Source organism: Pseudalkalibacillus sp. A8, from assembly GCF_045920555.1.
Classification (GTDB): domain Bacteria; phylum Bacillota; class Bacilli; order Bacillales; family Fictibacillaceae; genus Pseudalkalibacillus.
Genome location: NZ_CP174509.1, coordinates 2,882,557 through 2,997,899 on the forward strand (window position 1 = coordinate 2,882,557; position 115,343 = coordinate 2,997,899).

Annotated in this window: 93 protein-coding genes and 14 pseudogenes; 88 read left to right on the forward strand and 19 right to left on the reverse strand. The window is 38.9% G+C overall.

Annotated features, from left to right (window positions below; genetic code table 11):
* Positions 1 to 247: 247 nt before the first annotated feature.
* The 3 genes from ACJROX_RS14810 to ACJROX_RS14820 all read left to right on the forward strand — a co-directional run bounded on the left by ACJROX_RS14810 (position 248) and on the right by ACJROX_RS14820 (position 2,948).
* Positions 248 to 1,609: a M20/M25/M40 family metallo-hydrolase gene (locus ACJROX_RS14810; protein WP_408011446.1), complete on the forward strand. Its 1,362-nt coding sequence runs from the start codon at positions 248 to 250 to the stop codon at positions 1,607 to 1,609.
* A 326-nt stretch (positions 1,610 to 1,935) separates the two neighbouring features.
* On the forward strand, positions 1,936 to 2,040 hold the full coding sequence (locus ACJROX_RS14815; RefSeq protein ID WP_408011447.1) for a putative holin-like toxin: 105 nt from the start codon (positions 1,936 to 1,938) through the stop codon (positions 2,038 to 2,040).
* Positions 2,041 to 2,777: 737 nt separating this feature from the next.
* Complete coding sequence (locus tag ACJROX_RS14820; protein ID WP_408011448.1) at positions 2,778 to 2,948, forward strand: hypothetical protein; 171 nt, start codon at positions 2,778 to 2,780, stop codon at positions 2,946 to 2,948.
* Here the strand turns inward: ACJROX_RS14820 and ACJROX_RS14825 are convergent.
* Positions 2,930 to 3,094, reverse strand: coding sequence for an aspartyl-phosphate phosphatase Spo0E family protein (locus ACJROX_RS14825; RefSeq protein ID WP_408011449.1), 165 nt, complete (start codon positions 3,092 to 3,094; stop codon positions 2,930 to 2,932). The genes ACJROX_RS14820 and ACJROX_RS14825 overlap by 19 nt on opposite strands.
* Before the next feature lie 568 nt (positions 3,095 to 3,662).
* Between ACJROX_RS14825 and ACJROX_RS14830 the strand changes: the two genes are divergently transcribed.
* The 3 genes from ACJROX_RS14830 (at position 3,663) to ACJROX_RS14840 (ending at position 6,613) form a co-directional block, all read left to right on the forward strand.
* Positions 3,663 to 4,712, forward strand: coding sequence for a fatty acid desaturase (locus ACJROX_RS14830; RefSeq protein ID WP_408011450.1), 1,050 nt, complete (start codon positions 3,663 to 3,665; stop codon positions 4,710 to 4,712).
* A gap of 162 nt (positions 4,713 to 4,874) precedes the next feature.
* A complete protein-coding gene (locus tag ACJROX_RS14835; protein WP_408011451.1) occupies positions 4,875 to 6,011 on the forward strand; it encodes a sensor histidine kinase in 1,137 nt (378 codons plus the stop codon).
* On the forward strand, positions 6,008 to 6,613 hold the full coding sequence (locus ACJROX_RS14840; protein ID WP_408011452.1) for a response regulator: 606 nt from the start codon (positions 6,008 to 6,010) through the stop codon (positions 6,611 to 6,613). Before ACJROX_RS14835 ends, ACJROX_RS14840 begins: the two co-directional genes overlap by 4 nt.
* A gap of 72 nt (positions 6,614 to 6,685) precedes the next feature.
* On the opposite strand, the gene ACJROX_RS14845 is transcribed toward ACJROX_RS14840, so the two are convergent.
* Complete coding sequence (locus tag ACJROX_RS14845) at positions 6,686 to 6,916, reverse strand: DUF1259 domain-containing protein (RefSeq protein WP_408011453.1); 231 nt, start codon at positions 6,914 to 6,916, stop codon at positions 6,686 to 6,688.
* 313 nt (positions 6,917 to 7,229) lie between these two features.
* Between ACJROX_RS14845 and ACJROX_RS14850 the strand changes: the two genes are divergently transcribed.
* The 3 genes from ACJROX_RS14850 (at position 7,230) to ACJROX_RS14860 (ending at position 9,504) form a co-directional block, all read left to right on the forward strand.
* Positions 7,230 to 7,622: a hypothetical protein gene (locus tag ACJROX_RS14850; RefSeq protein ID WP_408011454.1), complete on the forward strand. Its 393-nt coding sequence runs from the start codon at positions 7,230 to 7,232 to the stop codon at positions 7,620 to 7,622.
* 542 nt (positions 7,623 to 8,164) lie between these two features.
* Positions 8,165 to 8,599, forward strand: a complete 435-nt coding sequence (locus ACJROX_RS14855) for a VOC family protein (RefSeq protein WP_408011455.1) — start codon at positions 8,165 to 8,167, stop codon at positions 8,597 to 8,599.
* Positions 8,600 to 9,051: 452 nt separating this feature from the next.
* A complete protein-coding gene (locus tag ACJROX_RS14860; protein ID WP_408011670.1) occupies positions 9,052 to 9,504 on the forward strand; it encodes a transposase in 453 nt (150 codons plus the stop codon).
* On the opposite strand, the gene ACJROX_RS14865 is transcribed toward ACJROX_RS14860, so the two are convergent.
* Together ACJROX_RS14865 and ACJROX_RS14870 are read right to left on the reverse strand one after the other, a co-directional pair.
* Positions 9,434 to 10,561, reverse strand: a complete 1,128-nt coding sequence (locus ACJROX_RS14865) for a M20 peptidase aminoacylase family protein (RefSeq protein ID WP_408011456.1) — start codon at positions 10,559 to 10,561, stop codon at positions 9,434 to 9,436. The genes ACJROX_RS14860 and ACJROX_RS14865 overlap by 71 nt on opposite strands.
* A 2-nt stretch (positions 10,562 to 10,563) precedes the next feature.
* A complete protein-coding gene (locus tag ACJROX_RS14870; protein ID WP_408011457.1) occupies positions 10,564 to 11,385 on the reverse strand; it encodes a MurR/RpiR family transcriptional regulator in 822 nt (273 codons plus the stop codon).
* Positions 11,386 to 11,501: 116 nt separating this feature from the next.
* Between ACJROX_RS14870 and ACJROX_RS14875 the strand changes: the two genes are divergently transcribed.
* Both ACJROX_RS14875 and menC read left to right on the forward strand, forming a co-directional pair.
* Positions 11,502 to 12,941 carry a YfcC family protein gene (locus ACJROX_RS14875; RefSeq protein ID WP_408011458.1) on the forward strand — a complete coding sequence of 480 codons (1,440 nt, stop codon included), beginning with the start codon at positions 11,502 to 11,504 and terminating at the stop codon, positions 12,939 to 12,941.
* Complete coding sequence (gene menC / locus ACJROX_RS14880; RefSeq protein WP_408011459.1) at positions 12,942 to 14,051, forward strand: o-succinylbenzoate synthase; 1,110 nt, start codon at positions 12,942 to 12,944, stop codon at positions 14,049 to 14,051.
* Positions 14,052 to 14,156: 105 nt separating this feature from the next.
* Here the strand turns inward: menC and ACJROX_RS14885 are convergent, their stop codons facing one another.
* On the reverse strand, positions 14,157 to 14,285 hold the full coding sequence (locus ACJROX_RS14885; protein WP_408011460.1) for a hypothetical protein: 129 nt from the start codon (positions 14,283 to 14,285) through the stop codon (positions 14,157 to 14,159).
* Positions 14,286 to 14,570: 285 nt separating this feature from the next.
* Here ACJROX_RS14885 and ACJROX_RS14890 point away from each other — a divergent pair, with 285 nt between their 5' ends.
* From ACJROX_RS14890 to ACJROX_RS14930, 9 genes and pseudogenes are all read left to right on the forward strand, one after another.
* A complete protein-coding gene (locus ACJROX_RS14890) occupies positions 14,571 to 15,935 on the forward strand; it encodes a sigma-54 interaction domain-containing protein (protein ID WP_408011461.1) in 1,365 nt (454 codons plus the stop codon).
* A 141-nt stretch (positions 15,936 to 16,076) separates the two neighbouring features.
* Positions 16,077 to 16,272: pseudogene (locus ACJROX_RS14895) on the forward strand (aspartate aminotransferase family protein); the annotation flags it as partial.
* 24 nt (positions 16,273 to 16,296) lie between these two features.
* On the forward strand, positions 16,297 to 17,718 hold the full coding sequence (locus ACJROX_RS14900; protein ID WP_408011462.1) for a YfcC family protein: 1,422 nt from the start codon (positions 16,297 to 16,299) through the stop codon (positions 17,716 to 17,718).
* Positions 17,719 to 17,737: 19 nt separating this feature from the next.
* Positions 17,738 to 18,892 carry a M20 family metallopeptidase gene (locus ACJROX_RS14905; RefSeq protein ID WP_408011463.1) on the forward strand — a complete coding sequence of 385 codons (1,155 nt, stop codon included), beginning with the start codon at positions 17,738 to 17,740 and terminating at the stop codon, positions 18,890 to 18,892.
* Positions 18,893 to 18,951: 59 nt separating this feature from the next.
* Complete coding sequence (locus ACJROX_RS14910; RefSeq protein WP_408011464.1) at positions 18,952 to 19,923, forward strand: threonine/serine dehydratase; 972 nt, start codon at positions 18,952 to 18,954, stop codon at positions 19,921 to 19,923.
* Between the two features lie 86 nt (positions 19,924 to 20,009).
* Positions 20,010 to 21,125 (forward strand): mandelate racemase/muconate lactonizing enzyme family protein, encoded by a 1,116-nt coding sequence (locus tag ACJROX_RS14915; RefSeq protein ID WP_408011465.1) that lies wholly within the window; start codon positions 20,010 to 20,012, stop codon positions 21,123 to 21,125.
* A gap of 116 nt (positions 21,126 to 21,241) precedes the next feature.
* A complete protein-coding gene (locus ACJROX_RS14920) occupies positions 21,242 to 22,378 on the forward strand; it encodes an aminotransferase (RefSeq protein ID WP_408011466.1) in 1,137 nt (378 codons plus the stop codon).
* A 455-nt stretch (positions 22,379 to 22,833) separates the two neighbouring features.
* Positions 22,834 to 22,980: pseudogene (locus ACJROX_RS14925) on the forward strand (DNA repair protein RadC); the annotation flags it as partial.
* Entirely contained in the window at positions 22,956 to 23,486 is a 531-nt protein-coding gene (locus tag ACJROX_RS14930; RefSeq protein WP_408011467.1) for a M20/M25/M40 family metallo-hydrolase, read from the forward strand. The pseudogene ACJROX_RS14925 and the gene ACJROX_RS14930, both read left to right, overlap by 25 nt.
* 96 nt (positions 23,487 to 23,582) lie before the next feature.
* Here ACJROX_RS14930 and ACJROX_RS14935 read toward each other — a convergent pair whose 3' ends face one another.
* On the reverse strand, positions 23,583 to 24,320 hold the full coding sequence (locus ACJROX_RS14935; RefSeq protein WP_408011468.1) for an IclR family transcriptional regulator: 738 nt from the start codon (positions 24,318 to 24,320) through the stop codon (positions 23,583 to 23,585).
* 171 nt (positions 24,321 to 24,491) lie between these two features.
* Between ACJROX_RS14935 and ACJROX_RS14940 the strand changes: the two genes are divergently transcribed.
* From ACJROX_RS14940 to ACJROX_RS15030, 19 genes and pseudogenes are all read left to right on the forward strand, one after another.
* Positions 24,492 to 25,364 (forward strand): dimethylarginine dimethylaminohydrolase family protein, encoded by an 873-nt coding sequence (locus ACJROX_RS14940; protein ID WP_408011469.1) that lies wholly within the window; start codon positions 24,492 to 24,494, stop codon positions 25,362 to 25,364.
* A gap of 20 nt (positions 25,365 to 25,384) precedes the next feature.
* Positions 25,385 to 26,146 carry a dimethylarginine dimethylaminohydrolase family protein gene (locus ACJROX_RS14945; RefSeq protein ID WP_408008472.1) on the forward strand — a complete coding sequence of 254 codons (762 nt, stop codon included), beginning with the start codon at positions 25,385 to 25,387 and terminating at the stop codon, positions 26,144 to 26,146.
* Between the two features lie 116 nt (positions 26,147 to 26,262).
* Positions 26,263 to 27,591, forward strand: coding sequence for an amino acid permease (locus ACJROX_RS14950; RefSeq protein ID WP_408011671.1), 1,329 nt, complete (start codon positions 26,263 to 26,265; stop codon positions 27,589 to 27,591).
* A gap of 99 nt (positions 27,592 to 27,690) precedes the next feature.
* Positions 27,691 to 29,337, forward strand: coding sequence for a M20/M25/M40 family metallo-hydrolase (locus tag ACJROX_RS14955; protein WP_408011470.1), 1,647 nt, complete (start codon positions 27,691 to 27,693; stop codon positions 29,335 to 29,337).
* 939 nt (positions 29,338 to 30,276) lie between these two features.
* Positions 30,277 to 32,208 carry a sigma 54-interacting transcriptional regulator gene (locus tag ACJROX_RS14960; RefSeq protein ID WP_408011471.1) on the forward strand — a complete coding sequence of 644 codons (1,932 nt, stop codon included), beginning with the start codon at positions 30,277 to 30,279 and terminating at the stop codon, positions 32,206 to 32,208.
* Between the two features lie 344 nt (positions 32,209 to 32,552).
* Positions 32,553 to 33,527, forward strand: a complete 975-nt coding sequence (locus tag ACJROX_RS14965; protein WP_408011472.1) for a hydroxyacid dehydrogenase — start codon at positions 32,553 to 32,555, stop codon at positions 33,525 to 33,527.
* 92 nt (positions 33,528 to 33,619) lie between these two features.
* The gene (locus ACJROX_RS14970; protein WP_408011473.1) at positions 33,620 to 33,814 is read left to right on the forward strand and encodes a DUF3311 domain-containing protein; all 195 of its coding nucleotides are present in this window, start codon (positions 33,620 to 33,622) and stop codon (positions 33,812 to 33,814) included.
* The gene (locus tag ACJROX_RS14975) at positions 33,811 to 35,286 is read left to right on the forward strand and encodes a sodium:solute symporter (RefSeq protein WP_408011474.1); all 1,476 of its coding nucleotides are present in this window, start codon (positions 33,811 to 33,813) and stop codon (positions 35,284 to 35,286) included. Before ACJROX_RS14970 ends, ACJROX_RS14975 begins: the two co-directional genes overlap by 4 nt.
* A gap of 74 nt (positions 35,287 to 35,360) precedes the next feature.
* Positions 35,361 to 37,025, forward strand: a complete 1,665-nt coding sequence (locus ACJROX_RS14980; protein ID WP_408011475.1) for a thiamine pyrophosphate-dependent enzyme — start codon at positions 35,361 to 35,363, stop codon at positions 37,023 to 37,025.
* Between the two features lie 211 nt (positions 37,026 to 37,236).
* Positions 37,237 to 38,679, forward strand: a complete 1,443-nt coding sequence (locus tag ACJROX_RS14985) for an aldehyde dehydrogenase family protein (protein WP_408011476.1) — start codon at positions 37,237 to 37,239, stop codon at positions 38,677 to 38,679.
* Between the two features lie 175 nt (positions 38,680 to 38,854).
* Positions 38,855 to 40,030 carry a Glu/Leu/Phe/Val family dehydrogenase gene (locus tag ACJROX_RS14990; RefSeq protein ID WP_408011477.1) on the forward strand — a complete coding sequence of 392 codons (1,176 nt, stop codon included), beginning with the start codon at positions 38,855 to 38,857 and terminating at the stop codon, positions 40,028 to 40,030.
* Positions 40,031 to 40,123: 93 nt separating this feature from the next.
* Positions 40,124 to 41,554 carry an amino acid permease gene (locus ACJROX_RS14995; protein WP_408011478.1) on the forward strand — a complete coding sequence of 477 codons (1,431 nt, stop codon included), beginning with the start codon at positions 40,124 to 40,126 and terminating at the stop codon, positions 41,552 to 41,554.
* 96 nt (positions 41,555 to 41,650) lie between these two features.
* Positions 41,651 to 42,685 (forward strand): aromatic ring-hydroxylating oxygenase subunit alpha, encoded by a 1,035-nt coding sequence (locus tag ACJROX_RS15000; protein ID WP_408011479.1) that lies wholly within the window; start codon positions 41,651 to 41,653, stop codon positions 42,683 to 42,685.
* Positions 42,686 to 42,826: 141 nt separating this feature from the next.
* Positions 42,827 to 44,014 carry a CaiB/BaiF CoA transferase family protein gene (locus ACJROX_RS15005; protein ID WP_408011672.1) on the forward strand — a complete coding sequence of 396 codons (1,188 nt, stop codon included), beginning with the start codon at positions 42,827 to 42,829 and terminating at the stop codon, positions 44,012 to 44,014.
* Between the two features lie 14 nt (positions 44,015 to 44,028).
* The gene (locus ACJROX_RS15010; protein WP_408011480.1) at positions 44,029 to 45,240 is read left to right on the forward strand and encodes an acyl-CoA dehydrogenase family protein; all 1,212 of its coding nucleotides are present in this window, start codon (positions 44,029 to 44,031) and stop codon (positions 45,238 to 45,240) included.
* A gap of 1,054 nt (positions 45,241 to 46,294) precedes the next feature.
* Positions 46,295 to 48,107 (forward strand): annotated as a pseudogene (gene ltrA / locus ACJROX_RS15015) (group II intron reverse transcriptase/maturase).
* 401 nt (positions 48,108 to 48,508) lie between these two features.
* Positions 48,509 to 49,708 (forward strand): metallophosphoesterase family protein, encoded by a 1,200-nt coding sequence (locus tag ACJROX_RS15020; protein WP_408011481.1) that lies wholly within the window; start codon positions 48,509 to 48,511, stop codon positions 49,706 to 49,708.
* 584 nt (positions 49,709 to 50,292) lie between these two features.
* Complete coding sequence (locus tag ACJROX_RS15025) at positions 50,293 to 50,889, forward strand: class I SAM-dependent methyltransferase (RefSeq protein WP_408011482.1); 597 nt, start codon at positions 50,293 to 50,295, stop codon at positions 50,887 to 50,889.
* A 375-nt stretch (positions 50,890 to 51,264) separates the two neighbouring features.
* Positions 51,265 to 52,701: pseudogene (locus ACJROX_RS15030) on the forward strand (IS4 family transposase).
* Between the two features lie 970 nt (positions 52,702 to 53,671).
* Here the strand turns inward: ACJROX_RS15030 and ACJROX_RS15035 are convergent.
* Positions 53,672 to 53,836: an aspartyl-phosphate phosphatase Spo0E family protein gene (locus ACJROX_RS15035; RefSeq protein ID WP_408011483.1), complete on the reverse strand. Its 165-nt coding sequence runs from the start codon at positions 53,834 to 53,836 to the stop codon at positions 53,672 to 53,674.
* 1,232 nt (positions 53,837 to 55,068) lie between these two features.
* Here ACJROX_RS15035 and ACJROX_RS15040 point away from each other — a divergent pair.
* From ACJROX_RS15040 to ACJROX_RS15050, 3 genes and pseudogenes are all read left to right on the forward strand, one after another.
* Positions 55,069 to 55,926: an esterase/lipase family protein gene (locus ACJROX_RS15040; protein WP_408011484.1), complete on the forward strand. Its 858-nt coding sequence runs from the start codon at positions 55,069 to 55,071 to the stop codon at positions 55,924 to 55,926.
* A gap of 46 nt (positions 55,927 to 55,972) precedes the next feature.
* Positions 55,973 to 56,113 (forward strand): annotated as a pseudogene (locus ACJROX_RS15045) (hypothetical protein); the annotation flags it as partial.
* A 314-nt stretch (positions 56,114 to 56,427) separates the two neighbouring features.
* Positions 56,428 to 56,636: pseudogene (locus ACJROX_RS15050) on the forward strand (Tn3 family transposase); the annotation flags it as partial.
* A gap of 420 nt (positions 56,637 to 57,056) precedes the next feature.
* Here the strand turns inward: ACJROX_RS15050 and ACJROX_RS15055 are convergent.
* Entirely contained in the window at positions 57,057 to 57,467 is a 411-nt protein-coding gene (locus ACJROX_RS15055) for a hypothetical protein (protein ID WP_408011485.1), read from the reverse strand.
* A 719-nt stretch (positions 57,468 to 58,186) separates the two neighbouring features.
* On the opposite strand from ACJROX_RS15055, the gene tnpA reads away from it, so the two are divergent.
* From tnpA to ACJROX_RS15090, 7 genes and pseudogenes are all read left to right on the forward strand, one after another.
* Positions 58,187 to 58,585, forward strand: a complete 399-nt coding sequence (tnpA, locus tag ACJROX_RS15060) for an IS200/IS605 family transposase (protein ID WP_408006922.1) — start codon at positions 58,187 to 58,189, stop codon at positions 58,583 to 58,585.
* A gap of 30 nt (positions 58,586 to 58,615) precedes the next feature.
* Complete coding sequence (locus tag ACJROX_RS15065; protein WP_408006921.1) at positions 58,616 to 58,795, forward strand: hypothetical protein; 180 nt, start codon at positions 58,616 to 58,618, stop codon at positions 58,793 to 58,795.
* Between the two features lie 4 nt (positions 58,796 to 58,799).
* The gene (locus tag ACJROX_RS15070) at positions 58,800 to 59,858 is read left to right on the forward strand and encodes an RNA-guided endonuclease TnpB family protein (RefSeq protein ID WP_408006920.1); all 1,059 of its coding nucleotides are present in this window, start codon (positions 58,800 to 58,802) and stop codon (positions 59,856 to 59,858) included.
* A 390-nt stretch (positions 59,859 to 60,248) separates the two neighbouring features.
* Positions 60,249 to 60,989, forward strand: a pseudogene (locus tag ACJROX_RS15075) (RNA-guided endonuclease TnpB family protein).
* Positions 60,990 to 61,083: 94 nt separating this feature from the next.
* Positions 61,084 to 62,298 (forward strand): MalY/PatB family protein, encoded by a 1,215-nt coding sequence (locus ACJROX_RS15080; RefSeq protein ID WP_408011673.1) that lies wholly within the window; start codon positions 61,084 to 61,086, stop codon positions 62,296 to 62,298.
* A gap of 747 nt (positions 62,299 to 63,045) precedes the next feature.
* Positions 63,046 to 63,228, forward strand: a complete 183-nt coding sequence (locus ACJROX_RS15085) for a YfhD family protein (RefSeq protein WP_408011486.1) — start codon at positions 63,046 to 63,048, stop codon at positions 63,226 to 63,228.
* A gap of 223 nt (positions 63,229 to 63,451) precedes the next feature.
* Positions 63,452 to 64,240, forward strand: a complete 789-nt coding sequence (locus ACJROX_RS15090; protein WP_408011487.1) for a recombinase family protein — start codon at positions 63,452 to 63,454, stop codon at positions 64,238 to 64,240.
* A gap of 604 nt (positions 64,241 to 64,844) precedes the next feature.
* Here ACJROX_RS15090 and ACJROX_RS15095 read toward each other — a convergent pair.
* The gene (locus tag ACJROX_RS15095) at positions 64,845 to 65,579 is read right to left on the reverse strand and encodes a sensor histidine kinase (RefSeq protein ID WP_408011488.1); all 735 of its coding nucleotides are present in this window, start codon (positions 65,577 to 65,579) and stop codon (positions 64,845 to 64,847) included.
* Positions 65,580 to 65,813: 234 nt separating this feature from the next.
* On the opposite strand from ACJROX_RS15095, the gene copZ reads away from it, so the two are divergent.
* The 6 genes and pseudogenes from copZ to ACJROX_RS15125 all read left to right on the forward strand — a co-directional run bounded on the left by copZ (position 65,814) and on the right by ACJROX_RS15125 (position 73,485).
* Positions 65,814 to 66,035 carry a copper chaperone CopZ gene (gene copZ / locus ACJROX_RS15100; protein ID WP_408011489.1) on the forward strand — a complete coding sequence of 74 codons (222 nt, stop codon included), beginning with the start codon at positions 65,814 to 65,816 and terminating at the stop codon, positions 66,033 to 66,035.
* Positions 66,036 to 66,129: 94 nt separating this feature from the next.
* Complete coding sequence (locus ACJROX_RS15105; RefSeq protein ID WP_408011490.1) at positions 66,130 to 68,547, forward strand: heavy metal translocating P-type ATPase; 2,418 nt, start codon at positions 66,130 to 66,132, stop codon at positions 68,545 to 68,547.
* Positions 68,548 to 68,634: 87 nt separating this feature from the next.
* The gene (locus ACJROX_RS15110; protein ID WP_408011491.1) at positions 68,635 to 68,964 is read left to right on the forward strand and encodes a (2Fe-2S) ferredoxin domain-containing protein; all 330 of its coding nucleotides are present in this window, start codon (positions 68,635 to 68,637) and stop codon (positions 68,962 to 68,964) included.
* A gap of 22 nt (positions 68,965 to 68,986) precedes the next feature.
* Positions 68,987 to 69,317 (forward strand): annotated as a pseudogene (locus tag ACJROX_RS15115) (four-helix bundle copper-binding protein).
* A 673-nt stretch (positions 69,318 to 69,990) separates the two neighbouring features.
* Positions 69,991 to 71,556 (forward strand): multicopper oxidase family protein, encoded by a 1,566-nt coding sequence (locus tag ACJROX_RS15120; RefSeq protein ID WP_408011674.1) that lies wholly within the window; start codon positions 69,991 to 69,993, stop codon positions 71,554 to 71,556.
* A 475-nt stretch (positions 71,557 to 72,031) separates the two neighbouring features.
* Positions 72,032 to 73,485, forward strand: a pseudogene (locus ACJROX_RS15125) (IS1182 family transposase).
* Positions 73,486 to 73,650: 165 nt separating this feature from the next.
* Here ACJROX_RS15125 and ACJROX_RS15130 read toward each other — a convergent pair.
* The gene (locus tag ACJROX_RS15130) at positions 73,651 to 74,454 is read right to left on the reverse strand and encodes a cupredoxin domain-containing protein (protein ID WP_408011492.1); all 804 of its coding nucleotides are present in this window, start codon (positions 74,452 to 74,454) and stop codon (positions 73,651 to 73,653) included.
* Positions 74,455 to 74,740: 286 nt separating this feature from the next.
* Here ACJROX_RS15130 and ACJROX_RS15135 point away from each other — a divergent pair, with 286 nt between their 5' ends.
* The 10 genes from ACJROX_RS15135 (at position 74,741) to ACJROX_RS15180 (ending at position 83,274) form a co-directional block, all read left to right on the forward strand.
* A complete protein-coding gene (locus tag ACJROX_RS15135; RefSeq protein ID WP_408011493.1) occupies positions 74,741 to 74,956 on the forward strand; it encodes a hypothetical protein in 216 nt (71 codons plus the stop codon).
* Between the two features lie 142 nt (positions 74,957 to 75,098).
* Complete coding sequence (locus ACJROX_RS15140; RefSeq protein WP_408011494.1) at positions 75,099 to 75,353, forward strand: hypothetical protein; 255 nt, start codon at positions 75,099 to 75,101, stop codon at positions 75,351 to 75,353.
* A gap of 47 nt (positions 75,354 to 75,400) precedes the next feature.
* Positions 75,401 to 75,841 carry a hypothetical protein gene (locus ACJROX_RS15145; RefSeq protein WP_408011495.1) on the forward strand — a complete coding sequence of 147 codons (441 nt, stop codon included), beginning with the start codon at positions 75,401 to 75,403 and terminating at the stop codon, positions 75,839 to 75,841.
* An 18-nt stretch (positions 75,842 to 75,859) separates the two neighbouring features.
* The gene (locus tag ACJROX_RS15150; protein WP_408011496.1) at positions 75,860 to 77,650 is read left to right on the forward strand and encodes an ABC transporter substrate-binding protein; all 1,791 of its coding nucleotides are present in this window, start codon (positions 75,860 to 75,862) and stop codon (positions 77,648 to 77,650) included.
* A 68-nt stretch (positions 77,651 to 77,718) separates the two neighbouring features.
* Complete coding sequence (locus ACJROX_RS15155) at positions 77,719 to 78,702, forward strand: ABC transporter permease (protein ID WP_408011497.1); 984 nt, start codon at positions 77,719 to 77,721, stop codon at positions 78,700 to 78,702.
* Positions 78,695 to 79,552, forward strand: coding sequence for an ABC transporter permease (locus ACJROX_RS15160; RefSeq protein WP_408011498.1), 858 nt, complete (start codon positions 78,695 to 78,697; stop codon positions 79,550 to 79,552). Before ACJROX_RS15155 ends, ACJROX_RS15160 begins: the two co-directional genes overlap by 8 nt.
* Position 79,553: 1 nt before the next feature.
* A complete protein-coding gene (locus ACJROX_RS15165; RefSeq protein ID WP_408011500.1) occupies positions 79,554 to 80,525 on the forward strand; it encodes an ABC transporter ATP-binding protein in 972 nt (323 codons plus the stop codon).
* A complete protein-coding gene (locus ACJROX_RS15170; RefSeq protein WP_408011501.1) occupies positions 80,518 to 81,549 on the forward strand; it encodes an ABC transporter ATP-binding protein in 1,032 nt (343 codons plus the stop codon). Before ACJROX_RS15165 ends, ACJROX_RS15170 begins: the two co-directional genes overlap by 8 nt.
* A 6-nt stretch (positions 81,550 to 81,555) precedes the next feature.
* Entirely contained in the window at positions 81,556 to 82,929 is a 1,374-nt protein-coding gene (locus ACJROX_RS15175; RefSeq protein ID WP_408011502.1) for an MATE family efflux transporter, read from the forward strand.
* A gap of 36 nt (positions 82,930 to 82,965) precedes the next feature.
* On the forward strand, positions 82,966 to 83,274 hold the full coding sequence (locus ACJROX_RS15180) for a metal-sensing transcriptional repressor (protein ID WP_408011503.1): 309 nt from the start codon (positions 82,966 to 82,968) through the stop codon (positions 83,272 to 83,274).
* A gap of 84 nt (positions 83,275 to 83,358) precedes the next feature.
* Here ACJROX_RS15180 and ACJROX_RS15185 read toward each other — a convergent pair.
* Positions 83,359 to 83,727 (reverse strand): annotated as a pseudogene (locus tag ACJROX_RS15185) (YdhK family protein); the annotation flags it as partial.
* 265 nt (positions 83,728 to 83,992) lie between these two features.
* Between ACJROX_RS15185 and ACJROX_RS15190 the strand changes: the two are divergent.
* From ACJROX_RS15190 to ACJROX_RS15220, 7 genes are all read left to right on the forward strand, one after another.
* Complete coding sequence (locus ACJROX_RS15190; RefSeq protein WP_408011504.1) at positions 83,993 to 86,074, forward strand: heavy metal translocating P-type ATPase; 2,082 nt, start codon at positions 83,993 to 83,995, stop codon at positions 86,072 to 86,074.
* Positions 86,075 to 86,508: 434 nt separating this feature from the next.
* Positions 86,509 to 87,213 carry a response regulator transcription factor gene (locus tag ACJROX_RS15195; RefSeq protein WP_408011505.1) on the forward strand — a complete coding sequence of 235 codons (705 nt, stop codon included), beginning with the start codon at positions 86,509 to 86,511 and terminating at the stop codon, positions 87,211 to 87,213.
* Complete coding sequence (locus tag ACJROX_RS15200; protein ID WP_408011506.1) at positions 87,210 to 88,607, forward strand: sensor histidine kinase; 1,398 nt, start codon at positions 87,210 to 87,212, stop codon at positions 88,605 to 88,607. Before ACJROX_RS15195 ends, ACJROX_RS15200 begins: the two co-directional genes overlap by 4 nt.
* Positions 88,604 to 88,822 carry a hypothetical protein gene (locus ACJROX_RS15205; protein ID WP_408011507.1) on the forward strand — a complete coding sequence of 73 codons (219 nt, stop codon included), beginning with the start codon at positions 88,604 to 88,606 and terminating at the stop codon, positions 88,820 to 88,822. Before ACJROX_RS15200 ends, ACJROX_RS15205 begins: the two co-directional genes overlap by 4 nt.
* Positions 88,819 to 90,012 (forward strand): F510_1955 family glycosylhydrolase, encoded by a 1,194-nt coding sequence (locus ACJROX_RS15210; RefSeq protein WP_408011508.1) that lies wholly within the window; start codon positions 88,819 to 88,821, stop codon positions 90,010 to 90,012. The genes ACJROX_RS15205 and ACJROX_RS15210 overlap by 4 nt, the downstream gene beginning before the upstream one ends.
* Before the next feature lie 77 nt (positions 90,013 to 90,089).
* Positions 90,090 to 90,296: an SHOCT domain-containing protein gene (locus tag ACJROX_RS15215; RefSeq protein WP_408011509.1), complete on the forward strand. Its 207-nt coding sequence runs from the start codon at positions 90,090 to 90,092 to the stop codon at positions 90,294 to 90,296.
* Positions 90,297 to 90,421: 125 nt separating this feature from the next.
* Positions 90,422 to 90,694 (forward strand): hypothetical protein, encoded by a 273-nt coding sequence (locus tag ACJROX_RS15220; protein ID WP_408011510.1) that lies wholly within the window; start codon positions 90,422 to 90,424, stop codon positions 90,692 to 90,694.
* A gap of 137 nt (positions 90,695 to 90,831) precedes the next feature.
* Here ACJROX_RS15220 and ACJROX_RS15225 read toward each other — a convergent pair.
* The 3 genes and pseudogenes from ACJROX_RS15225 to ACJROX_RS15235 all read right to left on the reverse strand — a co-directional run.
* Positions 90,832 to 91,075 (reverse strand): annotated as a pseudogene (locus ACJROX_RS15225) (thiamine pyrophosphate-dependent enzyme); the annotation flags it as partial.
* Positions 90,985 to 91,941, reverse strand: coding sequence for a hypothetical protein (locus tag ACJROX_RS15230; protein ID WP_408011511.1), 957 nt, complete (start codon positions 91,939 to 91,941; stop codon positions 90,985 to 90,987). The pseudogene ACJROX_RS15225 and the gene ACJROX_RS15230, both read right to left, overlap by 91 nt.
* 256 nt (positions 91,942 to 92,197) lie before the next feature.
* The gene (locus tag ACJROX_RS15235) at positions 92,198 to 92,323 is read right to left on the reverse strand and encodes a hypothetical protein (protein ID WP_408011512.1); all 126 of its coding nucleotides are present in this window, start codon (positions 92,321 to 92,323) and stop codon (positions 92,198 to 92,200) included.
* Positions 92,324 to 93,382: 1,059 nt separating this feature from the next.
* On the opposite strand from ACJROX_RS15235, the gene ACJROX_RS15240 reads away from it, so the two are divergent.
* The 4 genes and pseudogenes from ACJROX_RS15240 to ACJROX_RS15255 all read left to right on the forward strand — a co-directional run.
* On the forward strand, positions 93,383 to 93,736 hold the full coding sequence (locus ACJROX_RS15240) for a hypothetical protein (RefSeq protein ID WP_408011513.1): 354 nt from the start codon (positions 93,383 to 93,385) through the stop codon (positions 93,734 to 93,736).
* Between the two features lie 110 nt (positions 93,737 to 93,846).
* Complete coding sequence (locus tag ACJROX_RS15245; protein ID WP_408011514.1) at positions 93,847 to 95,793, forward strand: putative thiazole-containing bacteriocin maturation protein; 1,947 nt, start codon at positions 93,847 to 93,849, stop codon at positions 95,791 to 95,793.
* Entirely contained in the window at positions 95,790 to 97,730 is a 1,941-nt protein-coding gene (locus tag ACJROX_RS15250; RefSeq protein WP_408011515.1) for a TOMM precursor leader peptide-binding protein, read from the forward strand. Before ACJROX_RS15245 ends, ACJROX_RS15250 begins: the two co-directional genes overlap by 4 nt.
* A gap of 284 nt (positions 97,731 to 98,014) precedes the next feature.
* Positions 98,015 to 98,191 (forward strand): annotated as a pseudogene (locus ACJROX_RS15255) (FtsW/RodA/SpoVE family cell cycle protein); the annotation flags it as partial.
* A 721-nt stretch (positions 98,192 to 98,912) separates the two neighbouring features.
* On the opposite strand, the gene ACJROX_RS15260 reads toward ACJROX_RS15255, so the two are convergent.
* Positions 98,913 to 99,938, reverse strand: coding sequence for a spermidine synthase (locus ACJROX_RS15260; RefSeq protein WP_408011516.1), 1,026 nt, complete (start codon positions 99,936 to 99,938; stop codon positions 98,913 to 98,915).
* 541 nt (positions 99,939 to 100,479) lie between these two features.
* Here ACJROX_RS15260 and ACJROX_RS15265 point away from each other — a divergent pair.
* Together ACJROX_RS15265 and ACJROX_RS15270 are read left to right on the forward strand one after the other, a co-directional pair.
* Complete coding sequence (locus tag ACJROX_RS15265) at positions 100,480 to 101,349, forward strand: helix-turn-helix domain-containing protein (protein WP_408011517.1); 870 nt, start codon at positions 100,480 to 100,482, stop codon at positions 101,347 to 101,349.
* A gap of 73 nt (positions 101,350 to 101,422) precedes the next feature.
* A complete protein-coding gene (locus ACJROX_RS15270; RefSeq protein WP_408011518.1) occupies positions 101,423 to 102,007 on the forward strand; it encodes a dihydrofolate reductase family protein in 585 nt (194 codons plus the stop codon).
* A 442-nt stretch (positions 102,008 to 102,449) separates the two neighbouring features.
* Here ACJROX_RS15270 and purU read toward each other — a convergent pair whose 3' ends face one another.
* On the reverse strand, positions 102,450 to 103,349 hold the full coding sequence (gene purU / locus ACJROX_RS15275; RefSeq protein WP_408011519.1) for a formyltetrahydrofolate deformylase: 900 nt from the start codon (positions 103,347 to 103,349) through the stop codon (positions 102,450 to 102,452).
* A gap of 353 nt (positions 103,350 to 103,702) precedes the next feature.
* On the opposite strand from purU, the gene ACJROX_RS15280 reads away from it, so the two are divergent.
* The 9 genes and pseudogenes from ACJROX_RS15280 to ACJROX_RS15320 all read left to right on the forward strand — a co-directional run bounded on the left by ACJROX_RS15280 (position 103,703) and on the right by ACJROX_RS15320 (position 111,833).
* Positions 103,703 to 104,230, forward strand: coding sequence for a cupin domain-containing protein (locus tag ACJROX_RS15280; RefSeq protein WP_408011520.1), 528 nt, complete (start codon positions 103,703 to 103,705; stop codon positions 104,228 to 104,230).
* Positions 104,231 to 105,268: 1,038 nt separating this feature from the next.
* Positions 105,269 to 105,439, forward strand: a pseudogene (locus ACJROX_RS15285) (cupin); the annotation flags it as partial.
* Positions 105,440 to 105,555: 116 nt separating this feature from the next.
* Positions 105,556 to 106,031: pseudogene (locus tag ACJROX_RS15290) on the forward strand (DinB family protein).
* Between the two features lie 710 nt (positions 106,032 to 106,741).
* Positions 106,742 to 107,674 carry a cytochrome aa3 quinol oxidase subunit II gene (qoxA, locus tag ACJROX_RS15295; protein ID WP_408011521.1) on the forward strand — a complete coding sequence of 311 codons (933 nt, stop codon included), beginning with the start codon at positions 106,742 to 106,744 and terminating at the stop codon, positions 107,672 to 107,674.
* Positions 107,675 to 107,723: 49 nt separating this feature from the next.
* On the forward strand, positions 107,724 to 109,658 hold the full coding sequence (qoxB, locus tag ACJROX_RS15300; protein ID WP_408011522.1) for a cytochrome aa3 quinol oxidase subunit I: 1,935 nt from the start codon (positions 107,724 to 107,726) through the stop codon (positions 109,656 to 109,658).
* A 3-nt stretch (positions 109,659 to 109,661) separates the two neighbouring features.
* Entirely contained in the window at positions 109,662 to 110,258 is a 597-nt protein-coding gene (gene qoxC / locus ACJROX_RS15305; RefSeq protein WP_408011523.1) for a cytochrome aa3 quinol oxidase subunit III, read from the forward strand.
* A 1-nt stretch (position 110,259) separates the two neighbouring features.
* On the forward strand, positions 110,260 to 110,544 hold the full coding sequence (gene qoxD, locus ACJROX_RS15310) for a cytochrome aa3 quinol oxidase subunit IV (RefSeq protein ID WP_408011524.1): 285 nt from the start codon (positions 110,260 to 110,262) through the stop codon (positions 110,542 to 110,544).
* 102 nt (positions 110,545 to 110,646) lie between these two features.
* Positions 110,647 to 110,943, forward strand: coding sequence for a transposase (locus ACJROX_RS15315; RefSeq protein ID WP_408007393.1), 297 nt, complete (start codon positions 110,647 to 110,649; stop codon positions 110,941 to 110,943).
* Positions 110,944 to 110,951: 8 nt separating this feature from the next.
* Positions 110,952 to 111,833 carry an IS3 family transposase gene (locus ACJROX_RS15320; protein ID WP_408007392.1) on the forward strand — a complete coding sequence of 294 codons (882 nt, stop codon included), beginning with the start codon at positions 110,952 to 110,954 and terminating at the stop codon, positions 111,831 to 111,833.
* Between the two features lie 148 nt (positions 111,834 to 111,981).
* Here the strand turns inward: ACJROX_RS15320 and ACJROX_RS15325 are convergent, their stop codons facing one another.
* Together ACJROX_RS15325 and ACJROX_RS15330 are read right to left on the reverse strand one after the other, a co-directional pair.
* Entirely contained in the window at positions 111,982 to 112,248 is a 267-nt protein-coding gene (locus ACJROX_RS15325; RefSeq protein ID WP_408011525.1) for a hypothetical protein, read from the reverse strand.
* Positions 112,249 to 112,611: 363 nt separating this feature from the next.
* Positions 112,612 to 113,376 carry a DUF3891 family protein gene (locus tag ACJROX_RS15330; protein WP_408011526.1) on the reverse strand — a complete coding sequence of 255 codons (765 nt, stop codon included), beginning with the start codon at positions 113,374 to 113,376 and terminating at the stop codon, positions 112,612 to 112,614.
* 208 nt (positions 113,377 to 113,584) lie between these two features.
* Here ACJROX_RS15330 and ACJROX_RS15335 point away from each other — a divergent pair, with 208 nt between their 5' ends.
* On the forward strand, positions 113,585 to 113,806 hold the full coding sequence (locus ACJROX_RS15335) for a divergent PAP2 family protein (RefSeq protein ID WP_408011527.1): 222 nt from the start codon (positions 113,585 to 113,587) through the stop codon (positions 113,804 to 113,806).
* A 235-nt stretch (positions 113,807 to 114,041) separates the two neighbouring features.
* On the opposite strand, the gene ACJROX_RS15340 is transcribed toward ACJROX_RS15335, so the two are convergent.
* Positions 114,042 to 115,265, reverse strand: coding sequence for an O-antigen ligase family protein (locus ACJROX_RS15340; protein ID WP_408011528.1), 1,224 nt, complete (start codon positions 115,263 to 115,265; stop codon positions 114,042 to 114,044).
* Positions 115,266 to 115,343: the final 78 nt, after the last annotated feature.

Genomic DNA, 115,343 nt, shown 5'->3' on the forward strand with positions numbered 1-115,343 from the left:
GACCCCTTTCGATATGCATTTACAATTTCTACCGGGTAGTTCCGGTTGTATGGCCGATGCTGGATGGGACCAGCCCGATGTCACTATTTGAAGAGACTTGATGTACCGGTAATTATTATTGTCTTGGAGCACCTTTCGTATTTGCGAATACGCATGCGCCGAACGAAAATATCGGCGTTGCCGATTATCTGGACGGTATAAAATTAATGGAAACAATTTATTACAAATACGGGAAGAGGGAAATGCAGTGAACTTATCTGAAATCTCGAATGTGATTGAGCAAGGAAAGGATCAATATTTGGAACATTTATTCACATTACTGCGACAGAAAAGCATTAGCGCACAAAATATCGGAATCGGAGACTGTGCGGAATTATTAAAAAGCATGATGAAGGATATCGGTATAAACACCCGCCTGATCGAAACTGACGGACATCCGGTAGTGTACGGTGAAATAATAAAGGATCATGATGCGTTTACATTATTAATTTACGGTCATTATGACGTTCAGCCGCCGGATCCGCTTGATGAGTGGTTATCACCCCCGTTTGAGCCAACCATTCGCAACGGAAAAATTTTTTGCCGCGGCGCAGGTGATAATAAGGGACAATTGATGGCGCAAGTTTTGGCGATTAAAACTTATTTAGACACGTTCGGTGAATTGCCGATTAACATCAAAATGGTTTTTGAAGGTGAAGAAGAGAGTGCAAGCGTAAATCTCGCTTCATTCGTTGAGAAAAACAAAGATCTTTTAAAAGCCGATCTGGTATATACATCGGATGGCCCCATGCATGACAGCGGTGCACCGTACGTTTTACTCGGTGTCAGAGGGATGTTATACGTGGAATTGACGGCAAAAGGTGCTGATTGGGAAAACCATTCCGGTAATAAAGGAAATATTGTGCCGAACCCGGCATGGAAATTGATCGATTTGTTAAGAACGATGCGTGATGAAAACGGACGGGTTTTAATCGAAGGATTTTACGATGATATCCGCAAACCGACGGAGAAGGAAAAAGAGATTATTAAACAGCTTCCGTTTGACAGAGAACAAGTTGCAGAAAAAATCGGCTATAAGCAGCTAGATATGACCGGAGAAGAGTATTATCATAAATTAACGATGGAACCGACATTTAATATTGCCGGGTTTACGAGCGGATACGGTGGAGAAGGACCGAAAACGATTATTCCTTCGCAAGCAACGTTAAAAATGGATATGCGGCTAGTCGTTGATCAGGACCCAAATAATATCTATAAGAAGTTCTGCGCTCATGTCGAAAAACATGCGCCTGATATTGAAGTAAAGCATCTTGGAGACATGAAACCGTCAAGGACGCCGGCTGACCAGAAGGTTGTCGATGTTGTCACAGGGGCGGTGAGCAAATCCTTCGATCAGGAGCCGATTTTACAGCCGAGTCTTGGCGGAAGCCTTCCGGATTATATATGGACAAAAATATTAGGTTTGCCGTCTGTCGTCGTTCCTTACGCGAACTTCGACGAAGCCAACCATTCTCCAAACGAGAATATAGGGGTTGACAACTTTATCAACGGGATTAAATGTACCTGTCATGTCATTCACAAGCTTGGAGAATATTCGAAACAGCGCTAAACAACAAAGAGATTCTGTTCATAGGCTTTCTTTCAACCTATAATCGTGTCCAAAAGGAATTTTTAAAAAGGTATCAAAACAAGTATTACCAGAAATTTTAGTAGAGATTGCAAGCTCAGTATAACCCTAATCACCCAATAAAACCCCCCTTTTAAATTACTGATGATTGGACAGAAAATTAACTAGTTATTCCGTTTAGAGGAATATCCATAATGATATGCTCCTCTCATTGACGCAAACATTTAACTTAGTTCTTTTGAAAAAATGGCAACCTGAAGGGTGGTCGGCACACTCCCACGTCAGATTCAAAAGGGGGTGTTGCCTCCATGAGGGTTTTTCAGGCACTTTCAATCATGCTCACATTTGGGCTTCTGATCGTTGCTATACTGTCTTATCACAAAAATAGACCGCCCTTCAGCCTGAACAACTAGGGGCAGTCTATCCTTGATATATAAGCCGATCCCCTCTCGGGGAACCGTCTATTGCTTGGCCGTGGGTGTTACCAGCACCAACGGTCTTTTTTAATATATGTCAACTATCTTTATTATATCCGATACAACTAAAAAAGAAATCAATATTGATTAAATTAAACCTTTTTTCATTAATTTATTTACCACAAGACATGCAAATTCTTCAACGTCTTTTGATTCAACAGTATTCTTTATTTCATTAATTTCCTGAAGGAACGTATGACAGTCCGAAGTGTTTATTCACTACAAAGTATTTTTAGTTAACAACATAATACGTGAAATACCTTCATCTAATTCTCTTTTCTTTACGCTTTCATAATAGCTCATAACTCACTTCCTTATAATGTAAATATTCTCTTTTATAATCAACTTTTTAAATCAATTTAATGAAGTAAAGTAATACATTTAATTAAATTTTGTGATAAATATATATTCACATTTTGAAAATTAAGGATTATAATTAGGGCTATAGTAACCTTTAAAGAAAGGTGTCAAGACAGGTCAAAGAGAGATGAGTACTATTCTTAAAGAGTATTTTTAACAAAAGTAGGTGATAGCTAAAACGTAGGTTAAAAATGAGTAGGTCTGAAGAATTACAATCTAGTGCAATTAGGATACCATAACACTTTAATTATAGAATTGACATCATTTACATAATGGACTAATGTGTAAAAAAATCGTAGTGAGGAGGTATTCAATTGGAAACTCCTTTAAAAACGGACGACCAAATTGTGCTTATACAAGAAATCCGGGGTTTGATTCATGAGTTTCAAGATGACCCTAACCAGGCTACATTTGATAAAGTAATCGAACTGACTGACTATCTATGTAAATTAGAAAACATTAAGCATCATAACCGGGATTTATAGACATTCAGAAGATGCTCAAGCTCACGGCTGCATTGTAAGGTCTCCTTACTCCTTAAGCCCTTCAATTGAGCTACCCCGATCAACTCTTCTTTTTTCTTTGATATTTCTTCTAATGCTACTTTTTCCTCCTTTTTAACATATAACATCTTTTCCGCCCCTCCCCAAGTTACGACTTTAGTCAACTCTTTTTAATACTATTATGCAAAAACCGAAAATGAATTGAAATGGTTTCGAGTAAAGATGTCAAGATATGACAAATCCCCCCTCATAACACTAAGAGAAGAGAAAAAAGTGGATATAAAAAAGATGAACTGTTTTGATTGAGGATTCCATAAAACCTTGATATATCAAGGTTTTCACATGAGTTGCAAAGGGTTTGAAAGTGCTTTTTAATCAAATTCGAGATGGAAGGTTCAATCGGATAACACTTAATAACCGGCATAACAACAATTATGCCAAGGGTTATTATTATAAAATTTGTGTAGTTTTTTATTATGACGGTTTGTCAATCTAACTCCGACACTTCTTCCCAAAATGCTTCGGTTATGAGGCCTTCTGATAGGACTTTTCTACAAATTTTCCTGATTGTGACACTCCTCATATGACATTTGTCATACATCATAGTGACGTTTATGACTACTCCAGTACATAAGTTTTCTCTACAATAGGACTAGATGGTTTACCCACAGAAGTGATTTGCCTTAAGGAGGAAACATGAGGAAAAAACTAGCAGAACTAAAAACAAAAGTAGCGCCTTATGAAAAATCTGATACCAAATCAAGCATTTATCAGCTCATCAATACCATTCCGCCATTCTTCTTGATTTGGTTCCTTGCATATCAAAGTTTGTCTGTTTCTATTTGGATATCGTTTGCATTAGCAGTCGTAGCAGCATGTTTTGTCGTCAGAACGTTTATCATTTTTCATGACTGTACACACCAATCTTTTTTCAAAAACAAAAAAGCGAATCGAGTTCTCGGTACGATTACTGGAATCATTACCCATTTTCCGTTTGAAAAATGGAAACGTAGTCATACGATCCATCACGCTACAAGCGGCAATCTAGATAAACGTGGAACGGGAGACGTTTGGGTAATGACGGTTGATGAATATGTTGCTGCGACTGTTTGGGCCAGATTGTTGTACCGCTTATACCGGAATCCAATCGTTATGTTTGGGTTAGGGCCATTCTATCTTTACTTTATATCGAACCGTTTTAACCGAAAAGGGGCAGGACGAAAGGAACGATTGAACACATATTTGATCAATTTTGCGATAGCTGCTATCTATGGGCTATTAATATGGGCCATCGGCTGGAAGGCTTTGCTGATCATACAACTCCCTATCCTTTTCGTTTCAGGCTCGCTCGGCATTTGGTTATTTTATGTCCAGCATCAATTTGAGGATTCCTACTTTGAAACGGAAGATGAGTGGGATTATGTAAAAGCGGCTGTAGATGGGAGTTCCTATTACAAGCTTCCGAAGGTGATGCAATGGTTAACAGGAAGTATTGGATTCCATCATGTACATCACTTAAGTCCACGAGTACCTAATTATAATTTGGAAAAAGCACATGAATCGACACCGCCGTTACAAAAAGTAACAACGATTACGTTTACTTCAAGTTTGAAATCGATTCGTTTCCGTTTATATGATGAGAAAAACAAATCATTTGTTAGCTTTAAAGAGGTTAAAAAACTTCTAGATACTCCAAAATCCAGAGTACACCTGAAGAATATAAGGCCAAGCCTGCAAGAAAAATAAATACGAATGCAAAAGCCCTCCTATTTTGACTGGAGGGTTTTCTTGATAAATTAAGAAAGGTCGCCTTACTGTAAAGATGGTGTGTATGCTTTTTGTTATACTTAATGAAAGAGCTGGATGATAGACTGACGGACATAAAGTAATAAAACAAAGGAGGCCGCTATGCAGAATTGGTTTCACATCATTCCGAAAAATACGGGGCTTAGCTCCTATGTATGGATCATCTTTTGTATTTTGCCTTTCTATTTTATTTTTCGATCATCATCAACATTGGAAATTATTTTTGGTATTTTGATGTTTTTGCTGTTTTTTGTATCGTACCGGCTATCCTTCCTTTCCAAAGGTTGGCCAGTCTATGTATGGGTGAGTATAGAAATGGCTATAAGCATCGTCATGACTTTGCTTTTTGGCTATGTTTATTTTGCACTTTTTTTAGCGTTTTTTATTGGGAATATTCAAAATAAAGTTGGATTTATAACATTATATGTGGTTCATCTTGTTAGCACGATCGCAACGATCAGTATTGTCTTCTTTAAACAAAGTGAAATGATGCTATCCCAATTTCCCTTTATCATCATTAGTTTGATCGGTGTAATCCTGTTGCCGCTTACTATGTACAATCGAATCAAACATGAAAAATTAGAAGGACAATTAGAAGATGCAAATGAAAGGATTTCTCGGTTGATGATTATAGAAGAACGTCAGCGGATTGCGCGTGACTTACATGATACCTTGGGACAAAAGCTCTCACTCATCGGATTGAAAAGTGATTTGGCTGGAAAATTAATATACATTAATCGTGATGCGGCGAAAACCGAAATCAATGATATCCACCAAACGGCCAGGACTGCACTAAAAGAAGTGCGTGAAATGGTTTCAGACATGAGGGGAGTAAAAATCAAAGATGAAATCGCCCATATTAAGCAAATGTTAGAAGCTGCCAATATAGAGTTCATTATAGAGGGAGACCCAGAAAGTATCACGACTCCTTTATTCGTTGAAAATGTGTTGAGTATGTGTTTAAAAGAATCTGTAACCAATGTTGTTAAGCATAGCCAGGCATCTTCCTGCAGCGTCGCAATTGAGCAATCACTGAATGAAGTAGTTATTATGATTCACGATAATGGAATCGGTATCCCTGCTCAAGAAGATTTTTTCACAGGGCATGGCCTGCAGGGGATGAGAGAACGTCTGGAATTTGTGAATGGAAGCCTGGAGATTGAGTCATCAAACGGAACGGTACTTACTATTCGGGTTCCTAATTTTATTCAACAAACGAAACAGGAGGGGTTAGTGTGATTCGAATTATCATTGCCGAAGATCAACGAATGTTGCTTGGAGCTCTTGGGTCTCTACTTGATTTGGAAGAAGATATGGAAGTCGTCGGTAAAGCAAGGAACGGAGAGGAGGCATTGGCTCTCGTTAAGGAACACCAGCCCGATATCTGTATCATGGACATTGAAATGCCGTTGAAAAGCGGACTTGATGCGGCGGAAGAATTGAAGGATGATCCTTGTAAAGTGATTATTTTAACAACCTTCGCCAGGGCGGGTTATTTCGAACGTGCACGGAGAGCCGAGGTAAAAGGCTATTTATTAAAAGACAGTCCGAGTGAGGAATTAGCAAACTCCATCCGCGTCATTATGGACGGTCGACAAGTCTACGCTCCGGAATTAGTTGATATTGCGTATGGCGATGGTAATGAAAATCCACTGACTGAGCGTGAAAAACAAGTGATCAATCTGATTGCCGAGGGGAAAAATACCAAGGAAATCGCAAGCGAGCTCTATCTTACCAATGGGACTGTCCGTAATTATGTTTCCGTCATCCTTGATAAACTCAATGTAAGTAACCGGATTGAAGCCATTTCCCGATTTAAGGAGAAGGGTTGGTTTAAATAAGCCCAAGGAGTTCCATTTTTGATTGTAGGTTGTTAAGAATGATACAACAATAAAAGAAGGGATGCTTTTATTTTAGTACACGAAAGGCTTCCCAACTTTCCGAGCAAAAGACAATGGCGGTTCCACAGATTGAAAATGGATATATAAGATGTTCGGTTTGGCAAAAAGCAAGTGATTATAAAGCGAACTCATAATGATACCGTTCCGTAAAAGAATACTTGAAAAAGGGGGGATTTCTTCCTCAAGAATGGCCGTTTCCCCCATATTCAGGTCATTGCCGTGTTGATCCAATGACTCCAACATCAATTCAGCATGAAGTTCAGCACGACTTTACCCCCCTGGATCGTAACATTCATATCTCTCTGAATCTCAATAGAACAAAACCCGTGTTCCACTTTGGCTCTCCGTTCAGTATTTTCCCGTAGTGCTGACAAAGTGTATGGAAATCAAGTATACGACACATCTTCACCATTTTTTATTCAATTTATGTTCTGGGCAAGAGTTGATGACAACTAACAACGATATGATATTTATCACCTTTTAATGACAGTCATAACTACAATCCGAATCTCCTTTTAAGTGATGGTAGTATCATAACAAAGGGAGACATTCAAATATGAAAAAAAGTTTAAGTGTAGGATTAATGGTCGGTATTATATCAGCATTAGCCGGAATTGTCACGGCTTATGGTATCAGTGCATCGACAGGGTTATGGTTCGATCAGTTAACGTGGCTTTCAGTCGGACTCACTTCAATCGTTACGAATTTGGCAGGTGCAAACATTTTCGCAAAATGGTTCAAGAAAACGACTAGACAGAGAATCTATTATACATTACTCGTGGCTGGGGTCACTTTGTTGATGACATTTAATGATATCGCAAATACACCAGAGGGTGATTTCGGAGTCGTCGCACATCTCTATATTGTCGTTGCTTTAACGTCGATCTGGTTCATTCCGACATGGCTGAAGCAAGAAAAAGTAGCCTTCCGTCTAAACCAACATGGGTAAAAATACATCTAATGCCCACCATTAAATGTTCATTGTACGGGTTTTTGCTGTACTATTCCTTCTTATACAAACTTTTCCATGGTATCAATTAATGGGGAAGAATGAATACATTGCGTTCAATTAAATATCCGAGGGTAGCAATGCTTCGACATTTTCCAACTTTTCTCTCTCCTAATTTGGAATAGACACAGTGTTTTATTAATCAGATAAATAAATGATATATGATATGGTTTTCCATCAAAATTGCGCTCTATACGTAATGAATTCCAATTGAATTCAGAGAACTTCAATTCTATCCTCCTTAGCGGGTAGTTATTATATTCACTATTATCATGGGAACTTACGTTCTATTTTGCAAATCAAGTGTTCTTATATAATTAGACCTATTTTTAAGTGAAGAAGGGATTAAAAGGGTTTATATTGAATTCTAGGTTATTCCAGAAAAGGGCCAGATCGTATTATAAGGTCAACCAGTCATTTCTGGTTGGCATTTTTCATGGTTTAATAGGGGTAGCCGGAGTATAAGAAAAGGTGGGGTTTCTATGGCAATGACAAAAGGGGTAAACCATGTAGGGTTAAGCGTAACGAATTTGGAGGAAACAAAAGATTTCTTTGTAGAGATCCTTGAATTTCAAGTATTAAAATATGTGGAAGGTGGACATGCTTTTGTCACTGATGGGGATACGATAATTACCTTATGGCAAACAGCGGAGGAGAAAGCAGATGTAAAAACAGCAGGTTTACATCATCTTGCTTTTCAGGTAGAATCTGTGACTGTCTTGCGCAAAATCGAAGAGCGAATGAAACAAAAAAATATTCGCCTGCAATTTGACGGCATAGGCGTACGGGGGCAGGAAGATGGGTTTATTGCACTTTTCTGTTATGAACCAAGCGGAATTCGCATTGAATTAGCTACATCAGAAAAAGACCTGTTAGGGGATATTCCCATCATTGGCGGCTGCGGTGCGTTAGATTAACAGAAAGAATAATGTGGCCTTTGCTGCGAGGAATCAAATATATCTATTTCAGGTGAATAGCCAGAGGAAACATTTGCTGAAGCACTTCAAAAAGTGTGGGAAAACCCTGAGCCGAAATTGCAGCATCTTTCTTCAAGGAGTACAGGCGGTGTAATTTTGTGCTGATGGCAGCTACGTGTTCCCACCACTCTGCCGTTTGATAAAGATGTATCAAAATTATCTGGTTGGAGCTCCTTTTAGAAAGCTTTTTTACTTTACCTTCTGTAACTAACAGGTTACGTTAGTACAATAAGAAACAGTCTTAAATATATCAAACGAAAACGAATACCTCTGGCTATGAACAAAGCTACAAGATTTACGAATGTAAAGATTGAACAGGGTGCCCACTAAAGCCTCAATGTACAAAAGCCAAAGGACATCGTCAGGTACATATCAATCCTGTATATGAGTAAATAAAAGCAAAGGCAAAAGCAGCCCTTGAATGTGAAACCGGAGCTTCGATCTATGCTCGGCGTAAAGTAGAAGTAGAAAGCGTGTTCGGTCACATCAAGGACAATCGGTCGTTCTGCAGATTTTCCTTGCGGGGGATTAAGAAAGTCCATACGGAGTTTGGAATTGTGGCATTGACACACTTCTTGAAAGTAGCAGGCATCCTCCTCGCTAATTTTAGAGATAAAGCCAAAAAAGGAAAGCAGATAAAGAGAAACACTTGGTTCTGTTTATCTGCTTTATTTAAGGGACTTTTCGACAGCCCCTTTGTTTCATTCCTGGCAGACAGAGTTGGTATTCTAAGGTTTATAATAAATGTTGTTACACGTTATGGGGAGACTTATTTTATAAACCGTATGTATTTAGTACAGCTCTATACAATATATTCACTCCATGCATCAGTGCTTGATCATTAAATGTCATATGAGGGTGATGTAATCCTGGCTTCAAGTCACATCCTAGTCCTAGCATAGTAGCTTTTAAGGAAGGTCGTTTAATAGTGTAAAAATGAAAGTCATCTCCTCCAGGAGTGACTAGTGGTTGATCAATATTTTCCTCCCCAAGTATTTCGCCAATCGATTTTTTCATAATTACGATTGCTTCTTCATTTGTTTTCGCAGCTGCAATCTGGTCTGTATTAGATATACCTATTTCCACATCATACAAATTTCTAATAGCATCAAATATCCTATTTACTTTAGTTTCGAGTTCTTCCATTAGTTCGTTATTTTGTGCTCTTAAATCCAAGGAAAAGGAAGCATTTCCTGGTATGATATTGGCATTTTTCCCCCCAGCCTGAAAGTTAGTCATCTTGACAGAATGTGGTACACGGGGATCCAGGTGGATCTTGTTAATCATATTGACAATTTGTGCTCCAATTTCAATGGCGTTTTGGTTCTGATGTGGCCTTGCTCCGTGTGCATCATGGCCTTTTAACTCAACATTGTACATTTTAGCTGCCCCATGGACTATCACAGGGGTAGCTCTTCCCATTTTCGTTTCTTGTTCCGGTCTTAGATGGATACCGAATAAATAATCAACGTCATCAACAACTTCTTTTTCTACCATTTTTAACGCTCCAGCACCTTTTTCTTCAGCCGGTTGAAAGATCAATTTAATAGCGACTTTATCCTTTAACCCTTCATTTTGCTCCAATCTCCACAGCAGCCCCAGTACCATTGCCATGTGGGCATCATGGCCACATGAATGATTCGCTTGAAATTTTCCATTAACCTCCTGCCATAAGGCATCGATATCTGCGCGAACTGCCACAACAGGAAGCCCCTTATTAAAGTTTCCGTATTTCCCCATGACCCCCGTACAGTCCTTAAAGGTTGTAATGTCACATCCACTGTTTTCTAACAAGGATGAAATATAATTAGTGGTTTTTACCTCTTCCCAACTAATTTCAGCGTGATTGTGTAAATATTGAAAAGTATCTTTTACTCGTTGTGCTATCGTTTCTACTTTCATTACTATTCGCCTTCCTTTATGAAAAATTTATATGTAGATCGAATTTTTCCTCGATCCTCTACTCTTTGAATCATTTCATGCAGCAAGGAATTGACCAGTGAAAGTGTGACTGGACCCTTGCTCAATAGAGTTTTGTTATTCGAGTTAATAGGAATCACCAGATCTGCAAATTCCACAATTGGGGATACCCTGGAATCTGTGATTGCTACCACCTTGATCCCTTTGCTTTTAGCCTCCTCGGCTAATCGAATGGTATCCAGTGCATACCGATAGAAAGAAAAGATGACAATGCATGCTTTTTCAGGTAGCAAATCAAGTAATCCAGCGTCATTCTCAGGGCGGTATAAAACTGCATTTCCTAAAGTGTAATTTAAATTAAAATACATCCAGTGGGCATATGAAAACGAATGATAATAACCGGCTACCACTACTCTTTCACTATTGATAATGGTATCTACGACTTGTTCCATTTTTTCTATTTCTAGATGTTCCATATTGTTTCTTATATGGGCTATATCTGTACTCATGCTTTTGGAAAAACTGTTGGTTTCACGAATGTCTTCATCATAAATTTCATTTGTTTGTTTTAGATCTAATAGGTGCTTTCGTACTTCTTGTTGTAAATCACTGTAACCTGAATACCCGATTGTATGGCAAAATCGGATCACCATTGTTTCACTGACACCAATAATACTTCCCACTTTTTTTGCTGGATGTATAGCGAATATCATTGGTTCTGATAACAAGTGATCTGCTACTTTTTTTAACCCTTTGGTCAAGGTTGGAAAATTTTTGTTGGTCTGAATTAAGTATTTCGGCTGCATATGCTCCCTGCCTTTTTAAAGTTTTTGCAATATTTAGTATTGAATTAAAGTATAAACTTTATTATAATCTACTGCAAGTAAAGTTTTTTGAAAAATCTAACAATGGGAGGATAATTATGAATGAAGAGGAAATGAAGAACGAAAGGCATTACAATCCAATAAGCAAGCGAAAAAAACTAGTATTACCCGATGCTTACGTCATTTTATTTGGGATATTAGTATTGGCTGCACTGCTCACTTATCTCATTCCAGCAGGAAGTTTTGAAAGAGAAACGACGGAATCAGGAAAATCTCTTATTATACCTGGCAGTTATGAAAGAATCGAACAGCAGCCGACAGGCTTTATCGAACTGTTCCGAGCTATACAAGATGGAATGGTACAAGGTGCTAGTTTAATTTTTTTAGTGTTAATCATCGGTGGGGCATTTGCCGTTATTGAATCCACCGGGGCTATTGACGCCATGATCATGAAAACCATCAAAAAAACCAAAAATAAAGAGTATTTGTTAATTATTTTTGTGTCATTGGTATTTTCTATTTTTGGCGGATTAGGAATTATCGTTAATGCTGTTATTGCTTTTATTCCTATCGGGATTATTCTTGCGCGGTCTATGAAAATGGATGCAGTAGTCGGGGTGGCCATCATTTATTTAGGGGCTTATTCGGGATTTTCCATCGGTTTTCTTGATCCTTTAACCACAGGGTTTGCACAACAAATTGCAGGACTCCCCTTATTCTCTGGTATTGGTTACCGTATTCTTATATATATTACTATCTGGTCAGTTACGGTCGCTTATATATGGTGGTACGCCAATAAAGTAAAAAAAGACCCTTCGAAAAGTGTTTTAGGAATCAATAGATTTCCAAATTACAATGAAAAGAGTATGGAAGATGCTCCATCCGAATTAACTGGCATACATAAGTTAGTGGTGACCTGGTTAGTAATTGGAATTAGTACTTACGTTTTTGGAGTGTTCCAATTAGGATGGTCTTTGAATGAAATGGCTGCTATGTTTATCGTAATCGCAATAGGTACTGCCATTATAGCTAAAATCAGTGCTAACGATTTAGTGGCAGAATTTATGAACGGGGCAAAAGGAATCGTTTATGGAGCCTTGATTATTGGTATGGCAAGATCCATTGTAGTAGTACTTGAAAATGGCATGATCTTGGATACCATTGTGCAGGCTATGGCTGTAGTCATGGAACCTTTTTCGAATGTTACAGGAGCAATCATTATGTTTATCGCTAACGGAATATTTAATCTGATTGTTTCATCTGGAAGTGGACAAGCTGCAATAGTGATGCCAATCATGACACCTTTAGCAGACTTGATGGATGTCCCTCGACAAGTTGCTGTCCAAGCCTATTCCATGGGGGATGGTTTTACCAATATTATTACTCCACTTTCTGGGGTCTTGATGGCAAACCTGGCAATCGCAGGGATACCATGGACGAAGTGGATTAAATTTGCTTTTCCATTAGTCATTATTTGGTATGTAGTAGGGGTCATATATTTGAGCATAGGTGTTTTAATGAACTGGGGGCCAATATAAATGAAGATTAAGGAAATCAACTTATATAAAATCAATATGCAAATGAAACATCCTTTTACGACGAGTTTTGGTACGGAGTATGATCGTATATTTATATTAGTGGAAGTGAAAAATGATGAAGGGTTATCCGGCTGGGGAGAGTGTGTAACCTCAGATCGTCCGTTATACATCGAAGAATTTACGGATGCCAGTTGGTTAATGTTAGAGAAATACTTAGCTCCCCTTGTATTGCAGGATGATATCAATCACCCGGAAGATTTGCAAGATAAATTCAAAATTTACAAGCGAAATCATTTAGCTAAAGCTGCAATTGATGAGGCACTATGGGATTTATATGCTAAATCTAAAGGGGTATCATTGGCAAAAGCTTTAGGCGGTGAAAAGTCTTCTGTTGAAGTGGGTATCAGTTTAGGTATTGAAGATAATGTTGATGACTTGCTCACTAATATCCAAAAAAAGACTGAAGACGGTTATAAGCGGATAAAAATAAAAATTAAACCAGGTAAAGATCTAGAAGTTTTAGAAACGGTAAGAAATGAATATCCAGATATTCCATTAATGGTGGATGCGAACTCTGCCTATAATTTGGAGGATCTCAATCTATTTAAAGAAATGGATCGATATAATCTAATGATGATAGAACAACCGTTAACTGCGGGAGACTTGCATGACCATGCCAAATTACAGCGTGAAATAAAGACACCGATTTGTTTAGATGAAAGCATACATTCCTATGAAAATGCAAAACAAGCCATTGAATTAGGCAGCTGTAAAATTATTAATATGAAAGTTGGTCGAGTAGGTGGATTAACGGAAGCTGTAAAAATCCATCAACTATGTGAAAAGGAAAATATCCCATTATGGTGTGGCGGAATGCTTGAATCTGGTATTGGACGGGCTCATAATGTTGCGATAGCATCACTAGCGGGCTTTACTCTACCTGGTGATACTGCCTCTTCCTCTAGATATTGGGAAAAAGATGTGATTAAACCAGAAGTTGTTGCAAGAAATGGAACAGTTACGGTGCCCGACAGTCCAGGTATTGGATTTCAGGTTAACAAGGAAGAGATATTAAGCCATACAGTTGATAGTACGAAAATCTGTTCATAAATTTTTATTTATAATAAATTTGGTACTTGGGCACGAGAGGTTCTTGTAAAAATAACTAAAGCCACAAACGTTTGCATCAACGTAAACGTTTGTGGCTTTTTAAGTTCATGAAAGGTACTGCCTTATCGCTTCATTGACAAGGCGGGTCTTCTTGCCTTTTTCTTTCCCTGCCTGCTTGTCCAGCTGTTTGATGATGTCGTTCTCTAAGTCAAGAAAACGCCTTGTTTCAGGCACCGAGCCTTCACAAGCCGACTATATCAACGCTTTGCTTATGATATAGCACGCTCTTTGGATTGTTTTATTTCTTGACGAATCCAAACGATTTCTAGTGAATGTGATTAATGTTGAGCAAATATGACACATAGCCTATAATTATAATAATTCAAAATAGAATAAATTATTTAATATTTAATAATATTGAAAAAGTTTTATTATGACGGGCTCTAGGGGTATTTTTAAAAAACAAGTTATTTAAATATGAATCGTTATCTAGGTAAGATCAAGATTGGGGGCTAATCTATGAATCAAAAAAATTGGGATGAATATGAAGCAATTCTCCACTCTTTAAAGGATGACATATTGGTTACAAACGTTAAAGGTATTATTTTAAAAGTTAGTGAAGCAACATGCAAAATATATGGAGTGAATTCAGAGGAACTTATTGGAAAATCAGTTTATGACCTTGAGAAGGAAGGGTTATTCACTCCACTTGCTACACCAATGGTTATTAAGCAAAGGAAAAAAGTAACCTTTATCCAAACTACAAATGATGGTAAAAGGTTACTCGTCACAGGCGTTCCGGTCTTTGATAAAATGGGTGTTCTTGTGAGGATTGTCAGCTACTCGCATGATGTCACCGAGCTTATCGAAATGAAGAAATATTTGGCTGAGATGGAAAGTGAAATGGAGCTTGTAAAAAGGGAGCTCGAAATGTTCCGGAATCGCAATATAGTTAGCAAAGGACTAATCGCCAAAAGTAAAGAAATGAAAAGTGTGATCAGTATGATGTTGCAAGTAGCTGCAGTAGACGTAAATGTTCTCTTGCTAGGTGAAACGGGTGTAGGTAAATCACATATAGCAAAAACAATCCATCGGAATAGTCCACGAAATAAGGGGCCTTTTATTGAAGTTAACTGCGGTGCGATTCCCGATAACCTCTTTGAAGCGGAGTTTTTTGGGTATGAATCAGGGGCGTTTACAGGAGCAAACAGAGGTGGAAAACCTGGATTGGCCGAACTTGCGAATGGAGGCACCTTACTCTTAGATGAAATTGGAGAACTTTCCCTATCAAATCAGGTTAAGGTATTAAAGTTCATTCAAGAAAAGCAATTCTACCGAGTTGGAGGTACGAAAATGAGAAAGATAGATTTTCGCCTCGTTGCAGCAACTAATCAAAATTTAGAGAAAGCAGTTGAACAAAAAAAATTTCGTCAGGACCTCTACTTTCGTTTAAATGTTGTACCAGTTACAATCCCACCACTGAGGCAAAGAAAAGAGGATATTATCCCCTTAGCTGAGCACTTTGTCAAAGTCTATTCAAAAAAATACAATCGTCAAAGGTTTTTAGAAGAAGACGCAGTGCAACAGTTGTTGATTCAAGAATGGGCAGGAAATGTCAGGGAGTTAATCAACCTGATCGAACGGATTGTTGTAACATCTCAATCGCATCTTATTAAGTTGAATGATTTACCGCTATCCTACCGTCAAGTTACTCCTTCTATAGAACCGTTTCATGAATCGCTACCAAAAACGCTCGAACAGGTAGAGAAACATATACTTCAAAAGGCGAGAGCCAAACATAAAACAACTATTCAAATCGCCAAGTATTTAGGTATTAGTCAACCCTCAGTAGTAAGAAAATTAAAAAAATATGAAATTGAGTGAAGTTGGTACGAAACTTGCAATTATAAATTAGTAAAAATAAGCGTACAAAGGTACGTGTAGTTGAAAGGGGATCAATACCATTGACGAGTTGGAATCATCTTACTAATACATATCAAATCTGCTTGCTCCAAGTATGGCCAAAATGGTAAGGGTGTGTTGCAAATTTTAAATTATGCACTTGATAAGGGTGTTTTGTTTTATCTTTGGGAATTCAAGCGAAGTTATTCGGATGATCCCCCCTTTAGGTGTTACTCAAAAGCAAATTGACAAGGGTCTTCATGTGTTAGATCAAGCATTAACAAGGTACCAACAGGAACCATTGATCAATCATCAATAAAAAACAATTGAAAGGAGTGATGGGATGGAAGCTTTAAAAGAACCAATTGAGGAGAAACAGAGAGGTGAAAAGGAAACAACAGGAATAAATGCATTTGTATTGTTATTCAGTGTCATCGTCATTGCAGCCATTTTGACGTACATTGTGCCCGCTGGACAGTATGAAAGGGTTGAACAGGATGGCCGAGAAGTCATAAATCCTGATTCGTTTCAATTTGTAGACTCGAACCCAGTTAATTTTCTTGGGATATTCAAAAGTATACATCTTGGGATGTTAGAAGGGTCGAGCATCATTTTCTTTGTCTTTATTATAGGTGGAGCTTTTGGAATACTGAACGCTACAGGAGCTTTGGATGCATTAATCGTTCTACTGACAAAGAAATTAGCCAATCGTGAGAAATTACTGATTCCAATATTAATGCTCTTTTTTGCAGCTGGTGGATCTTTAATGGGGATGGCAGAGGAAACGTTGGTCTATATTGGGATTTTGGTCCCTCTTGCTATTGCGTTAGGGTTTGATGCGATTATCGGTCTATCTATCGTTTCTCTGGGGGCATCCGTTGGTTTCACTTCTGCAGTTATGAATCCATTTACAGTTGGAGTTGCCCAAGGTATTTCTGATCTTCCGACATTTTCTGGAATCGCCTTTCGTTTAGTTTTATTTGTGGTCCTTTATTCCGGTGCTGTTTTTTTCGTATATCGTTATGCAAGTAAAGTTAAGAAAGATCCTGCATTAAGATTCTATGGAAACTTCAAACCGGGAGAACAAGATAAGACACTCAAAACTAAAACCAAAATGGAAACCAAACATAAATGGGTCTTGATCACGTTCTTAGTGAATTTTCTTGTTCTTGTATTCGGGGTCTTAAAATTTGGTTGGTATATTACAGAAATAGCCGGGTTGTTTTTGTTATTCGGTATTTTGATAGGGATTGTTGGGAAACTGTCAGCAGGTACAATAGCGGATAGCTTTATAAAAGGGGCCTCAAGCATGACTGGTGGAGCCTTGATCATCGGGGTTGCACAAGCCATTCTTGTCATTTTTACGACGAGTGGTCTAATGGATACGATTCTTTATTATGCATCCAACGCCATTGACCAAGTTCCAGGTGCTCTAACGGCCATCGGCATGTTTTTCTTACAGTTATGTCTGAACTTTCTCGTTCCTTCCGGAAGTGGACAAGCTGCATTAACGATGCCCATCATGGCCCCTTTATCCGATCTCGTCGGCGTCACTAGACAAACTTCGGTTTTAGCTTATCAATTAGGAGATGGAATTTCGAACATGGTTTTCCCGACGTCCGGCTTTTTCATGGCTGGGCTCGCATTAGCCGGAATTCCTTGGGGGAAATGGATTAAATGGGTCTTTCCATTCATATTATTCCAAATCGGAGTTGCAGTCGTTGCCTTGGTTGTAGCACAGGCAATCCAGTACGGCCCATTTTAAGCGAAGAGGAGAATGTATGATGAGTACATCAGTTATGTCTTCAAAGTTATTAGAACAGGCCATTCAGGATAGAAGATATTTACACGAACATCCCGAATTATCGGGTGAGGAATATGAAACGTGTGCTTATATTCGTTCCCGCTTAGAATCATTAGATATTGAAATTTTAGATTATCACCCTCCGAGTGTAGTTGGTTTCATTAAAGGAATAACAGGAGAACGGACGATTGCATTAAGAGCGGATATAGATGCGCTTCCAATTGAAGAAGAAGGCAACAAAAACTACATTTCAAAAAAGTCAGGAGTGGCCCATGTATGTGGGCATGATGGGCATACCGCGATTTTATTGGCCGTTGCGGAGTGGTTGTCTAAAAACCGGAGTGAATTTGAATCGGATGTTATGCTTATTTTTCAGTCATCAGAAGAAGTAACCCCATGTGGAGCAGATCTTCTAGTTAAACAAGGCATCCTTCAGGAGGTAGATGCGATCTTTGGAATTCACTTGTGGCAAGGTCTTAAAAAAGGGAAAATCGGGTTATCTCACGGCCCTATGATGGCTTCGGCCGATGATTTTGAAATTATAATTGAAGGAAGCGGGGGTCACGGCTCGATGCCGCATGAAACGGTTGATCCCGTGTACATTGCGACACATGTAATCCAGGGATTGCAGTCGATTATCAGCCGAAAGCTGAATCCGTTAACACCCGGGGTCATTTCAATCGGAAAAGTTGAAGCCGGGACGACATACAACATCATTCCTAATTCCGTAAGACTAAGTGGGACGGTTCGTGGTCTGACGTATGCATCTGTTAAATTACTGCGAGAAAACATTAAAGAACTGACTAAAGGAATTTGTACAAGCTTCGGGGCGAAAGGGGAGGTCAGCTATATTATAGGAACGCCTCCTCTTGTCAATGATTTAGAACAGAGCGGTTTTGTAGAAAAGGTTATTCGCAACCATTTTGGAAATGAAAAATTTGCGTTAGTCGAACCGGTAATGGGCGGGGAGGATTTCTCTTATTATTTATTAAAAAAGCCTGGGGCTTTTGTGTTCGTTGGTATGGGAGGTGAAAAGAGTTCCTTTCCGCATCACCACCCTAAGTTCGATATTGATGAGGATGTTATTCCCGATGCGATAGAGCTGTTTATCCAACTTGTAAAAAATTTCAAGTAGAATATTTGTTCAGAAAGAGTCATTCTTACGAACATAAAAAAAGTTATGGAGTGATCAATGTGCAACTTAACGTAACCTTCCAAGATGTTTTAAAAGCGAATAGAAGGCTAAAGGGAAGAGTCAATGAAACACCACTTATTCACTCAACTATTTTATCGAAAGAAGTAGATTCAGAGGTTTGGTTTAAAATGGAGAGCTTACAAAAAACCGGGTCTTTCAAAGTCAGGGGGGCTTTAAACAAACTAGATTCATTAACAGAGGATCAATTACAAAAGGGTGTAATCACCGCATCAGCAGGGAACCATGCACAAGGTCTAGCCTATGCTTCCTCTTTGAAAAACGCTTCCGCAAAGATTGTTGTTCCTGAAACCACGCCAGAAACAAAAAGACAAGGAATTGTTAGACTCGGAGCTGAGCTTATTGTATATGGAGCAAACTATGATGCAGCTGAAGAGTACGCACTTCAAGTAGCGAAAGAGACTGGCCTAGTCTTCGTCAACGCATTTGAAGATGATGATATTATCGCAGGTCAAGGGACATCCGCATTGGAAGCCTTTTTGGAAGAACCCGATTTTGATGCAGTCATCGTACCAGCAGGGGGTGGTGGATTGATTTGTGGAGTCGCACTTGTCGCGAAGGCGGTCAATCCAGAAATCAAGGTCATTGGCGTCCAGACTCATGCTTCACCTCCATGGTATTACTCCTTTAAAGCTGAGAAACTTGTACAGGTTGAATACCAGGATTCTCTTGCAGAAGGTCTTCATGGTGGGATAACACAAGGGAACTTGGATCTTGCATTAAAAATTGTCGATGATTTTGTATTGGTCGAAGAGGAAAGTGTTGCAAATGCGATGCATTGGATGGCTAAAGATCATCACTACATGACCGAAGGATCTGGGGTGGTTGGTGTCGCTGCACTTCGTGATGGATTGTTACCTGAATTGAAAGGGAAGAAGGTATTAACGATTATTACAGGTAGTAACGTTGATTTTACCAAATTAACCGAAGTGGGAAGGACAGTTGTGGTATGAAAACAGCAAGATAGGTTGGCTACTCGGTATGAACGATTGGAAGTTCACCTCTTATGAAAGTGAGAAGTAATAGGGAGAATGTTCTAATGAAAATTAAAAAAGTTGAAGTGTTTGCTATTCGTTTACCGTTAAAAGAGCCTTTTGTCATTGCTTATGATCAATATGATGATATGCCTACCATCGTTACAAAAATATCAACAGACAATGGTTTAGTAGGTTGGGGTGAAGCGGTTCCTGATCAACATGTTACAGGAGAAACCTGGGAATCTACTTTTCAAGTGATTCAGCACGAATTAGGCCCATTAATAATAAATAAATGTCCTTTCTCAGTTGATCTCATTCATAAAAAAATGAATGAAAAAATTTTCGGTGCACCAACTGCTAAAGCAGCGATCGATATTGCTTTGTATGACCTGATGGGCAAGGAAACAGGACTTCCTCTTTATCAATTGATTGGTGGTAAGTCCAATTCTTTACTAGATATACCGCGTGTTATCAGTATTAAAACGCCAGAAGTAATGGCTGCTGATGCTAAGGCGGCTGTTGAAGCAGGTTGCCAACATATCAAAATAAAAGTAGGAAGTGATCCATCCGAAGACATCAGACGCATTAAATCAGTTCGAGAGGCTATTCCTAAAAAAGTAAAGATTAGGGTCGATGCAAATCAAAGTTGGAGTGTGACTGATGCGATCTATGTGATTGAAAAAACGAAGGATTGTTTGGTCGAATGGTACGAACAACCTGTTGGGGCAGATGACTTATTATCTTTACAAGAAATCAGGCATGCTACCAACGTGAACATCATGGTGGATGAAGGGGTTCACAACTGTCATGATTTGTTAAAAGTTTACCAATTACGTGCAGCAAATCTGTTGAATATCAAGTTGATGAAAACTGGAGGCATTTACCCAGCTTTAGCACTGACAAGCTTAGCCGAGGCAGCTGGAATGGTGTGTCAGGTTGGATCGATGGTAGAGTCTGCGATCGCTACAATGGCTGGAGCTCATCTTACCATTTCAAGATCCATCATTCAGACGAATGAGATGGTTGGTCCTCTTATGTTTTCCAGGGATATAGGATCCATTCGTCTTGACCATTACGTATTAGAGGTTAGAGAAGTAGCAGGACTTGGTGTCGAGGTCGATGAAACGGCTATAAAGGAATTTTCAAGCGATTATTATTTAATAGAGGATGGTCGTTAAGACCAGCGCAAACAAGACTAAAGGTTTATTAACGAGAATGTTGCTTCCTTCGGCTCTTTATATCATCCTTTTTTGAATATACACCCAAAAGAAAATATATTGAAAGGGGTAATAAAATGAAAATCAAAAACTTTGCGATTGAAGAATGGATGAATAAATATGAACAAGATGCTGTATACAATATGGCTGAAACATGTGTAGATTCATTAACAGTAAATGAGTTAGTCTCGATCAACGGGGATGAGCCTGAGCAATTTTTACGAACACTCCTAAACAAAAAACTTACTTACGGTTATATTGAGGGCTCTCCTGAATTTAAAGAACAAGTTTCAAAGCTTTATAAGAACCAGTCACAAGAAAATGTGTTAGAAATGAATGGGGCAATAGGCTCGAACTTCCTTGTACTGTATTCTCTTGTGAAACCAGGGGATGAAGTAATCTGTGTTCACCCGACGTATCAACAACTTTATTCTGTTCCAGAGTCGTTTGGAGCAGAGGTTAAACCTCTGAAGTTACGACCGGAAAATGGTTATCTACCTGATTTAGAGGAGTTGACATCCCTTGTCACGGATAAAACGAAAATAATTATCATTAATAATCCGAATAACCCTTCAGGAGCAATAATGGGGGAGGGCTGTTTACGGAAAATTGCAGATATCGCACGTTCTGCCGATGCGTATGTTTTATGCGACGAAGTTTATCGAGGGCTCGTGCAAGAACCGGATCAGACTGTCCCATCGATGGCTGATCTTTATGAGAAAGGGATTAGTACCGGCAGTATGTCAAAAGCACTATCTCTTGCTGGTTTGAGATTAGGGTGGATTGTAGGACCTAAAGAAGTAATTACGGAAAGTATAAAGCACCGGGATTATACAACAATCAGTTGTGGAATGATTGACGACATTCTAGCAGTCCATGCATTAAAGAATTATGACAAAATCATGGAACGCAACCTAAAGATCATAAGGGAAAACGCGAAAATTCTTGATGACTGGGTTAAACAAGAACAAGCCATCAGTTACGTAAAACCACAAGCCGGAACAACAGCAATTTTAAACTATGATTTCGATATGACATCAGAGGAATTTTGTTTAGGTTTGTTTAAAAAGAATGGTGCCTTCTTAGCTCCTGGTAGTTGTTTTGAATTAGAAGGAACAGTAAGAATTGGCTATGCATGTGATTCCCAAGTGTTAAAAGAAGGACTAGCAAAAGTATCCGAATATATTGAGGAATTAGCAACAGTAAAAAGCTGAAATTCGTTTAAATAAGTTGGTCCAGACAATCAAAAGTTAAGAGACAAATCTTAAAGATAGAAAATCTCCGTGGAGTAATTTTGCCCCACTGTTTTATGCATAAGCTATACTTAAACAAGTACTAAATCAACTCTAAAAAGTAGAATTCATTCAAAATATAATGAAAAAAACAAGTGGGTGGGAGAGATGATTTTCTGCTACCCGCTTGTTAAGTTCAAATTGGACACTTTTAGGATTATTGAGTAGAATAGTTCAAAAAATAAGTGCTTATAAGGGACGGCCTAAGAATTATAGAAAGAAACAAAAGCCTATTGCATGCAGTCCGGTTGTTTAAAGAATGAAATCAGAACGGTATGACGGTCCAAGAGATCTTTGATCAGCACGAAGGTGGGTAGAAGTACGTTAAATAAGTTTATTAAAGACATAAAAGTACAAAAAATATCTAAAAAGAACCATACATTATCCGTTCTCCAGAAGATGGTCCAAGAGTGGCTGCTGGATTTATCGGTGAGGATGATCGCGAAGTGTTCTTTGTGATGTGTTTTAATACGAAAAACAGAGTAGGTGCCGTTCATCGGTGTCATGTAGGTTCAATCAATGCCTGAATGCACCCGTAATATCCGTTACGAAATTCAATTGCGGCAATGTACTGAACGTCATTCCACAAACTGTAGAACTTGGTGGAACCATCCGCTCTTTAGACCCCGATAGCCGTATCAAATCGAGGGAATATCTCGAACAGATTATCAAAGGGATTACCGATGCACATGGGGCAAATTACGAAATCCAATGGGATCTAGGTTACCCAGCTATCGTAAACCATATCGATGCGGTCAACATCTCAAGAACTGTCGTCGAAGAGGTTTATGGAAAAGAAAAAAATTTAATTAATGTCGACAAACCTTTATTCGGGACAGAAGACTTTTCTTCTTTTTCCGAAATCGTTCCTACTTCGATACAGTTCATTGGTGTTCATAACAATACGTTCGGAAACGGTTATCCATTACACCACCCTAAATTCAAAATCGATGAAAAAGCGTTACAGTATGGGGTTGATTATTTTGTGAAGATCGTGGAAAAAACTGAGCGCATGCTGAATGATATGTGACCGAAAAATCCTTCAACTTGAAATGGTAAGGAGCCAGCCGTAGATTCCAGGCCAGCTCCTCACCATTTTTTAGTTCAGTAGATTCGCTACTTTCTACTAGCCTAGATACCCTAATTTTGCAGAAATCCGTTTACCCGTTTCTACAACTTTTTCAATTAGGAATTCGAGGCGGCTGTCCGTCAGGTTAAAATTGACGAAACTGACGCTTACAGCACCTTCCACTTTACCTGAATGACTCAGGACCGGTACAGCAATAGAAGATGTCCCCTCCGTTCTTTCCGAATGACTAACTCCATAACCCAATTTCTTCGTTTCACTCAAAGTCTCCCGAAGCTTCGGTCTTTCCTGCTCAGGAAGGACTTCCTCGATAATGGTATCCGCTTGTTTTTCGGGCATATTGGCGAGCATTACTCTGTTAGCCGCTCCGATATGCATCGGAATTCGTATTCCAAGTTGATCATATACCCGAATTGAACTTTTCTCGGAATCGATCCGTTCGATGATGAGAGCCTCGGTCCCTATAGGCTTGCTGAGATAGACGCTTTCCTCTACTTCGTGAACAAGCCTTTCTAGTTCGGGTCTTATTTTGCTTACATAATCCATCGTGTCATATACTTGTAGGCCATATTCAAGCCAAACCGTTCCAAGTCCATATAATTTCGTCCGCTCGTCTTGCTGGATCATTTCATGCTTGATCATTGATTTCAGCAGGCGGTGCATGGAACTGACGGGAAGTTCGCATTTTTTGGATAGTTCTGTAATGGATAGCCAGCTCTCCGTTGAATTGGATGCCAGTATTTTTACTACATTCATGGCTCGATCGATTGCTTGCATTGGAGCACCCCCCTAATACTCCTATTATACCTTTTGTCATTTTCGAAGTAAAAAAACAAATTTACAAACAATTAGAAATATATTGACATCAGTTTATCGGTTCTTTATATTAATAATATAAATTCCTTTATACGGAATAATATTCCGATCAACGGAAAAAGGGGTGAAGTTATGACGTATTGTTCATCCATGTTCAGATCGTTGGAACGTGTGATTGTAAAGCATCCAAAAGAAGCATTCATCAGCCAGGAGAATGTCAGCAAGCAATGGGAATTGTTCAATTATATCGAGGAGCCCGACTTCAATGAAGCACTACGGGAATATCAGGATTTCATATTAATTTTGGAAAAGCATGTCCCGCACATCGATTATTTGCCTGCTTCCTCTGAAGTGGGTTTGGATTCCCTCTATGTACATGATCCTGTTAAGTTCACGAAAGAAGGAGCGATCCTTTTAAAATCTGGGAAACGTTCAAGACAGCATGAAACAGAGTCATACAGAAAATTTCTCGCAGATAAGGATATCTCGATAATCGGTGAATTGATAGGAGATGCTGTTGCTGATGGAGGAGACATCGTCTGGCTTGATGATAGGACACTCGTTGTCGGGCGCGGTTACCGTACAAACGATGAAGCGATTCGCCAGTTAAGGGAAATGACTGCCCATCTTGTCGACGAATTCATTGTGGTCCCTCTTCCACATGACAATGGTGAGGAAGAGTGTCTCCATCTTATGTCGATAATCAGTATGGTGGATGAAAATCTTGCAGTCGTGTATTCAAGGCTTATGCCCGTATTTTTCAGACAGCTTTTGATCGATCACGGAATCCGCTTGATCGAGGTACCGGTCGATGAATACGAGAATCTTGGTTGTAATGTACTTGCGTTGGCGCCGCGTGTCTGCGTGATCGTTTCGGGTAACCCTTCGACAAAACAGCAGCTGATTGACGCGGGAGCTTCGGTTTATGAGTACAATGGATACGAAATCAGCTATAAAGGTACAGGCGGACCGACTTGTCTCACTTGCCCAGTCGTTCGCAAATAAACAAATGGAGGAACTCAGTTATGTATAAGAACGTTATTGTCAAGAAACCAGGGAAAAGTTACGTGAATGGTTTGACCACATCCGACCTTGGAAAACCCGTTTATGAAAAAGCGTTGGAACAGCATGATGCTTATGTTGAAGCTTTGAAAAAATGCGGTGTTTCCGTTACTTTTTTACCTGCAAATGAGGAATTTCCGGATTCGACTTTTGTAGAAGATACTGCTGTCCTGACACCGGAATTCGCTGTTATATCAAACCCAGGGGCTGTTTCCCGGAATGGGGAAACGGGAGAAATCGAAACGGCTCTTAAAAAGTTCTATGATACGTTTCATTACATAAAAACACCCGGGACGCTGGATGGTGGGGATATCCTTCAAATTGAAGATCATTTCTATATCGGTATTTCCGACCGCACGAATGAAGAGGGTGCACGTCAATTGAAAGAAATCCTAGAGTCGGAAGGCTATAAAGGGAAGATTGTTCCCTTGCAAAAGTTCTTCCATCTTAAAACAGGTATCTCCTATCTTGGTAAGGAGTTGATTATAGCTGCGGGTGAATTCGTTGACCATCCGGATTTTCAACACTATAAAAAAATCACTGTTCCACTTGAAGAAGAATATTCGGCCAACTGTATACGTGTCAATGACTATGTCATCATTCCGAAAGGGTACGAGGAGACGATCCGCCAAATCAATGAAGCCGGGTTTGAAACGATTGAACTGGAAATGTCTGAATTTCAGAAACATGACGGCGGTTTAAGCTGCCTATCCTTACGGTTTTAAGATTGATCAAATATATCTATGTGAGGGGTAGAAAGGTGGGATGAGTTTTGTTGGAACAGGTTCAAAAACAGGATGAGTTGGATCAAGGTCAAAAGCACAACCAATTAAATCGCGCCATGAAGAGCCGTCATTTGTTTATGCTGTCGCTCGGTGGTGTCATCGGAACGGGGCTGTTTCTAAATGCAGGCTTCACAATCAACCAGTCTGGAGCTGGAGGGGCCCTTCTTGCGTACTTGTTCGGTGGGTTGATTTTGTACATGGTCATGGTCTGTCTAGGGGAACTAGCGGTTTATATGCCCGTAACCGGATCATTTCAGACCTATGCTTCACGGTTCATCAGTCCATCAGTTGGCTTTTCGCTCGGCTGGATGTATTTCGTCGGCTCGGCCGCAACAGCCGGAGTGGAATTTACAGCAGCCGGCATCCTCATGCAACATTGGTTTCCGGATTCACCTGTTTGGATCTGGTGTGCGATTTTCATTGCTGTTCTGTTTTTATTGAATGCATTGACCACCCGTGGCTTTGCCGAGGCTGAATATTGGTTTGCAGGTATAAAGGTTGTTGCTGTCATTTCGTTTCTCATCATTGGTTTTTCGGCGATTTTTGGAATCATTCCATTAAATGACCGCCCACCCCCCTTTTTTGAAAATTTAGCTCCCTCGGGATTGTTCCCTGCAGGAATTGCAATTGTGTTCATTACGATGATGAATGTCATCTTCTCTTATCAAGGTTCTGAACTGCTCGGAATTGCAGCTGGGGAAAGTGAAGAACCGGAAAAAAATATTCCGCGTGCGATCCGGAATGTATTGATACGGATCATCGTGTTCTACATTGCCTCGATCGTAGTGTTGTCAGCTATTTTCCCTTCATCAGAAGTCGGTCTGCTTGAAAGCCCGTTCGTGTCGATGATGGAAATTGCCGGTATTCCTTTTGCAGCAGACATCATGAATTTTGTCATTCTGACTGCAATCCTTTCTGTCGGGAACTCTTGTATTTACGCATCAACACGCCTTCTTTGGTCGATGGCCCATGAAGGAATGGCACCGAAGATCTTCGGCCGTCTTTCAAAACGGAAAGTTCCGTTCACAGCTTTGGTTTTTACGATGCTCTTTTCGCTCTTGTCTTTATTGACCAGTTTTATGGAAGCAGATACGGTATTCGTCCTACTCATGTCGATTGCAGGGATAGCCGTTACGATTTCGTGGATGGGGATCGCTTTGTCGCAGTTCATGTTCCGCCGGACCTATTTGAAAGAAGGCGGAAAACTGGAGGATTTGAAATTCAAAGTTAAGCTTTATCCTTTTGTTCCATTGTTCTGTCTCGCTTTTTGTTCGTTCATTCTCGTATTCTTGGCGTTTGACCCGACGCAGCGTATCGGACTTTTTTATGGAGTAGGATTTTTCGTATTTTGTATGCTGTTCTATCGGTTTAAACTTTCTAGATAAATAAGCACCGAAAAATTTTGCGGATTGCCTCAGTGGCTTGAACAAAGCAGTCCAATTCAATCATATAGTTGAAAACATTTTAAAGGAGGAGGCATTTGCATGAGTCGATATTTATGGGATACGCCCGATTCACTACGTGCACTGTTATGCGAGCTTGTCAGCTGGGAAAGTCAGACATTCACGAAAGGGGAGCGAGAATTCGCTTCGAAAGTCCAAGCGAAATTGATGGAACTCGATTATTTCAAAAACAACCCTGATCAAATTACACTTCATGACGCGGGCTTCGGGCGGGATCTTGTAACGGCTATGTACAAGCGTCCTGACGTAAAGGAAACCATTGTATTGATCAGCCATTTTGATACCGTCCAGACCGAAGAATATGGTGATCTTGAGCCGCTTGCGTTCCACCCAGAAGAACTTACAAAAGAACTGTTTAAGCGCAAAGACGACTTACCGGTAGAAGTACGTAAAGACCTTGAATCGGGTAAATACCTCTTTGGTCGGGGAACGATGGATATGAAAATGGGGCTGGCACTTCACATGGCCATGATTGAAAAGGCGAGTGTTGAACAATGGCCAGTCAACCTGCTGCTGGTAACTGTTCCGGATGAAGAAGTCAATTCAGCCGGTATGCGCGCTGCAGTGAAAGAACTCGTTCTTTTCCGTGAAAAATATGATATCTCTTATAAAATGTTCTTGAATAGTGAACCGACGTTTACACAGGAGCCAGGGGATACAAAGGATTATATTTATACTGGAACGATCGGGAAGATCATGCCAGGTGCACTTTTCTATGGAAAGGAAACGCATGCAGGTGAGCCGATGAAAGGGATTACAGCGAACTACATCGCTTCTTTCCTTACTCAGCGTATGGAGTGGAATTCGTTGTTCCGTGAATCCGATCTTGGTGAAAGCACACCACTACCTGTGTCGTTGCAGCAAAAGGATCTGAAAACGCAATATTCGACACAGACACCATACCGTGCCGCAGCGCTCTATAATGTATTCATTTTTAAACGTACTGCTGATGAAGTAATAGATTTATTCGAGCAAGTTGCACAAGAAGCCGTGGCATCATGCAATTCTGCATACAAAGCTATTTGCGAAAAGGAAAACGTTGAAGGTGTTGGCACTGTACGTACGATTCGGTATGAAGAACTTATCCATTATGCAGAGAATAAGTTTGGTGCTGAATTCATTGGAAAATTAAAGGAAGAAACGTTTAAAAATACAAGTTGGGATGACCGTGAAAAATCGATAAACCTCGTCGATAAGCTGATGATCCAATGCTATGAACTTGCACCAGCTGTCGTCTTGTTTTTCGCACCGCCATATTACCCGGCTGTCAATTCATCGAGAGATCCGCTCATAATCAATTCTGTAAAATTGATGAAGGAAGTGGCCAGCCGTTTTAATGTTGAGGTGAATCAAATTCACTATTTCAATGGTATTTGTGACCTTAGCTATGTCAATTATATCGACGAAGATGATGGCTGGATCACCTATGAAGGGAATACGCCGGTATGGGGTGAAACGTACTGCATTCCATTTACCAATATGCTGCAGCTCAATGCTCCAGTTCTCAATGTCGGTCCGTTCGGAAAAGATCCTCACCAACTTACGGAGCGTCTCCATATTAATAGTGCTTTTATCCAAATGCCCGTCCTGCTTGAGAGCCTGATCAAAAGTATGTTTCCGAATCGGAAGAATGTGAGTGAGCACTCTATGATGAACAAAATTTCTTGATATAGAGGAAAGCCTGTCGGGGGCTTTCCTCTTTTTCACTAGCCTTTGATTTTATTAGTATCTTTCGCTACCGAAAATAATTACCAAAAAGATTACCAAATACCGCACGATAACCATGATGTCACCACATCATTTGCCGCTCGTATTATACGTTGTTCTAACGACTTAGATTACTGGGTAGCTACCAGTGAGAGTTTTTCCCCTTACACGAAGTTTATAAAACTCGTTATATTCTCGACCTATTCAACGGTAAAATTGTTACGTACAGGTAGATAAAGAAATATGTTATTCATAATCCATAATCAGGCGCGTGCAACAGTTCTGTTATAAATGCTTTGAAGCCTTAAAAACAGGAAGTTTACCAGACTATTTTTACAACGGAGGATAGGAATGATGGAGCCATGTTTAATCCCATCAATACTCCTGCATGCGTCAGTGCAAATTAACGCTAGAACAAAAAGGGTTTTTTATGGTTGTGTTTTAAACCACTCAAATGTAAACATCTAATGAGATTGGATTCAATTTCTATTATCTTTTAGATTTGTAGGAGTGTTTCCATACACTAAAAAAGACTTCTGTTATTGTATTACAAATTTAGTTTTTAAAGTATCGATCAAATACATCTCTTTGCAACTGGGCGGCCACCCTGATAATTTTTGGTTTTTGTTTATTGGATCAAAGGTGGCCATAAAGGAATAATTAATATTTTAAGAAAATTCTAAAAATATTGACATGATACGAAAGGATTTTTATACTTTAACAAATCATAATTCCCTTAATTGAAATTAAATTCCGATATACAGAAATTCGGACGGCTGTTAGTGATTTAATAAAATAAGATAAAACACTCAAGAATGCTTTTATTTTGCAAGAATATTTAGTGGAAAGAATTAATCAACCAAATCATAAACATTTTAGTGTTTTTTGGAGGTGATTGTTTTGATAAAAATCAAACTAGTCGTTCCGGTTCAAGGCTATATTACGGACGCTTTTGAAAGATTTGAAGAGTTCAATCTACTGGAGGAATTGGAGAATACGAGCAGTGGGACCATGAAGATTGAATTAGAGGAAGTGGTGGTTGCTGCTGATCAGATTAGGAATTTGGATCTTGATGCAGATGTAGTGATCTCAAGAGGATTGATGACCAAACTTCTGAAGGAATACAACGAATCCATTCCAATCATCGATATCCCGGTACAAGGAATCGATCTTATCAGAAGCTTGTATGATAGCAAAACACGTTTTGGAAGTAAAAAAGTAGCTGTCATCGGGGCAATGAATATGATTTATGGTGTGGAAACTCTTGCGGATATCGTTGATTTACCTATTCGGTCCTATATTTTAAATGATATCGAGTCGTCAGCCAAGTTAGTAGATTCAGCTACCAGTGATGGCTGTGAGGTGGTGATAAGTGGACTGAGTACGTGTAAATATGCTGAAGAGTTAGGATTGGGAGCCATTATAGTCGAGACTGGAAAGGAATCATTTCGGCAGGCGTTAATTGAGGCAAAGAGAGTTGCTCTCGTTAGTAGAAGAGAACAGGAGAAGGCTAAGCGTTACCAAACGATACTTAATCATGCCTATGAGGGAGTTATAGCGGTAGATTTAAAAGGGAAAATATCTGTATTCAATACGGCGGCTCAGGAAATATTAGCGATTTCAAAGGGTGTATTAATTGGAAATTCAATATACAAGATCGTAAAACAAGGAAAATTTCGTAACATGCTGCTAAGTGATGATGAATATCAGGAAGATATCGTTGTCTACCAATCCAGTCAATTATCCGTAAAAAAAGTTGGGATCTATTTGAAAGGCCAAAAAGTCGGGAATATGGTCACGTTTCAAGATGTAACAGGTATTCAAGAGATGGAAGGTAGAATTCGTAAGAAGATTTATTTACGTGGACATGTGGCGAAATATACGTTTGATGATATTTTGTTCAGAAGTTCTGCAGTCAAGAAGACGATTGAAACGGCACAACGATATAGTGAAGTGGATTCAAATATCCTTATTATCGGAGAAACCGGAACAGGTAAGGAAATGTTCGCTCAAAGCATACATAATCACAGTAAGCGGAAAAACAATCCATTTGTAGCCGTGAATTGCGCTGCGCTTCCCGAAGATTTATTGGAAAGTGAGCTGTTCGGTTATGCTGAAGGAGCTTTCACAGGCGCAATGAAAGGAGGAAAACAGGGATTTTTTGAACTGGCCCATAGAGGTACGATCTTTTTAGATGAAATCGGGGAAATCTCCCCGAAATTACAAAGCAGACTGCTGCGCGTCCTACAGGAGCGAGAAATAATGCGTATCGGTGATGATAAAGTTATCCCGGTTGATGTCAGGATTGTGGCCGCAACGAACAGGAACCTCATTCAAATGGTCAGAAACTATGACTTCCGCGAGGATCTATATTATCGCCTGAGTGTGCTTGACCTCTTATTGCCCCCTCTCCGTGAACGTAGAGAAGACATTCCGTTATTGATTAATAATTTCATTCAGGAAGGGCTTTCGGAGCAAAACCAAATTACAATGACGGATGCTGCAATGAAACGATTGAGTGAAGAGAATTGGGAAGGTAATGTTCGCCAATTACAAAATTTCTGTGAACGATTAACCGTTCTTTATGAAGACAAAGTTATTGATGTGTACGATATTGAAACGTATTTCTGGGACAAGGGTGAGGAAAAAGTACGGCTCGATCAAGAGTCGGATGGGGAATTGACATATGATAACAATCTATCCGATCGAGAACGAATTCTCCTGACATTAAAAAGGGTTCACTATAATAAAGGAAAAGCTGCTTCAGAGCTAGGAATGAGCCGCACAACTTTATGGAGAAAACTAAAGGATTGGGATATTGAAACACAATGAACGAATGAAACACTTTGTTTCATATTAGAAACGAATTGTTAACCTTATTTGCTGACCAATTGGACAACTGGTTGGCTATTTTCTTGCACCTAAGAAAAGTATAACTTTTCAGCAAAATGGAAATTGACGTTGTAGAAAAGTTTAAGTCCCTAGTAATCGCAAGGGCCATTAGGTCATCCTTTAGGGCTATGGCAACCTGCGCCAATAGCTTGACTTTTCCAAGGTTTCTTTAATTTACTGCTGATTTTAATTTTGGCACGATTATTGCATCTATAATAAATAAAGGGCTGAGGTCGTTTTCCCTTGAAAATTAAAAACCATTTTATTATGAAAGGAGGGATGACGTGAGTCAATTGGTGTATTTGCCTCAGGATATCGAGGAAGAGGGAAAAAATCATTTATTAGAAAAAGGTTACAAAATCAAAATAGGCTCTGATTTGGCTCAAGAAACTCTAATGGAAGAAATTAAAGATTGTGATGCCGTATTAACCAGATCCATGGCCGTCATTAGGAAAAATGTGATCGAAGCAGGTGAAAATCTGAAAGTTATCGCTAAATATGGGGTGGGTCTGGACAATATCGATATTGAAGCGGCTACTGAACGAGGTATATTTGTTACGAATACACCAGAGGCAAATGCGAATGCTGTAGCTGAACATGTAATGGCATTGATTCTATCTTTGTCCAAAAACTTACGGTTGGCTGACCGTGAACTACGGAATGGACATTATGGTATCCGTAACCAACCGTTCGGCATCGACCTCGAAGGAAAGACCTTAGGGATTATTGGGCTTGGAAGAATCGGAACAATACTTGCGAAAAAGGCTTATCATGGCTTTGACATGAAGATCATCGGTTACGACCCTTATGTGTCAGCCAAACCGAAACTGGAGTTCGAAGTCGTAACGGATTTGGAATGGGTATTCAGAAATTCTGATGTTATCAGCCTTCACGTTCCTTTAACGAATACAACAAAAGGTGCAATAGGGAGTCAGGAGTTTTCCTGGATGAAATCCTCAGCCTATTTTGTTAACGCTTCCAGGGGTGGCATTGTAAACGAACATGATTTAGTTAAAGCTTTGCAAGGAGGTAAAATCGCCGGAGCTGGGATTGATGTGTTTGAAGTTGAGCCTCCAGACGCAGGGAATCCTCTTTTTCAATTGGATAATGTCATTGTAACGCCTCATAATGCTGCTCTGACGAAGGAAGGTTCGGTTCGTATGGCTGTACATGCGGCCATGCAGGTTGATCAAGTTCTTACTGGTGGAAAACCGGACTGGGCTGTGAACAATCCCGACTTCAAAGGGATTTCAATCTAATTTTATCAATTGAATTATCTGTCCATTCCGAATAATGGGATAACGGAGATATATTGTGAATGATTTCATTATAGGACAAAGGATGGTGAAGAATGAGGAAAGTAGTTTATTTCACGAGTGTAATACCTGCGATTGGTTCACTTGTGGTGATCAATCGGGTTGAACCCTATGTATTGGGAATACCATTTGTTCTATTTTGGGCCATATTATGGGTTTGCCTTACATCTTTGTTCTTAATCATTACGAATAAACTGGATCCCGCTAACAGGGAGGGTAAGGATTCATGAATGCAGCCTTTCTGGTTATTCTTTTCTTCCTGGTTTTATGTATCTGGTTAGGGCTTCAGGCGCGTAAAGGTAAAGATATGAACCTGGAACAATGGGCTATAGGCGGTAGAGGCTTCGGCAGTATTTTGATCTTCTTTCTGATTGCAGGTGAAATGTTTACGACCTATACGTTCCTGGGTGTAAGTGGCGGCGCTTATTCATCTGGTGTTCCTGCCGCACTTTACGCTTTCAATTGTTTCTATTTTGTAATCGCTTACTGGCTGCTGCCCCCGATTTGGAAATATGCGAAAGCAAATAATGTCATCTCCCAATCGGATTTTTATGCGAAAAAGTATAATAGCCAAGCTTTAGGTATTCTTGTGGCAATCATCAGTGTCATATCGATTATTCCTTATTTGGTTATGCAGTTAAGAGGATTAGGCATAATCGTTTCCCAGACCTCTTATGGTTCTATTTCACCAAATATGGCCATCGTTGTGGGTGTCTTAGCAATCACCATTTATGTAACCGCTTCCGGTATGCATGGCGTAGCTTGGACGGCAGTTATCAAGGATATCATGATATTGGCAGTTGTCGTCTTCATGGGGATTTATTTTCCGATTCATTACTACGGTGGTTTACAACCGATGTTTGAGGCAATCGACACAGCTAAACAAGGGCATTTGATATTCCCTGAACAAGGACTGAGCATTTCTTGGTTCATTTCCGCTACGATCATGACAGCACTGGCATTTTATATGTTTCCGCATATGCTAGCGGGTGTTTTTTCAGCAAACAGTCCAAAATCACTTCGCTGGAATGCCGGGATCATGCCTATCTATCAAATGATTATCGTTTTTTCATTATTCATCGGTTTCTCTGCAATTCTTCAGGTTCCGAATTTACAAGGGGCAGAAGCGGACTTAGCTTTATTCAAGTTGGCCAAAATGTCGTTCGATCCCTGGTTCGTCGGGGTTGTGGGAGCATCAGGGGCAATGGCTGCTCTAATTCCTAGCTCACTGGTGTTGACAGCAACCGCAACGATACTTTCAAAAAATGTATATAAGGTATGGAAACCAAATACATCTAATGACCAACTGGCAAAATTGAGTCGGATTTTGGTTCCTATCATTGCATTGGTAACCCTTTTCTTTACGTTTAAGGGTGGAAAATCGATTTTTACGTTGTATCTTATGGCCTATAGCTTCATGGCACAGTTGTTCCCATCTTTATTCTTCAGCTTGTGGAAAAAGAATCCTGTCACTGTACAGGGCGCAATAGCAGGTATGATCTTCGGGATTCTAATCGTCATCTATTCGACGATTTCAGGTACAACACTGGGAACATTGTTCCCATCACTTCCACAGGTCATAAAGGACCTTGATGTCGGATTAACAGTATTGCTTATAAACATTGCAGTCACATTGGGGGTCAGTACCATCACAAGGAGACCTGTATTCAAAGAGGATGAAGGAAATAAAAAAGTTTCATAGCTGTATGTTTATCTAGCAGGAAATGTTGATATTCATTTTAACACTATATTAATAACGAAACAGGAGGCTTATTCATGAAAGTGAGTGGAGGCAGAGCAGTTGTTGAGATCATGAGGAAAGAGGGGGTGAAAAAAGCCTTTTGCGTACCAGGTGAAAGTTATCTCGGTGTGATGGATGCACTGTATGAACATCCTGAAATCGAATTGATTTCCGCCCGTCATGAAGGGGGTGCTTCTTTCATGGCGGAAGGGTATGCGAAAGCATCTGGCGAGGTAGGAGTTTGTATGGCTACCCGTGGAGTGGGTGCTGCAAATTTAACCATCGGCATTCATACTGCTGCTCAGGATTCAACTCCTTTGGTCGCGCTTATTGGCCAAGTTGAACGTCCTTTTAAAGAAAAGGAAGCATTCCAGGAAGTAAACCTGGCTGATTTTTTCAGTCATTTATGTAAATGGACAGTAGAAATCGACCGTGTAGAAAGGATCCCGGAATTGTTACATAGGGCTTTTCATATGGCACGTTCGGGACGTCCGGGTCCTGTTCTCGTTGCTTTGCCGCATGACATGCTGGAGGACGAAGCCGAGATGGTCAGCTATCCTTCTTATCGACCGCTTCCTCCCCAACCTCATTGGGAAAATGTGAAGCATGCGATCGAGATGATCCGAAAGGCGGAGCGCCCGATTTTAATTGCAGGCGGTGGTGTAATCCATGCCAAAGCTGGTCCGCTACTTGTGCAATTTGCAGAGGCGATGAATCTTCCTGTTGCCACAGCTTTCCGCCGTTTCGATGCGTTCCCAAATTCACATCCTAATTATACAGGATGGCTTGGTTTTGGAACACCTCACTATTTACTTAAAGCGATTCACGATGCAGATGTGGTTGTGGCATTAGGGACCCGTTTCTCTCAGGTTGGTACACAGGATTACTCCTTGCTTTCTGAAGATTCTAAACTAATCCATGTGGATATTTGTCCTGATATTTTCGGTAAAGTGTATGCTCCATCTCTTGCCATTGAAGGAGATGCCAAAGGGTTCCTGACACAAGCGCTACAGGTGGCAGGCTCACAATCAACGATTTCATGTAATGAGAGAGTCACTGAACTTCATGCCGACTACATGGAATTTTCTGAGACAAAGGCTGACTACACAGAAGATTTTGTCGATATGGACGGATTTATGCATGATATCGTTGCCCAGCTTCCGAAGGATACGATCATTACAAATGATGCTGGTAACTTCTCTGGATGGCTTTCCCGATACTATCGGTTTGATCAAGAAAATACGTATGTAGGACCGACGTCAGGAGCGATGGGGTATGGACTCCCTGCAGCGATTGGAGCAAAACTGGCGCAGCCACACAAACCTGTCGTGTCTTTTTCGGGGGATGGCGGCTTCATGATGTCACACCAGGAGATTGAAACAGCTGTCCGATATAACATTCCATTGATTTCAATAGTAGTGAATAACAATATTTACGGGACCATCCGTGCCCATCAGGAAAAGCATTTCCCAAAACGGGTGATTGGAACGGACTTGTCAAATCCGGATTTTGCTGAATTAGCCCGATTATTCGGGGCGCATGGTGAAAGAGTTGAAAAGAACAGTGAGTTTACGCCGGCGCTGCAAAGGGCGATCGCTTCAGGCCGTCCTGCTGTCATTGAAGTTATCGTCAATCCGGAAATTCTATCTGTAGGCCATGATAAGAAAAAAGTACAGGAAAAGCTGATTTCCAACAAATAATCGCGGCCAGGTAATTTTTAGAAAATGTGTTTAAAGAAAACTTGGTAAAGCCAAGCCACTGGCGGAAGCTGAACCTTAGCCCTAAAGGATGACCTAAAGGCCCTTAAATTTAAACTAGGAACTTTAACTTTTCCATGACGTCGAGTTGCATCTTAACTGGAAAGTTATACGATCCTTACGTGTAAAAAAAAGAAAACTGGGGGAAGAGAACATGCGTTATTTCAATTACATTGATGGACAATGGAAAGAACCAACTTCAGGAGAGTACAGGGAAAATCTCAGTCCACATGATGGAGACAATCTGGGTGAGTTTCCATCCAGTGCGGCAGTAGATTTGAATGATGCGGTGGAAGCGGCAAAGCGTTCATTTCCTGCCTGGCGAAAACTCTCATTTCAGCAACGGGCATCGTATTTGCAGAAAACAGCTGATCTTTTGAAGAAGAATATGCAAGAAATCGGTCAGGACCTGATTAAGGAAGAGGGGAAACCGTTAGCGGAGGGAATGGGAGAAGTCAATCGTGCCATAAGCATCCTCGAATATTATGCAGCTGAAGCACGGCAGCCGTTTGGAGAAGTAATCCCCTCAGTGAATGCGGATACGTTTCTGTACACGACCCGTGCTCCGCTGGGACCGGTCGGATTGATAACACCGTGGAATTTTCCGATTGCAATCCCTGTATGGAAATTGGCACCCGCGCTCATATATGGGAATACGGTAGTGATCAAACCGGCTGATCTTACGCCGAAATCTGTGTACCATGTCATGAAAGCATTTGATGAAGCAGGGCTGCCCGCGGGTGTGGTCAATTGTGTATTCGGCAAAGGATCTGTCATCGGTGAAGGAATGGTCGAAAATCCGGATATTAAAGCGATCTCGTTTACCGGTTCCAATCAAGTTGGTATTCAAATTCAGAACAAAGCTACAGCCAACGGGAAAAAAGTGCAGCTGGAGATGGGCGGCAAAAATCCATTGATCGTACTTTCAGATGCAGACGTAGACAAAGCGGTTGAAATTGCTGTCGGGGGTGCATTCAAGTCTACTGGACAAAAATGTACAGCGACAAGTCGGATTATCGTTGAAGAAGGGATTTATGAAGCATTCCGTGATCGGCTTGTCCTCCGTACAAAAGAGCTGAAAGTAGGCGATCCGTTAAATGCTGATACCTTCGTCGGTCCTGCGGTTTCTAAAGCACAATGGGCCGGTGTAATGGAAATGATTAAGACTGGAAAGGAAGAGGCAACCCTATTGTGCGGGGGTGAGATTCCGCTAGAAGAAGAGCTTGTGAACGGCTTTTATGTGAAGCCGACGGTTTTCGAGAATGTATCCCCTGATGCCCGTATTGCACGTGAGGAAATTTTCGGACCGGTAACTGCACTCTTCAAGGTGAAAAATTACGAAGAAGGAGTGAGGATGGCCAATGATACTGAATATGGGCTGAGTGCAGCGATTTGTACGAATGATTTGACTTTGGCACAGCGTTTCATTGACGACATCGAGGTAGGACTTATACATGTCAACTCGGAAACGGCCGGTTCTGAACCGCAAGTTCCATTTGGAGGATGCAAAAGCTCGAGCACCGGATCACGTGAACAGGGGAAGACGGCGATCGAGTTCTATACACAGGTCAAGACGGTATATATGGACCGGATGTAGCCTGCTTTCACCCGTTTTTGCTGTTTTCAATCCAGAAGGCTTTCACACGACGCAATGACATTGATTTTGCAAGTAGTTTATCGGACATTAAGTCATCATTTTCGCGGCTCACTGTCCAATTGAGTAGAAGTTTCATAGGAATTAAGATATATGACAGAAGATGGAGGTTTCACGGATGTTAAAACCATATTTAATTGTCGAATGGAATGATACCGAAACGGATGCAAAGGGTTGGCTGGTCGTTCATAACTTTGTGAAGGGCTATTCAGGCGGCGGTACGAGAATGCATCCAACCGTTACAAAAGAAGAGGTCCTAAGGTTAGCTGAAGCAATGGCTTATAAGTATACAGCCTGCGGGTGTGAGACGACTGGCGGTTGTAAAGCGGGAATTGCCTATGATTACAAACGGCCGGATGCGTCTGCGGTATTAAGAAGATTTTTGATTTCAATGATGCCCTATATAGACGCAGGGGTATCTTTAGGTAGTGATTTAGGTACGAAATATGAAGATGTACTCAAAATATTCAATGAATTCGGGATTGATATCCCCCTGACGAAATCGATGAGACAGAATCCAAGTGTCCTGAAGGGAATAAGGGATTTCAATAATCTGTTGCTGACAAAAATTGATGGTTTGCTTTTAAATGATGTGGTAACTGGTTATGGTGCCGCATTTTCAGCAGATGAGGCCTGGAAGTTTAGAGGCGGAAAAGAGTGTGCGAGAGTCGTTATTCAAGGATTCGGCTGCGTAGGGGCAAGCTGTGCATTGAAAATGTCCCAGTTAGGATATAAAGTGGTTGGAATATCGGATGCCAACCTTTTGGTGACTTGTGAAGAAGGATTGGATGTACAAAAGCTTATTGATCATAAGAATGGGTACGGAGAAATAGATAAAGACTATTTTGAACCGAATTATCAAGTAAAGCCGAACACGGAATGGCTCGATGTAGATTGCGATATTTTGATTCCGTCAGCACTAGAGGATGTCATTCATCAATCCAATGCTGAAAACGTTAAAGCAAGGTTGATTGTGGAAGGAGCAAACATTCCGATTTCCTTCGAAGGAGATAAAATCATAAAACAAAGAGGAATTGATGTGGTCACTGATTTCGTTGCAAATCTTGGGGCGATCAGATTCTATGATGCGGTCATTTTCGGATTAGTGAAACCGGACCCACAATCTGTAGTTGATGATATAGAAAATCTATGTCGGAAAAATACGTACCGATTGTTTGATGAAGCAAAAAAACAAAATAAATATCAAAGAGAAATAGCCTATGAAATATTCAAGCCATCGATCTGTGATTTATTGGAATATGCTGAGCCGTCCGAAGTTTTACGTGCACAATAATGTTTTTAAATTCAAGAGCAGAGGGCACTCTTATCATTTTGTGCTGATCAAAAAATATATAGTAGTCTATCAATTTAGTACAGGGGGTAGTCAATGCAAACAAGACATGAAAGTCAGCCAAAAAATTTGAATCGTTCGATGAAAAGCAGACATTTGTTCATGCTTTCCTTAGGGGGCGTTATTGGAACAGGTCTTTTCTTAGGATCAGGTTATGCGATCGGTGAAGCCGGACCCGCAGGAGCGCTTGTTGCCTATTTGGTCGGGGGATTATTAATGTACCTGGTGATGGTTTGTCTCGGTGAGTTATCATTAGTGATGCCGGTGTCAGGTTCCTTTCAGGCCCATGCTACGAAATTTATCGGACCCGCCACTGGATTTGTCATCGGATGGATTTACTGGCTGAGCTGGGCGCTTTATGTCGGCTTAGAATTTATAGCAGCTGGGTTCCTCATGGCGAGATGGTTCCCGGATACCCCTATATGGGTATGGTGCGCAATATTTACTGTAATTTTGTTCGGGATCAATGCGTTGACAGCTAGAAGCTTTGCAGAGACAGAGTATTGGTTCGCCGGGATCAAAGTACTTGCCGTCATTCTGTTCATCATTGTCGGTGCGGCTGCGATGTTTGGATTGATGAGCCTAAAGGGACAACCCGCTCCGTATTTCACTAATTTTTTCGGTGATGGAATATTTCCAACAGGATTTACGGGTGTGTTCATATCTATGATGACAGTCGTATACGCTTTTCAGGGATCGGAAATCATGGGGGTTGCAGCAGGTGAGACGGAAAACCCGGAAAAAAACATTCCAAGAGCGATCCGAACCATCGTAATACGTGTACTGCTCTTCTATGTCCTGGCAGTCTTTGTATTGTCGGCTATTGTTCCATGGCAAGAAGCGGGAGTGCTTGAAAGTCCGTTTGTCACTGTGTTTCACATGGTTGGTATTCCTTATGCAGCTGACATTATGAACTTCGTAATCTTGACGGCGATCCTATCTGTAGGTAACTCAGGTTTGTATGCTTGTACAAGGATTCTTTATTCACTATCGCAAACCGGAATGGCGCATCCTGTATTCGGAAAACTCAATAAGCGCGGTGTACCTATTAACGCTTTACTTGTCACCCTTGTCTTTGCCTTATTGTCTTTACTTACCAGTGTTGTTGCGGAGGAAACACTCTTTGTTGTGTTACTTGCAATAAGCGGGGTTGGAGGGGTACTTACTTGGATGAGTATTGCAATCGCGCAATACCGATTCCGTAAGCAGTACATCAGGAAAGGCGGAAAGGTCGAGGATCTCAAGTTTAAGGTACCTCTCTTCCCATTTGTCCCGATTCTCTGCATCTTGATGTGTCTCGGTATTTTTGTATTCACCGCTTATGATCCGACACAGCGGACTTCGTTGTATTGGGGATTCGGTTTCGTTATTGCTTGCTATCTCTATTACCACTTTAGATATAACAGAGGGAGTACAGATGCTGTAGTAGTAGATGAACAACCTGAAAAAGCAGTTCAATCGAAGTAATCATGCCTTCCAAAAAGGGCAGTACTTATGCTCATATTTCATAAAATGTGTGTCTAAAACCTCATTTCTGATAACTAATAGGAGGGATTTTTCATTATGACGACGAAAGAAAATGTAAAGTTTAATTCAACACTACCTTATTCAAAATATGTAGATCTAGAGGTATTTAATGAAGAAAGAAAAAAGATTTTCAAGAAAAACTGGATATATGTAGGTCATGCCAGCCAAGTTGAAAATGCAGGTGATTTCTTGACGCTTGATGTTGCAGGGGAGCCTATTATCGTTACTCACGGGTCAGATGGTAAACTCCGGGCATTTTACAATATTTGTCCACATCGCGGAATGAAAGTTGAGCAGCGTGAACACGGAAATAAAAAGTTGCTGCAATGTGGATATCATGGATGGACGTTCAAATTGGAGGGAAATGTAAATCGAGCGCCTAACTTTAAAACGAATGAACTGGGAGAGCACAGCTGTATGAAACCAATTCGGCTGGAAGTGCAGCATTCTATGATATTTGTAAATCTAGACAACGATGCTCCTTCTCTTTCAGAGACATATGAGGAATTTTTAGGGGAGTTGAAAGCGTATTCTTTCTTTGACTCTGTGAAACTAGTCAGGGAAACCAAACGTGAAGTGAAAGCGAATTGGAAAGCAGTGGTTGATAACTTCCTCGAATGTGATCATTGTGCCATCAATCATCCGGGGTTTGCAAAGTCTTTTGATGTATCCAACTTCTGTACAACGACACACGATAAATTCACTTATCAATATATGACAGTAAGCAAAGATGCTGAAAGTAATCGTGCCCGTTTTTATTGGATCTGGCCGAATATGATGGTAAACGTTTATCCAGGAGAAGGGAACGTTAATACAATTCAAGTCATTCCTGTTGATGCGGAAACGTCGTTGGGAATTTATCGTGATTATTCAGTCGACGAAAACATCACTGCGGAAAAAGAAGAATATTTTAAATTTGTCGATCAAGTACGTAGAGAGGATTTTGAACTGGTAGAAACTTTGCAAAAAGGTCTGCATTCAAATGCATTTTCAAATGGTATCTTCTCACCTACTGAACATGCGGCAGTATATTTCCATGAACTGATTGAAAACGCATTTAAGCAGCAATAGCTATTTTGCATAACAGTTACGGTATAGGCATCACATTGTCACCATCTTATAGTGATTTCGACATTTACTGATGAAGACGATATTACACTTATGCAGCAAAAGGGAAAATCTTTAATAAATATATTAAAAGAAGGTGCTGGTGTGACAAAAGCTTTGAGTAATATACGTGTCTTAGATTTGTCAAGGGTATTAGCTGGCCCATATTGTACGATGATCCTCGGTGATCTAGGTACTGATGTGATCAAAGTAGAAGCCCCAGGAGGCAGTGATGAGACACGACAATGGGGGCCTCCTTACGCCAATGGAGAAAGCGCTTACTTCCTGTGTGCAAACCGAAATAAACGGGCGATCACCCTGGATCTTAAATCTGAGGAAGGCAGAAGAATTTTAAAAGAACTCATTGTAAAATCAGATGTAGTGATTGAAAACTTCAAACATGGCACGATGAAAAAATGGGGGTTGGACGAAGAAAGCTTGAACGAGTTGAACCCGAAAATAATTCATTGCTCGATTACCGGATTTGGCAAAAATGGACCGTATAAACATCTCCCAGGATATGATTTTATCATTCAAGCGCTTGGGGGATTGATGAGTATAACTGGAAGTGAAGAGAGCGGGCCTTTAAAAGTGGGTGTAGCGATATCCGATATTTTGACCGGGTTATATTCAGCGATAGGGATTCTTGCTGCCATTAATGAAAGGAATCAATCACATGAAGGACAAAGCATTGATATTTCATTGTTAGATTCACAAGTAAGCGCTCTTGTTAATGTAGCAAGCAATTATTTGATTTCAGGAAGGAACCCGAAGCGACTGGGTAACGAGCATCCCAATATCGTCCCTTATCAATTGTTCAACACATCAGATGGGGAAATGGTCATTGCTGTCGGAAATGATCGCCAATTCACAAGGCTTTGCAATGTGTTGGAACTCCCAAAAGTTCCGGCTGCCCCAAAGTTTTCAACAAATCCGAACCGAATTCAAAATCGTGATCAACTCATCGCATTACTTTCAGAAAGAATCAAACAGAAGACGACGAAGGAATGGTGTAAAATTCTGGATGATAGTGGAATTCCGTGCGGTCCGATCAACAGTATAAAGGAAGTTTTCGAAGATCCACAAGTGAAATCGAGAGGAATGGTCATTGACCTGGAACACCCAAAAGCAGGAACCATCAAGGTTGTCGGAAGTCCGTTAAAACTTTCCAGGACCCCTGTAGAAGTTAGGAGACATCCCCCTCTTCCCGGTGAACATACAGAAGAAGTATTGAATGAAATAGGGTATACTCTCAACGATATAAAAGATTTAAAGCATAAAAACATTATTTAGGAGGTTACTAGAGTATGATGGACTTTAGCTTCACAGAAGAACAAGAAATGGTCAGAAAAATGGTACGGGGCTTTGTGGATAAGGAAATTATGCCATACATTGCAGAGTGGGATGCAAAAGGACACTGTGAAACCCGAATATTCGAGCGATTAGCGGAGTTGGATTTGATGGGAGTGTGTATTCCAGAAGAATATGGTGGAAGCGGGATGGATTATAATACCCTTGCAATTGTATGTGAGGAACTGGAAAGAGGTGACACAGCATTCCGTACTGCCGTTTCCGTTCATACGGGTTTGAACAGCATGACGCTTCTGCAATGGGGGAATGAAGCACAAAAACAAAAATTTTTAGTCCCACAAGCAAAGGGTGAAAAAATAGCAGCATTCGGTTTAACAGAACCAAATGCTGGATCGGATGTTGCAGCCTTACAAACTACGGCTATGAAAGATGGAGAACATTATATTTTAAATGGGTCGAAAACATGGATTTCGCTTTGCGACATTGCTGATCACTTTTTAGTTTTTGCCTATACGGATAAAAGCAAAAAACACCATGGGATTTCATGTTTTATTGTTGAACGGGATATGCCAGGATTCTCGTCAAAAGCAATCAAAGGGAAGCTCGGGATCCGTGCAGGGAATACTGGTGAAATCTTTTTTGATAATTTAATCGTTCCTAAAGAAAATCTGCTCGGTGAAGAAGGAGAAGGATTCAAAATCGCCATGTCAGCATTGGATAATGGAAGGTTTACGGTTGCAGCTGGCGCGTGTGGAATAATCATGGCTTCTTTAGAAGCCTCTATAAAGTATTGTGAAGAAAGAAAAACATTTGGTAAAGAAATCGGAAAACATCAACTTGTACAGCAAATGATTGCGAAAATGGAGGCTGGACTGCAAATGTCAAGGCTTCTCGTGTACCGGTCAGGCTGGTTGAAAAATGAAGGAAAACGGAATACGCGTGAAACCTCGCTTGCAAAATGGCAAGCTTGTGATTTTGCCAATGAAGCAGCAAATGATGCCGTACAAATTCACGGTGCATACGGTTATTCGAATGAATACCCTGTTGAGCGGTACCTTCGTAATTCGAAAGCTCCTGTCATTTATGAAGGAACAAGAGAAATTCACACGATCATGCAAGCAGAATACGTACTAGGCTATCGACAAGACAAACCTCTTAATAAGACACTGCCTGCATGGCCGTTCAAGAGTACCGTAAAGAACATATAAACGAGAAATATAGATGATCACGGACTTATCGTAACAAGTAAGTCCGTATTTTTTATGAAATTCTTTATCATAGAGGCTTTATGATGCCTGACAAAAGAAAAAGTAGGAAAAAACGATCCTGGTTAAACTCACTGATTTGACAGAAAAAAATTAATTGTATCATTATTTAATACTATTTTCTTAAACTAATAGATACGTTGAATTTAACATTTATCGTGCGGAGATGTTTTAGGAGCCCAATAATATACGAGGGCGCGTTTATTTATGAACGCGTTTTTAAATGTATTGGGCCATATTTTGGTGCGAAACGTTTCTAATTTAAATTTAGAATGGATACATTACTCAGGTAAAGGTTAGACAGTTCTTTACAGAACTGAAGGATTATATCGAAGAGTCAAATGAAAGAGTAACGTCTTGAAGGGCTCTCTCTCAGTCGAATAGCACTTGATTTAGTAAGAATGATAGTGTTATAAGCTCGGCAAAGAGGCGTAAGAATTTACCGTATCAGCTCGGCTGACGAAAGCCTACCCGCGGGGGTGGTGTAAATCATGATGCTTGAGTTGAATGAATAGGGTGAGAATGCAAAAGAACCTAAAGTAAAAGGTTAAGCTGACGAACTTCTGAATGTACGGGTCTAGAATGGCAATACATAGAAATGTGTATATCACCTAAATGTGAGGTTAGCAGTGGATAAGTAAGACTCAGAATTATGAAAATCCATGATATGTTATAGGCATATGAACGGCTAACAGGCTTACTGGAAGCACCTAAACTCATTCTATAATAGATATAATTCAACGTTGTAAGTTGATAACGTGGAGGACTTACTTCCTATGAAACGGTGTTAAGGAAAGCAATAGTGAAAATAGCTACTGTATAACTTATCTTTATATCAGTGAAAGTGGTGGCACAGTACCAATGAAGTGTCTAATCAACATGGAGGGATAGCCACTAGACTAATGAAGAATCATTCAACCATGTAAGGTAGTTCTTTATCGATTAACAAGGTTCTTGTGAGACTAAAAGAGGTTCAACTCCTAAGGGAGTCACCGACTTGTTGAAACGGAAGAAACTGAGACACAATGAGTATTATGATATACAACATTGTCTCGACAATTTGTACGCACAAAGTGTTAATGGTCAAAATTTCTATGAGTTAATGAAATGGATTCGTTCTGATGAAAATATACGTCTTAGCCTATCGAAATATCAAACGAAATACAGGAAGTAAAACGGCTGGTACTGATAAATTAACCATTGAAGATGTCAAATGTTTATCTGTTGAAGAGGTTATTCTGAAGGTTCAAAATATGCTTCAATCATATGAACCAGAAAGTATTAGGCGTGTTTTTATACCAAAACCGAATGGCAAAGTAAGACCGTTAGGTATTCCAACGATATGGGGCAGAATCCTTCAACAGTGCATATTACAAGTGTTAGACCGATTTGCGAAGTGAAGTTTCATAAACACAGTTACGGTTTTAGACCGAACAGAAACACCCATCATGCGAAAGCAAGGTTTAAGTCCCTCATAAACCTGGCAGGTCTCTATCATTGCATAGATGTAGACATTCAAGGATTCTTCAACAATGTAAATCATAGTAAACTATTGAGGCAAATTTGGTCACTAGGTATAAGAGATAAATCTCTACTTACCATCATTTCGAAACTATTAAAGGCAGAAATTGAAGGAGAAGGCATACCCACTAAATGCGTACCGCAAGGCGGTATTTTGTCTCCATTATTATCTAATATTGTTTTAAATGAACTTGATTGGTGGGGAGTGACCAGTGGGAAACATTTAAAAGTAATTATCTATACAAGCACAATGGAGGTAAAATACAGGCGCTCAAGAAATCGAATCTAAAAGAATGTTATATCGTAAGATATGCGGATGATCTCAAGGTTTTATGTCACACACGATCGCAAGCGATTAAAATGAACTACGCTTTAAAGGATTTTCTTCATACAAGATACACCTTGAGACAAGCGAAGAAAAATCAAAGGTTATTAATCTAAAGATAAATTCGTCAGAATTTCTTGGATTCACATTCAAAGTAAAAAGAAAAGGTAAGACAAGGAAGGGCTATGTAGCTCAGTCCAATATGACGAAGAAAGCAAAGTCCAATGCCTTCATAAAAATCAAGGAATCGATCAAAGCCATTCAGAAAAAACCTTGTAAAGAAACAGTTTGGCATTTTAATACGATCGTAATGGGGATTCAAAATTATTACTCAGCCGCCACTCAAATTACAAATAATCTAATTGAGTTGAACTCCTGCCTCCACAAGACGCTATACAATCGACTAAAGAACGCCAGAAAAGAAGCAAAGTTTACTGACATGACGATTACGTTGCAGAAACGCTATAAGGGATATGAAGCACAATATTATAAAATTCAAGACATGGTGTTTGTCCCAATTTATACCCAACGACATAAAACAAATCTATGTTTCTCTCAATACACATGTAACTATACGGTCAAAGGCAGAGAAAAAATACACCAAAGCCTAAAAGCGAATAACAAAAACGTATTAAGGTATGTCATGAAAAATTTTATTCCAAATCGAACGATTGAGTACAACGATAAACGCATAAGTAAGTTCATCGCCCAATACAGAAAATGTGCAGTCACAGGAACGAAATTAGGATCAGCTGATTGGCACTGTCATCATAAAATTCCATATCATCTCTCAAAAGATGACAGATTTTCACACCTGATAGTGCTTCACGAAGACGTTCACCGACTTGTTCATTTAAAAAACGGTGGTAAAATTCAAGACTTACTTCATTCATTAAAGCTATACAAAAAGCAAAAAGAAAAGGTCAATGAGCTTCGAAAACAATGCAAAAATACCGCAATCTAATTTTGAATTATAAATTTGCTTCATTAAATACATAGAATTGAATGAATTGGATTAGTTGGAACGCCGTATGCGGTGAAAGTCGCACCTACGGTGTGAGCGAGGGGAAAAGGGAGCGATAACTTCAAACCCTTACCTATTCGTTATGAGTAAGAAAGGAAATAAGACGGTACATAAATCGTCGCCATAAAATTTATGTTAAATATTTTTTTACTTACTTTTCACTCAATATTTATAATCTATCAACATTTCTATCCTACGATTAAGTAAGAAGAATGATAGGGATACGGGCGACATAATTCTGCTTTACAATTAGCTCTTTATGTTGTTATCAGAATTGTATTTTCGTTACTTATCAAATGCTTTACTTTTAAAAAATTGCGTACGGATTGGGAGGCTTTTATATGAGTAATCAAAATTCAGTCAGAAAGATGGACAGAAAGAACTTTATAAAAATAAGCGGGCTGAGTACACTTGCCTTGACACTTGGAACAACAGGATTACCAGTTGATTTTTTAACCAGTACAGCCGAGGCAAAAACGCAGGACGAAGCTAAACTGAAATTTAATCCAAATGGAAAGTTAAAGATCGTACAGTTTAATGACACACAAGATGATGAGCGTATTGACCGCCGAACCATTCAGCTAATGGAGAAAGTGCTTGATACAGAAAAACCAGATTTTGTTGTGCTCAATGGCGACAATATTGCCGGTGGCTGCGACACAGCTCTTGAGATGAAACAAGCAATTAACAACGTTGCCCAGCCGATGGAGAAAAGAGGAATTAAATGGGCAATTACCTATGGAAATCATGATGAAGATTCAACTCCTAACAGCGGTCTTGACGAGAAAGATATGCTAAAAATCTATATGTCTTACAAATACAATATGAACCAACCTGGAGAAAAAGATATTACAGGAACTGGAAACATGAACGTGCTCATAAATGATTCCAAGGGTGAAAAAGCAGTGTTCAACCTCTGGCTGCTTGACAGCGGAAGATATGCCCCAAAAACTATTGCCGGTCAGGATTTTGAAGGCTATCCTACCTGGGATTGGCTTCGAATGAACCAGGTTAAATGGTATTATGAAACATCTAAGAGTTTAGAGAAAAGATTTGATCGCAAAATACCTTCACTCATGTTCATTCACATTCCTCTATGGGAGCATCGTTTTATGTGGTACGGAAGTGTTGACGGACGAACAGCTGCTAACCATGAAGCAGCTGTAAAAAAACACAATATTGTAGGAGAACGTAATGAAGACGAATGCCCAGGACCGATTAACAGCGGCATGTTTTCAGCCATATTAGAGAGAAACGATGTCAAGGGGGTCTTTTGCGGCCATGACCATATTAATACTTACTCGGGCAATTATTACGGGGTTCTACTTGGTTATGGAGGCAGCGCTGGCTTTGGCACATATGGCCTTTCAGGAGCTGAAAAAAACAGGCTCCGCGGCGCAAGAGTATTCAACCTAGATGAAAATAAAGAGGGAGTTCTTACTGAAACACACATGGTCTTTGCCAAAGACTATGGAATCGATTTGACTGCAAATGATCAAAGTATTGATCCTGCACCGTTAAAAGAATCGGTAAGAGCTTGAATTTAAATTGGAGCTGTCCATCATTAGCACTTCCAACTGATGGACAGTTACTCCCCACCCTTTATTAAACTACTCAGTAATAGGTGAACCGGTTGAAGTATGTTCATTTATCCAATTCAAAGTAGAATTCGAAACTTCCTGCCAATTAGGTATCTTATCTCTATGCTGTTTAACCTAGCTCATACAAAATTGTGGGTCAATATTATGCTCTTGACATTGAGATAAAAATTATAGAACATTGGATACATTGCAGTTTTGCCATGTCCGGCAGGATGTTCTCCAAATGTCCTCTATTTTCTCCTGTATAGGGGTCTCGCCACATGCCCATCAAGTTAAGAAATTGAAATCACCCCAAAACGAAGATTTTGCACAAGTTGCTCAATTTTTCGTTTTGGGGATAGTTTATTTTATTAGGTTTATGGCTATGCGTCGGGACCCCTATACGAGATTGTTTATGTAGACTTTCCGCGCCCACCGGGGTCTATTCGAAAGGGTTTGAGGGGGAGAATCGCCCCTCAAGGTTTTGATTTTTGCTATAATGACCACTATGTAGCTTTAATTTTTAATAAATAGGGGAGTGGAATATGGAAAATAACGTTTTTGAACAGATGGCAAAAAGATATGATACAGAAGAGAGAATTGAATTAGCTAAAGTTATAGTTAAGGAAGTAAGACCAGAATTACGAAATAGTAAATCAAAATCTTTAATAGACTATGGGAGTGGTACTGGTCTAATTAGTTTAGAATTATCAGATTTAGTAGATTCTATTTTGTTGGTAGATTCATCAAAACAAATGTTGGAGGTTGCGAAAGCTAAAATTTCTCACAAAGGAATTACCAACTCAAAAGTACTTTATTCAGATTTTACTCAAGAAACTCCTGAACTTAAGGCAGACATAGTTTTAATGTCACTAGTCCTTCTTCATATTCCGGATACTAAAAAAATTTTACAAGAATTGTTCAACATTTTAAATAATGGTGGCAAGCTAATTATTATTGATTTTGACAAAAACGATAAAATAAATCATCCGAAAGTTCATAACGGTTTTTCGCATGAAGAACTGAAAAAAAGATTATCCGAAGTTGGATTTAAATCAATTAAAATTAAGACATTCTATCATGGTTATCGTATTTTTATGAATCAAGATGCCTCAATGTTTATATCCAGTAGTATAAAGTGATTTCTTGTTTTTTTATTTCTTAGTTCACACAATCTCTAAAAAAGAACCATTCATATCAAGGGTTTTGGCCTTTGACATTGTGAAATGTCATTGGTCTAGTTTATTCCCTGTTGATGTGACTGGTTCTTTGGACATTTTTGGTTTGTTAAACTTTCTGTTGTTGATTGTTTAATTGGTGTTATTTTTATTTTTTTGGATTAAGGATTAGAAACGAGATTTTGCGGAGCGAAAATCGAGTTTCTTCTTTTCTTAATACGTTATGTAGCATATAACCTTTTATATGGGGTCCCGACGCATGCCTATCAAGCTAAGTTAAAACAATATCCCCAAAAACGAAAAAACGCTATGCTTATCGTAAGAAGTTTACGAGAAAGGATGGTGTTTTTTATAAATCCTAACAACTCCAGTGAACTGACACTTTTCGCACAAGAATTACAAAGCTTTCTATCTCCGATAGTCCTACAAGAAATCGCCAAAAAAGTTGGTTTTGTGCAGCGATCTAGTAAGTATCAAGCAAATGAACTCATTGCCCTTTGCGTTTGGCTCAGCCAAGAAGTCGCTAGTACATCGCTTTCGCAACTATGTAGTCGGTTAGAGTCTTCAACGGGTGTACTAATGAGCCAAGAGGGACTCAATCAACGCTTTAATCCAGCAGCTGTCGCATTCCTCCGAGAAGTCTTTACTTCACTCCTAACACAAAAACTCTGTGCGACACTATCGCTATCTTCACACTTGATTTCATCTTTCGAACGTATTCGGATTTTAGATGCGACTGTGTTTCAGTTACCTGATTCCTTCTCCACTGATTATCAAGGCTCTGGTGGGAGTCGTAATACGGCAGGCGTGAAAATCCAATTGGAATATGATTTACTGAGTGGTCAATTTCTTACAGCTTGGACCAGGAAAGAATAATGATAAAACATACGATACCATCTGCCTTGAAACCGTAGAGGCGGGCGATTTATGTTTGCGTGATCTAGGTTACTTCGATTTAGGAGACTTACAAGCTATTCATGATAAAGAAGCTTACTATATCTCGCGATTGAAGCTGAATACACGCATTTATATCAAGAACCCTGAGCAAGAATACTTCAAAAATGGCACGTTAAAAAAGCAAACAGAATACATCCAGCTTGATATGACACAAATGATGTCTAGTCTAACCCCTGGTGACACGATGGAAATTCCCGATGCATACATTGGCCAAAATCAGAAGCTTCCAGCACGTGTCATTATCCATCGATTAACTGATGATCAAACGCAAACTCGCCTGAAAAACCAATTGATACGTGAAAAGAAGAAAGGCATTGTCATGAAAGATAAAAGTAAACGTTTAATGGGAGTGAATGTATATATCACGAATACGTCGCTAGAAAAATACCAACGAACTACGTACATTCATTGTATTCACTTCGTTGGCAGATTGAAATTTTGTTTAAAACGTGGAAGTCATTCTTTGAAATTGATGAATGTAAAAATATTAAAAGAGAACGCCTAGAGTGCCATTTATACGGACAACTCATCGGCATTCTCCTCTGTTCTTCCACGATGTTTCAAATGCGACAGCTTCTGCTTGAAAAGAAAAAGCAGGAGTTGAGTGAATACAAAGCGATTTATATGATTAAAGATTACTTTTCGTTACTGTTTCAAGCGATAGCAGTTGGCACAGAAGAACTTTTGGAAATTCTGCATCGCCTTTATCAGCTGCTCAAAAAGAACGGTCGTAAATGTCATCGTTATAAGAAGATGACAGTTTTTGATATTCTAGGGGTTGTGTATGAATCGACAGTGAAGCATAGACAAGCTGCCTAGCAAAAAAATGGCGTTTTAATAGGCTTCTTTACATGCTTACTTTTCTATCACTTGCTAGTTTTATAACAAGGATCATTTCATACATAGTAATTTAGGTTGTTAGCTTGATGGGCATGGGGTCTCGCCAACATTTTGAAAAAAATCCTACGCTAAGATCTTCTGCAAACGGGCGCGATTCTGTAGCAAGAGTTGTGCTCTTTCTTTATGAAAGGGCCAGCATTACTTAAAGAAGAGTGGTACATTTTGTGTTAACTTATAGGGGAATTTATAATATGGAATTTTTCTTCTGGAGGAAACCCTTTTATGATTTTTGAGATTATTACATTGGAAGTATCGGACAAGATAACTCTTTAAATACAAAGAAAATAGATAAACATATTGAAGAATTAAGAAAATATGACTGGTTTAATGACTTATATGATAATGAAAAGTATCATCGTTTGTTCTTGGTTAATAAGCGAGTTAGGAAGTTTTTTACAAAGTACATTTCTAACTACAATACTTTAATGAAGTAAAGTAATATATTTAATTAAATTTTGTGATAAATATATATTCACATTTTGAAAATTAAGGATTATAATTAGGGCTATAGTAACCTGTAAAGAAAGGTGTCAAGACAGGTCAAAGAGAGATGAGTACTATTCTTAAAGAGTATTTTAACAAAAGTAGGTGATTGCTAAAACGTAGGTTAAAAATGAGTAGGTCTGAAGAATTACAATCTAGTGCAATTAGGATACCATAACACCTTTAATTATAGAATTGACATCATTTACATAATGGACTAATGTGTAAAAAAATCGTAGTGAGGAGGTATTCAATTGGAAACTCCTTTAAAAACGGACGACCAAATTGTGCTTATACAAGAAATCCGAGGTTTGATTCATGCGTTTCAAGATGACCCTAACCAGGCTACATTTAATAAAGTAATCGAACTGACTGACTATCTATGTAAATTAGAAAGCATTAAGCATCATAATCGGGATTTATAGATGGTAAGAAGATGGTCAAGCTCACGGCTGCATTGTAAGGTCTCTTTACTCCTTAAGCCCTTCAATTGAGCTACCCTGATCAACTCTTCTTTTTTCTTTGATATTTCTTCTAATGCTACTTTTTCCTCCTTTTTAACATATAACATCTTTTCCGCCCTCCCCAAGTTACGACTTTAGTCAACTTTTTTAATACTATTATGCAAAAACCGAAAATAAATTGAAATGGTTTCAAGTAAGATGTCAAGATAAGACAAATCCCCCCTAATTACGTCAAGAGAAGAGAAAAAAGTGGATATAAAAAAGATGAACTGTTTTGATTGAGGATTCCATAAAACCTTGATATATCAAGGTTTTCACATGAGTTGCAAAGGGTTTGAAAGTGCTTTTTAATCAAATTCGAAAGGGAAGGTTCAATTGGTTAAATCTAATAACCCTTGGTATAAGAACGATAATGCCAAGGATTATTATATGAAATTTATGCATGCCAATTTTCGTTCCAACTCATATTTATTTTAATTATAGACGAACTTTCTAATTCGTCGTTTTCATGATGTACAAAAGTATAAAAACAATATGACCACAATCAACGCCTTCTTTTAATTTACCCACGAATCCACCCACAAAACACCCACAAAAATTTGATTTAGATTGAAAGTATTTGATTCCCTTTTTAAAATAAACATTGATATATCAATGATTTTGAATAAAGATGATAGGGTTTATTCTTATAAAACATGTTCCGTACTAGTCCACCCTTGGAATGTGAACAATACATCCAACTATACTAAAATTTAATGTTTTGGTTAAAAGAATGTTGACCAAAATTGAAAGCCTTATTCCACAAAAAAGGCCAGAATGTTGAATTGGACTTAGTATATTTAGGGGCAGGCTAGATGAATAAGGGACGTAACTAAGTCAGGTTGCTTCGGAAGTGAGTGAAATATTTAAAAAATAAAAAAATTGACAACACTTTTAATACTGTGTTAATTTTTAAATAAAGTTAATACTCGTGATGGAGAATATGGAGATCCACAGCAATTCTTTCCCTATAAGGGCGAGTTATTTGCTGTGGATTTTTGGATATTACATTGTGGTAAAGCGATAAAAGGTTTTCTCATCTAATCTATTTAACTTATTCTCTATTGCAAAACTTATTAGTAGGGGGGACGTTTTCTTATAATAATTTGGAGGAGCAATTTTCTTAGCTTTAGGCATTCTTCGTGTAGAGATAATTTAACAAAGATAACTTAAACATAAATAAAATAAGTTCAAGTGGTTCTGACTTAACAATTGTGGATAAATAAATCCCCCAGTAGCAATATCTGTGTTTCTGAATTCAAAAAAGACAATAAAGACATATACTTAGGGAGTTGGTAATATGAAGAATCTTTTCATGATTGTTTTATCTTTTTTGTTAACGCTTACTTTTCTGACTTTGGGAAGCGGTAAAACAATGGCAGAAACTACAGGAGATTTCTTGTTAAAAGAAGGATTCCCGCCGCCTGGAGCAAATGATCCAAGCTGCCGGCCAGATGCATCACATCCCGATCCAATCGTACTGGTTCCAGGCACATTTGAGTCCATGGATCGGAACTGGGTTGACCTTGCACCTTTGCTTAAAGCGAAAGGCTACTGTGTTTATTCTTTAAACTATGGTTACAGCAGCGCAGGTTATGCCACAGGTCCTATTGAAGACTCAGCGATGGAACTGAAAATCTTTATCGACAACGTCCTTGAACATACAGGGGCTAAAAAGGTATCTCTTGTCGGACACAGCCAAGGAGGAATGATGCCGCGTTACTATATAAAATTTCTTGGAGGAGATAAAAAGGTGAATGATCTAATCGGACTCGTACCATCCAACCATGGTACAAAAGGCTTTGCTGGGCTCGATACGTCATGGACTGTTACTGATTTGATTTCCTGCACCGCCTGCAGTCAGCAGCAGACCGGTTCGAATTTTCTTGAAAAACTCAACCAGGGCGACGAGACCCCTGGACAAGTTTCATACACAGTGGTCGCAACCCGTAATGACGAGTTTGTTGTTCCTTATACGTCGTCCTTTCTTAGTGAGTCAAAACAAGTGTCGAATATAACATTGCAGGATTATTATCCATTAGATCAAATCGAGCACCAGTTTATAACCTATGACCTGAATGCATTTAATTTTGTTTTTGATGCACTTGCACATGAGGGACCAGCTGATCCAGAAAGAGCTGTGGCTCTCTTCAAGTAAAACTTTTCCTAAATAAAAAAGCATTTAAAAAAATTAACGTTGACGGCTCATTGAAGATGGACTTTACTATGATTTGAAACTAGAACATAGTTTAACTTCCAATGATTTACTTGCCATTGAAAAAGAGATGAAAAACTTCATGACCGAAAATCTAGAAATCAAACGAGTTGAAGTTTCTTATGAAAAAATAATTTGAAGAAAAAAAGCTGAACCATTCAAGTTAGAAATATTATGTGCAATCTGTGCGCTTAGCCAAATATGAAATTCGCTTGTTGAGTTTCATTAGTAACAGAAAAGTAAGTTTTAAATATTTAAAGGATAGCTTTTTCTTGTTCAACTATCGAGGAGAAGTTACCTTTTGAATTTTAGATGATTATTTACTACTAACTATCTTCAGCTTTTGGAGAACGCGATTAAGGAAATGATTCATCAACAGGGGAAGGAATAAAACCCATACTGAGATCAGCTATTCCGTTCATTGAATGAATTCTTTCCATCCCCCGAATAGAAAAGACCATCATTATCATGGCTTCATCTTAAACAAATCAATGTGTCGCCGTATTCAACGCGGTTTACATAAAGGAGAAGTAATGAATGCTCTGGAACAAGCCATTCTCTTTAATAAACATGGAGAACTAAGAGAACGTGCTTTACAGTCTCAATTACAGCGTCCGAGTGCTTTGAACATCTTGGTTAATTCGATTAGTGTGGATTTGAAATTCCTTTAGATATAAGTGAGCACGAATTATACTATACTCTATCGTAGTATGACCTTGAGATTATCAAACACTACCTATTACAGTTATATGGATCGAAATGATTTTAGAATTTCTATTTATAAAAGGACAGTGATTAGCCGTCACTGTCCAATGGCAGGAGAGAAAAACTCTTTATCGAGTTTATGCGATAAAGTATAAATGATTGCAAAATTAAGTAAATAGATCGAATGGGTCAATTAAAATTGGTTAAAAGAGTTACCTTATTCAACAAGAGAAAGAGTAAAACTGTAATTAAATCCATATGCTTGTTAAAGGGGGGCTGACCTAAAATATAGGTTGCCCCCTATACAATTAAATAAGTAAAACGTAAAATAGGCTCGTCCTTTACTTTAAATTATTATTTTTTCAAATTTACCAGTCAGTTTCTGAACTATCATTGGTTCCCTCTCCATTTGCAGGATCTTCAGTGTTTGTTTCTCCGTCCGTTCCTCCATTTGTGGGATCTTCAGTATCTGTTTCTCCGTCCATTCCTCCATTTGCGGGATCTTCAGTATCTGTTTCTCCGTCCATTCCTCCATTTGCGGGATCTTCAGTATCTGTTTCTCCATCCGTTCCTCCACTTGCGGGATCTTCAGTATCTGTTTCTCCGTCCGTTCCTCCACTTGCGGGATCTTCAGTATCTGGTTTTCCTTCCACACCACTATCTACTGGTTCTTCAGCAGGGGGATTATTTACATCCTCATTCTTGTTTTGATCTCCAGTTAGATTACTACATGCTGCTAACATAACTGAAGTTAATACTAAAAATAATGTTTTTAACATGGTTCTCCTCCTTAAGTTACAAAATAGGGGACAAAAATTTTTAAAACTTTCAAATAGTTATCCAAGTATTGGAAACTGCACCCTCCTTTCCTCAAAAATTCAAACCTATTATAGTTACATCTATTCCAAAAACATGTCGAAATGAAGGAATAACCTCCAAGTGTAATCACATTCTAAGATTGTTAATATCCGCTATATCATATTTCATTTTTAGTCAATACCTTTTGATTAGATTAGAACTTCTAGGGACAAGCTTCTCAGAGATAAATAGGTTAAAAGGTTACATTCGAAAGTAGTGACATTTTGAAATTATATGTAATTTAAAATTTAAAGGATAGAAAAATATGATAGAAATGTTTAAAGAATTTTTAATTTCTATTTTCCAATGATAAGAAAAACACTGATTTCTTTACTTGTTGAAAGTTTAATTGATTTATCTATTTAACTTATAATTAAAAAATCAAATAAATTAACTCAACAAATAGTTCTGGAGAATAGGTGAACGTTATGACATATAATGGTTAATAATTACAGATTTTCCGAACGGGAAAGCCCATGCAGGGCATAGCCCGCCTTTAGGCATGGGATGAGAGTGAGAACGGATACGGAGCACCGCTAAAATCGGAAAGGTTTTGTGATACTTCAAGTATCCGAAAATTTCACTCTCTTTTTGTTGTATAACTGTTGTAGTTTATAAACAAAACTGATACATTGTGAATATGAACGAATACAGAAGAACAAACAAAACCGTATCATTAATCAACTATCATTTCGTTTTTTGTCCTCGATACAGAAGGAAAATATTTCTCCGTACTGATGTAGAGGAACGATTTAAACAGTTAGTACAGGAAATATGTGAAGAATTAGAAATTGTCATTGTTGCTTTAGAGTGCGACAAAGACCATACCCACATGTTCCTAAACACACTACCAACACTTAGTCCTGCTGATATTATGGCAAAAATCAAAGGAGTGACTTCTAGAAAGTTAAGAGAGGAATTTCCTCATCTTCAACATCTGCCGAGTCTTTGGACACGTTCCTATTTTGTATCGACCGCAGGAAATGTATCGAGTGCAACCATTAAGCGTTATGTTGAACAACAAAAAACAAGGGGGTGAGCGTTTTGGATAAACAGGAAATCACACTTAATGGACTTGTTGCAAGACAAGTTTCATGAATGGAAACACGAACACTTCCAGCTATATGATGAAGATGGAAACGAATTAAACGAAGATTTGGAAATCGAAATCGACCAAACTCTACATGACTTTATAGAAAATACATCTCATGAGATCTATTCCAACAAAATTTTAAAGAAATGGGGGTGAATATATGCCGACAATCACGCTACGCTTAGAGCTACATAAACCGACTCTTGCCAAACAACAGATGTATAAACGAATGGCAGAGACAAATACAGGATTTGCGAACTGGTTATTGCTTCATCCAGACATAAATCAGGCAACCAGTCGAATCTTTAAGGAGTTTTCAGCAGAGAAATTTCCATCCGCAGTCATTAATCAAACCATTAGAGAAGTAAAATTTCAAAAGAAAAATCAGAAAGCAAAGACCTTCCGTAAAATGTGGTGCTGCTTTAATAATCAAAACTTAAAAATAGAAAAGAAGAGTAAATTATACACCGTTTCTTTTCCTACACTTGCAAAACGTATAGGGGTTCCAGTAATAGCAAAACCATTTCAAATAAAGTGGCTTGATCAAATGATCAGTGGAAGCGTAAAGATAGGGACTGGAAAGCTTTATCAAAAGAAAAAGAAATGGTATCTTGCCATTTCAATCACTTGGAATGTGGAATCATCACAAGGTAAAAAAGTCATGGGGATTGACTTGGGACTTCGATATCTCGCAGTTGCCAGTATTGGAACAAAGTCTTTCTTCTTTAAAGGCTCAAAAGTCGCATATACTCGTAGACACTTCTCGGCAAGAAGAAGGAGACTAGGAAAAGCGAAAAAACTACAAGCCATTAAGAATTCCAAAGGCAAAGAGTCTCGTTGGATGAAAGACCAGAACCATAAAATCAGCCGTCAAATCGTTAACCTTGCACTCGCCAACGGTGTTGGAGTGATTCGCATGGAAGACTTGACGGATATTCGAAATACTACCAAATCAAAGAAAAACGACCAAGGTAGGAGCCTGCATTCATGGTCGTTCTACCAACTTAAAGAGTTCATCAAATACAAAGCTGAGATGATAGGGATCCGTTTTGAATTGGTGAATCCAGAATACACCAGTCAAACTTGCAAATGTGGTCATCAAGCGAAAGAAAATCGAAACGGTCTCCATTTTCAATGTAGAGAATGTGGCTACACCTGTCATGCTGACCTCAATGGAGCCATTAATATATCGAAAGCGATTTCGGGTTTAGTAGCCTAGCATACTGGTAATAGGTATGCCGCCCATGTGGGTACATTTTAACTGCATGGGACGGGGTAATGAGATACCCTCATCTTGGAGGCTGTTCAAAACAGAAATGGACTGCGAACGCTTAGTCATTCAAGAATCCCACCCCTCACACCGTAAGGTGTAGGGCTTGCGGCTTTAGCCGTGGGAGTCTCAACTGAATGAATGATATATCCAAGCTAACGTGTTGAAAACGAACCATCAAAATTTGGAGAAACTGAACGACCAACAACGAAAGCCTAATAGTAGATAGAATTGAAGGAACCGCTCACTTTTATTACAGAACGGTTCCTAGATAATTTTTATTGAATGGTTCTGTCAAAGCAATAATGTATTTTTTGAAATCCAGAACGATTCGTTTGGTTGAAAGAAGTCGATAGCACTGCAATTCATTCCTCCCTCAAAAACCTCGCTGAGGCATATGCTCGATTTTATGAAAAACAAAATCATGCACCTCGTTTCAAATCTAAAAAGAACAACGTGCAGTCCTTATACTACGAAACACACAAACGGGAATATTGCTGTTATTGACAACAAAATCAAGTTACCTAAACTTGACTTAGTCCAGTTTGCTAAAAGTCGTGAGGTTGAAGGTTGTATCCTTAATGTGACGGTTAGACGTTATCCTACCGGAAAATATTTTGTATCCATCCTTGTTGAAACAGAGGTTGATAAGTTACCTAAAACAGGTTCAGCTTTAGGGATTGATGTTGGACTCAAGGACTTTGCTATTTTGCCTGATGGAACAATCTATAAGAATCACAACTATTTTCCCAAACTTGAAAAGAAATTAGCCAAATCCATCAGTAAGGTTAATTGGTCGTTATTTCGTATGATGCTTGAGTACAAAGCGAAGTAGTGTGGTAAACAAGTTGGCATTGTCGAAAAAAATTTTCCCTCCAGTCAACTGTGTTCAAATAGCGGTTACAAAAATAAAGACGTTAAAAATCTCGGATTGCGTGAAGGAATTGCCCTTCCTACAGCGAACATCACGATAGAGACATGAACGCAAGTATCAATGTTCGTAATGAAGCATTACGATTAACCACAGGAACTCCGGGGATAGGCCTGATCAAGAACTGGCAGTTACACTGGTGTTCTTAGGAACCTCCCACTTTAAACAGACCGTGGCGAGAGTTCAATAGAAAATTCACCTGTTTAAATGAAATGGATCGAATATGAAAAAGGGGTAGACGCCATGAAATATAACTTTGATGAAATTGTAAATCGGAGAGGAACCTATTCACTAAAATGGGATGGGGGTGAAATTGTAAGGGAAGTGGGTCTTACTGAAAGATATGATGAAGAGACGTTACCTTTATTTACGGCAGATATGGATTTACCCGTACCACAGCCATTAATTGATGCATTACATAAAACAGTCGATCATAAAATATTCGGTTACTCAGTTTTACCTGAAGAGTATTACGAAGCCATCCAACATTGGTTTATAAAGAGACATAATTGGGAGATCAAGAAGGAGGAAATCGTATACAGTCCCGGAACTGTACACGCTTTAAATATTGCGGTTAGAGCATTTACAGAACCCGGTGACGGAATCATTATACAGCGCCCTGTTTATCCGCCATTTACTGCATCGATAGAAGGGAACGGAAGGCAAGTCAGGAATAATGCGCTTACATGTGATGATGGAGGCTATTATTCTATAGATTTTGAGGATTTTGAAGCTAAAGCAAAAGAAGAAAAGACGAAAATGTTCATTTTATGTAATCCTCATAATCCAACAGGAAGAATCTTTACTATGGAAGAGCTTAAAAAATTATCCGATATTTGTGCAAAAAACGATGTGATCATAATAGCAGATGAAATTCACGGAGATTTAATAAGACGTGATCAAACATTTATTCCAATGGCAAAAGCTACTGAAAATAATGATCATATTATCACCTATACAGCAATTAACAAAACATTTAACGTAGCAGGGCTCCATTGTACAAATGTCATCATACCTAATCCAGAGCTGAGAAAAACGTTCAGTGGGGTATTGGGAATGCAATTACCGTCTCCATTTACTATATCTGCACTTATTGCTGTTTACAATAAGGGAGAAGAATGGTTAGAACAATTGAAAGAGTATATAGATGGCACAATGGAATTTGTCAAAAATTTCTTAGCTGAAAGAATGCCTGAAGTGAAGGTAAGAATTCCAGAAGGAACTTATGTTATGTGGATGAATTTTAGCGCTTACGGTATATCTCCCGAGGAAGTTCATGATCGTATTTATAACAGAGCAAATGTCCTATTAGAAGATGGAAGTATGTTTGGCGAAGAGGGTTTAAACTATCAGAGAATTTGTATCCCTTCTCCTAGATCTATCATAAAGGAAGCATTTGAAAGAATCGCAAGAGAATTTGAAGACATCACTCATATGAATCCGCTTAAAAGGAGCTAATTGAATCAAATAACAGAATCTGCTAAATAGGTTATGGAATTGAGAAGAGATGCACACTGAGATTAGTTGCCAAAAAAAACGCACAATTAGGAGTTAGTCCCTACTTAAGGTTAACCAAATTTAAAACTGAAATTATGAACCACTTGATAAATAGAGTTTGTGAAGTCCTATTCGATTTTACACTCTATTTTTTCACGTGCTGGAAGCTCTTTTGGATCAAGTTACAAGGCATTTTGCAGATGATATACTTGATGAATCAATGATTGTAAGGCGCGTTTTTGTTTTGAAAGGCAAATGTGTCACATTCCGCGAATTCGGAAGTACCCAAAATGTTTTAAAAGTTGCCCCCTTCATAACCAGGAATTGCTGGCAAGAAAATCGATGGAATATGCCCCTCTAACGGCCGATTGATAGGGAAGTGCTTGTGGGAATGACCGTTACATAAGGCGAAAGTGGATGTTAAGATGTTTCATCTGCGATATTGGAATCAACAAGCATCGGTACAAACTTGGCAAGAAACATTCATCAATTTGATGACCTTAATAATCAATGATGAATTGAGACGATTTTCCATTTTAACCTGATGGATGTACAGGAGGCTGTCAGTGTTGCTGAATCCTCGGGAAGTAATAAGAGGGAAGTATACTTAACCAATTACGTAATTAGTGTCGAATGCAATATTGGATAGCTAATTGAATAAATTTGAAGAAATTGCCGTATTCTAAATCCATGAAAGGAGGTTCTTTCGTGGGAAGAATGGATCATGGGCAAAAGGGAAATAACCATAAAAAGAAAATTTCACAGGCTCCAAATCAAGTTGGTAGTTTGAGCAAAGAAGAAATCGAGCTTTCACAAGAGCTTGATGAAACGTACAAACTTGAACAAAAACCCGGATTTGAACCTACAGGTGTTAAACGGAAAAAAGAGTAGATTGAAAAACTCCCCAGCAGTTCAAAAATGAATGCTGGGGTTTTACATCGTTCATATTTTTACAAGGTCCTTTTTCGATAAATAACAGGCGGCCATGGAAATGTAACACCTCAACATCCTAAACAGAGGATAAAGGTATTCCTATCGCAGTTGTTATAGAAAGGAAAATCCAAAAGACAAAATTTAAAGAAAATCAATATTATTTAGGTTTGTTTACTAAATGATGATTAAAGGAGAGATTTATTTGCTCATTGGTTATGCACGAGTCAGTTCAACTGGTCAAAATTTAGATCGGCAAATTCAGGAGTTAAAAAACTATGGATGTGAACATATTGTTATCGAAAGATCCATTGAAAGACCTGAATTTGAAAAATTGATGCAACAAATTCGTTTTAAGGATGTCATAGTATGTCATGATCTTACACGTTTCGGACGTTCTCAAATACATATTCTTAAAGTTATCCAAGAATTACGATCTAAGAAAGCAGGACTTGTTACACTTAAAGAACGTATTGATACACGAGAAGATAATCCATACAGTGACATAGTTTTTTCTATTTTTTTTGCAACAGCTGAATTTGAACGTCTGATGATTAAGGAACGACAATGGGAAGGGATTGAAATCACTAAGAAAAAAGGGACATATTATCATACAAATGCAAAGGGTAAGAGAAAAGTACTCTATGATAAAGTTGTTGAAATGTTAAATCAGGAGGTAAGCGTAATGGATATACATAAGGCTACGGGTTTAGCTCGTAATACAATCTATAAAATTAAAAGGGAAATAAAAAGTGAAAGTATACCTCTTCATTCCAGTGGCGATGAAATGATGTTAGAGGAACTTGATCTTCCAACGAAAATCTTTTTTTCATTAAAGAGATACGGGATCAAAACTGTTAATGATCTGATTCATATCGGTATAGAAAACCTTCAAAAAATCCCTGGAATTGGTCAAAAATCAGTCAGAGAAATTGAATCAAAACTAAAAAACATTGATTTGAGAAATGAATAAAGAAAAACACTAAAGGCTAGAGAATAAAAGCAAACTTATGTGTCCAACTATAGCAAGGGGTCTTCCGAACATGATCTCCGCAAAATCCGCTATCTCCATTAACTCCATCTCGCATCGTTTTTGCAGTCTGTTGATTCCTGATAAAATTTCAACTGATTTTACAAACTTTTAGTTCACACTTGAAACTTCTCTGAAGCTTTCCATATACTCATATAATTTATAGGAAAATAGTTTAGATTCTTCGTATTTCTCTTTCCATTTATCTGTTAATACAACATAAGAGACCATGGGGTCAGAACTCTTTTTAAAGAGCTTAATGAGGCATATTAGTTTGAGACGAGTAATGTGAGGTTGAGACTATCACGGTTTAGTTAATGAGGTCCCAAGCTCTTTTTGCTTTGAATTTATGTGTGAATTCTTGTGGGATTCACCTTACCTTGCGATTTAGACTACGAATTCCGTTTTTGTAACTCAAAACAGAACCTGTTATATTACTATAACCTTTTCTATTTTCTGTTTGGTTATCATATTAGGGTCTAAAGTTCCGAACGTACCTCATTAATTCAGTATATTGCTGTTTTATGGAAAAATGGCACAGAGATAACTATTTTTCATAGTGTTCTGATTCTTTACGAGGTATCGGGAGTTTGAAAGTAAAGGTGGTGCCTCTTCCTACTTCACTTTCCACTAGAATATCGGATTGATGAAGATCTAAAATATACTTAACAATAGACAAACCAAGTCCAGCACCTGTTTTTTGGGTTCGTGCTTTATTCGCTTTATAAAATCGTTCCCACATAAATTCTATATCCTCTTGTCTAATCCCAGATCCATAATCTCGAATCGAAATGGCCGCATGTTCTTCTTTTTTCAAAATCACTTCGATGGAACTGCCATACGAGGAAAATTGTACTGCATTTTGAATCAAATTAACGATGACTTGATCAATTCGATCTGGATCGGCGAATACTTGGATGTCTTTTGCTTTTTCAGTAATCAATTCCACATTAACTTGTTTTTTCACAAATTCAGGTTCCATACGAGCCACGACTTGGCGAACCATCTCGGATAAATTAAAGATGACAGGCTGTATTTTCAACTGCCCGGCTTCCATTCGCGCCATATCAAGAAGATCATTTACGAGCTTGATCATTCGCTCGGTTTGTTCTTTAATAAGTGTAAAATAATGGCGCTTCTTTTCGTCCGGAATTGTTTCATCGAGAAACGCTCTGGAAAATCCATGAATTGAAGTTGACCCGATACGGGTGGCGAAAGAAGCAAGAAAGAGTCCTAAAAAGACGTAGCCATAATTGAAGCGTGATTCAAGAAAAGGGGACATTTATCGAATTAAAGCCCCCTACATACTATAAATTTGCAATATACATGATGAGGTGAAGGGGAGATATAAGTGCGAAAAGAGATATTGATACTTAGTTGGTTCTTATGTTTCTAAATGGCTTTTCGTATCTCATAAAAAAATTTTGAAAAAATGTCTTTTTGCCTATTGCATACTATAGGGGGGTATCGTATATTGTTAATAGCTTCAAATAAAATTTAATGGAGGTAATCAATCATGGAACACAAAACTTTGAAAGTTTCTGGAATGTCTTGTGGACATTGTGTAAAAACAATCGAAGGGAATATAGGGAAATTAAACGGAGTCACATCTGTTAAGGTGAATCTTAATGAGGGAACAGTAGATCTCTCTTTTGATTCCCAAACCATTCCTTTAAATGAGATAATGACTGAAATTGAAGAATCGGGCTATGAGGTTGAAACAACAAGTTGTCATTAAATCCAAAGGTAAATGAATCGTGCTGAAACTCCAGCACGATTCATTTTAAGAAAAAAATATACCCCTACACGGTATAGGGATCGGAGTGAAACAAATGGGAGTTATGAAAGAAACAAATCTAAAGATATCAGGGATGACATGCGCCGCATGTGCTATACGAATTGAGAAAGGATTAAAAAAGATCGATGGGGTTCAGGATGCAAATGTCAACTTTGCTCTTGAGAAATCCAGTATAAAGTATGATTCCGAAAAAGCGGATATTAAAAAATTCCAGGATAAAGTAGAAACATTGGGGTATAAGCTGGTTAGTGAAAAAGCAGAATTTGATGTTTCGGGGATGACATGTGCCGCATGTGCAAATCGAATCGAAAAACGCCTGAACAAAATAGAAGGTGTAACGGAGGCAACGGTCAATTTTGCGTTAGAAACAGCACGAATTGACTATAATCCTGATTCTGTAACTACTAAGGAAATGAAGGATGTAATCAAAAAACTTGGATATTCCTTAACATTAAAAGAAGATGAACGTTCGGAACAGACTGATCAAAGAGAAATGGAGATCCAAAAGCAAAAAGGGAAGTTCATATTCTCAGCAATACTATCGATCCCCTTGTTATGGGCGATGGTCAGTCACTTTGAATTCACCTCATTCATATGGTTGCCAGAAATGTTCATGAATCCTTGGGTACAAATGGCGCTGGCGACACCTGTTCAGTTTTTGGTCGGTGGACAATTTTATATAGGTGCATATAAGGCATTAAGAAATAAAAGCGCAAACATGGATGTGCTTGTTGCCCTTGGTACATCTGCAGCTTACTTTTACAGTATCTATTTAAGCATCGCTTCTATCGGTTCGGATTCACATATGGTGGAGCTCTATTTTGAAACCAGTGCCGTACTCATCACCCTTATCATTTTGGGTAAACTTTTTGAAGCAAAAGCCAAAGGAAGATCGTCTGAAGCGATAAAGAAATTGATGGGCTTACAGGCAAAGACAGCTACGGTTGTACGGGATGGGCAAGAAATCAACATTTCTATAGAAGATGTTATCACTGGGGACATCGTCTATATAAAACCTGGAGAAAAAGTCCCTGTGGATGGGGAAATCATCGAGGGAAGATCTGCTCTCGATGAATCTATGATCACTGGTGAAAGTATTCCGATTGATAAGACGATTGGTGATACAGTCATCGGATCTACCATAAATAAAAATGGGTTTATAAAAATCAAAGCGACAAAAGTAGGTAAAGATACCGCATTAGCTCAGATTATCAAGGTAGTGGAAGAAGCACAAGGATCAAAAGCGCCAATCCAGCGCTTAGCAGACAGCATTTCAGGGGTTTTTGTACCGATTGTCGTCGGTATCGCATTTGTAACTTTTCTCGTCTGGTATTTCATGGTCGCTCCAGGGGATTTTGCAGAAGCCCTTGAAAAATTAATTGCAATTTTAGTCATTGCTTGTCCTTGTGCCTTAGGGTTAGCAACACCAACATCAATCATGGCTGGATCAGGACGTGCTGCGGAATACGGTATTTTATTCAAAGGTGGGGAACATCTAGAAACCACCCATCGTTTGGATGCCATTATCCTTGATAAGACAGGTACTGTTACAAATGGTAAACCTATCCTTACAGATGTAATCTTAGCAGATAAAATGGATGAAACAGAATTTTTAAAGCTAGTGGGTGCCGCTGAAAGAAATTCCGAACATCCACTTGCAGAAGCGATTGTAGAAGGAATTAAGGAAAAAGGTATCGATTTGGGTAATTCTGAATCCTTTGAAGCGATCCCTGGTTTCGGTGTCCAATCGAGTATAGAAGGCAAAAACTTATTGATCGGCACTCGGAAGCTTATGGCAAAAGGAAATATCGATATCAATAATCAATTGTCCGAGATGGAAGCCCTCGAAAAAGAGGGGAAAACAGCAATGCTCGTTGCGATTGACAATGCATTCGCAGGAATTATAGCTGTAGCCGATACGGTTAAGGAAACTTCAAAAGATGCGATTACACGGCTGAAAGAAATGGGCTTGGACGTGGTGATGATTACAGGCGACAACACCCAGACCGCAAAAGCCATAGCCAAAAGTGTCGGTATAGATCATGTAATAGCCGAAGTGTTACCAGAAGGCAAGGCGGAAGAGGTCAAGAAACTCCAAAAAGCAGGGAAGAAGGTTGCGATGGTAGGGGATGGAATCAATGATGCTCCTGCACTTGCAACTGCTGATATCGGCATGGCGATCGGAACCGGTACAGATGTAGCCATGGAAGCAGCAGATATTACCCTGATCCGTGGAGACCTGAATAGCATAGCTGATGCTATTTATTTGAGTAAGATGACAATCAAAAACATTAAACAAAATTTATTCTGGGCGTTTGCATACAACAGTCTTGGGATTCCTATCGCTGCAATCGGATTTCTTGCACCATGGGTTGCAGGTGCCGCAATGGCATTCAGCTCTGTATCTGTTGTTCTGAATGCCCTTAGACTACAAAGGATTAAGCTTAAGTAGATTGCATTAACCATGAAATAAAAACAATTCTGATCTTTACGTGAATTGGTTGAAACAACCATTTTATTAATAAGGAGGTCCATAGGGTTGAACGGAGCTGAGAAACATATATTGCTTTGCAATGGTAAAAGCTGTACGAAAAACGGGGCTGAAGATGTTACGAATGCTATCCGTGAGGAAATTAAGGCATTAGGACTAACTAAAACCATTCATACTACCAAGACTTTGTGTAATGGTCAATGCAAACGTGGCCCAACCGTTATCACCTACCCCGACGGAGTATGGTATCAATATATGACATCTGAATCTGGGAAAGAGTTAGTTCAACGGCTACTAAAAGGAGAACATCTTGAAAGTCATATTTCCTTATCTCACAATGGAAGAAATTTTGAAATATTTAAGAATTTAAAAGAATGATAATCAATAGAAGGTCTGTATTATGTCCCATGAAAACTATCAATCTTTGATCGAAGTTTAAATGAATGTATCCTCGCATGTAACCATTGTTATGATGCATGTCTAAAAGAAGATAATGTAAAGATGATGGCTGAATGTATTCGCCTGGATAGGGAATGTGGGGAGATTTGTTCATTTCTCGAACAATCTCTGGCCAGAGACACTCCGTTTTATTCTGAACTTGATAATGTATGTGCACAAATATGGAAAGATGTGGGACGGAATGTAAGAAGCATGACCATAAGCATTGTCAAAAATGCGCGGAGGCTTGTTTCGACTGTGCAGAGGAATGTAAAAAGCTAGTCGCATTATGATTTTTTCATTATGTTTTATAAAGGCAATATTTTAGAGTTCAGTTATGACTGAGCTCTTTTTATTTTTAAAAAAAATAAAAAAAGGCGATTACATACTTTCTACATAATTTTTCTGTATAGTATCTTTTAGGATTTTATAGAAAGGGGATAAGTTTATTTTCAGAATAATTCCATTCACTTTTCTTTTGTTTATAATGACAGCTTATCCAGCACTTGGAAATGAGAACTCCGAGCAACATAATAATGATGAATTGGTATCAACAATTATTACATTCAGCCTTACTTTAATAATAACTTTCGGAGTACTTTATTTAACTTTAATGTATTTAACAAGAAAATAAAGAGTACAAAAATTTACTCAATTTATAGTAAAAAAGGAGCTTTAAAACAACATGATTTCAACTGGCAAATTAATTGATATTTAATTTACAAAACATTTTTATACCAGGTTATTGTTATTAAACCAACTCCATAATGGTTCAAGTTTGGTATTAATTATTATAGGTATGATTTTAATTACTTATCGAAGAGTTTCTAGGAAAACGAATAGAGATATCAAGAATAATAGAGTTGATAATTGATTTATTTCTATTTTAGCTACTCAAAATACATCATTTCTTCACACTTTCCTTGTAAACTTGTTCTAAAATAAATCCTTACTAAGAAGGTGATTATCTTGAAAATACTGAAAAATGGAATTCCAGTGTTTATATTTTTCATTCTAGCTGCGTGTTCAAATAGCCCATCAAGTGAACATGACAGTCATGAAATGAACAATATGGGACAAACAAGTGAGAAGACTGCGTCAACTACTAATGAAGTAAAAGTGATCAACGAGAATAAATTCACTATTTCTGCAAAAGAAGGATCCTTGGAAGTCAATGAGGCTAAAAGTTTGCCAGTTTGGACTTTTAATGGATCAGTTCCTGGTTCTGAAATACGTGTTAAAGAAGGGGAAAAACTGACCATCAATTTGAAAAATGAGTTACCCGAACCAGTTTCCATCCATTGGCATGGGTTACCTGTTCCAAACAAGATGGATGGTATCCCTGGTGTCACCATGAATGCTGTACAACCAGGGGACACATTCGAATATACTTTCACAGCTGATGTACCCGGAACGTATTGGTATCACTCACACCAAGACGGGGCAAGCCAGGTAGACAAAGGGTTGTACGGAGCATTTATTGTTGAACAAAAAGACGACAATGAAAAACCTGACCGTGATTATACACTTGTATTAGACGAGTGGATGAGCAATAGTGGAATGAGTGAGGATATGGAAGGTATGGACCATTCCGGTATGGACATGAATGGTACCAATTCTTCAGATGAGCATAGCCAATCGGAAAATGGAGTTGGGGGGCATGACATGAGCATGTATGACCTTTATACAGTAAATGGTAAAAGTGGAGAGTCAGTAAAACCATTGAAAGTGAAAAAAGGTGAAAAAGTTCGGATCCGACTGGTGAATGCAGGTTTTATATCCCACAATATCCACTTGCATGGTCATGAATTTAAAGTTGTGGCATCAGATGGGCAACCAATAGAAAATCCAGCTTCAATTAAAGACCAAACGATACCGATTGCCCCAGGTGAACGTTATGACATCGAATTTATAGCTAATAATCCTGGGAAATGGTTCCTTGAATCGCATGACAGTGATGAAGCAGCTAAAGGAATGAGAACATTTATTGAATACGAAGGAAATGATACAAAAGACGATCAATCAAACATGACAGAAAACCTACAAACATTGGATATCACGAAATATGGGGGGTCTGGAAAGGCTTTGTTTGATTTGAATCAACAATATGATATTGAATACACGATGGATCTAAATACAAAAGTAAGAGATTCTGAATCAGTATTCACAATCAATGACCGAACATGGCCGGATACTGAAAAAATCAATGTTCAAAAAGGAGATTTAGTAAAAGTCAAACTTAAAAATAACTCAAAAAAAGATGACCATCCCATGCACCTTCATGGACATTTCTTCCAAGTGTTGAGTAAAAACGAGAAAACGATTTCGGGTGCTCCTATTATGAAAGATACACTTAATTTGAAACCCGGAGAAGAATACATTGTTGCATTTAAGGCTAATAATCCAGGGAATTGGATGTTCCATTGTCACGACCTACACCATGCTACTGCTGGAATGGTGACGCAAATCAATTATAAAGGATTTAAACCTGATTTTACTCCAGACCCGGAAGCTGATAATAAGCCTGAATAATTTTATAGTATTTCTGTTATATAGTAAACGAGTCAAAAGGCTGGTTGTTAATTATGTATGATCTGTTCACATCACTTACGAGATTCTTCTATGATCCCTTAATAAATGCAGTAGCTCGTATGGTGCTGTATTACCATCAGTCTTTGCTATCGGAACCTCGATTCCGATTCTTCTTGTAATTTTTTTAATGTGGTATTTTGGTGTCAGTGGTAAGGTATTGAAGTTCAGTCGTAAAGTCGGGCTCATTCTTCAACGAATTGCAGGATTGATCATCCTAATCCTAGGGTTATTAGATACTATCACCTATTGGGTTTGATCTTTTAACATTATTAAATAATGGTACTCATCCCCCCTTTGAACGAGGCCACTGAAAAAGTCCAATATTTTAAATATCAGCCCATCTTTTTTCCGTTATTGGAAGAAAGATGGCTGATTTCCTTTACAATTAAGGTAATACATAAAAGTGAGGGATTGGATGATTGAACGTCAACTGTCGATGAACCTAAGTGATTATGCAGGGTTATATGATGCCATTATTCCAGAAGATCATTTACTAAGACAAATCAACGAACTTGTTGATTTTTCATTTGTCTACCATGAGTTGAAAAATAAGTATTGCCATGATAACGGACGAAACGCCGTGCATCCGATTCGTATGTTCAAATACCTTCTCTTAAAAACGATTTATAAGTTATCCGACGCGGACCTTGTGGATCGTGCACGGGTTGACATGTCTTTTAAGTTCTTTCTGGAGATGGCGCCGGAAGATGAGGTTATTGATTCCAGTTTATTGACGCATTTTCGCCGTAAACGTTTAAAAGACAATGATCTTATTGATCTTTTGATTGGAAAAACGGTCGAGATCGCTATTGAAAAAAACATCATTCAATCCAAATCAATCATTGTGGACGCCACTCATACGAAAGCGAAGTACAATCAACTGACACCGCAAGAAATACTCCGTAATCGATCCAAAAAGGTTCGAAAAGAGATCTATTCGATTGATGAATCCATGAAAGAAAAGTTCCCGAAAAAGCCCCAAGCGGATACAATTGAAGCCGAAATCGATTATACTCAAAAGCTTGTTGAGGTAATCGACAAAGAACCCACGTTGAAAGAATACCCCAGAGTGAAAGAACCTCTGAACCTCTTAAAGGAAACTGTGGAGGATGACATCGAGTTCCTTGAACACTCCGAGGACCCTGACGCCCGTGTGTTGGCCACAAATCAGCGGACTCCTCATTCTTTGGGTATAAGACCCACCTGGCGATGAGTGAAGAGCGCATTATTACCGCAGCGACAGTTACAACAGGAGAAAAAAATGATGGGAAACAACTCGAAACCTTGATTCAAAAAAGTAAAGAATGTGGTATGGACATCGACACCATTATTGGGGACACTGCTTATTCCGAGAAGGACAACCTGAAATATATTTCTGATCACCAGATAAAATGAGTGGCGAAACTGAACCCCACCGTTTCTCATGGAAACCGTAAAGAAGAGGATGAATTCGAGTTCAATAAGGACGCAGGTATGTATGTGTGTCCCGTAGGTCATATGGCGATTCGAAAAGCGAAACAAGGAAAGAAAAACCAGAGTAAGAACCAGAAGATGACGTATTATTTTGATGTGGAAAAGTGTAAACGATGCTCATTAAGAGACGGTTGTTATACACCGGGGGCGAAAACGAAAACGTATTCCGTAAGTATAAAATCGGCAGAACATACGAACCAACTTGAATACCAAAATAGTGAGGAGTTTAAAGAAAAGGCTAAGCAGCGATATAAGATCGAGGCAAAGAATAGTGAATTAAAGCATAGACACGGATATGAGGTAGCCTCATCTTCGGGTCTTGAAGGTATGCATATACAAGGTGCGATGGCAATCTTCGCTGTTAATTTAAAAAGAATCCAAAAGCTGATGAAATAAAAAGGGGCAAGATATTCCGTCTCGTTTCAAAAAAACAGCTGTTTCGGTGAAAAATGAATCCGAAACAGCTGTTTTTCGTGAGAAACCAAGTGAAATTTTTAAAAACAGACAGTTCTTCAGTGGCCTCCCTTTGAACAAGGGGGGCTTTTTATGTTTATTTTGTGCTTAAAACACTTCAATCGTGCCACTCATGCCAGACTCTTCATGACCAGGAATTGTGCAGATAAATCGAAACGTACCAGATTCCAGAGGAGTGAATAGGAAATTTTTTTCCTCACCAGGTTTTGCATGTACATGTACGGGATTTGCCTGTTGTGAGTGATGATGGCCGTATGGTGAAGTATCGGCTTCAAGCCCAACAATCTCAAAGTCATGTTCTACCTCGCCAATATTTTCAAACAGGATTGAAATACTTTGTCCTTTTTCAATCTTGATATCAACAGGTGAAAAATTATACTCATTTGCTTTTATTAATATTGTTTTGGAATGTTTTGTTTCATTGTCATCATGATGCTGTCCTTGGTTGTTTAATTCGGGACCTGCTGAAAAAAAAGACTCTGTGTATTCGAAACTTAAGAAAATCAATCCGAAAATCAATATGATGCTAATCGGATTTTTAAGAATAGACATAAATTTACCATTTGTACTCTGTTGTAGCAGGAGACATAGGATCATCATCATACCTACAAAGATTATAATCATGATCTTTACGGCAGCATCTCTATATTCAGGGGCAATCATTTCACCTAACATGGCCCCCATCATTCCCCCCATTGTGCCAGATAGTATACCATCTAAAACCGCCATTAAACCTAAGGGGATACCCGAAAGGATCCCTACTGTTATACCAACAATCACTCCTAAAACTGTAGAATAAAACAGGTTTCCGGAATATAGAATCCCCAATATCAGTCCTATAGTTAACCCAACACCCATGCCCAGCGTCATCGATACCATTTTACCAGTCATACAGGAGATCTCCTTCCGATGGTAAAAGGTTAAACCGAATATAATTAATGAGATTCCGATTACTATTATAAAAAGGAACAATACGATATTTGTCATGTTAATACCCCTCTACTTTGTCCAAACCAATTTTACTGATTTATATGATTATCAATGCGATATTTATGCAATAACCTTTATACTTATATTTAAATTGAAAATACAGAAAATTCTATATTTTATATTGAATACACTACAGAGGTATAGTATATTAATTTTAACAATCATATACATATGGAAAGGGATAAAAATGCTATCGATACAGAAGGTTACGATCGCAGTAAATGGAGGTATAGAATTTGGTGCGAAACTGACTCCAAAGCAGTTAATGATCCTTTCAAGTTATGATACCGAAATCGAATTAAGCACATTTCAGCAATTGTATGTTGAGGTAAGAAAGGAAGATGTTAAACAAATATCACAAGAACTACAAGAATTTGGTTTGAAAGTTATTTGGTCTGTATAAATAGTATAATAATACTAACTTTCAGACTATTAAAAATATTTTATTTACATTTTCTATAGTATCGTTTTACAATAAAACTAAACCTCAATATACATATAGGGGGTATGAGTAATATGATTGAGAAAGGGAGGCTGGTTGCGTAATGGCAGAAGGAAAAAGGTTACTGTTTTTAGCGGTCTATGGAATGGAAGTTGTAGAATGCGGAGGTGCATTAGCAAAAAATATTTTGAACGGCGGAAAATCCTTCGCATCAATAATGCTGAGTTCTGAAAAGAGCCGCCCGCAAATTCAACAAGCAGCGGAAATGTTAGGTGTAAGTATTGAATTTACAAATTTTCAATATGGGGAAGTTGATCTTAGTGTCGATTCAAAGAAAAAAATTGCCCAGATAATCTGAAACCCGATATCATCATTACGCAAGATCCTGAACATTCATTTCACGATTTGGATCCAGATCGAAGACAAGCAATGATTCTAATCTTAGAAGGAATTGCATTAGCAAGCAGAGATTTCTATCTGGACGAAGAGACCGGATTAGACCCTCATCCTATACCGACAATCTACTACATGACTCCACATCATCCCAATACTGTAGTCAATATTACCTCTGTATGGAGCAAAAAAGATAATGCTATGAAGGTACTCGAAAGTCAATTGGAATTCAGTGGTAAACATTTTGAACGCGCTTTGAGCAAAGATGATCTAGAAGTCTTGTGTCCTGGTTTTTCTGAAATTAAAAATGATTTTGAAAAGGGCAAGGAGATCCATAGAGTTCTAGATAAAGCCATCCACGTATATCATGGCCTCGCCACTCATGGACATTTTGCATTTGCAGAAGCCTATAGAAGAGAAGGTAACTTCCATTTGGAAGAGTTGATTAAGTAAAATAAAGGAGGTTTTTTCATGAATCGATTGTTTATCACTATCCTGGTCTTATTAGTAACTTTTTCAGCCATCCCTTTTTACACATATGCTGCAGAAGGACAAGCACAGACGATGAAGATCGCAATCTCTAAAGATGAAAATACACTAACCCCGTATACATATGTAACAGGTTATCCAGGGTTAGAATTGGTCCATCTCCTTTACGATACATTATTTCAATTGGATGAAAAAAATTCTCCTCAACCTTGGCTTGTGGATGAATTCAATATAAGTGCTGACAAGCTTACTTATGAGTTTATTCTTCATGAAAATGTGAAATGGCATGACGGAGAACCCTTTACAGCAAATGATGTAAAATTTACAGTTGACTATTTCCTCGAACATCCTAAATCAAGATTTACAAACCCTCTTAAAAATATCGACTCCTTAGAAGTATCAAGTGATACAAAACTTGTAATGAAACTAAAGCAGCCCGATCCAAATTTCATGATTCAACCCTTAGCTGATCTTCCAATCATACCCGAACATATATGGAAAGAAATATCCAATCCTGACGAAGCTAAAAATGCTATCGGGAGCGGACCATTCCAGTTAGTAGAATATAAAGCTGGACAATATTACAAAATGGAAGCCAACCAAGATTACTTTAAAGGTACCCCAGCTGCCAAGGAATTGATTTTCCCTATCATCGAAGACACTACCGCGATGTATACCGCACTCAAGGCAGGAGAAGTTGATGGTATTTCCTCTAGTCTTACACCTGAAGTTGTCAAAGAATTTGAATCGAATCAAAATCTTAAGGTAGAAACAGGGCCGGGGTATTCCACTACACTCTTTCAATTTAATTCTGAGAAATACCCTATGAATGATAAAGACTTTCGGCAAGCTGTTGCATATGCAATCGATAATCAATACTTGGTTGATACCGTCACCCTTGGGTATGCAGAAGTAGGAAGTCCCGGATTCATCCATCCTTCCTCACAATTCTACAATGATTCTTTGGAATTCAAACCTGATAAAGAAAAAGCTAAAGAAATTTTGGAATCAGCGGGTTTCAAGGACACAACAGGAGATGGGTTTGTTGAAGGTCAGAATGGTGAAGCACTAGAGTTACAATCTCTGGTCTATTCGAGTAGTCCATTACGGATAAGAACTGCTGAAATCATAGCCGAATGGCTAAACGATATTGGAATCAAAACTGAAGTAAGAGCTATGGATGCTACCACGGTCGATTCACTAGTTTGGCCTGACTTTGATGTAAGCAAAGGGCGTAACTTTGATCTTGCAATATGGGGATGGTCAAGTACGATGCAGTTATTCCCTGATCGGATGACAGAATTGTTTCATTCTGATACAGCCATTGGTTCAGTAAATATTGGAGGTTTCAGTAGTGAACAGTTTGATGAATTGGCAAATAATCTAGCTGACACTGTTGATGAAGGAAAGAGAGAAGATATCATAATGCAAATGCAGGAATTGGTCGCAGAAGAATTTCCATTTGTCACACTTTACTATCAAGAAATTATTAACGCATATAATCCAAATGTATTTGACGATTATGCATTTCAGTTGGGAAAGGGGATTATGAATAAACTGTCCTTTGTTCCAGCTGCTCAAGGAGATGGAACCGGAACATCTTCTAAGGAAGGGAACCAAAGCAAAGCAGATAAGGAAACACAAATTGACAACTCTTCTCTAGGGGGGAATAATACACCTCTGATCCTTCTGTTAGTAATCGTTGCTGTTATAATTGGCGGAATCTTTTTAGTTAAAAGGAGATCAAAGAATAAAGATGATTATACCGCATAATACAATAAATAAAATGGATAATCCGCTTTTGCGGGTTTTCCATTTTATTTCATAGGAGGGACATACAATTGGTAAAGGGAAAATACATCGGCTCAAAAGTACTCCAGTACTCATTCGTTATATTACTTATTCTAACGTTGAATTTTCTGCTACCTAGACTAATGCCTGGTAATCCTCTTGTCTTTTTGGCAGGGGAAGATGTCGGATTCATGAGTTCGGAAGAAAAAGCTGCTATCCTTGAAAAATATGGCTTAAACGACTCTGTTACCTCTCAATATTTTACATATCTACAAAACACTTTTACTGGAAATCTAGGGTATTCCTATCAACGGAAAGTCCCGATCATCGATCTCATTGAAGAACGATTACCATGGACCTTATTATTGACTGGTCTTAATCTAGTGATTTCTACAATATTAGGTATCATTTTTGGAGCAATTTCATCCTGGAGAAGAGGAACAAAAACGGATGTGAATCTATTGACGGGATTCATGTTTTTAAGTGCTATGCCCTCCTTTTGGATCGGAATGATACTGGTCTCTATATTTGCGTCCACTCTAGGTTGGTTTCCCGTATTCGGTGGCGAGACTTCATGGGCAAATTTCGAAGGTTGGAGAAGAATCATGGATGTGGCTCATCATCTTACCTTACCACTGATAACGATGATATTGATCTCCGTTACTACAACTTTTATGACGATGCGTTATTCCATGTTGAATATCCTTGGAGAGGATTACATCATGTTGGCAAAAGCCAAAGGCGTTAAAGAGAAACTTATCATGTATCGTCACGCCATGCGGAATGCCTTACTACCCGTTGCTACAGTTTTCATGCTAAGCCTTGGATTCATGCTTGGTGGAGCAACCGTGATAGAAACGGTATTCGCTTACCCTGGTGTCGGCCGACTAATGTTTGAAGCTGTATTAAGTAGAGACTATCCACTCATCCAAGGAACTTTTCTTATCATCACATTCAGTGTCATCATAGCTAATTTAATAGCGGATCTCATTTATCCGCTTATAGACCCGAAGGTAGGTAAAGATAATGGATAAACAAAAATGGAAACATTATTGGAACGTATTAATATCTAATAACCTAGGTCTGATAGGAATCGGTATTCTTGTATTATTTATTATGATCGCTGCGTTCGCTCCATGGATTGCACCTTATGATCCGATGGCTCGAATTGGTCATCCCTTACAGCCACCTAGTGAAAATTTTTTATTAGGGACGAATGATGTCGGTCAGGATATTTTCAGTGAACTTATTTACGGGACTAGGATTTCTTTACTAATTGGGATTATTGCCGCCTTTATTTCTATTTCCATTGGTTGTCTTGTTGGTATGATAGCAGGTTATTTTGGAGGCAAAATTGATGCATTTTTAATGAGGTTAGTAGATTTAATCCTCGTTATCCCCTTTTTACCATTGATGATTTTATTAGCTGCTTTTATTGGACCGAGTTTTTGGAACATCATATTAGTCATCAGTATTTTAACCTGGGCAAGTCCAGCCAGGGTAATCCGTTCCCAGGTCCTTACTTTGAAAACCAAGGGATATGTTGAAGCTGCAAAATCCATTGGGACAAAAATCTCCACAATACTATGGAAACATTTACTTCCCGGGGTAATACCTATAGCACTTTCACAATTTGTCATGGCAGCGAGCCAATCAATCCTGATTGAAGCATCATTAAGTTTCCTAGGACTCGGCGATCCATTCAGCAAGAGCTGGGGGAGTACCCTTTATTACGCTCAAGCAAGAGGGGCGTTTTTGACAGATGCTTGGATATGGTGGATATTACCTCCTGGACTTTTGATCACCGCACTAGTAGTAGGTTTTGCATTTACGGGTTATTCCATGGAAGAAATCTTGAACCCTCGATTGAGAAAGGAACGCTAATATGGAACCAATTTTAAAAGTTGAAAACCTCACAGCACATTATATAACGGATAAAGGTGCGGCAAAGGCGGTCGATGATGTATCCTTTTCGGTTGGGAAGGGGGAGATGCTAGGTCTTATCGGTGAATCCGGATGCGGGAAAACCACTGTTGCACAATCGATATTACGACTATTAGAGTACCCCGGCAAAATCATGGCTGGAAAAGTGACCTTAGGAGAAAAAGACCTAATCAAGGCAAGTGACAAAGAATTGGAGAATATACGGTGGAAAGAAATTTCTGTGATCCCTCAAAGTGCCATGAATGCCCTTAACCCTGTTTACACGATTGGAGATCAAATCATTGAATCAATTCTTATTCATGAACCGGTTACAAAAAAAGAAGCTATAACACGAACGAAAGAACTTCTAGAACTTGTTGGTATTGATCAGGAAAGGTGGAAGGCATATCCTCATGAATTCAGTGGAGGAATGAAACAGAGAGTGGCGATTGCGATGGCCCTGTCATGTAATCCAAAGCTTATCATTTCAGATGAATCTACCACAGGGTTGGATGTATTGAACCAAGCGCAGATCATTGCTTTATTAAAGAAACTTCAACAAGAACTGGATCTTTCTATCATACTCATCTCCCATGATTTACCTATGGTTACAGCCGTTTGCGATCGAATTGTTATCATGTATGCAGGAAAAATTATCGAATGGGCAGATACTAGTGATATTTTAAAAAATCCTCGCCATTCATATACCAGAGGATTACTGAATGCAACTCCAGATATAAGCCAACTTGATAAAAAAGTAACATCAATCCCAGGAACGGTCCCGAATTTGATTTCTCCTCCAGAAGGCTGCAGATTTTATTCAAGGTGTCCAGATGCAATGGTTCTATGCAAGATGGGATCACCAGGCTTAACAGAGGTCGGTAAGCATCATTATACGGCGTGTTTTTTAGAGGAGGCTGTCCAAAATGAATAGCAATTTAATAGAGGTTAAAAATTTAAAGAAAACATTTGTTAAGAAAACCGGTTTCTTTTTAAAACGGAGCGTTAAACACGCCAATGCAGTAGATAATGTAAATTTTTCTATACGTAAAGGAGAAACTTTAGGGATTATTGGAGAAAGTGGATGTGGAAAAACAACAACTCTACGAATGATCATGAGGCTGATCAAGGAGACAGATGGAGAAATCCTGTTTAGTGGTAAAAACCTTTGTGATCTTTCTGATAAAGAGACAAATCAAATAAGGAAAAAGATGCAGATGATTTTTCAAGACCCGTACGACACCTTGAATCCTGGTATGAGAATACTGGATATTTTAATGGAACCTTTGAATGCACATGAAAAAAATTTATCATTCAAAGCAAAATGTGATCGGGTATCTGAAGTTTTGGAAGAAATAGAGCTTAAACCACCTTCAGAATATATGTATCGCTATCCACATCAATTAAGCGGGGGACAGAGACAAAGAATCGCAATTGCCAGAGCAATCATTTTAAAACCAGAATTTATCGCTGCAGATGAGCCCACATCTATGTTAGATGTTTCTGTACGTGCTGGAATATTAAATATTCTTCACTCCCTTAAGGAAAAAATGGGGTTAACCATGTTATTCATCACACATGACCTGGCTACCGCCAGTTACATGTGTGACAGGATTGCTGTTATGTATAAGGGGAAAATAGTCGAAATCGGATCCACACGGAAAATAATTCAAAATCCTTCTCATCCATATACGAAGGCTTTAGTCTCAGTCGTTAAAGACCTAAATCATTTCATCGCTAACCGTCATTCGATTATCCAAGATGGAGAAGTAGATTCAACTCTAACTGAAAAAGGATGCCCCTTTGCAGCAAGATGTCCCCATGAACACCTAACATGCAAACAAGTTGAACCCATCTTAAAAAAAGTTGGAAGTGAACATTTTGTTTCATGCCACCTCGATGATTCAGCTTTTCAAGTTTCTAAACCTCAGGAAAACAAAAAAACGGTAGTTCACTGATAAAAGATGGAGCTAACAACCGAGAACCTTACCGTATCCAAAAAACTTAGAATAATTCTTGCACTTGCCTTACCAGCAATAGTGGAAAATTTTTTTCAGAGCATAATTGGTTTTGTTGATATTCTTTTTATTTCAAACATAGGTCTGATTGAAGTTACCGCAGTTGGAGTTACTAATGCTGTTTTACAGGTTTACTTTGCGATTTTCATGTCATTAGGAGTGGCGGCAAATATCTATATTGCACGGTTTATAGGGGCCAATGATAAGGTCAATGCAAAAAGAGTTGCGCAGCAATCGATCCTATTATCCGTTTTGTTAGGTATTTTTCTTGGTATAATAACACTTCTCTTTTCCAGGGAACTATTAAGTTTATTAGGAGCAGACACAAAGGTTCTGGATGCTAGCGAAGTTTATTTTAAAATTGTTGCCATACCCTCCATCGTAATATCATTAATGTATGTTCTTGGTAGTATTTTAAGGGGAACTGGTGATACGAAGACCCCGATGAAGGTAAGTATATGGATCAATATCATACATTTGTTTTTAGATTATGTTCTGATTTTCGGCTTTTTCTTCATACCAGCACTTGGTTTAGTCGGAGCGGCACTGGCAACTTTATTCGTAAGAGTAATCGGTTCTGTATTTTTATTTTATTTTGTCACGAAATCAAAAAAACTCGAAAAATTTCCGGTCTTCGGTTGGAAACCAGATGTTTATATTTTTAAGAAATTACTTATTTTGGGGTCTCCTGCAGCCGGAGAACGTCTCATCATGAGAATTGGTCAAGTATTATATTTTGGTTTTGTTGTACAACTAGGAACTAGTACATTTGCTGCCCATACAATCGCGGGAAACATTGAGATCTTTTCCTATATGGTTGGATATGGGCTTGCAACTGCAGGTACTACCATAGTTGGACAACAGCTAGGTGCAGGCAATAAAAATGAAGCTACAGAATACGGTAAACTGACCATTTTGCTCTCAGTTATCATAATGAGCGTATTTGGTATAATATTATTTTATTCAGGCGGATGGATTGGCTCTTTTTTCACAAATGATTCAAATGTCATTGAGCAAATATCTATTGCATTGAAAATCGATGCATTCATACAACCTATTTTAGGTGCTGTACTGGTTCTTACTGGAATCTTTCAGGGAGGAGGGAATACAATTTTTCCTATGTATGTTACTGCAGTAGGTATTTGGATTGTCCGGACCATTGGAGTTTACCTTCTTGGAATATCCTTAAATTTAGGTATTACAGGAGTTTGGATAGCGATCGGATTGGATAATTTGTTCAGGTTTACTATATTATGGTATAAATATCATAAAAAAAAATGGATTCGTATTGACTTTAACGATTTGTATCAAATAAGATAACGAAAGACTCCTATGATCAGAAAGGATTGGGATAGGTTGGTCAAACAAGAAATAGAATTGAAACCTCAATTTGACAATAGTCTTAATGAAGAGAAACAAGCAATCATCAATCGACTTAAACGAATAGAAGGTCAAGTTCGCGGGATTCAAAAAATGGTAGAAGAAGACCGTTATTGTGTCGATGTAATCGTACAAATTTCTGCTATAAATGCCGCTTTGAGAAAAGTTGGATTAACATTGATGGAAAGACACACGAAATCATGTGTTTCCAATGCTATTAAATCAGGCCACGGTAATGATTCAATAGAAGAGCTAATGAAAGTGATAAAACAATTTTCTAAATAATTCATTAGTATGAAAGGCTGTCATAGAAGAATATTATGACAGCCTTGGCTTTTTGTTTTGTTATAAAATAGATGTTTATTCAGATGATAATTCACTTTTAGTTACCCATTTATGATTTGTCACTTTTTCTCCACCAGTAGTTGGTGTATAGGAAACGGTATATACTGTGGTATCATAGGCACCTACAATTGTCGCTTCAGCACCCTTCATCCCTTCCATATGGTCCGTTTTGATGATAGCTTGACTTCCTACTTCATACTTAGGGTTATCCGCTTCTTTTAAACCTTCTGGGACTTCACCAGAACCTGAATGATCCATGTTACCGTGGTCCATGTCTTTTTCCGTTTCCTCATTTTCATTCTGACCTTGTTCACTTTCATTATTACCACAGGCAGCTAATATGAGCGATGTAGAAAGAAGTATATTTCCAATTAGTTTGTATTTAAACTTCATTTGTTGATCCTCTTTGTTATTTATCTTTCCACTCTAAAAGGTTGTTGTAAAGAAAGTGTGAAGAGAATATGGTGATATTTTAAATTACCTTTATTTTTGTTGATTAATCGTAATTCTAATAATATGTATCGATATACCTATACGGGGTTAATGTTTAGAACAAATACTTTCGAGTAATAGAGATAGTAAACGTATTTAAAATTTAATGTGGAATTTTTCTTTAGATTACACATTATAAGTAGAAGATATGGAAGGAGTAGGATTAATGAAACATTCAAAAGGCCATTCCCATCATTCTACACATGGAAAAGATCATGAAAACACTTACCATCAAGATGGCCATCATGAAAAGCACGGAGGCTATCAAGAACATGAAAGCCATGGAGGTCATGACCACCACGATCACCATGCCCATATGGTAGAAGATTTCAAAAAAAGGTTCTATATTTCACTAGGGGTTACCGTTCCAATATTGATTCTATCCCCTATAATCCAGGAGTTCTTCAATTTTCACATCGACTTTACGGGGGATATGTTTATCCTTTTCTTGTTATCAACGTTCGTATTCTTTTACGGAGGTTGGCCATTCTTAACCGGAATGGTTGATGAAGTCAAAGTTAAGAATCCTGGGATGATGACTTTGATTGCATTGGCAATCGTAGTGGCATACGGATTTAGTTCACTCGCTGTTTTTGGATTAGCGGAAAAGAATTTCTTTTGGGAATTGGCTACATTAATTGACATCATGCTCCTTGGACACTGGATTGAGATGAAGTCTGTGATGGGAGCGTCAAGAGCACTGGAAGAATTAGTGAAACTGATGCCATCAGAAGCACACTTGATCAACGATAAGGGAGAAACGGAGGATGTCCCCGTTGCTGATCTTAAACAGGGAAATCAGGTATTGGTCAAACCAGGGGAAAAGGTACCCGTTGATGGGATCATAGTCAAAGGTCATTCTTCAATTGATGAATCGATGTTAACAGGTGAATCTGTACCAGTCGAAAAAAACATAGATGAAGGTGTGATAGCAGGTTCCATCAATGGTGAAGGCTCCATCACCGTTAAGGTAGATAAAACGGGTAATGAAAGTTACCTCTCTCAGGTAGTCAATATGGTAAAAGAGGCCCAGGAATCTAAATCAAGGACACAGGATTTATCCAACAGGGCTGCAAAGTGGCTGTTCTACGTAGCCCTGGCAGCAGGTTTTTCCACACTTACAATCTGGTTGTTGATCGGATATGAATTTTCTTATGCGCTTGAGAGAATGGTAACTGTCATGGTAATCGCTTGTCCGCATGCACTTGGACTGGCTGCCCCGCTTGTCGTAGCGAGGTCGACTGCTATTTCAGCCAAGAAAGGCCTGCTCATAAGAAATAGAGCAAGTTTTGAAGGAGCAAAAAACTTAGAAGCAATAGTCTTTGATAAAACAGGGACTTTAACTGAAGGGAAATTCGGTGTGACAGATATCATCATGGAAAATGACCATGATGAAACAGAAGTCTTGCAGTTGATCGCATCTCTTGAAAACCAATCAGAACATCCAATTGCTCATGGGATAGTTGAAGAAGCGAAAAAAAGAGAGATTTCTTTAAAGTCCCCCGAAGAGTTTGAGTATATGACCGGCAAAGGCCTTGTTGGAAAAGTAGATGGTAAAGAAGTCAGCGGTGTCAGCCCCGGTTATGTGAAAGAGAACAATTTAACATACAATACTGAGAAGTTCGAGCAGATGTCTGAAGAGGGTAAAACAGTGATTTTTGTGCTGATTGAAAATAAACTAGCCGCGATGATTGCCCTGGCGGATCAAATTAGAGACAGTGCAAAACGAGCGATAGACAAATTAAAAGAAATGGATATACGATCAATCATGCTGACTGGGGACAATCATAAAGTAGCCCAATGGGTTGCAAAACAAATCAATCTGGACGAAGTTTATGCGGAAGTTTTACCGGATCAAAAAGCTGATAAGATAAAAGAGATCAAAGGGAAGAACTTAAAAGTTGCGATGACTGGAGATGGAGTAAACGATGCACCGGCTCTTGCCAATGCTGATCTTGGAATCGCCATCGGAGCCGGGACAGATGTCGCAATGGAAACCGCCGATGTCATCCTGGTTAAAAGTAATCCAGAAGATGTAGTTTCTATCATTGAACTCTCAAAAACGACCTATCGAAAAATGATCCAAAATCTTTGGTGGGCAACTGGATACAATATAATAGCAATTCCACTTGCAGCTGGTATCTTATATCCCATCGGAATTGTGCTGAGTCCAGCAGTAGGTGCAGTATTAATGTCTCTTAGTACTGTGGTTGTCGCCATAAACGCACAATTATTTAAAGGTAATTGATAATAAACATTAATATAAATCAAGATTGATTCAACTGAATTTTGTAAATCATAATGGTTTTCAAAATGACACTAAATAAAAATAAATGGTAAATTAGCAACGATTTGTCTGGTTAGTTGCACATAATAGTTAAAAGTCTGCTATGGAAAAGGACAAAGGTAATTTTAGTTGTCAACCATAAATTTCATATAAAGACAAAAACCATCGATTGTAGATGGTTTTTACTCTGAGGTCAATATTACAATTAGAAGTGACACCTTATATTTTTTGACAAAAAGGTATTAAGATCTTCCAAATGATACACTCTTCATAGATTCTTCATATTTCTTAGCTATAATTTGCTATTATAAAAACTTCATTATAAGAAGGCTTTTTAATGAAAAAGCATTTTTGTGATAAAAATAACCAATGAAAATGTAAAGAAGGTATTTAATATGAAGAATCGTATCCTTGTAGTTGATGATGAATGGAACATGAGAAATTTAATAAAGATCTATCTTTCTGGTAAAAACTTCCAAATTGATGAAGCAACAAATGGACATGAAGCTATTGATTATGTATGTAATAGGTCTTATGACCTTTTGATATTAGATATCATGATGCCTGAGATTGATGGGTGGCAAGTATGTAAGACCATTCGTGAATTTAAAGATGTCCCTATCCTGATGCTTACTGCAAGGGATGATGTAAAGGATCGTGTGCAAGGACTGAATATGGGTGCTGATGACTACCTGGTAAAACCATTCGCACCTGAAGAGCTGGTTGCCAGAATGAATGCCTTGATACGTAGGAATAAAAAAATCATCAAGGAATCTGAAGAGGGAGCTGTATTCGAGCTTCCAGAATTGATCATAAAATTTGAAAGTAGAGAAGTGAAGGTGAAAGACAAAAGAGTTGATTTGACACCAAAGGAATTCAACTTACTATATCTCATAGCGAAGCAGCCGAAAAGGGTATTTACTCGTGATATGCTATTAAACCATATTTGGTCTGTCGATGATTTCCGAGATTTGAGAACAGTGGATACACATGTGAAAAACGTACGGGATAAACTTCGCAAAGCGGGAATCAGCTACAACGCAATTAAAACAGTTTGGGGAGTAGGATATAGATTCAATGAATATGAGGAAGAAACATGAAATCCAATAAAGTCGTACTGAAACTCGGCGGCACCATCTTAATCCTTTTTTTAGTCGTGCTACTCCCTCTTGGTTATGTCACGAGTCAAATTTTCACTAATTTCTACTATGGCCAGGTTCAAGAAGAAATAGATGGACTTTCCCGTAAATATGCTAACTCCATACAATCTTTGAATGATAAGAAAATCTTAAGCATGTTCGGTACTCTTGCAGAGTTGACGAATAAGGAAATCTATATCATCGATCCTAAGGCTCGGGAAGTGGTCAATTCCGGTATTAAAGAGCCTACATTTACAAATGACGAAAAAAAGCGATTGACTGCCGGAGAACCGATGAGAAAAAAATTCATTGGGTCAAAGAATGGAGAAGTCTATCTTGGCTCGGGACAACCGATATACCAATCAGAAAAACATATCGGAACCTTTTTTGTCATCGAATCTGTTGAAGGGATAAACGAGTCGATTGAAAAAGTAAAGGACCTTCTTATTCTATCAGGTATCGGTGCTTTTTTACTTGCAATCGGTTTCACCTTCATCGCTTCTAAAAGATTATCAGATCCTTTATTACAGATGGAGAAAGCGACCAGGCAAATTGCTAAAGGAAATTTGGATGTCCGTTTAAATTTAAACTCTAATGACGAATTAGGTTCATTGGGAAAAGCAATCAATGATCTGGCAAAAGATATTGACCATTATCGGACGAACAGAAACGAATTTTTTGCCAATATATCTCACGAATTGCGTACTCCCATTTCCTATATTAATGGATATTCTACGGTTTTAAAGAAGGGCTTATATAATTCAGAAGAGGAGAAAATACAATACCTCTCGATTATCGAAGATGAAACACAACGTATGACCCGATTAATCAACGATTTGTTCGACTTGTCAAAAATGGAAGAAGGGAAAATCGATCTCAATCCATCTTTTCTTGACTTGAATGAGATCTTTGAATATGCATTATTGAAAATAAAAATTAAACTTGATAAAAAAAATCTTATTTTAGTTACAGAAGTAGAAGAAAATATGCCAGAAATATATGCAGATGGAGGACGGGTTGAGCAGATCATTACGAATCTTATTGAAAATGCCGTCCACTATACTAACAAGGGAAAAATCACCATAAAAGCTTGGTTCGAACGCCAAGTGGTCAAAATACGAATAAAGGATACAGGTAGTGGAATTCCCAATGCCGATCTTCCATATATTTTCGATCGTTTCCATCGTGTGGATAAATCCCGCTCTAGAAAGCTTGGGGGAAGCGGTTTAGGATTGGCAATTGTAAAGCAGCTTGTGGAAATACAAAATGGGACCATTACAGTAAAAAGTGAAGAAGGAAAAGGGACGTTATTCGAATTATCATTTCCTATTTCCGATAATAAGGAGGCACCATGAAAGCAAGAGAATGGTTCTTAGCAACGTTCATCATCTTGATAGGAATTATTTGTCTAACTATATCCGGTACTCATAAGCTGGGCTCTGAATCAATCCATTCCTACGTCATGACCTTCGTGAACCTCTGTATGTGGATTGGATTGCCATTGCTGATTGTAGGATTCATTTATTTATTTCTATTAATCCGGGAAAAAAAGAAAGGAACCAAATCATGAAATTAATTTACAAATCACCTGTTTTTGTCTTTCTGCTATCACTAATACCAGCAAACGTGTTTGCACATGGTACTGAACAACAACATGAAAAAGAAATGCTACTTAATGAGTTAATTCAATATACCATGATCATCTCTGTAATTTTCATCGTTTTATTCTCCGCTCTTATGTCTTTTACAAAAAATAAAATTTCCCAAACACCCGTAAAAACAAAAGATGGAAGGGAGTTAAGGAAACGATTGACACAGAAAAATAAATTTTATATGTGGTTCGTTATCATTTCATCTTTGATACTTATCATCTCATTAGCATTAAAAGGTTTTACAAACTCTTCCGGAGAAGAAACATCTGTGTCATTTCCCGATATTCATGGAATCGGATACTCAAACAATGGGGAAATAATTTATGTACCCGCTCATGACGGAATCAAAGCTTTTGAGAATGGCAGATGGTCAATTCCCGATTTAGAAAAGCATGATTTTATGGGGTTCTCGAAGGTTGATGATGGTTTTTACAGCAGTGGACACCCAGCACCAGGATCTGATAAGAAAAATCCATTAGGTATTGTTAAATATACGAATTCAAACCAAACGCTCGAGCCACTGGATCTATACGGAGAAATTGATTTCCATGGACTGGCTGTAGGTTTTGAATCCCATGCGATTTACGCCTTCAATCCGAAACCGAATTCCAAAATGGATGAAGTAGGGCTTTATTATTCTACAGATAATGCGAAGTCCTGGAACAAGTCTGATATGAAAGGACTTGATGGCAATCCTACCTCGATGGCTGTCCACCCTTCAAAAGAATACGTGGTGGCAATTGGAACGCCGACAGGACTTTATCTGTCTACAGATTCAGGAATGACATTCAAGGAAGTGGTTGAAGATATTCAAGTCACCGCTATTACATTCAGTATAGAAGGAAACTTATTGGTCGGAGGAGCTGGTATCGATGAATTGCAGGATCAAGGCATCATGCTGGTCACATATGATCTTGAATCTGATGAACAAAAAACACTGTTCAATCCAGTAGAAAAAGAAGATTCCATCATGTACCTAGCACAAGCCCCTACTGATCCCAGAACAATCGCTTTAGCAACTGGGAATAAGGATATATATGTGACACAAGATCGTGGCGAATCATGGAATAAAATTGCCGACAAAGGTGAAAGTAAAACGTTAGAATAAGGATAACTTTTTTTAAAACCTTTTCTAAGAGGAAAACAGTTATTGTAAATGTACAATAAATAAGGAGAGAGATTCAAATGATGATGGGCTGGGGTATCCTTAACATGATTCTTACGATTCTTATTGTAGGGTTTATTATTTATGGGATCATTTTAGTGGTAATGAAACCCTTTGAAAAGAAGCAAGATTCATCACTAGAAATTCTTCGTGAACGGTTTGCTCAAGGTGAAATCACTGAACAAGAATATGAGGAAAAGAAAAAGATTTTACAACGTAAAGATTAGCACAGCTAGTATTAATCAATAAAATAATTAAAGAACCAGTTTTTTCAGGATATCATTTAAACTTCACAGATTTTACAAACTTGTTGTTTATACTGAAATTGTATTGGAAGAAAGGAGGGTAAACCGTGAAAATCAAAAAATTTACACTGGTTTTCTCATTTACTTTAGCTACCCTATTGGTAGTAGGACAGGCTGGATCTGCTGAAGGTACTATGAACATGATGAATGGCAATGGGATGATGAATGGCAATGGGATGATGAATGGTAATGGAATGATGGATGGCAATGAAAACATGTCTAAAATGATGGAGGCCATGAATTCACCTGAGGGCCAGAAGATGATGAAGTCTTGCGGCGACTTCATGGAATCTCTTGATAACGACCACAAAACGAAGTAAAACCTTATAAGACCCCCCTTATGCATAGGCCTCGTTTTTGAGGCCTTTTATTTTTAACAGGTATATCATTTAATTACCTGTCTTTGGGTCGTGTATCTTGATTTAGACACTTACAAATTTTAATTCATAATTAACCACTATAAGGGTGGTTTATCGATTTTTCCTTCTTCAAATTAATTCTTTGAACATATGTTTTGCATAGCCTGTAGCTTGTCCAAATGTTATTTTTGCTGGTAAAGGAGCTTCATTGGCATCTACAACAACATCTATGATACAAGGTTTATTTTGTGCTATAGCTTGTTGTAATGCAGGAACCAGTTCATCCGGCTTTTCAACCCGATAGCCCATGCCACCACATATGTCGGCAAAGCGGGCATAATCCAGTTCGTTGTCATGAGTTTATTTCCGCCTTTAATAAAACGATCCATAATCGTTTTTAGCTTTAACCCTTGAATGATATACAATCCAACAGAAGCAATAATTGTAATCAATAAAGCCAATAACATCATTCTTGATGGATTATCACTTTGCCACATCAAAATAAAACTAAGTGGAATCAGGATGAGAATCGGAACGACAAGATTTAAAAGCCGAGGCTTTAGGGCAGGCTCATCATGTTCCATGCCCATTTTCATCCCCTTCATGTCATCCTCTTTCCCGTTCATTGCCACTCCCATCTGATCTTTAGCAGTATCGGCTTTTTGATGGTTTTCTTTGTCTCCGTCCATTTCTTCAGAAAATTCAATGGCATACTCATGATTACGTTCTGGATTTTGTTTTTCTTTGTTCCCATCATCTTGTCCCATTAAACTTTTCATTCGCGAAAAATTAAAAGCAGGGATAAGAGAGAACAAGACAATCAAAATAGAAACATAGCTAAAAAAATGAAAGGGTAATGAACGAAGAAAGATGGTGATCGGCGCACCTCCCAAATTTGCTGCGTCCATTCTTTTACTGATCACACCAGTGGTATAGCCAATAAAAGTAGTTGCCATCGGAATCAGAACAATTACTGTGCTTGCTGAATTATTTAGCATATAAGCAAGTCGTTCTTTTGCTACATTAAACCGTTTTGCCAAAGGATTGATGATTGCACCACCCGCTACGACACGAAATCCACAGTCCATGAATGTAATCGGTAATAGCGCCCAGGACATCAATAGGGTTTGATTAGGTCCTTTAATGTATTTGGAAATCAGGGAGGCAAAGGCTTGAACACCACCTGAAACTTGAATTAAAGCGACCATTCCGCTAAAGGCGTAAAGGAAAAGTAGAACGTCCAAGTTGCCGGTGTCCGTTAACACTCCCGAAATATAACTGATGGTTTGGTCTAATGATTCAAATATACTACCGGTGTATAACAAACTTCCAATCCATTAATCCAACGAGTAATGATGGTATTACTTGTTTTGTCCAATGGCCATAACAATTGCAGCAAGGGGTGGAACGATTGATAACCACAATTCAGTTGGGATGAATTACTGTTCAAGGGTAAATTTCATTCTAACTTTCATCGTTTCTCTTTTTCTTCTGTATAATAGCAAACCGCTTCTGCTTACTATAGTTGTAAATACTCCAAACACCAACAAGTCCGACAATCAAAGCAATCAAATACAATAATTCATCCATAAATTCACTCCTAACCCAACTTCGTTAAAGATTAGGATAACCAACAGGCCATTCAACATTCATATGCCTGATATGTTTATCAAGAAACGGAAGAAATAAAAAATGCCGGGAATACCGGCAATTCAATTGAAAAGATACCCATGATAAGAAGTTTTTCAATCTGTTTACAGTTTTTCATAATTAAACTACTTTGGAAACATTAAACCTTCCGTATATGGAGAAGAGATATTTAGTTTACTGAATACTATAATAGTTGGAAAAAGGCTATGGAAACTTGAAAGAAGGGAGGATGTTCTTGAAAGGTTTTCTAATAAAATTAGTTGAATGTCCGGTCACTTTATAATAGCTCACTTGATCTTTCCAAAAAGTAGATTACTCCAGCTTATGGCAATCTATAATTGTTGGATTGGTTTAACAGTTGGAGGTCAATCATGGAGTGGATTTTGTAGCAGCTGCCTTTATCGTTTATCTGGTGTATCATTTTAAGTTACTTGACAAAAAGGTAAATCACGTAAACCTCCCGCTTAAATTCAGCTATTGTATACTGGCTTTCTTTATTGTATAGGCCCATTCTCGATTATGGTTTGTTCAAAACATGTTAACGCAAGCCTTATTACACCCAAAATAGTCTCCTGGACTAGCATATTCCCCAGCATCTAACCTTATCTAAATCATTAGAAATCCTCTGATTCCTCTAAAATAGAAATGATTTGTTGCAATACTAATAGAAGTTACTCGGATTCTACCAGCTCTTCTAAGACAATTCTATTAAATCTCGATTCAACAATACTTAAAATTCAGCCTATTTTTTGTAGTAAAAGCCTCCTTTCATCTTTTTTAGCATAAAGTAACACGAAGCAACATAATGGGAGAATCCGATCTGTCGAAGAAAAGGCATTTAAGACCTCCATCAAATGTTCATTCGACCATGCTCTAAAAGTATTGTTGTAGAACTTATTGTTTTAAAATGGGGGGGTGTATAAATGGACAATTTCAAAAAGGAACTTCGGAACTTGAGCGTTGACGAATTAAGAGAAGCTCAGATGACACCTTGGGACGATGATGATATGGGTCAACAATTCAGTGGTTCGCATTGTCATCATTGTCATGAGCAATCTTATCATTGTCACCACTGTCATGGTCAGTCTCATCATTGCCATGCACATTGTCACCACTGTCATGGTCAATCTCATCACTGCCATGCACATTGTCACCACTGTCATGGTCAATCTCATCACTGCCATGCACATTGTCATCACTGCCATGCACATTGTCACCACTGCCATAGTCAGTCTCATCATTGCCATGGACATTGTCATAGTCGAAATGGTTGAGGTGATGGTCATTGACAATATTTCTTGCGGAAATTTTATTTACCTGTGGAGGTCACCCCTGTATCAAGTTTTTCAGTAAGCAGGGGTACTTCCTCTTCACTTAGTAATGAAAGAGGACAACCAGGTAGAGCATAGAATAATACCGAGCGTGAAGTGGGATGAAATTTCCTCATGGTCAGGAGGTAAAGAATGACAAAATTAGACCCTTCTATGCGTCTGAAAGTGAAAGGAGATATTTTTTTTATTGCTGATCCGAATGGTGGTGTATATTTTCGAAACAATTTATGTTCGTTTCGAATAGAAGGCATGAACATCGATAAGTGGGTTGAAAAACTGATACCGATGTTTAATGGGGAACACACATTAGAGAACTTAACTGAAGGATTACCGTTACAATACAAGGACCAGGTATATAAAATCGCTGAAATGTTAAAGAAAAACGGATTTGTACGGGATGTAACCAAAGATCGTCCTCATCAATTATCGGAGAAAGTGTTACAAAAGTATGCTTCTCAGATTGAGTTATTGGAAAATTTAAGTGATTCTGGTGCGTATCGTTTTCAGACCTATCGTCAGTCGAAAGTGTTGGCTGTTGGATCAGGCCCATTTTTTATTTCTTTAGTTTCATCCTTGCTAGAATCTGGCCTTCCAAAGTTTCACATGTTGATTACAGACTCAGTACCGACTAGGAAGCATCGATTGGTAGAGCTAGTTGCCCATGCTAAAAAAACGGATCCCGAGGTCATGGTGGCGGAGGTTGCCTTGAAAAATGATAAAATAGGTTCTTGGCGGCAGGTTTTACAGCCGTTTGATATTGTTTTGTATGTTTCACAGGAAGAAGATATCAAGAAATTACGGCTTCTTCAAACAATTTGCAGAGAGGAGAAAAAGGTGTTTGTCCCAGCTACGATTCTTCAGCAGGTGGGTTTAGCGGGTCCACTGGTACAACCGGATTCTGAAGGGTGCTGGGAGTCAGTGTGGCGCCGCATACATCAGTCCGCGATTTGCAAAGATTCACAGCATACCTTCTCTTCCACTGCAGGAGCAATATTGACGAATATAATCGTATTTGAAATGTTTAAGGCGGTTACAGGTATAACAGAAACGGAACGGAATAATCGATTTTTCATGCTGAATCTGGAGACTTTTGAAGGAGATTGGCATTCGTTCATCCCGCATCCGCTAGTAACTGGACGTATGGCAGCTGAATGGATTCAAGATCTCGATAGGCTACTCGTACAAAGCTCGGAAAGCGAGGCGAGCGGATTATTTCCTTATTACAGCTTTTTGACATCGGCAGAATCAGGTATTTTCCATAGTTGGGAGGAGGGGGATTTAAAGCAACTTCCCTTGTCTCAGTGTCGTGTTCAAGTTGCCGACCCGCTGTCAGAAGGACCAGCCGGGCTTTTGCAGGAAATGATCTGTACAGGGATAACGCATGAGGAAGCACGCAGAGAAGCAGGCCTGTCTGGAATTGAGTCATATGTATCACGTATGATCGGTCAAGTCAGTATAACACTTCCTTCATACCATAAAACAGGGAGTAGAATAGTAGACCTTCAAGAGGCTATAGGCGTAGGAGCAGGGGATACCGTTACTGATGGTATATATCGCGGGTTGCAAAAATGTTTGGACAAACAACTGGATAAACAACTGGCAAGTCAAGAGCCTTTTGTCTTCCTAGTGCGTTTAAAATCTGTAGAAGATAAACGTTGCCAGTTTTATTTACGAGCATTAACCAGGATAAAAGGAGTACCGAATATCGGTTTGGGAGAGGAAGTGTGTGGATTCCCAGTGGTATGGGTCGGTACTGGAGATCGCTGGTATAGCAGTACAGGAATGAATGTAACAATAGCGTTGCAGAAAGCTTTACAACAGGCAGTGTCTATCGAACAAAATAGAGGGGCCCAAGCGGTGGGGGTTTCGTCTGTTCTTCTTCAAAAAACAGAGCAACAAAGTCTTGTGATCACTGCTTGTGAGGAGACAGGAAGATTGCAGATTTTGCAGACCGCCATACAGGTCTTAAAAAGGAACCACAAAAGGCTTTTGGTATTGGATCTTGCACTAGAACCATTTTTAAAAAAGCCACTAACAGGAGTATTTGGTGTACTTTTGCGAGAGGAGGCATCTAGGTGAGTGCTGTTGTGGTATTTGGAGAAGGATTATTGGCGGAGTTTGTGGACGAAGTACTGACCGGCCAGTGCCAGGTCATTCGTCGTACTGATTTGAGGAGTGGAGTACCAGAAACTACGGAATTAGCTCTGGTATTAAACGATACTTGGAAACCCCACATTCATCGTGAGGCGGAAGAGATATTTAAATCAGCTGGCATCCATTGGCTGCGCGGTTTCGTTTCATTTGGCAAAGGGGTGATAGGGCCACTTGTTCGCCCGAGTATGCCAGGTTGTTCACAGTGTGCGGACTTAAGATATATAAAGGCAGGACTCGATCGCAAAGAAATGTGGGGAATGCAACAGACAGAGGGAGCTTACGGGGGAATCATACGTAACGCATGGGCATCCCGTACCGGCCTTAAACAAATGGCTCATCTATTAGTAGCGGAGACACAGAGACTATTGCATGTTAGATGGCCTCAATTGGAAGAAAGGCTGTTGTTGATTAACCTGAAAACGCTAAAGAGCTCTCAGCATTTCTTTCTACCCGATCCACTGTGCTCGTTTTGTGGACAATTGCCGGATGATTCATCAAAAGTGGCCCGAATTTCGCTACAACCAAGTCCGAAGATTAACTTGGATAGCTATCGCTGCCGCTCTATGGATGATTTGGGCGAATTTCTTATCAATGATTATCTGGATTATCGGACGGGGATTTTAAATGGAAAAAGAATTGACGTCTTGTCGACGTTTGCGGATACGAGTGTGAATCTACCGTTGTTTACGGAGGATGTGGCAGGAGGTGGACGTACTCATTCCTATATCAAAAGTGAGTTAACAGCTATTTTAGAGGGACTCGAGCGTTACTGTGGCCTTAAACCACATGGCAAACGGACGGTGATCCGTGACAGCTTCTGTAATCTTTCAGATCAGGCACTTCATCCAGCCAAGACAGGGTTACATACGGAGGAACAATATGAACGGCCTGATTTTCCGTTTAAACCGTTTGATCCTGACCGCCCAATCGATTGGGTATGGGGTTATTCGTTTTTACAAGAGCGTTCCATTCTGGTTCCACAGACACTCGCCTATTACGGATCAAGTTTTTATGATGCCTTTGTATTTGAATCTTCCAACGGATGCGCCTTGGGTGGAAGTTTAGAGGAGGCTATTTTCTACGGCATTATGGAAGTGGTTGAACGCGATTCATTCCTAATGACATGGTACGCGCAACTTCCTGTCCCAAGACTTGACCCCTATTCGACTGACGACCAGGAACTAAAATTGATGGTAGACCGTTTCCAGTATGTGACGAGTTTTGATCTATATTTATTTAATACGACGATGGAGAATAGGATACCAAGTGTCTGGGCAGTAGCAAAGAACAGAAAACAACAGGGAGCCAATCTCATATGTGCAGCTGGAGCTCATCTAGATCCAGTACGGGCGGTGAAAAGTGTAATTCATGAGTTATCAAGCTCTATAGGTATGATTAATAACAAATTTATGGCGAATCAGGATAAGTATGAACGTATGGTAACCGATCCTTTCCTTGTGCAAAAGATGGATGACCATTCCATGCTTTACAGTTTGCCGCAAGCACAGGAGCGCCTGCAATTTTTACTGGATGAAAACCGACCATTGCGAAAATTTAACGAGGAATTCAAGGCGCATCGTAGGCAGCCGGATCTGACCAGCAACCTGAAGGACATTCTCAAGGTGTTCCACCGGTTGAATCTCGAGGTAATCGTTGTAAATCAGACGACACCGGAAATCGACCGGAATGGGCTTCGTTGTGTGAAAGTGCTGATTCCGGGGATGTTGCCAATGACGTTCGGACATCAATTTACCCGTTTGTCAGGGCTTGAAAGGGTATTGAAGGTACCTATGGAACTCGGGTATGTGCAACAACCCTTGACGCTTAAACAGCTAAATCCACATCCTCATCCATTTCCATGAGTGGTGATTTATCAATACTTCCAAAACACGTATATAAAAAATCAACAAATGACGGTTAAATAGAATCTCGTAAATCCAGAGGTTTCTGTGATTCATGTTCCTCTAATGATGATTTGGGTAGGTTATTGGTAGGAATCATTGCGTTTATATGATGACTGGGAAATCAGTCCTTCAAGCATGATGGATTTATTGAAGTAAAAGTAAAAGAACTATTGACTAATGATACATGGTTTGGCAATTCGTTGACTAGAGATATATTTATTATTCCTTAGGCACATACTGATTTTGTATTTGCAACGTTAACTTATTCGCTGGGATGGTTTTTTACTAATGGTTTAATTATTTTACTTACCTTAATATTAATCCGTATGTTATATATACTAACCATCATTAAAGATCCTTTCGGAAAGCTATTACTTGTAGGATCCAATCACTTTATTTACAGTACCATTTGCTTTTAATATAGGCATGACTTTCGGTGTGCTTCCAATTATAAACGTATATTTACCTTTTATCAGCTATGGCACTGTACCAGTTATTACAAACTACATCATATTTACAAATAGATAAAGCAAGAAAGTGGGGAAGAAATTAATACAATGTGAGTATTCCTACTTTTACAAATAGCTAATTTAGGATTTGATAAAACATTACAATACTGTGAGAGATGTATGGATAAGAACGTGCCATTTTCGTGCCAAATTCCGTTCCAACTCAGATTTATATTAATTATAGACGAACTTTCTAATTCGTCGTTTCCATGATGTACAACAGTATAAAAACCATATGACCACAATCAACGCCTATCTTTTAATTCACCCACGGATCCACCCACAAAACACCCACAAAAATTTGATTTGGATTGAAAGTATTTGATTCCCTTTTTAAAATAAACATTGATATATCAATGATCTTGAATAAAGATGATAGGTTTTCTTATAAAACATGTTCCGTACACAAGTCCATCCTTGGGAACGCGAACAATATATCCAAACTATACTAATTTCCATAATCCCTTGGTACCATTGGTATCAGGGGTTTTTATTTTTGGATCAAATTAATGATTTCATTTGCAAGTGATGCTTGACCAAAATTCGACCTAAAAATTTAATGATTTAGGTTTTTGAGTAGCAAGGTTAAGAAAATGATAATCCCTGTTTTTCTCAAAATTAAAGATAAAAGTTAGTAGAAAGAACCGCTATTCTTTAAGAGAAATGATCGGTTTCTAACTTTTTTAACCATATGGTATTGGGTTAAAAAGATGAGACTCTCTTTGGAAATCGTTAAAGCATAGTTATAGGGGATGTAGACCATATCTTGAAGTCTCTCCGGGGATAAGAAACGTGTAGGAATAGGAATGGAGATATTATCGGCCAGTACCTGACTGTTCGTCGCCATACAAAATCCATAGTCTTCTTCATATTCCACTATGACATCGAAATGATAGGGCAATACATAAAATTCTACCGCCATCAAGGTTGCTTGTACAGACCATAAGTACTCTGGTATCTTGGCTAATGAAGGACAGGAAACGTTTATCACTCCGTCCGGTTCAAGTCGTTCTTTAAGAAGTTCAAAAAATTCCCAACTAAATAGGCGACTGAGTGCAGGACATTCTTCACTCGGCTCAGGAATGTCTATGAAAATCGCATCCCACTTTTCAGGGGTACTCTCCACGAATGCTCTCCCATCTTCTACAACTGTTCGCACTTTAGGGTGATTTAAGGCCCCTTCATTGAATTTGACAAGGGCTTCATTATTTTTACCAAGATTCATCATCATTTCATCTGCGTCCACTGTCGTTATTTCCTTCACATCCGGATAGCGCAGCGCTTCTCTTGTTGTAATCCCGCCACCGCCGCCGATGATGAGAATCCTTTCTCTTTTTCTTGCTATTGCCATAGGCACATGGATGAATGCTTCCGCATAAATTTCTTCGGCCTCAATTGTGCCAAACATCAAATCTCCTTTGCCGTAGACCAGCGTTTGTCCTTGATTTTCGACCAAGGCGATTTGCTGGATAGGCGATTTAATCTTGCGGATAATGCGGTAATCCCCATCCGGCTCCTCTTCTTCTGATACATAATCTCGGATCGATCCCGCACCCCAATAACGCCAATAGAGCCAGCCCAAGGTTTCAACGAAAAGGGTAAGACCTGCACCTATGGAAATCCAAAATAGTTGATTTATATCGATCGTTACCTTCACCTCCTCCCCTGTATATAATTATGTTATTTATTCTTTATTGGAAATGAGATAGGCAAAAGTCTTTTACAATTGCATCAAATTTGACATAGATATCTAATGTTTTAAACAGGACAATTACGCCGAAAAAGTTTTCCATCGAGTAAATTAGTGATAAAGCTCTAAATTAAACAAACTTCTTTATTCAATTAAAGTGCAGTTTAATGGAATAAATGGATTATAAAGTTATTCTACATAATGGCCATATTCTGAAGTAAAGAAGGGAATTAATTGGCTTATCTGGAATTGCAAGTTAGGACGTTAAAGCCGTATTGTGGAATAGGGCGGGAAGTTTATTATTTTCCTGCTAACGGACTGAGATTCCGCTATTTATAAAAAAGCGACATTTTTGGGAACTGATGGACACACGAGCCGCTAATGCATAAAAAAACGGCCATTTTGGAGCATATTTAAGAAAATAGAGGATTCCCTGTCCGTAGCATCTAATAAAATAAACTGTTTTAGCACTAATGATGCACGAGTACTGCCAAAGGGGGATATTACAATGAACCGAATGACTAAAACATATAACGTGAACTCACCTACATTTACCGTTTTTCCACCACGGGAGGCCTTAAGAAACGATATTGAATACTTTAGGGTTGCCGAATACGCCGGTACGGAAGGATTGGCGATAAAAGTATGTCCAAATGGGTTACCAGGTATTGTCTTTCAACATAACAACTGTCAGTCTGCAATCAAAAATATAGTCACCAACTCAGGGCGTATTGTGCGTATGCCCACATTATATATATACGGACAGGTGACAGAGCTTGCTGTTATGAATTTCAAAAGTGGGCCGTTCACTACGATACAAGCAGTTTTAAAACCTCACGCCCTGAAAACACTATTTGATATAGACGCATCGACACTAACCAATGGATCTATGGGATTTAATGAATTTGCTGCTGAAGACCTTAACACTCAGTTGATCGAGTCTAATAATATTCAGGAATGTATAACGCATCTTACAAACTTTTTATTGGCCAGACTCAAATCAGCCCAGCCCTGTGATACATTAGTAGAAGAAAGCCTACGTTTCATCCACACAAACATTAATTCCACGTCCGTAAAAGTAAAAGATTTGCTGGAACATTTGCATATATCAGAACGCCAGCTTGAAAAAAAGTTTATGCAGAACGTAGGCGTTTCACCTCAATTTTATATACGAGTAAAACGGTTTAACGAAGCCATAAGGCTGATGGATACTGGCCAATACGAGCGGCTTGGTGACGTTGCTTATGCTCTCCATTTTCATGATCAATCTCATTTTATTCGTGACATTAAAGTATTTTCCGGAATTACTCCGAAGAGTATATCTCAAAAGGTTAACGACTTCCACCACGATCAAATCGGATCTTCTTATTTAGTCTAGATCGACGGGATTATACAATTATTACAGTAATTGCGGTAGTAATATGTACTTATAAATGAAGGAGGTAGTATTGATGAGAAAAGTGATCATGTTAAACAGAGTTTCGGTTGATGGATATTTTGCCAGTCTAAATGATGCCACCTTTGGAATGGATTGGTTTGTGCAGGATTCTGAAGTTGACAAAGCTGTACGTGCCGGCGACAAGGGGGATGTTGACACACTTATCTTGGGTGGAATAACATATCGGGGTTTTGAGCGCAGTTGGGTCCCTGTATTGAATGATCTCAATGCGCCCAAAGAGATGAAGGCCGTGGCCGAAGAATTAACCAAAATGACCAAGGTCGTCTTTTCGAAACAACTGAAAGAAGTTACTTGGGAAAACACTAAACTATATGACGGGAATCTTGCAGAAGTGGTACGGAAACTAAAAGATGGGGAAGGTTCTGATATACTTATCATGGGGAGCGGTACAATCGTACAGCAACTTACGAACGAAGGCTTAATTGATGAATATTTATTTATAGTCACTCCAGTTGTTGCAGGAGAGGGAAAACCACTATTTAAAGATGTTAAAGAAAGGAACCTTAAATTGTTAGAAACAAGAGAGTTTCGATCAGGAAACGTATTGTTACACTACAAAACTGACTACAAAAGATAAAAGGGAATTGAAAAGCATTTAAAACCAATAGATCTTAATATTGGTGAGATCTCCGATCCTGTCTGTTGTTCAGTTTCGGAAGTGAACTGCTGTTGTTTGGTGATTTCAACGGCACCTTCCAAGAGTACATTTAGAGTAATGAAAACACAGATGATATTCAGCTATCTGGCGCGATAGTGGCATAACGGTAAAGAACTTTTTAATCAATCATAAATTTTGTGTGTACTGGTCGGGCGAATGAGAAAAGTAAAGAACTAACTTTTGAAACAGCCGCATTTTTCAACGGAAGAATGCGGCTATGTTAAAAATAGATTAAAGTCCATTAATGCTTCCTCAATCAGTAGTTCCCAATGTGCAAAAAAGAACTGACCTTGTTCAACAACATTAAGGCTAGTTCTGTACAATATATCCAATCCAAATCCCCATAAAAAAGCGGATTACATTAAAATACAATCGTTTTATTTTCATGAACAATGATACGATCCTCCAAATGCCATCTTACTGCTCTGGCCAACACACTTCTTTCTATTGAACGACCGATTTTTTTAAGCCGATCAACATCATCTCTATGATCAACACGGCTAATATCTTGTTCGATAATTGGGCCTTCATCAAGATTATTTGTCACATAATGTGATGTTGCTCCAATTAATTTTACACCGCGTCCATATGCTCGTTCATAAGGCCTTGCCCCAATAAACGCTGGTAGGAATGAATGATGAATATTAATAATTTTATTAGGGTTTGCTGCTACAAACTTGGGTGTTAAGATCTGCATATAACGAGCCAATACGATTAAATCAATATCATACTCTTTTAGCAGCTGTAATTGTTGCTCTTCAACTTGCTCGCGAATATCCTTATTTGCTGGAATATAATAAAATGGAATATCAAGTGATTCAACCACATCTCTCGCTTCCTCATGATTACTAATAACGAGGGCAATATCCGCCATTAAATCACCACTTTGCCATTCCCATAAAAGCTCTAGTAAGCAGTGGAGCTCTTTTGATACAAAGATCGCCGCTTTTTTCACTTTATAAACGTGAGTTAAATTCCATTCCATTGAGAACTCCTCAGCTATTCCAGAGAACTGCAGCTCCATATCCTTAGCTTTTTCTTTTAAACCCCGGCATTCAAATTCGATACGAATAAAAAAAGTCCCGCCCTCAGGATTTGTTGAGTACTGGCTTGATTCAATAATATTTGCATTATGTGAATACAAAAACTTTGAAATCGTCGAAACAATTCCAGGTTGGTCTGGACAACTAACTAAAAGACGACCACGATTTTGATTACGTTCTTGAAATAATCCAATTTGATCTTTAATAAATGAATTCATAATAAAAACCTCTCTATAAGTGATGAAAAACATTATACATGAGACAGAATAAATGGTTAAGAATTTTAATGAATTTATTCTTAGGTAATAACATCCAAAAATGTTACTGAATGCTCTTCCTAAGACTAGCCTTTCGAATAATCTGATTGATCACCTCTGATAAAACTAATCCTATTGCAATCGTACCAGATGTTTTTTGCAGCCACTTCTTTAGCTAAAGGCCAGGATTCTGGAATAAGAGGTTCCTATATTTAGCCACAAAAGGGCCAAATAATTGAATAACCAAACCTCTATATAAATGTTCATTAATTTCAATTATGAGATATAATGGAAGCTGAATAGGGGTGGATCGATTGAATAGAACTATGGAACAGGTACTCGTTCATCCGGACGGAACGACAATTACACTTCTAGATCAAGGTACAGATGAACAAGGGGAGTACTTGATTGTTGAACATTTGGTAATGAAAAGAGGTGCAATGAACGGCCCACATTGGCATCCAGTTCTGACGGAATCATTTACGGTTAAGGAAGGGATGATGCGCTTCATAGTAGATGGCACGGAACAGGTTCTTGGACCTGGCCAACATATAAAGGTTCTTCCCGAACAGGTGCATCAATTCTGGAACGAGAGTGGAGATCAGTTGATAGCAATCCATGAAATTCGACCACCAGGGAATCATTGGAACATGTTCAAGCTCATGCACAAATTAACCAAACAAAACCGATTAAATTCGAAAGGCGTTCCTCGGAATCCATTATGGTTAGGGATGGCATGGGAGTGTATAGATGGATATATAGCAGGACCTCCTATCATATTTCAAAGAGCATTATTCGGTGGGTTGGCACGACTCGCCCGTTCAGTCGGATATCGAATATAAACTTTTACAATCAAGACGAATTATTCAATTAAAGGGTGCGCGCGACAAGTTCTGTTATAAGCGCATTACTGCGCGAAAATACAGGGAGTTTAACAGTTTAGACTTCAACTTTACAACGGAGGATGGGAATGATGGAGCCATGTTTCTTGAAACCATCCCGTCAATACTCCTGCATGCGTTATAACTGACAGGTTATAGGGTATGAAGCACAGGTAGATTCGGCAGAACGAAGGCTGAAGCCAGAAAGGTATGCCAACGGATATGCCGCACGGCTGAAAAACTAGATATGGTGAGAATGTTCTTTGAGAAAGGAACTGACGAACTTCCGAATGTACAGGTCTAGATTTAAAACATGGGGAAACTTATGTGTCATCCAACGATGACGTGAGTGGTGTGGAGTAAAAGTGCGCCCTCTGAAACACGCTATATCGAACAAAGGCGATATCCAGCTCACAGGCTTATAGGAAGCACCTAATTCTAGAATGGATAGCTACGTTGTAAGGGACTTGGAAAGCAAGGAACGTTGAAATAAAGGACTGTTATCCGAAACGGTTGCCATAAAGATCATACTGAAAGGCATTTATTCTTGTGAGGGTAGGGGTATGACCTAGGAATCTCCTGTAATGGGAGTGGAGGAACAGCCCCAAGTCTAGCGAAGTGGAATGATTATTTTCCAAGCGTTCATCGCACCGATCGGGTAGGAACGTGGGAACATTGCCTCCAGCAGGAGGGATGCCACAGTGCGAGCTTTTAGTAGGAATTATAAGATACTTCCTGTCTAAAGGTAACGAGGAACTTATAGTCTAGTACAATTCGTTAGATGGAGCGCCGGATGCTGGGAAACTAGCACGTCCATGGTGTGGAGCAGGGGAAAAGCTGGAGATAACTTCAAACGCTTACCTACTGCTAACAGTTCAAAAGTATTGAAATGCGCTCGTTATTCCATTATAGGGGGCGCTTCTGGAACAAGGACATCGCTCATTTTTCATTTTTAAAGAGCCAGAATATAAGAAGCGAGGGAGAAGAGGAGGAATCTAAATGGATTATCATCCGATTAATCTAAGAGAAAAGTTATCTAAATTTAGTGAGCAATGGTCCCAAGTCATTGGTGAAATGAATGACTATCAGTTTAAGCTGGTAAAGGTTCTAGGGGATTTTGTATGGCACGATCATAAAGAGACTGATGAGGTATTCATAGTACTTGATGGCATTTCTCTAAGAAGGAGAAATGCACTCTTTTGTTGAACTAGAGCAGTATTATTTGAAATAAAATACGAAATGGACACAGGGAAAATATGATTATAAAAAATTATTATAAGGAGGAGATGACTTTAAATCGAATTGACTTGCTTTTAAACATACTAGATTCTACGTTTGATAAGGAAAGTTGGTATGCTCCACTCAAAAATGCAATTGAAGGAATCACGGTAGCACAAGCCAGCTGGAGACCAACTGGAGAGGCAACCAAAACCATCTGGGAGAACGTTAATCATCTCATTTATTACAAAGAGAGACTTGTAGCAAACATGCAGGGCCTTAAGTGGACACATAATCTCGACGGTAATGAAACCTTCTATCTCACTGAAGAGTCTAACGAAGATAAGGAATGGAATAAAGTCGTTGAACGAGCCGAGAACGTTCATCACAGTTTACGACAGTTGCTGATTAAGACTTCTGTTGAAGATCTTGAACGAAATTCACTTGAAGGGAAGCTACTGGACATATTTCTCCACGACGCCTATCATACGGGTCAAATTATTCAATCAGAAAAATGCAAGGGTCCTGGCCTCCTCATCGTTGATCGAACGAAGAAACATTTGTTATGGTGACATACACTATTGGTTATTTAACTATTTATAAGAGTCTCTAATGGCAGCTTAAAGCTGTCTTTTTGTATGTTAAGGTATTAGGCACTACTGAAAAGAATCCTAGAGTAAGAAATAAAACCTATTGTTTATTCAATTAAAGGGGAGTTGACCCATAATGTCTGAGTCTCTCATACTTAATGACATTTTGAGAAAAATCGTGTTTTGATACGAAAAGTTCCCGTTTGTTCATTAAATAAGTTCCCATGAAAGTTAGCGGGCAAGCGTTTGAAGTGCTAGTGAGGAAGGTTCAATTGGATAGAACTAATAACCTTTGGTATGACAACGATTATGCCAAGGGTTATTTTTTATGAAATTTTCGATTTCGCGCTAATTCAGATTTTTTTAAGTTCGTCTTTTTTCCAATTTAACAAGCTGAAAGACGGCAGATTGCCCCAAAGGTACTTCCAATATGAATAGACTGTTAGAATAACGAGTCATCAATTAATTATAGGGTTCGTAATTTATTTTGTCTTTAGTGCCAATGTTCAGACAACTGACAAAGGATTGTCAAATGTTTTTAGCAAATTAGTGACAAAGTTCACAACTTCACAAAGTAGCCGGATAATCCTGATAAAATAGAGCCAAGAAAGTTAATTGATACTTATATTCATAGATTTATCTAATGAGAAAGAGGGGTACTTGTATGAAACTCAAATTGGCTTTGTTTGCAATCATGATGAGCATTGTCACAGTGCTGACAGGTTGTGAGCAACTAACCGTGTTGGATCCGAAAGGACCTCAAGCTGAAAGGTTAGCCAGTGACATCATGTTGACCATGTTGATGATGGCGGGAATTGTGATTACCGTTTTCGTATGGCTTGTGATCATGTTGGTGAAATACCGTGCATCCAAACAACCTGCAGACTATGAACCACCTCATATTGAAGGCAACCCATGGGTGGAAGGAATATTGGTCGGGATTCCGGTCTTGATTGTTGCTTTCCTTTCTTTCGTTTCTGTTCAAAGTAACTATATTGTGGAATCGGCCCCGCAAGGATACGAAGAGAAAGAACCTTTGGTCGTCTATGCATCATCATCGGACTGGAAGTGGCATTTCAGTTATCCGGAAGAAGGGATCGAGACGGTCAACTATTTATACATTCCAACTGATCGCCCACTTGAATTCAGACTTTACTCACACGGACCGATTACGAGTTTCTGGATTCCTCAGCTCGGCGGGCAGAAATACGCAATGCATGCCCACTTAACGAAGCTTCATCTGGCTGCTGACGTTGAAGGAGATTATATGGGACGAAATGCGAACTTCAGTGGTGAAGGATTTGCTGAAAACAAGTTCGATGTGACAGCTATGTCCCAGCAAGAATTTGATGACTGGGTAAAAGAGGTAAAAGTAACCGCTGAACCGATCACCGAGAAAAAATTTGAGAAATTGCTTGAACCAGGCCATCTAGGACGGATGACGTTTACCGGGACACACTTAGAGTTTTCACCGGCTCCAGAACATCATCACGAAGGTGACAAGTATGAAAATGAACATAAACATTCTGATGAACATCACTCAGCTTCCGATAAGGAAAGCTCTGATCACGACGATCACATGAATCATCACGAGTAAACGAACGGGTTTTACCGATTAAAGATATTCTCGAAAGGAGTCAAATCGTATGGAATTCTTTGAACGATTTGCCATACCACATCCGAGTTTTGCGATATATGCTTCAATGGTGGCTGCCGGTCTTACGTTTATCGCGATCATTGCCGGCTTGACCTATTTTAAAAAATGGGGCTATCTCTGGCGGGAATGGATCACGACCGTTGACCATAAACGCATTGGGATCATGTACCTCATCTCTGCTTTACTGATGCTTTTCCGTGGTGGCGTCGATGCCATCATGATGCGTGCTCAGCTTGCTGTGCCAGACAATACGCTTTTGGATTCACAACACTATAATGAAATCTTCACAACCCACGGGGTCGTCATGATCCTGTTCATGGCAATGCCGTTTATCATATTCTTTATGAACTTTGTTGTACCACTGCAAATCGGGGCGCGTGATGTCGCGTTCCCACGCTTGAATGCACTCAGTTTCTGGTTGTTTTTCATGGGTGCGATGCTGTTCAACATTTCATTCATGGTCGGCGGATCGCCTGACGCAGGGTGGACATCGTACTTCCCGCTTGCAGATGGAGAATCTGTAGGTTCGCATTATTATATGATTGCGATTCAAATCGCTGGTATCGGTACTTTGATGACAGGGATTAACTTCATTACAACGATTCTCAAAATGAGAGCTCCTGGCATGACATTGATGAAGATGCCGATGTTCACATGGGCTTCTCTTATTACGAGCGTGATCATCGTGTTCGCGTTCCCTGTATTGACCGTTGCACTAGCGATGGGGACGATGGATCTTTTATTCGGAACACAGTTCTTTACACTGGATAATGGCGGAATGGCGATGCTCTGGGCAAACCTGTTCTGGGTTTGGGGACACCCTGAAGTATATATCTTGATTCTACCGGCATTCGGAATCTACAGTGAAATCATTTCAACCTTTGCTCGCCGTAATCTATATGGCTATAAATCGATGGTTGGATCCATGGTACTGATTTCACTTCTATCATTCGTCGTATGGGCCCACCATTTCTTTACAATGGGTCAGGGAGCATTCGCGAACAGTATCTTTTCCATTACAACAATGGCGATCGCGGTTCCGACAGGCGTCAAGATTTTCAACTGGCTGCTGACATTATGGAAAGGTAAAATCGAATTTACGACGCCGATGCTCTATTCGATCCTTTTCATTCCGCTCTTCACACTAGGTGGAGTGACAGGTGTCATGCTTGCGATGTCAGCTGCAGACTATCAGTACCACAATACGATGTTCCTGGTCGCGCACTTCCATAATGTGATTATCCCAGGTGTCGTGTTTGCAATGCTTGCTGGTCTGACGTTCTACTGGCCGAAAATGTTCGGTTTCATGTTAAATGAGAAAATCGGAAAGTGGACCGCATGGTTGCTTTCGATAGGTTTCCTGCTCGCCTTCATGCCGATGTATGTGACAGGCTTGGACGGTCAGGCACGACGTATGTACACGTATTCTGAATCGACAGGATTTGGACCGTTGAATATGGTCTCATTCATTGGAGCGGCGATCATGGCAGTCGGATTCGTACTGATCGTGTACAACATCTACTATAGTGTCCGCTATGCTTCAAGAGACATCAGCGCAGACCCTTGGGATGCACGTACGCTAGAGTGGGCTACCCACACACCGGTGCCTGAATATAACTTTGCGATCACACCGGAAGTAGCATCCAGTGAGGCGTTATGGGACGTCAAGAAAAAAGATCATGTCTTGTTTAAAGGGAAATATGAAAAGATCCACATGCCGAACAATAGTGGTGTACCGTTTATCATGAGCTGTATTTTCTTTGCATGGGGCTTCTCGCTCGTCTTCAGCTTATGGATTCCGGCAATCATCACAACAATCGGAATCTTTATATGTATGACATTGCGTTCATTTGAGAAAGATCACGGACATTATATTTCTGTGAAAGAGATTGAAGACACAGAATCAGAAATGCGAGGTGCTTAAGGTATGAAAATTGATCACTCGCTGCCGTTAGAATATAGCACAGAAGAGAATCGTTTGAAGATCTTTGGATTTTGGATTTTCCTTGGTGCGGAAATCATGCTTTTTGCGACGCTTTTCGCATCCTATTTTACACTCTATGACCGTACTGGAAGCGGTCCGAACGGAGCAGAGATTTTCCATATCACGCCTGTGTTATTCGAGACGATTTTACTTTTGACAAGTAGTTTTACAATTGGACTTGGAATCCATGCGATGCGTCTTGGCAGACAGAAAGCAATGATGGGATTCTTCGTCGTTACGCTATTGCTGGGTCTAGCATTTTTGGGCGTTGAAATCTTTGAATTCGTCACGTATGTGCATGAAGGAGCAGGAATACAAACAAGTGCGTTTACCTCAATCCTGTTGACCACATTGGGAACACACGGAACACACGTAACACTTGGACTTTTCTGGGGTCTTTACATCCTCATTCAGGTGAAAAGGGACGGTTTGACTCCTGAAACAGGGAATAAATCCTTTATTTTCTCGCTTTACTGGCACTTCCTGGACGTCGTTTGGATCTTTATTTTCAGCTTCATCTATCTGAAAGGGATGATGTAATATGAGCGAATTATTTCCTCTCAAACAGGTCATGGGATTCGTCTTTTCATTGGTCCTGACTGCAGTTGCTTTAGGGGTATATGTCTTTGACATGTCGTTTGCGGTAGGGATGACAGTCCTTCTTGTCACTGCATTCCTGCAAGCAGGTCTTCAGCTCGTGGTGTTCATGCATGCAGGTGAAACCGAAGACAAGGGTGCCATTTATACAAATGTATACTACGGCGTAATCATAGCTCTGGTTACCGTCTTTGGTACATTGCTAGCATTGGTCTGGGATATGGGATAAGTTAAGAATATATAAAGAGGAGTGCCTTTATGATATGATCCCCACATAGTAGACAGAAAAAAGAAAGCACATTAATCTGTCTATTATGGAGGGGATTTTTCTATGGGGAAAATGAGACAATCATATGATGTTGCATTTAAGAAAAAAGTAGTGGATCTATATATTAAAGATGGTATGGGCTACGATACGGTTGCGAAGGAAGTAGGTATTTCTAGTTCAGTTGTACGTCGTTGGGTTCAACACTTTGAGGCAGAAGGAATAAAGGGTCTCGAGGAAAAGCGCGGGAAAGCAAAAGGACCTGGGAAAGGCAGACCAAGAACCCGTCCTGAGGATCCAGAAGAGAAAATCAAACGATTAGAAGCCGAGAATGAAATGTTAAAAAAGTTCTTAGGGAAGTAAAAGGGGGTATGGAAGCCGTATCAACAGGTACTAAGTATAAAGTGATTCAAGATATGTCCAAGAAACAATACCCTGTCCAACTTCTATGTGAACTTGCAGGGGTATCAAGGGGCGGATATTACAAGTGGTTAAAGCGTCAGGAAGCCCCCTCTTCTAAACAGTTAGAGGATGATAAAATCAAGAAGTTAATCATAAAGTGTCACACAAAGCTCAAGGGGATTTATGGTTATAGAAGGATACATGTCTGGCTTAAGTCGGTACACAATTTACATATGAATCATAAACGGGTTCAACGCTTGATGGGTGAATTGGGAATAAAAGCCATCATAAGAAGAAAACGGCCCTACTACGGAAAGAAGGAAGCTTATGCCATCTCAGAAAACCATTTGAACCGAGATTTTAAAGCCTCTAAGCCAAATGAAAAATGGGTAACAGACATTACATACTTAATTTTTAATGGACAAAGATTGTATTTATCGGCTATTAAAGACTTATACAATAACGAAATCATCGCATATAAAATCAGTCAAAGAAACGACCTTCAACTAGTAATGGATACAGTAAAAAAGGCAAGAAGAAAACGGAGTGTAAAAGGAATTATCCTTCATAGCGATCAGGGATTCCAGTACACCTCAAAACAATATAACCAACTGCTTAAAAAATACAAAATGAAAGCGAGTATGTCTCGAAAAGGAAACTGTTGGGATAATGCTTGTATGGAGAACTTTTTTAGCCATTTTAAAACAGAATGTTTTCACTTATACTCTTTCCGAACCTCTGAAGAGGTTAAGTTTGCCGTCCACCAATACATACGATTTTATAATCACCAGAGATTTCAAAAGAAATTAAACAACCTGAGTCCCTATAATTATAGAGCTCAGGCTGCTTAAAAATGCTTTTTAATTTCTGTCTACTTGACAGGGGTCACTTCATTAGGGTGCTCCTTTTTTTATATATAGAAAAGCAAAAATTTGCCGTATGTCGTTATACGGCAAATTTTATCGTTTAAATGTAAGTTTACTATACCTTTTCTTCGTCTTAAAACTTGTCAAACGAGTTTTCTTTAGCTTTGAGTGGGGTTACATGAATTCCTTTATAACTTTTCTCAAGCATTTCTTCCGTCGCTGCAAAAAACAATCCGATAAGGAAGATAAAAACAGAACCTGTAATTGTTCCAATACCAATAGAAATTAAAAATTCGAAACCGCTTACAATAAAACCGAATAGAAACATCATAATGCCTAATGCAAGGACTGATCCGCCAACACACTTGGTAGCGTTCAATAGTTTTATTCTAGATTTCATGTTAATCATCCCCTTTCCTCTATTATTCATTTATCTTCACAAAGTTGTCAAATACTTTTCACTGTTTGTACACACTTTTTTGTTTCTGGGTAAAATGTATGTTTTACCAACCAGGTTCGTTACCACTTCTTCCGAGTGATTTGCTTACGCATACTTTTGTATCCTTCTACACTCTTTTCCATAAAACAGCTCCTTTCTTTTTTTGAAAAGAAAGGAGCTGTTTTATCAATACACCAGTATCGTGCATCCTATGGAGTATTCAAAAGTGCACTTCTCATTAACAGTGCTGTTGTCAACATTCTCACAGACCGTCCTATTGTTTTATGGCATGCAAAAAGAAATCTGCATAAGTAGCGATACGGTCTAAGTCAAAGTAAATGTTCTCTCTTTCCATTCCGTATCCTTATAGGCTTTCGCTATCCCCAACTGGTGGATATCTGTTTTCTTTACATTTTTGACTTTTATAGATACAACGGCCGGAGAGGCTAAAGGAAAAGGATGCAGAGATACATGCTTCGAGTCAAGCCACTCTGCAATGATCTTATTTCCCTCTGCAAAAGGAAAAATCTGTTTAAATCCATCTTTAAACCAAGGGAATTCCTCTGCCTTTGGGGTTCCAGGTTCTTGCATGCATAAATATAATGAGAGATCATCACAAAATTGGACCATAAGGAAGTGATTTTTTAATAGGTCTTCATTAATTGCACCAAAGAGGTTCAGTTGTTCCATCAAACGGTCTTGCCGGGCTTTTTCCTGTCTAGTGAATTCAATTGCGGCAGGCTCCTTGGCCCCGACCAAAAAGGAATGGTAATGGAGACTACACAGTAATCCGGCGTACGGAGACTGTCTTTCAACTTCCGCAATTCCTTTTTTATAAAAGGTAAGTTTCGGGATCAGAGGAAAATCGATGAAGGAATAAGGCTTCTTGGCACTATCATTCCAAAAAGGAGATTCATCCAGATCGATCCAGGCACGGTCATGTTGTGCGATTGCAAAAATCACATCACTCCATCTTTCGGTTCCTTTGATATAAGCAGAATTCCAATGCCGAGCAATATCCCCTGAAAGCAGACCATGATGATGCTGCGGAATCATTACCCAATCGTCTTCTCTTTCATAGATGACCAAGCTATCACCCCATTCTACGTTATTAAAAGTTGTTTCCTCTACTATATTTCATATGTTTGCAATCAGGCAAGGCTACTTAGTCGAAGTCTGGAAAAAGGATGATTTTATAATAAGGGTGAAAGTTTATGCGTAAGATGAACAAAGGGATATTTACGGGGCTTTCGACGATGAGGATTGTACATGGACTGAAAATTTTCACACATAGAGGTTGACGGGCAAGAGGGATATAAAACAGGTAGCTACGACAGGCGGGATGCCAAGTTCCCATTCAACGGCCGTATCATCGCTTGCTACATATATAGTAACCAATAAAGGGTCGCATCACATGGAAGTAGCACATGCTATCATTTTGAGTATGGTCGTCATGTATGATGCCCAAGGGATACGCCGTCATACAGGGGAAATTGCTCAACTCGTAAACGATTTGTAAGATAAATTCACAGCATTTTCAGGTGATTTTCCAAGCTTTGAGTTTGTTCAGAGGGATAAGGAACTGAAGGAGCTGTTAGGACTTCAACCGAAGTTCTTGGTGGTGTAATTTTAGGACTGTTTTAGGTTATATTTCTGATAAATGTGAAAATAAGTAGGAGGACCGGTTATTAATGATTTTGCGGAAAGTTCATCTTCCTCAACTTCCTTAATATATATCCTAATCTCGCCCATTTTTAGAAGAAGAACCGATAACTCCATTTTGGAATACTTAAAATCCAGGTACTCCTAAATGACAACCTTGCCGTATATTTGTCCCAATATGCCATTAATATGATCGTCATCAATGCCACTTGTGGGGAGAAAAGTACATAATCAAAAACTCCGGTCAACAACATGACAGGTAACGAAAGTAAAAAAGAGTCGAGATATTTGTTGTTTTGTTTGGTGAAATAAAGATAGATCACCTTGTACATATTGATAAGAAGTACAATGAGACAAGCGATCCCACCTAGAGCACCGTATTCGGTGAACATACCCAGAAGCAGGTTATGGGCGTGGGGGATTTGTTCGTTAAAATAATGGAAATATTCTTCCTTGAATCCCATGGGTGTCATACCAAATAAAGAATGCTCTTGCCATAGACTGAACGAATTTTTCCATATTTCTTTTCTCGTTTCTGCTGATTGTAGAAGATGTTCATTCCTTGGCATCCAATCCAGGATCAACCTCATATTCATTCCCATAGCTAGAATGAGGATGAATGTTACTGGTTTATTCCATCTGAATAAAAAAAGTAGAAAAATGACCAGCATTGCTGAGAAACCTGCTCTGGAGCCTGTTAAAATGATAGCATGGGCAAGGATACAAGTAATGACCGCTTGAATGCTTGTTTTTAAATAATCTGCTTTTCTAAGATTTTTTAAACATTCCGATAGGAGGAACGATAAACCTAATAACAAGAGAGCGACTGAAAAGTTTGGATTATATGCGGCACCGATTAACCTTTTGTAACCCTGTATGCTACCTGTCCCGATTAAAGCTGTACCAGAGATATAGTTTTGGAAGGTAGGACTGATCAATAATTCTTGAAAAGGATACAAGCTGTAAAAATAAACCCCTCCGTAGATCGTGATCCACTTGAATGCTAAGAAAGTTTTCTGGACGCCATTTCTCGTTATTTTCATATAAATTCCCATATACGATAGGATTAACGCTGGAACCAAGAAATACGACTGATCATCCATAACCATCGAGGAACCGATGGATGAAACAAACATACAACCCAACAGGAATAGACCAGGAGTCAAACTCAATCCCGCTCCATTTTTCCAAGCCTGGTGCAAATGGTAGCTTCCGATTACTAATAAGAGAAAAACACCAATCGGAGGCAGTATGAAGCTTAGAAAAATACACATTTCCAGGAGATATTTCTTTAAGAATAATAGTGCAGTTTTCACCATAGTTAACCCCTCAGTTGGAAGAATTGAGTTATGTTTGGTAACTATCATACATAAAAAGACAGATATATTTCTGAT

Coding starts and splice junctions, on each gene's coding strand:
- ACJROX_RS14815 (WP_408011447.1), top strand. CDS start 1,936: ATGAGGGTTTTTCAGGCACTTTCAATCATGCTCACATTTGGGCTTCTG.
- ACJROX_RS14825 (WP_408011449.1), bottom strand. CDS start 3,094: ATGTTATATGTTAAAAAGGAGGAAAAAGTAGCATTAGAAGAAATATCA.
- ACJROX_RS14830 (WP_408011450.1), top strand. CDS start 3,663: ATGAGGAAAAAACTAGCAGAACTAAAAACAAAAGTAGCGCCTTATGAA.
- ACJROX_RS14835 (WP_408011451.1), top strand. CDS start 4,875: ATGCAGAATTGGTTTCACATCATTCCGAAAAATACGGGGCTTAGCTCC.
- ACJROX_RS14845 (WP_408011453.1), bottom strand. CDS start 6,916: ATGTTGGAGTCATTGGATCAACACGGCAATGACCTGAATATGGGGGAA.
- ACJROX_RS14850 (WP_408011454.1), top strand. CDS start 7,230: ATGAAAAAAAGTTTAAGTGTAGGATTAATGGTCGGTATTATATCAGCA.
- ACJROX_RS14855 (WP_408011455.1), top strand. CDS start 8,165: ATGGCAATGACAAAAGGGGTAAACCATGTAGGGTTAAGCGTAACGAAT.
- ACJROX_RS14865 (WP_408011456.1), bottom strand. CDS start 10,561: ATGAAAGTAGAAACGATAGCACAACGAGTAAAAGATACTTTTCAATAT.
- ACJROX_RS14870 (WP_408011457.1), bottom strand. CDS start 11,385: ATGCAGCCGAAATACTTAATTCAGACCAACAAAAATTTTCCAACCTTG.
- ACJROX_RS14875 (WP_408011458.1), top strand. CDS start 11,502: ATGAATGAAGAGGAAATGAAGAACGAAAGGCATTACAATCCAATAAGC.
- menC (WP_408011459.1), top strand. CDS start 12,942: ATGAAGATTAAGGAAATCAACTTATATAAAATCAATATGCAAATGAAA.
- ACJROX_RS14890 (WP_408011461.1), top strand. CDS start 14,571: ATGAATCAAAAAAATTGGGATGAATATGAAGCAATTCTCCACTCTTTA.
- ACJROX_RS14900 (WP_408011462.1), top strand. CDS start 16,297: ATGGAAGCTTTAAAAGAACCAATTGAGGAGAAACAGAGAGGTGAAAAG.
- ACJROX_RS14905 (WP_408011463.1), top strand. CDS start 17,738: ATGAGTACATCAGTTATGTCTTCAAAGTTATTAGAACAGGCCATTCAG.
- ACJROX_RS14915 (WP_408011465.1), top strand. CDS start 20,010: ATGAAAATTAAAAAAGTTGAAGTGTTTGCTATTCGTTTACCGTTAAAA.
- ACJROX_RS14920 (WP_408011466.1), top strand. CDS start 21,242: ATGAAAATCAAAAACTTTGCGATTGAAGAATGGATGAATAAATATGAA.
- ACJROX_RS14935 (WP_408011468.1), bottom strand. CDS start 24,320: ATGCAAGCAATCGATCGAGCCATGAATGTAGTAAAAATACTGGCATCC.
- ACJROX_RS14940 (WP_408011469.1), top strand. CDS start 24,492: ATGACGTATTGTTCATCCATGTTCAGATCGTTGGAACGTGTGATTGTA.
- ACJROX_RS14945 (WP_408008472.1), top strand. CDS start 25,385: ATGTATAAGAACGTTATTGTCAAGAAACCAGGGAAAAGTTACGTGAAT.
- ACJROX_RS14950 (WP_408011671.1), top strand. CDS start 26,263: ATGAAGAGCCGTCATTTGTTTATGCTGTCGCTCGGTGGTGTCATCGGA.
- ACJROX_RS14955 (WP_408011470.1), top strand. CDS start 27,691: ATGAGTCGATATTTATGGGATACGCCCGATTCACTACGTGCACTGTTA.
- ACJROX_RS14970 (WP_408011473.1), top strand. CDS start 33,620: ATGAGGAAAGTAGTTTATTTCACGAGTGTAATACCTGCGATTGGTTCA.
- ACJROX_RS14975 (WP_408011474.1), top strand. CDS start 33,811: ATGAATGCAGCCTTTCTGGTTATTCTTTTCTTCCTGGTTTTATGTATC.
- ACJROX_RS14980 (WP_408011475.1), top strand. CDS start 35,361: ATGAAAGTGAGTGGAGGCAGAGCAGTTGTTGAGATCATGAGGAAAGAG.
- ACJROX_RS14985 (WP_408011476.1), top strand. CDS start 37,237: ATGCGTTATTTCAATTACATTGATGGACAATGGAAAGAACCAACTTCA.
- ACJROX_RS14990 (WP_408011477.1), top strand. CDS start 38,855: ATGTTAAAACCATATTTAATTGTCGAATGGAATGATACCGAAACGGAT.
- ACJROX_RS14995 (WP_408011478.1), top strand. CDS start 40,124: ATGCAAACAAGACATGAAAGTCAGCCAAAAAATTTGAATCGTTCGATG.
- ACJROX_RS15000 (WP_408011479.1), top strand. CDS start 41,651: ATGACGACGAAAGAAAATGTAAAGTTTAATTCAACACTACCTTATTCA.
- ACJROX_RS15010 (WP_408011480.1), top strand. CDS start 44,029: ATGATGGACTTTAGCTTCACAGAAGAACAAGAAATGGTCAGAAAAATG.
- ACJROX_RS15020 (WP_408011481.1), top strand. CDS start 48,509: ATGAGTAATCAAAATTCAGTCAGAAAGATGGACAGAAAGAACTTTATA.
- ACJROX_RS15025 (WP_408011482.1), top strand. CDS start 50,293: ATGGAAAATAACGTTTTTGAACAGATGGCAAAAAGATATGATACAGAA.
- ACJROX_RS15035 (WP_408011483.1), bottom strand. CDS start 53,836: ATGTTATATGTTAAAAAGGAGGAAAAAGTAGCATTAGAAGAAATATCA.
- ACJROX_RS15040 (WP_408011484.1), top strand. CDS start 55,069: ATGAAGAATCTTTTCATGATTGTTTTATCTTTTTTGTTAACGCTTACT.
- ACJROX_RS15055 (WP_408011485.1), bottom strand. CDS start 57,467: ATGTTAAAAACATTATTTTTAGTATTAACTTCAGTTATGTTAGCAGCA.
- tnpA (WP_408006922.1), top strand. CDS start 58,187: ATGAACGAATACAGAAGAACAAACAAAACCGTATCATTAATCAACTAT.
- ACJROX_RS15065 (WP_408006921.1), top strand. CDS start 58,616: ATGGACTTGTTGCAAGACAAGTTTCATGAATGGAAACACGAACACTTC.
- ACJROX_RS15070 (WP_408006920.1), top strand. CDS start 58,800: ATGCCGACAATCACGCTACGCTTAGAGCTACATAAACCGACTCTTGCC.
- ACJROX_RS15080 (WP_408011673.1), top strand. CDS start 61,084: ATGAAATATAACTTTGATGAAATTGTAAATCGGAGAGGAACCTATTCA.
- ACJROX_RS15090 (WP_408011487.1), top strand. CDS start 63,452: ATGATTAAAGGAGAGATTTATTTGCTCATTGGTTATGCACGAGTCAGT.
- ACJROX_RS15095 (WP_408011488.1), bottom strand. CDS start 65,579: ATGTCCCCTTTTCTTGAATCACGCTTCAATTATGGCTACGTCTTTTTA.
- copZ (WP_408011489.1), top strand. CDS start 65,814: ATGGAACACAAAACTTTGAAAGTTTCTGGAATGTCTTGTGGACATTGT.
- ACJROX_RS15105 (WP_408011490.1), top strand. CDS start 66,130: ATGGGAGTTATGAAAGAAACAAATCTAAAGATATCAGGGATGACATGC.
- ACJROX_RS15130 (WP_408011492.1), bottom strand. CDS start 74,454: ATGACTGGTAAAATGGTATCGATGACGCTGGGCATGGGTGTTGGGTTA.
- ACJROX_RS15135 (WP_408011493.1), top strand. CDS start 74,741: ATGCTATCGATACAGAAGGTTACGATCGCAGTAAATGGAGGTATAGAA.
- ACJROX_RS15140 (WP_408011494.1), top strand. CDS start 75,099: ATGGCAGAAGGAAAAAGGTTACTGTTTTTAGCGGTCTATGGAATGGAA.
- ACJROX_RS15150 (WP_408011496.1), top strand. CDS start 75,860: ATGAATCGATTGTTTATCACTATCCTGGTCTTATTAGTAACTTTTTCA.
- ACJROX_RS15160 (WP_408011498.1), top strand. CDS start 78,695: ATGGATAAACAAAAATGGAAACATTATTGGAACGTATTAATATCTAAT.
- ACJROX_RS15165 (WP_408011500.1), top strand. CDS start 79,554: ATGGAACCAATTTTAAAAGTTGAAAACCTCACAGCACATTATATAACG.
- ACJROX_RS15170 (WP_408011501.1), top strand. CDS start 80,518: ATGAATAGCAATTTAATAGAGGTTAAAAATTTAAAGAAAACATTTGTT.
- ACJROX_RS15175 (WP_408011502.1), top strand. CDS start 81,556: ATGGAGCTAACAACCGAGAACCTTACCGTATCCAAAAAACTTAGAATA.
- ACJROX_RS15190 (WP_408011504.1), top strand. CDS start 83,993: ATGAAACATTCAAAAGGCCATTCCCATCATTCTACACATGGAAAAGAT.
- ACJROX_RS15195 (WP_408011505.1), top strand. CDS start 86,509: ATGAAGAATCGTATCCTTGTAGTTGATGATGAATGGAACATGAGAAAT.
- ACJROX_RS15200 (WP_408011506.1), top strand. CDS start 87,210: ATGAAATCCAATAAAGTCGTACTGAAACTCGGCGGCACCATCTTAATC.
- ACJROX_RS15205 (WP_408011507.1), top strand. CDS start 88,604: ATGAAAGCAAGAGAATGGTTCTTAGCAACGTTCATCATCTTGATAGGA.
- ACJROX_RS15210 (WP_408011508.1), top strand. CDS start 88,819: ATGAAATTAATTTACAAATCACCTGTTTTTGTCTTTCTGCTATCACTA.
- ACJROX_RS15215 (WP_408011509.1), top strand. CDS start 90,090: ATGATGATGGGCTGGGGTATCCTTAACATGATTCTTACGATTCTTATT.
- ACJROX_RS15230 (WP_408011511.1), bottom strand. CDS start 91,941: ATGGTCGCTTTAATTCAAGTTTCAGGTGGTGTTCAAGCCTTTGCCTCC.
- ACJROX_RS15235 (WP_408011512.1), bottom strand. CDS start 92,323: ATGGATGAATTATTGTATTTGATTGCTTTGATTGTCGGACTTGTTGGT.
- ACJROX_RS15240 (WP_408011513.1), top strand. CDS start 93,383: ATGATGATATGGGTCAACAATTCAGTGGTTCGCATTGTCATCATTGTC.
- ACJROX_RS15245 (WP_408011514.1), top strand. CDS start 93,847: ATGACAAAATTAGACCCTTCTATGCGTCTGAAAGTGAAAGGAGATATT.
- ACJROX_RS15265 (WP_408011517.1), top strand. CDS start 100,480: ATGAACCGAATGACTAAAACATATAACGTGAACTCACCTACATTTACC.
- ACJROX_RS15270 (WP_408011518.1), top strand. CDS start 101,423: ATGAGAAAAGTGATCATGTTAAACAGAGTTTCGGTTGATGGATATTTT.
- purU (WP_408011519.1), bottom strand. CDS start 103,349: ATGAATTCATTTATTAAAGATCAAATTGGATTATTTCAAGAACGTAAT.
- qoxA (WP_408011521.1), top strand. CDS start 106,742: ATGAAACTCAAATTGGCTTTGTTTGCAATCATGATGAGCATTGTCACA.
- qoxB (WP_408011522.1), top strand. CDS start 107,724: ATGGAATTCTTTGAACGATTTGCCATACCACATCCGAGTTTTGCGATA.
- qoxC (WP_408011523.1), top strand. CDS start 109,662: ATGAAAATTGATCACTCGCTGCCGTTAGAATATAGCACAGAAGAGAAT.
- qoxD (WP_408011524.1), top strand. CDS start 110,260: ATGAGCGAATTATTTCCTCTCAAACAGGTCATGGGATTCGTCTTTTCA.
- ACJROX_RS15315 (WP_408007393.1), top strand. CDS start 110,647: ATGGGGAAAATGAGACAATCATATGATGTTGCATTTAAGAAAAAAGTA.
- ACJROX_RS15320 (WP_408007392.1), top strand. CDS start 110,952: ATGGAAGCCGTATCAACAGGTACTAAGTATAAAGTGATTCAAGATATG.
- ACJROX_RS15325 (WP_408011525.1), bottom strand. CDS start 112,248: ATGAAATCTAGAATAAAACTATTGAACGCTACCAAGTGTGTTGGCGGA.